87 protein-coding genes, 1 tRNA gene and 2 pseudogenes (1 of these 90 running past the window's edge) are annotated in these 92288 nt (G+C 68.1%); 51 read left to right on the forward strand and 39 right to left on the reverse strand.

All coding sequences use genetic code 11. From position 1 onward, the window contains the following. Positions 1-1087 carry the 3' portion of a hypothetical protein gene (locus AB0I19_RS17745; protein ID WP_357149960.1) on the forward strand. The gene continues 1280 nt to the left of window position 1, outside the view, so 1087 of the gene's 2367 nt are visible here — the last part of the coding sequence; its start codon lies off the left edge, out of view; its stop codon occupies positions 1085-1087. A 45-nt stretch (positions 1088-1132) separates the two neighbouring features. Further along, positions 1133-2935 carry a hypothetical protein gene (locus AB0I19_RS17750; protein WP_357149963.1) on the forward strand — a complete coding sequence of 601 codons (1803 nt, stop codon included), beginning with the start codon at positions 1133-1135 and terminating at the stop codon, positions 2933-2935. Here AB0I19_RS17750 and AB0I19_RS17755 read toward each other — a convergent pair. Then, positions 2929-4899 (reverse strand): glycoside hydrolase family 15 protein, encoded by a 1971-nt coding sequence (locus AB0I19_RS17755; RefSeq protein ID WP_357149966.1) that lies wholly within the window; start codon positions 4897-4899, stop codon positions 2929-2931. The genes AB0I19_RS17750 and AB0I19_RS17755 overlap by 7 nt on opposite strands. 96 nt (positions 4900-4995) lie before the next feature. Between AB0I19_RS17755 and AB0I19_RS17760 the strand changes: the two genes are divergently transcribed. Continuing rightward, positions 4996-5235: a hypothetical protein gene (locus AB0I19_RS17760; protein WP_067642389.1), complete on the forward strand. Its 240-nt coding sequence runs from the start codon at positions 4996-4998 to the stop codon at positions 5233-5235. A gap of 113 nt (positions 5236-5348) precedes the next feature. Here the strand turns inward: AB0I19_RS17760 and AB0I19_RS17765 are convergent, their stop codons facing one another. Next, positions 5349-6398: a M48 family metallopeptidase gene (locus tag AB0I19_RS17765; RefSeq protein WP_067642332.1), complete on the reverse strand. Its 1050-nt coding sequence runs from the start codon at positions 6396-6398 to the stop codon at positions 5349-5351. A gap of 72 nt (positions 6399-6470) precedes the next feature. Between AB0I19_RS17765 and AB0I19_RS17770 the strand changes: the two genes are divergently transcribed. The 7 genes from AB0I19_RS17770 (at position 6471) to AB0I19_RS17800 (ending at position 13458) form a co-directional block, all read left to right on the forward strand. Continuing rightward, positions 6471-6560 (forward strand): Ms4533A family Cys-rich leader peptide, encoded by a 90-nt coding sequence (locus tag AB0I19_RS17770; RefSeq protein WP_341805469.1) that lies wholly within the window; start codon positions 6471-6473, stop codon positions 6558-6560. A gap of 181 nt (positions 6561-6741) precedes the next feature. After that, positions 6742-7791 (forward strand): sulfate ABC transporter substrate-binding protein, encoded by a 1050-nt coding sequence (locus AB0I19_RS17775; RefSeq protein ID WP_357149969.1) that lies wholly within the window; start codon positions 6742-6744, stop codon positions 7789-7791. Positions 7792-7901: 110 nt separating this feature from the next. Then, entirely contained in the window at positions 7902-8738 is an 837-nt protein-coding gene (gene cysT, locus AB0I19_RS17780) for a sulfate ABC transporter permease subunit CysT (protein ID WP_357150168.1), read from the forward strand. Beyond that, entirely contained in the window at positions 8735-9541 is an 807-nt protein-coding gene (cysW, locus tag AB0I19_RS17785; RefSeq protein WP_067486645.1) for a sulfate ABC transporter permease subunit CysW, read from the forward strand. The genes cysT and cysW overlap by 4 nt, the downstream gene beginning before the upstream one ends. Then, positions 9538-10533, forward strand: a complete 996-nt coding sequence (locus tag AB0I19_RS17790) for a sulfate ABC transporter ATP-binding protein (RefSeq protein ID WP_067486649.1) — start codon at positions 9538-9540, stop codon at positions 10531-10533. Before cysW ends, AB0I19_RS17790 begins: the two co-directional genes overlap by 4 nt. A gap of 315 nt (positions 10534-10848) precedes the next feature. Continuing rightward, positions 10849-11853, forward strand: coding sequence for a diiron oxygenase (locus tag AB0I19_RS17795; RefSeq protein WP_067486652.1), 1005 nt, complete (start codon positions 10849-10851; stop codon positions 11851-11853). A gap of 12 nt (positions 11854-11865) precedes the next feature. Further along, on the forward strand, positions 11866-13458 hold the full coding sequence (locus AB0I19_RS17800; RefSeq protein WP_357149972.1) for an FAD-dependent oxidoreductase: 1593 nt from the start codon (positions 11866-11868) through the stop codon (positions 13456-13458). Between the two features lie 71 nt (positions 13459-13529). Here the strand turns inward: AB0I19_RS17800 and AB0I19_RS17805 are convergent, their stop codons facing one another. Further along, complete coding sequence (locus tag AB0I19_RS17805; RefSeq protein ID WP_181698366.1) at positions 13530-14291, reverse strand: glucose 1-dehydrogenase; 762 nt, start codon at positions 14289-14291, stop codon at positions 13530-13532. Positions 14292-14816: 525 nt separating this feature from the next. Between AB0I19_RS17805 and AB0I19_RS17810 the strand changes: the two genes are divergently transcribed. Both AB0I19_RS17810 and AB0I19_RS17815 read left to right on the forward strand, forming a co-directional pair. Further along, on the forward strand, positions 14817-16925 hold the full coding sequence (locus AB0I19_RS17810; RefSeq protein WP_357149975.1) for an Hsp70 family protein: 2109 nt from the start codon (positions 14817-14819) through the stop codon (positions 16923-16925). A gap of 628 nt (positions 16926-17553) precedes the next feature. Continuing rightward, positions 17554-18348, forward strand: coding sequence for an HAD family hydrolase (locus AB0I19_RS17815; protein ID WP_357149978.1), 795 nt, complete (start codon positions 17554-17556; stop codon positions 18346-18348). A 2-nt stretch (positions 18349-18350) separates the two neighbouring features. Here AB0I19_RS17815 and AB0I19_RS17820 read toward each other — a convergent pair whose 3' ends face one another. Then, positions 18351-18773, reverse strand: coding sequence for a VOC family protein (locus AB0I19_RS17820; protein WP_357149981.1), 423 nt, complete (start codon positions 18771-18773; stop codon positions 18351-18353). A gap of 92 nt (positions 18774-18865) precedes the next feature. Here AB0I19_RS17820 and AB0I19_RS17825 point away from each other — a divergent pair, with 92 nt between their 5' ends. Further along, complete coding sequence (locus AB0I19_RS17825) at positions 18866-19828, forward strand: WYL domain-containing protein (protein WP_357149984.1); 963 nt, start codon at positions 18866-18868, stop codon at positions 19826-19828. Here AB0I19_RS17825 and AB0I19_RS17830 read toward each other — a convergent pair. Together AB0I19_RS17830 and AB0I19_RS17835 are read right to left on the reverse strand one after the other, a co-directional pair. Continuing rightward, on the reverse strand, positions 19802-20161 hold the full coding sequence (locus AB0I19_RS17830) for a hypothetical protein (protein WP_357149987.1): 360 nt from the start codon (positions 20159-20161) through the stop codon (positions 19802-19804). The two genes, AB0I19_RS17825 and AB0I19_RS17830, sit on opposite strands and share 27 nt — an antisense overlap. Positions 20162-20301: 140 nt before the next feature. Next, positions 20302-21705: an MFS transporter gene (locus tag AB0I19_RS17835; protein WP_357149990.1), complete on the reverse strand. Its 1404-nt coding sequence runs from the start codon at positions 21703-21705 to the stop codon at positions 20302-20304. Between the two features lie 102 nt (positions 21706-21807). Between AB0I19_RS17835 and AB0I19_RS17840 the strand changes: the two genes are divergently transcribed. Continuing rightward, positions 21808-22416, forward strand: a complete 609-nt coding sequence (locus AB0I19_RS17840) for a TetR/AcrR family transcriptional regulator (protein WP_357149993.1) — start codon at positions 21808-21810, stop codon at positions 22414-22416. Between the two features lie 54 nt (positions 22417-22470). On the opposite strand, the gene AB0I19_RS17845 is transcribed toward AB0I19_RS17840, so the two are convergent. Beyond that, on the reverse strand, positions 22471-23121 hold the full coding sequence (locus tag AB0I19_RS17845; protein WP_357149996.1) for a hypothetical protein: 651 nt from the start codon (positions 23119-23121) through the stop codon (positions 22471-22473). Here AB0I19_RS17845 and AB0I19_RS17850 point away from each other — a divergent pair. After that, complete coding sequence (locus tag AB0I19_RS17850) at positions 23113-23481, forward strand: hypothetical protein (protein ID WP_357149999.1); 369 nt, start codon at positions 23113-23115, stop codon at positions 23479-23481. The two genes, AB0I19_RS17845 and AB0I19_RS17850, sit on opposite strands and share 9 nt — an antisense overlap. 332 nt (positions 23482-23813) lie before the next feature. Here the strand turns inward: AB0I19_RS17850 and AB0I19_RS17855 are convergent, their stop codons facing one another. From AB0I19_RS17855 to AB0I19_RS17875, 5 genes are read right to left on the reverse strand one after another with little or no spacing between them, the layout of a single operon-like run. Continuing rightward, positions 23814-24662, reverse strand: coding sequence for a sirohydrochlorin chelatase (locus tag AB0I19_RS17855; protein ID WP_357150002.1), 849 nt, complete (start codon positions 24660-24662; stop codon positions 23814-23816). Beyond that, positions 24662-25957, reverse strand: a complete 1296-nt coding sequence (locus AB0I19_RS17860; RefSeq protein WP_357150005.1) for a GTP-binding protein — start codon at positions 25955-25957, stop codon at positions 24662-24664. Before AB0I19_RS17860 ends, AB0I19_RS17855 begins: the two co-directional genes overlap by 1 nt. A gap of 1 nt (position 25958) precedes the next feature. Further along, positions 25959-26936 carry a sulfate adenylyltransferase subunit CysD gene (gene cysD / locus AB0I19_RS17865; RefSeq protein ID WP_357150008.1) on the reverse strand — a complete coding sequence of 326 codons (978 nt, stop codon included), beginning with the start codon at positions 26934-26936 and terminating at the stop codon, positions 25959-25961. Continuing rightward, positions 26915-27634, reverse strand: coding sequence for a phosphoadenylyl-sulfate reductase (locus tag AB0I19_RS17870; RefSeq protein WP_067642387.1), 720 nt, complete (start codon positions 27632-27634; stop codon positions 26915-26917). Before AB0I19_RS17870 ends, cysD begins: the two co-directional genes overlap by 22 nt. 20 nt (positions 27635-27654) lie before the next feature. Beyond that, positions 27655-29448, reverse strand: a complete 1794-nt coding sequence (locus tag AB0I19_RS17875) for a nitrite/sulfite reductase (RefSeq protein ID WP_357150011.1) — start codon at positions 29446-29448, stop codon at positions 27655-27657. A 431-nt stretch (positions 29449-29879) separates the two neighbouring features. Here AB0I19_RS17875 and AB0I19_RS17880 point away from each other — a divergent pair, with 431 nt between their 5' ends. The 4 genes from AB0I19_RS17880 to AB0I19_RS17895 all read left to right on the forward strand — a co-directional run bounded on the left by AB0I19_RS17880 (position 29880) and on the right by AB0I19_RS17895 (position 32782). Beyond that, positions 29880-30305, forward strand: coding sequence for an SgcJ/EcaC family oxidoreductase (locus AB0I19_RS17880; protein ID WP_357150014.1), 426 nt, complete (start codon positions 29880-29882; stop codon positions 30303-30305). Positions 30306-30587: 282 nt separating this feature from the next. After that, positions 30588-31748, forward strand: coding sequence for a radical SAM family heme chaperone HemW (hemW, locus tag AB0I19_RS17885; protein WP_357150171.1), 1161 nt, complete (start codon positions 30588-30590; stop codon positions 31746-31748). A gap of 68 nt (positions 31749-31816) precedes the next feature. After that, the gene (locus tag AB0I19_RS17890) at positions 31817-32350 is read left to right on the forward strand and encodes a DinB family protein (RefSeq protein WP_357150016.1); all 534 of its coding nucleotides are present in this window, start codon (positions 31817-31819) and stop codon (positions 32348-32350) included. A gap of 189 nt (positions 32351-32539) precedes the next feature. Further along, positions 32540-32782, forward strand: a complete 243-nt coding sequence (locus AB0I19_RS17895) for a hypothetical protein (protein WP_067486687.1) — start codon at positions 32540-32542, stop codon at positions 32780-32782. A gap of 57 nt (positions 32783-32839) precedes the next feature. Here the strand turns inward: AB0I19_RS17895 and AB0I19_RS17900 are convergent, their stop codons facing one another. Then, positions 32840-34486 (reverse strand): hypothetical protein, encoded by a 1647-nt coding sequence (locus AB0I19_RS17900; RefSeq protein ID WP_357150019.1) that lies wholly within the window; start codon positions 34484-34486, stop codon positions 32840-32842. Beyond that, a complete protein-coding gene (locus tag AB0I19_RS17905) occupies positions 34486-34881 on the reverse strand; it encodes a hypothetical protein (RefSeq protein ID WP_357150022.1) in 396 nt (131 codons plus the stop codon). The genes AB0I19_RS17900 and AB0I19_RS17905 overlap by 1 nt, the downstream gene beginning before the upstream one ends. Before the next feature lie 255 nt (positions 34882-35136). Here AB0I19_RS17905 and hrcA point away from each other — a divergent pair, with 255 nt between their 5' ends. The 12 genes from hrcA (at position 35137) to AB0I19_RS17965 (ending at position 50438) form a co-directional block, all read left to right on the forward strand. Then, positions 35137-36171 carry a heat-inducible transcriptional repressor HrcA gene (hrcA, locus tag AB0I19_RS17910; protein WP_067486696.1) on the forward strand — a complete coding sequence of 345 codons (1035 nt, stop codon included), beginning with the start codon at positions 35137-35139 and terminating at the stop codon, positions 36169-36171. A gap of 133 nt (positions 36172-36304) precedes the next feature. Beyond that, positions 36305-37459, forward strand: coding sequence for a molecular chaperone DnaJ (dnaJ, locus tag AB0I19_RS17915; protein WP_067486699.1), 1155 nt, complete (start codon positions 36305-36307; stop codon positions 37457-37459). Positions 37460-37464: 5 nt separating this feature from the next. Next, positions 37465-38205 (forward strand): 16S rRNA (uracil(1498)-N(3))-methyltransferase, encoded by a 741-nt coding sequence (locus AB0I19_RS17920; protein ID WP_357150026.1) that lies wholly within the window; start codon positions 37465-37467, stop codon positions 38203-38205. Between the two features lie 245 nt (positions 38206-38450). After that, the gene (locus AB0I19_RS17925; RefSeq protein WP_357150029.1) at positions 38451-39473 is read left to right on the forward strand and encodes a PhoH family protein; all 1023 of its coding nucleotides are present in this window, start codon (positions 38451-38453) and stop codon (positions 39471-39473) included. A 137-nt stretch (positions 39474-39610) separates the two neighbouring features. After that, the gene (gene ybeY, locus AB0I19_RS17930) at positions 39611-40165 is read left to right on the forward strand and encodes an rRNA maturation RNase YbeY (RefSeq protein WP_067486705.1); all 555 of its coding nucleotides are present in this window, start codon (positions 39611-39613) and stop codon (positions 40163-40165) included. Between the two features lie 5 nt (positions 40166-40170). Beyond that, positions 40171-41520, forward strand: coding sequence for a hemolysin family protein (locus AB0I19_RS17935; RefSeq protein ID WP_067486708.1), 1350 nt, complete (start codon positions 40171-40173; stop codon positions 41518-41520). Then, on the forward strand, positions 41513-41848 hold the full coding sequence (locus tag AB0I19_RS17940; protein ID WP_067486711.1) for a cytidine deaminase: 336 nt from the start codon (positions 41513-41515) through the stop codon (positions 41846-41848). The genes AB0I19_RS17935 and AB0I19_RS17940 overlap by 8 nt, the downstream gene beginning before the upstream one ends. Next, positions 41841-42746 carry a GTPase Era gene (gene era / locus AB0I19_RS17945; RefSeq protein ID WP_357150032.1) on the forward strand — a complete coding sequence of 302 codons (906 nt, stop codon included), beginning with the start codon at positions 41841-41843 and terminating at the stop codon, positions 42744-42746. The genes AB0I19_RS17940 and era overlap by 8 nt, the downstream gene beginning before the upstream one ends. A 91-nt stretch (positions 42747-42837) precedes the next feature. Further along, the gene (locus AB0I19_RS17950; RefSeq protein WP_357150035.1) at positions 42838-45678 is read left to right on the forward strand and encodes an ABC transporter substrate-binding protein; all 2841 of its coding nucleotides are present in this window, start codon (positions 42838-42840) and stop codon (positions 45676-45678) included. Positions 45679-45860: 182 nt separating this feature from the next. Next, positions 45861-47504, forward strand: coding sequence for a serine/threonine-protein kinase (locus tag AB0I19_RS17955; RefSeq protein ID WP_357150037.1), 1644 nt, complete (start codon positions 45861-45863; stop codon positions 47502-47504). Then, positions 47491-48705: a hypothetical protein gene (locus AB0I19_RS17960; protein ID WP_357150040.1), complete on the forward strand. Its 1215-nt coding sequence runs from the start codon at positions 47491-47493 to the stop codon at positions 48703-48705. Before AB0I19_RS17955 ends, AB0I19_RS17960 begins: the two co-directional genes overlap by 14 nt. Then, complete coding sequence (locus tag AB0I19_RS17965) at positions 48702-50438, forward strand: serine/threonine-protein kinase (RefSeq protein ID WP_357150043.1); 1737 nt, start codon at positions 48702-48704, stop codon at positions 50436-50438. Before AB0I19_RS17960 ends, AB0I19_RS17965 begins: the two co-directional genes overlap by 4 nt. A gap of 1 nt (position 50439) precedes the next feature. Here AB0I19_RS17965 and AB0I19_RS17970 read toward each other — a convergent pair whose 3' ends face one another. Further along, positions 50440-51864, reverse strand: coding sequence for an amidase (locus AB0I19_RS17970; protein ID WP_357150046.1), 1425 nt, complete (start codon positions 51862-51864; stop codon positions 50440-50442). A gap of 149 nt (positions 51865-52013) precedes the next feature. On the opposite strand from AB0I19_RS17970, the gene AB0I19_RS17975 reads away from it, so the two are divergent. The 5 genes from AB0I19_RS17975 (at position 52014) to AB0I19_RS17995 (ending at position 55663) form a co-directional block, all read left to right on the forward strand. Beyond that, complete coding sequence (locus tag AB0I19_RS17975; RefSeq protein WP_357150049.1) at positions 52014-52880, forward strand: alpha/beta hydrolase; 867 nt, start codon at positions 52014-52016, stop codon at positions 52878-52880. Next, positions 52867-53469, forward strand: a complete 603-nt coding sequence (locus tag AB0I19_RS17980) for a TetR/AcrR family transcriptional regulator (RefSeq protein ID WP_357150052.1) — start codon at positions 52867-52869, stop codon at positions 53467-53469. The genes AB0I19_RS17975 and AB0I19_RS17980 overlap by 14 nt, the downstream gene beginning before the upstream one ends. A gap of 63 nt (positions 53470-53532) precedes the next feature. After that, positions 53533-54303: a DNA repair protein RecO gene (gene recO / locus AB0I19_RS17985; RefSeq protein ID WP_067486735.1), complete on the forward strand. Its 771-nt coding sequence runs from the start codon at positions 53533-53535 to the stop codon at positions 54301-54303. Between the two features lie 119 nt (positions 54304-54422). After that, a complete protein-coding gene (locus tag AB0I19_RS17990; RefSeq protein ID WP_067486738.1) occupies positions 54423-55235 on the forward strand; it encodes an isoprenyl transferase in 813 nt (270 codons plus the stop codon). A 74-nt stretch (positions 55236-55309) separates the two neighbouring features. Continuing rightward, on the forward strand, positions 55310-55663 hold the full coding sequence (locus tag AB0I19_RS17995) for a hypothetical protein (RefSeq protein ID WP_243749936.1): 354 nt from the start codon (positions 55310-55312) through the stop codon (positions 55661-55663). A gap of 3 nt (positions 55664-55666) precedes the next feature. Here AB0I19_RS17995 and AB0I19_RS18000 read toward each other — a convergent pair whose 3' ends face one another. Both AB0I19_RS18000 and AB0I19_RS18005 read right to left on the reverse strand, forming a co-directional pair. Then, positions 55667-56410, reverse strand: coding sequence for a hypothetical protein (locus tag AB0I19_RS18000; protein WP_357150055.1), 744 nt, complete (start codon positions 56408-56410; stop codon positions 55667-55669). 117 nt (positions 56411-56527) lie between these two features. Beyond that, entirely contained in the window at positions 56528-57130 is a 603-nt protein-coding gene (locus tag AB0I19_RS18005; RefSeq protein ID WP_357150058.1) for a TetR/AcrR family transcriptional regulator, read from the reverse strand. Between the two features lie 102 nt (positions 57131-57232). Between AB0I19_RS18005 and AB0I19_RS18010 the strand changes: the two genes are divergently transcribed. Further along, on the forward strand, positions 57233-58198 hold the full coding sequence (locus tag AB0I19_RS18010; protein ID WP_357150061.1) for a hypothetical protein: 966 nt from the start codon (positions 57233-57235) through the stop codon (positions 58196-58198). A gap of 124 nt (positions 58199-58322) precedes the next feature. Here AB0I19_RS18010 and AB0I19_RS18015 read toward each other — a convergent pair whose 3' ends face one another. Further along, positions 58323-59429 (reverse strand): Fic family protein, encoded by a 1107-nt coding sequence (locus tag AB0I19_RS18015; protein ID WP_357150064.1) that lies wholly within the window; start codon positions 59427-59429, stop codon positions 58323-58325. A 137-nt stretch (positions 59430-59566) separates the two neighbouring features. On the opposite strand from AB0I19_RS18015, the gene AB0I19_RS18020 reads away from it, so the two are divergent. Together AB0I19_RS18020 and AB0I19_RS18025 are read left to right on the forward strand one after the other, a co-directional pair. Beyond that, entirely contained in the window at positions 59567-59992 is a 426-nt protein-coding gene (locus AB0I19_RS18020) for a hypothetical protein (RefSeq protein WP_357150067.1), read from the forward strand. Between the two features lie 188 nt (positions 59993-60180). Beyond that, positions 60181-60483 (forward strand): hypothetical protein, encoded by a 303-nt coding sequence (locus AB0I19_RS18025; RefSeq protein WP_157105058.1) that lies wholly within the window; start codon positions 60181-60183, stop codon positions 60481-60483. Between the two features lie 5 nt (positions 60484-60488). Here the strand turns inward: AB0I19_RS18025 and AB0I19_RS18030 are convergent, their stop codons facing one another. From AB0I19_RS18030 to AB0I19_RS18070, 9 genes are all read right to left on the reverse strand, one after another. Continuing rightward, entirely contained in the window at positions 60489-61247 is a 759-nt protein-coding gene (locus AB0I19_RS18030) for an ESX secretion-associated protein EspG (protein WP_357150070.1), read from the reverse strand. Continuing rightward, positions 61234-62550, reverse strand: a complete 1317-nt coding sequence (locus AB0I19_RS18035) for a hypothetical protein (protein WP_357150073.1) — start codon at positions 62548-62550, stop codon at positions 61234-61236. Before AB0I19_RS18035 ends, AB0I19_RS18030 begins: the two co-directional genes overlap by 14 nt. Next, positions 62547-62927 carry a hypothetical protein gene (locus AB0I19_RS18040; RefSeq protein ID WP_357150075.1) on the reverse strand — a complete coding sequence of 127 codons (381 nt, stop codon included), beginning with the start codon at positions 62925-62927 and terminating at the stop codon, positions 62547-62549. The genes AB0I19_RS18035 and AB0I19_RS18040 overlap by 4 nt, the downstream gene beginning before the upstream one ends. A 12-nt stretch (positions 62928-62939) precedes the next feature. Next, positions 62940-63509, reverse strand: a complete 570-nt coding sequence (locus tag AB0I19_RS18045) for a DUF3558 domain-containing protein (protein ID WP_357150078.1) — start codon at positions 63507-63509, stop codon at positions 62940-62942. Positions 63510-63597: 88 nt separating this feature from the next. Further along, a complete protein-coding gene (locus AB0I19_RS18050) occupies positions 63598-64098 on the reverse strand; it encodes a hypothetical protein (RefSeq protein WP_357150081.1) in 501 nt (166 codons plus the stop codon). Beyond that, on the reverse strand, positions 64095-65897 hold the full coding sequence (locus AB0I19_RS18055; protein ID WP_357150084.1) for an alpha/beta hydrolase: 1803 nt from the start codon (positions 65895-65897) through the stop codon (positions 64095-64097). Before AB0I19_RS18055 ends, AB0I19_RS18050 begins: the two co-directional genes overlap by 4 nt. Continuing rightward, positions 65897-66190 carry a hypothetical protein gene (locus AB0I19_RS18060; protein ID WP_357150087.1) on the reverse strand — a complete coding sequence of 98 codons (294 nt, stop codon included), beginning with the start codon at positions 66188-66190 and terminating at the stop codon, positions 65897-65899. The genes AB0I19_RS18055 and AB0I19_RS18060 overlap by 1 nt, the downstream gene beginning before the upstream one ends. Before the next feature lie 86 nt (positions 66191-66276). Beyond that, positions 66277-66720, reverse strand: a complete 444-nt coding sequence (locus AB0I19_RS18065; RefSeq protein WP_067487122.1) for a Fur family transcriptional regulator — start codon at positions 66718-66720, stop codon at positions 66277-66279. Positions 66721-66725: 5 nt separating this feature from the next. Further along, entirely contained in the window at positions 66726-67076 is a 351-nt protein-coding gene (locus tag AB0I19_RS18070) for a metalloregulator ArsR/SmtB family transcription factor (protein ID WP_067486782.1), read from the reverse strand. A 194-nt stretch (positions 67077-67270) separates the two neighbouring features. On the opposite strand from AB0I19_RS18070, the gene AB0I19_RS18075 reads away from it, so the two are divergent. Then, positions 67271-68656 (forward strand): glycine--tRNA ligase, encoded by a 1386-nt coding sequence (locus tag AB0I19_RS18075; protein WP_067642297.1) that lies wholly within the window; start codon positions 67271-67273, stop codon positions 68654-68656. Between the two features lie 127 nt (positions 68657-68783). Further along, positions 68784-70040, forward strand: coding sequence for an acyltransferase (locus AB0I19_RS18080; RefSeq protein ID WP_357150090.1), 1257 nt, complete (start codon positions 68784-68786; stop codon positions 70038-70040). Between the two features lie 32 nt (positions 70041-70072). Here AB0I19_RS18080 and AB0I19_RS18085 read toward each other — a convergent pair whose 3' ends face one another. Then, positions 70073-70891 carry a MerR family transcriptional regulator gene (locus AB0I19_RS18085; RefSeq protein ID WP_357150093.1) on the reverse strand — a complete coding sequence of 273 codons (819 nt, stop codon included), beginning with the start codon at positions 70889-70891 and terminating at the stop codon, positions 70073-70075. Positions 70892-70935: 44 nt separating this feature from the next. Next, positions 70936-72894, reverse strand: a complete 1959-nt coding sequence (locus AB0I19_RS18090) for a TPM domain-containing protein (protein WP_357150096.1) — start codon at positions 72892-72894, stop codon at positions 70936-70938. Positions 72895-72995: 101 nt separating this feature from the next. Between AB0I19_RS18090 and AB0I19_RS18095 the strand changes: the two genes are divergently transcribed. From AB0I19_RS18095 to dnaG, 4 genes are all read left to right on the forward strand, one after another. Further along, complete coding sequence (locus AB0I19_RS18095) at positions 72996-73673, forward strand: MBL fold metallo-hydrolase (RefSeq protein ID WP_357150099.1); 678 nt, start codon at positions 72996-72998, stop codon at positions 73671-73673. A gap of 214 nt (positions 73674-73887) precedes the next feature. Beyond that, positions 73888-74466 (forward strand): YdcF family protein, encoded by a 579-nt coding sequence (locus AB0I19_RS18100; protein WP_357150174.1) that lies wholly within the window; start codon positions 73888-73890, stop codon positions 74464-74466. Position 74467: 1 nt separating this feature from the next. Further along, the gene (locus AB0I19_RS18105) at positions 74468-75721 is read left to right on the forward strand and encodes a deoxyguanosinetriphosphate triphosphohydrolase (protein WP_067486852.1); all 1254 of its coding nucleotides are present in this window, start codon (positions 74468-74470) and stop codon (positions 75719-75721) included. A gap of 23 nt (positions 75722-75744) precedes the next feature. Then, on the forward strand, positions 75745-77685 hold the full coding sequence (gene dnaG, locus AB0I19_RS18110) for a DNA primase (protein ID WP_357150103.1): 1941 nt from the start codon (positions 75745-75747) through the stop codon (positions 77683-77685). Here dnaG and AB0I19_RS18115 read toward each other — a convergent pair. Next, positions 77682-77933, reverse strand: a complete 252-nt coding sequence (locus AB0I19_RS18115) for a hypothetical protein (RefSeq protein WP_067486858.1) — start codon at positions 77931-77933, stop codon at positions 77682-77684. The genes dnaG and AB0I19_RS18115 overlap by 4 nt on opposite strands. Before the next feature lie 187 nt (positions 77934-78120). Between AB0I19_RS18115 and AB0I19_RS18120 the strand changes: the two genes are divergently transcribed. Further along, positions 78121-78193, forward strand: a tRNA-Asn gene (locus AB0I19_RS18120). Positions 78194-78272: 79 nt separating this feature from the next. Here the strand turns inward: AB0I19_RS18120 and AB0I19_RS18125 are convergent. Both AB0I19_RS18125 and AB0I19_RS18130 read right to left on the reverse strand, forming a co-directional pair. Then, positions 78273-79487 (reverse strand): site-specific integrase, encoded by a 1215-nt coding sequence (locus tag AB0I19_RS18125; RefSeq protein WP_357150106.1) that lies wholly within the window; start codon positions 79485-79487, stop codon positions 78273-78275. Positions 79488-79621: 134 nt separating this feature from the next. After that, positions 79622-79837, reverse strand: a complete 216-nt coding sequence (locus AB0I19_RS18130; RefSeq protein ID WP_357150109.1) for a helix-turn-helix domain-containing protein — start codon at positions 79835-79837, stop codon at positions 79622-79624. A gap of 741 nt (positions 79838-80578) precedes the next feature. Between AB0I19_RS18130 and AB0I19_RS18135 the strand changes: the two genes are divergently transcribed. Together AB0I19_RS18135 and AB0I19_RS18140 are read left to right on the forward strand one after the other, a co-directional pair. Then, positions 80579-81214, forward strand: a complete 636-nt coding sequence (locus AB0I19_RS18135) for a DUF4158 domain-containing protein (protein ID WP_357150112.1) — start codon at positions 80579-80581, stop codon at positions 81212-81214. 325 nt (positions 81215-81539) lie between these two features. Beyond that, positions 81540-82622: pseudogene (locus AB0I19_RS18140) on the forward strand (Tn3 family transposase); the annotation flags it as partial. 213 nt (positions 82623-82835) lie between these two features. Here AB0I19_RS18140 and AB0I19_RS18145 read toward each other — a convergent pair. The 4 genes from AB0I19_RS18145 to AB0I19_RS18160 all read right to left on the reverse strand — a co-directional run bounded on the left by AB0I19_RS18145 (position 82836) and on the right by AB0I19_RS18160 (position 86069). After that, positions 82836-83243 (reverse strand): DUF302 domain-containing protein, encoded by a 408-nt coding sequence (locus AB0I19_RS18145; RefSeq protein WP_357150115.1) that lies wholly within the window; start codon positions 83241-83243, stop codon positions 82836-82838. 26 nt (positions 83244-83269) lie between these two features. Beyond that, complete coding sequence (locus AB0I19_RS18150; protein WP_357150118.1) at positions 83270-83509, reverse strand: YgaP-like transmembrane domain; 240 nt, start codon at positions 83507-83509, stop codon at positions 83270-83272. A 46-nt stretch (positions 83510-83555) separates the two neighbouring features. Beyond that, positions 83556-83825, reverse strand: a complete 270-nt coding sequence (locus tag AB0I19_RS18155; protein ID WP_357150121.1) for a metal-sensitive transcriptional regulator — start codon at positions 83823-83825, stop codon at positions 83556-83558. An 84-nt stretch (positions 83826-83909) separates the two neighbouring features. Further along, entirely contained in the window at positions 83910-86069 is a 2160-nt protein-coding gene (locus AB0I19_RS18160; protein ID WP_357150124.1) for an MMPL family transporter, read from the reverse strand. A gap of 290 nt (positions 86070-86359) precedes the next feature. Between AB0I19_RS18160 and AB0I19_RS18165 the strand changes: the two genes are divergently transcribed. Next, positions 86360-86980 carry a disulfide bond formation protein DsbA gene (locus AB0I19_RS18165; protein ID WP_357150127.1) on the forward strand — a complete coding sequence of 207 codons (621 nt, stop codon included), beginning with the start codon at positions 86360-86362 and terminating at the stop codon, positions 86978-86980. 269 nt (positions 86981-87249) lie between these two features. Here the strand turns inward: AB0I19_RS18165 and AB0I19_RS18170 are convergent, their stop codons facing one another. Further along, on the reverse strand, positions 87250-87894 hold the full coding sequence (locus AB0I19_RS18170; RefSeq protein WP_357150130.1) for a site-specific integrase: 645 nt from the start codon (positions 87892-87894) through the stop codon (positions 87250-87252). A 460-nt stretch (positions 87895-88354) separates the two neighbouring features. Here AB0I19_RS18170 and AB0I19_RS18175 point away from each other — a divergent pair, with 460 nt between their 5' ends. Together AB0I19_RS18175 and AB0I19_RS18180 are read left to right on the forward strand one after the other, a co-directional pair. Further along, positions 88355-88606, forward strand: a complete 252-nt coding sequence (locus AB0I19_RS18175) for a helix-turn-helix domain-containing protein (RefSeq protein ID WP_357150177.1) — start codon at positions 88355-88357, stop codon at positions 88604-88606. A gap of 100 nt (positions 88607-88706) precedes the next feature. Beyond that, entirely contained in the window at positions 88707-89333 is a 627-nt protein-coding gene (locus AB0I19_RS18180) for a DUF305 domain-containing protein (RefSeq protein ID WP_357150133.1), read from the forward strand. 289 nt (positions 89334-89622) lie between these two features. Here AB0I19_RS18180 and AB0I19_RS18185 read toward each other — a convergent pair whose 3' ends face one another. Together AB0I19_RS18185 and AB0I19_RS18190 are read right to left on the reverse strand one after the other, a co-directional pair. Next, positions 89623-91878, reverse strand: coding sequence for a heavy metal translocating P-type ATPase (locus AB0I19_RS18185; protein WP_357150136.1), 2256 nt, complete (start codon positions 91876-91878; stop codon positions 89623-89625). Positions 91879-92099: 221 nt separating this feature from the next. After that, positions 92100-92288: pseudogene (locus AB0I19_RS18190) on the reverse strand (hypothetical protein); the annotation flags it as partial.

Below are 92288 nucleotides of genomic sequence, written 5' to 3' on the forward strand. Positions count from 1 at the left end.
CGATTCCGCCGCCCCCGGCACCGGCGGATCGGCCGCGCCCGGCGCCACCGCGCCCGGTCACACCGGACCGGGTCAGACCGCACCGACGCAGGGCGCGGTCGTGCCGGGTCAGTCGGCGCCGGCCCCCGGCCATGCGGCCCCGGGCGGCGTAGCGCCAGTGACCGGTGTGCCCGCGCCCACCGCCATGGCGCCCGTCGCCCCCGCACCGGTGGCCCCGGCACCGATCGCTCCGGCACCAGCCCCCGCTCCCGCACCGATCGCCGCGGCACCCGCTCCGGCACCCGTCGCCCCGGTCCCGGCTCCGGTTCCGGTCGTCGCCGCGCCGATCGCGCCGAGCCCGGTGGTCAGCACACCCCTGCAGACCACCATCCAGCCCGACGCGGCGACCACCCCCATCGCCAACGTGCTCGGCGGTCCGGCGGGTGCGTCCCCGCTCACCGCGCCCGCGGCGGCTGTACCGGGTCTGCTCGCTCCGACGCCGGTCACCGAACCCGTTGTGGTTCCCGAGCCTTCGACCAGCACGCCGACACCCCTGCCCACCGTCACCCCGCCGTCGACGCCGACGACCGTCGACCTCAGCACGCCCCCGACGGTGAAGCTGCCCGAGGTGCCGACCGCGACCGTCCCGACAACCCGCCCCGACGTGACGGTGCCGACGGTCACCGTGCCGACCACCGGCGTCACCGCCCCGGTGACGCCCACCTACCCCGACGACGACCTCACCACCGGCCCCGGTACGGGCGCGACCACGCCGAGCACCCCCAGCGTCGATACGCCCGCCGACCCCACCGGCCCGACCGCGTCGGTGCCGACGGCGACCGTACCCACGCAGCAGCCGACCGCGCCGACCAAGCAACCGACCGTCGACGTCGACCCGCCCGCGGTGGTCACCCCGCCCGCCACGGTGGCGCCGACCGTCGCACCGGTGAAACCGCCGGTCATCGAGACCAAGCCCATCGCCGCCGAGTTCGATCAGCACGACGGCGGCTACTATGGCGCCTCGGCCGGTCTGTTCGAGCCGGGCGTCGGTGCCGCCGACTTGTCGTCGGCGTTTCCCACCGCGCACGCTGGGTACGACTTCGTCTAGTCCCAGAACGAGGACCGGGCCCATGCAACGAGAGTGAGGAACAGGTTGTCTGCCGCGACCGGACTGCAGACCGCGACGGTAAAGCACCCGGACGCGATGGCACCGGTGGTCTCGCTCGTCGACGAATTGCGGGACCTGGTCCGCTCCGGCGGGCGCGACGACCTCGATGCCCGCCTCGGCATGGTGCGGGCAAGGCTCACCGATCCCCGGGTGCGCATGGTCGTCGTCGGCGAACCGGGCGCCGGGATGAGCACCCTGGTCAACAGCATGGTCGGCACCCCGGTCAGCGCCACCGACGGCAAGCCGAGCGTGCCGGTGATCGTCGAATACGGCCGGACACCGACCGCGACGCTGGTGAAGTCGGATCCGCGCGGGCGGATGGAGCGCGTGCCGGTCGACCCGCTCGACCCCGGCCCGGCGCTGATCTCGCTCGGTGTCGTGCGCGCCGAATTCGCCGAGCCGAGCCCCCTGCTCGCCGACGGCCTCGTGGTGATGGACGCACCGGGAGCGACCACCCACGACAAAGCGGCCTGGTCGATGATCGCCGCCGCCGACGTGGTCCTCTACGCCACCGATTCGGCCGCCGAACTCTCCCCGGCGCAGCTGGACTATCTGCGCCGCGTCGAACGGGTCTGCCCGTCGGTGGTGTGTGTGCTCACCAAGATCGACCGCAACCCGCACTGGTCGCTCACCCAGCGCCGCAACCGGGTCCTGCTCGACGAAGCGGGCCTGAACTTCGCTGTCGCCCCCGTGTCGGCGGTGCTGCACCGCCAGGCGGGCGAGACCCGTGACCCGCAGCGCGATATCGAATCCGGGGTGCCCCAGCTCATCGATCATCTGCGCGAATTCGTGGTCGCCCGCGCCGATTCGGTCGCGGTGACCGCGGCGGTGCGCGATATCGCGCTCGTCACCGACCAGCTCACCGTCACCCTGCGCGCCGAGGCCGACACCCTGCGCGACCCCCGCCGCCGCGCCGAGATCACGCAGCGACTGGCCGCCGCCCGCACCGAGGCCGATCAGCTGCGTCAGCGCACCGCCACCTGGCAGGTCACCCTGGTCGACGGCAGCGCCGAACTGGGCGCCGATATCGAACACGACCTGCGCCATCGCCTGCGCAGCCTGGTCCGCGAGGCCGAGGCCGAGATCTCGCGGATCGACCCGGCGCGCAAGTGGGCCGATTTCGCCACCGAACTCGACGCGCGGATCTGTGAGGCGGTCGAGGAGAACTTCGTGATGGCGCACTACCGTGCCGTCGAGCTGTCCGAGCAGGTGGCCGCGAAGTTCCCACCCGACAACCGCACCCCGCCGCTGCCGGAACTGCGGCTCACCAATCCGGGCGAGGTGCTCGAACCGGTGCAGCCGCTGGAACCGTTGGAGAGCGCCAAAGCCGGTGTGGGACAGCAGTTCCTGTCCGCCCTGCGCGGCTCCTACGGCGGCATCCTGATGGTGGGTCTTGCCACCAGCCTGCTCGGTATGTCACTGGTGAACTGGTACTCGGCGGGCGCGGGCGTGCTGCTCGGTGTGAACGCGCTGTGGGACGACCGGCGAAACCGCAAGCAGCGCAGGCAGGCCGAGGCCAAGGTGGCCGTCGCCCGGCTCGCCGACGACGTGATCTTCCAGGTGGGCAAGGAGTCCCGCAACCGGCTGCGCACGCTGCAGCGGGTGCTGCGCGACCACTACACCGAGATCGCCGCCGAGGTCTCGCGCACCGCAGAGGAGGCACTGCGCGCCGCCGAGGAGACCGGGCTGCGCTACGGCGACCACCGCGAGCTGCGCCTCACCGAGATCGACGCCGGACTGCGCACGGTGGCCGCGCTGCGCGCACGGGCCGAGAAACTCGCCTACTGACTCGACTGGTGTACCGGGGTGTGGGCCGGCTGGAACTGACCGGCCTGGCGTGAGTCCTCGGCCCGGATCACATGGGTCACCGCGTTGATGAGAGCCAGGTGGGTGAACGCCTGCGGGTAGTTGCCCAGGTGCCTGCCAGTGCGCGGATCGATCTCCTCGGCGTAGAGCCGTAGCGGGCTCGCCAGCCCGAGCAGCCGTTCGCACAGGTGGGTGGCGCGTTCGAGTTCGCCGATCTCCACCAGCGCCGACACCAGCCAGAACGAGCAGATCGTGAAAGTGCCCTCCTCGCCGGACAACCCGTCGTCGGTGGTGTCGGTGTCGTAGCGCAGGACCAGCCCGGACACGGTGAGCCGGTCGGCGATGGCGAGCACCGTGGCCCGCACCCGCGGGTCGTCGGCGGGCAGGAACCGGGTGAGCACGATCAGCAGCAGGGAGGCGTCGAGAGTGGTGCCGCCATAGGTCTGGGTGAACACCCCGTCGGCATCGACGCCGTTGGCCAGGACGTCCTCGCGGATCTCCTCGGCGATCTCGAACCAGCGCGTCGCGTGGGTGTGCTTGCCGTGCAGCTGTGCCAGCCGGGCGCCACGGTCGAGCGCCACCCAGCACATCACCTTCGACGCGGTGAAGTGCTGCGGTTCGCCGCGTACCTCCCAGATGCCGCGATCGGGCTCGCGCCAGTGGTCGATCGCCGCGTTCACCGTGCGTTCGAGCATGGGCCACAACGAGTCCGGCACCTGCTGGCGCGATTTCATGTGCAGGTACACCGCGTCGAGCATGGTGCCCCAGATGTCGTGCTGGTCCTGGTCGTAGGCGGCGTTGCCGATCCGGACCGGCTGGGAGTAGTCGTAGCCCGACAGCTCGGGCAACGTTTCCTCGGTGAGGTGGCGTTCGCCGCCGATACCGTAGAGCACCTGCAGGGGGACGGCGTCGCCGTTGTCGCCGGTGGTCACGTCGTTGAGGAAGTTGAAGAAGTCGTCGGCCTCGTGGTCGAGACCGAGGGTGTACAAGCCCCACAGCGCGAAACTCGAGTCACGCACCCAGGTGTAGCGGTAGTCCCAATTGCGTTCGCCGCCAGGGGTTTCCGGAAGTGACGTGGTCGGCGCGGCGAGCAGGGCGCCGGTGGGGGCGTAGGTGAGGCCCTTGAGGGTCAGTGCGCTGCGCTGCAGATAGTTGCGCCACGGGTGGTCGGGGAAATCACCGAGGGTGATCCAGCGCCGCCAGCACTCGGCCGTGGTCCACATCTTGTCGGCCGCCTCGTCGAAGGTGGCGGGCGCGGGCAGTTCCGACCACGTGAGCGCGACGAATCTGTTGTCGCCCTCGCTGAGCCTGGTCCGCGCCCGCGCCTCGCGGCCCTCCAACCCGAGCCGCAGATCGGTGGTGAGGGTCAGGCTCGGGCAGGAGTCGTCGGCGGCGCACGACGCGGTGGCCTGCTCGTAGACCTTGCCGGTGTACTCCCAGCGCGCGCCGTCGCGGTGGTAGTCGAACGACGGCTCGCAGCTCAACTCCAGTTCCACCGTGCCGCTCACACACTTCACCGTCCGCAGCAGGATGTGCTCGGCGTCCCAGTCCATCGGCGTGCGGCGGAAGCTGCGCGAACGCGAGGTGGTGTTGTGCCACGGGCCGAGAACAAGCGCGTCGCGCACGATCATCCAGCCGGTCTCGGTCTGCCAGGTCGTCTCCAGGATCATCCCGCCCGGCAGATAACGCCGCGCGGCGGGCACGTGCACGCCGTACGGGCCGATCCGGAAGTGACCTGCGGCACGATCGAGGACGGCGCCGAACACGCTCGGCGAGTCCGGCCGCGGCACACACATCCACTCCACCGAGCCGCTGCTGGCGATCAGGCAGTTGGTCTCGCAGTCGGACAGGAAGGCGTAGTCGTCGATCGGTGGGAAGGCGCCTCGTCGACCACTCGAGAGCACCGGCGTCAGAATCGGCAGGCTGTCTTCGTGAGAAGAGGGCATACCCCATGATCTGTGCGATGTCGGCCCGCGTCCACCGCACCGGGTAAACCGCCCGGTCGTGAGGGGTGTTCACGACGACCGACTAGGGTGGTCGTCGTGCAACGGATCGCAGGATGGTGGGACGGCTTCGAACTGTGGGTGGCCGGGCTGCCGTTCATTCCCCAATTCCTCGTCGTCCTGGTCGGCATGGTCCCGATCAGCTTCGCCATCGCCTACGGCCTCGACCGCGCCCTGCGCGCGATCTTCCGGGCGCTCGGCCGCGACGACCGCCCCGAGCTCGCACCCGTCCCGGCGCCCGCTCCGGCACGCCCCACCGTCGGCAGCGGAGCACGCTGATGCCACGTTCGCGCGTTCAGCTCGCCCTCGTCGCCCTGCTCGTCCTGGTCGTCATCGCCTGGTTCTTCACCAGGTGACCGGCGCGCGCCGATAGCGCACACCGGTCGGCCGGATCAGTTCTTACGCCAGTCGTCGAAACGTTTGCCCAGGTCGGCGACGGTACGGCCGACTTCCTGGCCGACGGTGTTCACCGCCGATCCCACATCGCGCCCCAGATCGCGCACGGTGCGCACCAGCATGTCCTCGGACTGGTCGAACGACTCGCGGTAGTGGCGGGCCGCCTCCTTCACCTCGTCGCTGATGCGCGCGTTGCGATCCTGCTCGCGTCGCGGATAGGTGCCCGAGAGCACCCGGTCGTATTCGCCGGACTGGATCCAGCGACGCAGTTCGGCGGCACGCAGCACCGAGAACGGATGCGACTGCAACTCCAGATTGAGCAGCTTGAGCACCCCGTCGCGCAGGTCGCCCGACCGCAGGTAGTCGTCGGCCTGGTCGAGGAAGGCGCCGTGGTTCATCTCCTTCAGCCAGGCGCCGCCCGCCGTCTTCATGTGCACGCGCACCGAGGCGTCCACGTCCTGGCAGCACAGCAGTCCCGCGCGGTCACCGGACAGTTCGGACTTGCGGCTCCACTCCATCAGCGCCGCGACGATCGCGCGCAGCGCCCAGCCACCCACCGGCATCCAGCCCACCGAGGCCGACAACCGCATCAGATGCATCAGCATCGTGCGATACACGGCGTGCCCGGACAGCGCGTGCCCGAGTTCGTGCCCGACGACGAACCGCAGCTCCTCGGTGTCCATCAGCTCGAGCAAGCCGGTGGTGAGCACGATGAACGGCTTGTCCATCCCGATGGTGAAGGCGTTCACCGACGGGTCCTGCAGCACGAACATCTCCGGCGTGACCTGCGCGTCGAGCACGCCAACACAGTCGGCGCGCAACTGGTGCAGGGTGCGGAACTGGCGATCGTCGACCCGCACCGCGGTGGCCAGGTAGAGCAACCGGTGCTGGCGTTCCCGCAGCAGGCTCGACAGTGCGCGCAGCACCGTATCGAACCCGCTCAGCGACCGCAGGGTCACCAGCGCGGTGCGGTCGGCCGGGTGCTCCCAGGTGCGCGTGCTGATCTCCGGAAAACGTGTCCGGACCCGGTCAGGAGCCATGGTCATGGCTGAAATCCCCCCTCGTTGTTGAACTCTCGTCGATGTGAACCATCTCGTGCAGTCTGTTAGAGTCTGCCTGTGTTGTCGAGCGTCGTTCCGCAGATCCGCCATGAGCTGGCGTTGATCGCGGTCGGCAACCTCGCTGTCGCCGACATCCTCTGTCGCTGATCCGGCCACCGGACACGTCCCCGCGTGCGCGCCGACTAGACTGGCGCGCGCTTTCCTTTCGCAGTCGTAGTCCGGCACGGCCGGGGCTCACCGGGCCGAGTCGCGCCCACTGTCGACAAGAGCAAACCCTGCGGCAACGAAAGAAGTTGCGCGGCAGGTCTTTCCCGAAAGGTTCATCCCGATGTCTCGCAGCACCTGGATCGGTTCGCCTCGCCGTGCCGCCGCGCTCGCCTGCACGCTCGTCGCGGCGATGACGCTGAGCGCGTGCGGCGGCGGGGTCAGCGACTCGACCGACGACAGTGTGGCGGTGGCCGACGGGAGCGGGGGCACCATCACGCTCTACGCCTACGCCGTACCCAAGCCTGGCTTCGACGCCCTTGTTCCCGAGTTCAACAAGACAGAAGCCGGCGACGGTGTCGCGGTCCGCGTATCCTACGGTGCGTCGGGAGACCAGTCCCGCAAGGTCAGAGACGGCGCCGAGGCCGATGTGGTGAACTTCTCCCTCGAGCCGGACATGACCCGCCTGGTCGACGCGGGTCTGGTGGAGGAGAGCTGGAACGCCGACGCCGGCCGGGGCATCGCCTTCGGTTCCGTCGTCACGATGGTGGTCCGTGAGGGCAACCCCAAAGGCATCAGGGACTGGGACGACCTGCTGAAGTCCGGCGTCGAGGTCGTCACTCCCAACCCGTTCAGTTCCGGCTCGGCCAAGTGGAACCTGCTCGCGCCGTATGCCGCCAAGAGCGAGGGCGGGAAGAACCCGCAGGCAGGCCTGGACTACCTGACCCAGCTGATCTCCGAGCATGTCGAGGTGCAGCCGAAGTCCGGCCGCGAAGCCACCGAGACCTTCCTGCAGGGCACCGGTGACGTGCTGCTGAGCTACGAGAACGAGGCCATCTTCGCCGAGCGCAACGGTGAGCCGATCGAACATGTGAACCCGCCGGTCACCATCAAGATCGAGAACCCGGTCGCGGTGCTGAAGCACTCCGCGAACATGACCCAGGCGCTCGCGTTCCGCGACTTCCTGTTCACCCCGCAGGGGCAGCGCGCCTGGGCACGGGAAGGCTTCCGCCCGGTCGACCCTGCCGTGGCCGCCGAGTTCACCGCCGACTTCCCGCAACCGGCCACACTCTGGACCATCGACGACCTCGGCGGCTGGAAAACGGTCAACAAGGAACTGTTCACACAGGGCACCGGCAAGATCGCCGTCGTCTACGACCAGGCGACCAGGTAAGCCGTGACCCAGCGCACACGAGATACTGGACAACTGTGACTGACAGCAGTGGGCACGCCGGAAGCGGGGATATCTCCAGCCCCGACGCCGCCGCCGAAGCCCTGGAACCCATAGCGACCAAGCCGCCGGGCCGGCGTTGGTCGTGGCTGCGCGTCACCGGCTCGGTCGGCCCGCTCGCCATCGCCACTGCCGTGATGTGGCTCAGCGTGATCGTGCTGTTGCCTCTCGCCGCGCTCACGGTCAGCTCGTTCGAACGCGGGTGGTCCGGCTTCTGGGCTGCGATCACCGCCCCCACGGCGCTGGATTCGCTGCGGGTGACGATCGGTGTCTCGGTGATCGTGGCCGTACTCAACGTCGTGATGGGCACCCTCATCGCCTGGGTGCTCGTGCGTGACGAATTTCCCGGCAAGGGCATCGTCAACGCACTGATCGATCTGCCGTTCGCGCTGCCGACGATCGTGGCCTCCATCGTGCTGCTCTCGCTGTACGGCCCGAGCAGCCCGGTCGACATCCACCTCAACGCCACTCAGCCAGGCCTGATCGTGGCGCTGGCGTTTGTGACCTTGCCGTTCGTCGTGCGGTCGGTGCAGCCGGTGCTGATCGAGGTCGACCGTGAGGTGGAGCAGGCCGCGCTCTCGCTTGGCGCGAACAACTGGATCACCTTCCGGCGCATCGTGCTGCCCACACTGGCGCCGGCGATCATCTCCGGTGGCGGCCTGGCTTTCGCCCGCGCGATCGGCGAATACGGTTCGGTGGTCCTGATCGGGGGCAACATCCCGCGCGAAACCCAGGTGACTTCGCAGTACATTCAGCAGCAGATCGAGATGGACCGGCCGGTCAACGCGGCCGCGGTGTCGGTGGCTCTGCTCGTCATCGCCTTCGCCACGCTGCTGGTACTGCGGCTGCTGGCCGAGCGCACCGCCCGCAAAGAAGAGGCGGCCCGATGAAACTGTCCGCGTTCACGAGGATCTCGCTGCGCACGGTCGCGCTCGGATACCTGCTCATTCTGCTGGTGCTGCCGCTGGTCGTCATCCTGTGGCGCACCTTCGAACGCGGGATCGGCGCATTCTACGACTCCATCACCACTCCCGCGGCGATCTCGGCCTTCCAGGTCTCGCTGCTCATCGTGGCTATCGTCGTGCCACTGAACGTGGTCTTCGGAGTCGTCACCGCGCTGGCGCTGGTGCGGAGCAAGTTCCCGGGGCGCAGCTTGGTGCAGGGCATCGTCGATCTGCCCTTCGCCGCCTCGCCTGTCGTCGTCGGCGTCGCCCTGATCCTGCTGTGGGGTGCGGGCGGCTGGTTCGGTGGCCTGCGCGACCTCGGCTTCCAGGTGATCTTCAGCCTGCCGGGCATGGTGCTGGCCACCATCTTCGTCACCTTGCCGTTCGTGGTGCGCGAGGTGGAGCCGGTGCTGCACGAGATCGGTGACGACCAGGAACAGGCCGCGGCCACTCTCGGTGCGTCCGCGGCGCAGACCTTCTGGCGGATCACACTGCCCGCGATCCGGTGGGGCCTGACCTACGGCATCGTGCTCACGGTGGCCCGCGCGCTCGGCGAATTCGGCGCGGTGATCATGGTCTCTACTGCACTGCCCGGCAAATCCCAGACGTTGACGCTGCTGGTGCACGGCCGCTACATCGACGACCACAACACCTTCGGCGCCTACAGCGCGGCCACCCTCCTGATGGGCATGGCGCTGGTCGTACTCCTCCTGATGACTCTTCTCGAACGCAAGCGGGGCACCGAATGATCACCGTGACCAACGCGCGCAAGAACTACGGTTCCTTCGCCGCTCTCGACGACGTCAGCATCGACATCCCCTCCGGCGAGCTGACCGCTCTGCTCGGCCCGTCCGGTTCGGGCAAGTCCACCCTGCTGCGCTCGATCGCCGGCTTGGAGAATCTGGATTCCGGCGTCGTGGTCATCGCGGGCAACGACGTCACCCACGTGCCGCCGCAGAAGCGCGACATCGGCTTCGTGTTCCAGCACTACGCCGCGTTCAAGCACATGACCGTGCGCGACAACGTCGCCTTCGGCCTCACGATCCGCAAGCGGCCGAAGAAGGAGATCGACAAGCGCGTCGACGAGCTGCTCGGCATCGTCGGCCTCGACGGTTTCCAGCACCGCTACCCGGCGCAGCTCTCGGGTGGTCAGCGTCAGCGCATGGCACTGGCCCGCGCGCTCGCCGTCGACCCGCAGGTGCTGCTGCTCGACGAGCCGTTCGGCGCGCTCGACGCCAAGGTGCGCACCGATCTGCGCCAGTGGCTGCGCAGGCTGCACGACGAGGTCCACGTGACCACCGTGCTGGTCACCCACGACCAGGAGGAAGCCCTCGACGTGGCCGACCGGATCGCGGTGATGAACAAGGGCCGCATCGAGCAGGTCGGTTCGCCCGAGGAGGTCTACGACCGGCCCGCCAACGAGTTCGTGATGTCGTTCCTCGGCGCGGTCGCCCGGCTCAACGGTCACCTGGTCCGCCCGCACGACATCCGCATCGGTCGCGATCCGAGCATGGCGCTGGCCGAGCACGAGGGCACCGCCGAGTCGGCCGGGGTCACCCGGGCCACCGTCGAACGCATCGTCCGGCTGGGTTTCGAGGTCCGCCTCGAATTGCGCAATGCCGCGACCGGCGATCAGTTCGCCGCGCAGGTGACGCGCGGTGACGCCGCCGCCCTCCGGCTCAACGAGGGCGAGACCGTCTACGCCCGCGCCACCCGGATCCCGGACCTGCCGCAAGCCTGAGAGCGCTTCGGCGAAGGCCCCGCGACAGCCGTCGCGGGGCCTTCGCTCTTGTATGGATCACCGCAGGTAGTCGGTACCGCCGGTCCCGCGACGCGCCCGCCACGAAGAATTTTCCCGATCTCACCACGTGGTCTCACAGACTGTGCATGACACGGTGTCACAGGTAGAGGCGTTTTTACTGGTGAGTAGCTTGTCCGGCCACCGCGTCGACGCGCACGCGGGCCGGATTCCAGGGGTTCGCGGAGTTGACGTGACCACTCGTAGGTGTAACTATTGGAAACAGTAAACGTCCCTTGAGGAGAGGCAGTGACGACGATGTCTGCGCCCACCAACCCTGACGTCGATCCTGTAGTCGCGGAGGCTCAGGCGTACGCCGAGAAGTTGCTGATGCTGTCCGAGGCTTCGGTGAATCGCCACTTCGACCCGTTCGAGGACATCGACTGGGACAACCCCGAATTCGATCCGGACTACAAGCCGGAGCGCTGGGTGCTTGTCACCTCCGCCGACCCGATCGGTCGCCACCCCTGGTACCAGGCCCTGCCGTTGGACGAGAAGATCGCCATCGGCAAGGTTCGCCAGGCCAATGTCGCCAAGGTCGGCCTGCAGTTCGAGGCCATCCTGATCATCGGCATGATGCAGCACATCTTCAACCTGAAGAACAACGATCCGGAATTCCGGTACTGCTCGCACGAGATGATCGAAGAGCACAACCACACCCTGATGTTCCAGGAGATGGTGAACCGCGTCGCCGACGTGCCGGGCATGAACCCGCTCGTGCGTCAGCTGCGCCACCTGGCCGCCCCGGCCGGTGCGCTGTTCCCGAACTTCTTCTTCATGGCCGTGCTCGCCGGCGAGGAGCCGATCGACCACATCCAGAAGGACATCCTGCGCTCGGGTGACGACATCCACCCGATCATGCGCGGCGTGATGGCGATCCACGTGGCCGAGGAAGCTCGCCACATCTCCTTCGCCCACGAGTTCCTGAAGAAGAACGTGCCCGCGCAGCCCGCGGTCAACAAGTTCGTGCTGTCGATCGCCATGCCGATCGTCATGTTCGTGCTCGGCCGCGCCATCGCGACCCCGCCGAAGACCTTCTTCAAGCAGTTCGAGATGCCCAAGGCGGTCCGCAAGGAACTGTTCTACGGCTCCAAGGAGGCCAAGCAGGTCTTCGCGGACTACTTCATCGACGTGCGCGCCCTGGCCGAGGAGATCGGTCTGATGAACCCGGTCGCCAAGAAGGTGTGGAAGCTGCTCGGCATCGATGGTCCGTCGAGCCGCTACCGTTCCGAGCCCAAGCGCTCCGCGAAGCACGCCGCCTGAGACGATAAATAGATGCCCTACGTTGTAACCCAGTCGTGCTGTAGCGACGCCTCGTGCGTCTACGCATGCCCGGTGAACTGCATTCATCCGACCCCGGATGAGCCGGACTTCCGTACGGCGGAGATGCTCTACGTCGACCCGGCCGCGTGTGTGGACTGCGGCGCCTGTGCCACCGCGTGCCCGGTCGACGCGATCACCTCCTCGAAGAAACTCACCGAAGAGCAAAAGCCCTTCATCGAGATCAACGCCGACTTCTACCGGGTGCAGCGCACGCGTCCCACGCTGGCCGCCCCGGTGATGCCGCCGGCCATCGACACCGAGCGCTCGCCGCTGCGGGTGGCGATCGTCGGGTCGGGACCGTCGGCGATGTACGCCGCCGACGAGCTGCTCACCCAGCCCCGGGTGGCGGTGACCATGTTCGACCGGTTGCCGCAGGCCTACGGCCTGGCCCGCCTCGGCGTCGCGCCCGACCACAAGCGCACCCGCAAGGTCGCCGACCTGTTCGACGTGATGTCGACGCAGGACGACTTCGGCACCTACCTCGATGTCGAGATCGGCACGCACATCAGCCACGCCGAACTGCTCGAGCACTTCCACGCGGTGATCTACGCGGTCGGCGCGTCGGCGGATCGCAAGCTGAACATCCCCGGTGAGGGGCTGCCCGGCAACGTGTCGGCCACCGACTTCGTCGCCTGGTACAACGGTCATCCCGACCACGCCGAGGACCAGTTCGATCTGAACCAGAAGCGCGTCGTGATCGTCGGCAACGGCAACGTCGCCCTCGACGTGGCCCGCATCCTGACCGTCGACCCGGCCACCCTCGCCGATACCGACATCGCGCCCTACGCCCTGAAGGCGTTGCGCGAGAGCAAGATCGAAGAGGTGGTCGTGCTCGGCCGCCGCGGTCCGGCCGAGTCGGCGTTCACGGTGCCCGAGTTCGTCGGCCTGCTTGCCGCCGATATCGACATCGCGATCGAGGGCGAGCTGCCGCCGGTGACCCCGGATCTGCCCTACAAGGTGGAGCAGAAGCTGCGTCTGCTGCACAGCGTGGCGCAGCGCCCGTTCGGTGACCGCAAGCGCATCGTGTTCCGGTACCTGTCCTCACCTGTGGAGATCCTCGGCGCCGAGACGGTGACCGGCGTGCGGGTCGAGCGCAACGAGCTGGTCACCGACGCCGAAGGTCGTACCAGCGCGGTGCCGACCGGCGACACCGAACTCCTGGAAGCGGGTGTCGTGCTCACCTCGGTGGGTTATCGAGGCGTGCCGACCAAGGACCTGCCGTTCGACGACGCGCGCGGCGTGATCCCGAACGAGGCGGGTCGGGTGCTCGACGCTCCCGGCGGCGATGTCGTGGCGGGAACGTATGTCACCGGCTGGATCAAGCGTGGTCCCACCGGGTTCATCGGCACCAACAAGTCCTGTGCACAGGAAACCGTGCAGCAGCTCGCCGACGACTTCAACCGGGGCGCGCTGCGTGACCCGGCGCGTGCTGCGGGCGAGTTCGACAAGCTGGTGCGTTCGCGTCGTCCGCAGGCGGTGGCCGGTGGGGCCGCCGCACCGCGCGCGGCGAGTGGCGGCATCAAGCGCCTGCTCGCTCGCGGCTGATCGAACAGCCGAAGGCCCGTTACACCGACTGCGCGGTGTAACGGGCCTTCGTCGTTCTCACCGAACGGTGCTCACTGTGCGGTGAAACCGCCGTCGACGGTCACCGCGGCGCCCGTGACGAACGATGCCTCGGCGCTGAGCAGGAACGCGCACAGCGCCGCGATCTCGGCGGGCTGCGCGATACGCCCGATCGGGTGCAACGCCGCGATCGCCGCTTCGCCCTCGGGAGTGGCGCCCATCGACGCGCGGAACGCCGGGGTGTCGACCGCGCCGGAGACCAGCGCGTTCACCCGCACACCGGCAGCCGCGGTTTCCAGCGCCACCGACTTCGTCAGCCCGACCACGCCGTGCTTGGCCGCCACATAGGGCGCCACCGAGGCCATCCCGACCACGCCGAGGTTGGAGGCGTTGTTCAGGATGGCGCCTCCGCCGGAGGCGATGATCGCGGGGACCTGGTGCCGCAAGCCGTAGAACACGCCGGTGAGGTTCAGTTCCAGGTCGGCGCGCCAGGCGTCGTCACCGATCTCGGCGACCGGCCCGAAGGCGTTCACCGCACCCGCGTTGTTGAAGGCGGCGTCGAGCCTGCCGTACTCGGTGAGCGCGGCCTGGGTGAGCCGCTCGACGTCGGCGTCGACGGTGACGTCGGTCGGCACGAACAGCGCGCGCCCGCCCTCGGCCCGGATCTGCTCGGCGACCTGCTCGCCCTGGTCCTTGCCCCGGGCGCCGAGTACGACGGCCGCACCCTCGGCCGCGACCCGCAGCGCCACCGCCTTGCCGACGCCGGAGCTGGCGCCGGTGACGAGGACGACCTGGTCGGCGAAACGAGTGGACATGCGTAGTACCTTCTCTCCCTTGATGTTTCGGAGTCCGTGTGGATCGGCCTCCCGGACTTCGAGTCAACCGTCGGGGAGCGGTGCGTGCTGGCGGGTTTCGGCCGTTGCGTTGACATGTCACGCTTTCCGGGGGTTATACAAATCGAGCTTTTGGTTTTCCCGGTACGGGTATGCGAACTCGCAGTAAATGAATTGATTACCAGTCGGTAATTACTGTCGCAGCCGCGATAACAAACCGAAAGAATGTATTTTCGATCGACTTCGGGCGATTACTCCCGGGTAGCTGCTTCTCGGAGTCTGTAAGCGCTCGCGCGGACGTTCAGGGGACTGGACGGTCGACCTCATGGGGTACTACCTGCGAATATGCGGACTTTTGCATCCGAGGGGGAGTGTCGGGTATCAATCTCACAGCAATTCGGCCATGTTGCCGTTAATCTAGGCGAGCTGTTTGGAAGACGACCGCGGCCACATGAGTGCGCTCGCGTGCTGGACGTGGTCACGGTGCGTTGACGGGATAGCAAAACAATGACCAGAGGTCTGGGTTTGAGCATCGGCACGGTCAATGCGATTTCGGCGGTTGTCGCCGAGGATCCGGCCAAGCCGACGGTACGCACACGCCGTACCGCCCTCACATTCGACGAAGCGGGCCGCCCCCGCATCGGCGCGATCAACGAATTCGCCTCGGCGATCACGGATTTCGCGGACCTGAGCCGCGAACCGGAGCCGATGGTGATCGCGGGGCGCTTCTACTCCGCCACCAACCTGATCGCCGCCGTTGCCACGGGGCTCATCGAACTGGCCGAGCCGGCCGCCGGGGTGGTGCTCACCTACCCGGCCACCTACACCGAGAAGCAGGTCGCCCTGCTCGGTCAGGCATTACACCTGGCGGGTGCCGGTCAGGTGCTGCTCGCGCCCGAACCGGTGGCTGCCGCCGAATGGCTCGAAGTCGAACACGGGCCGCTCACACCGGGTTTCGTACTCGTCTACGACCTGGGCGCCAACAGCCTCGACCTCACCGTGCTGCGCGTCGGTCCCGACTGGCCGCACCACCCGATGGTCGGTACACCCGTGCGGTCCACGGACTTCGGCGGAAAGCCGCTGGGCGAGATGGTCGCCCGGTACGCCGTCGAGTCACGCAACGGCCGCGCCACGGCGACACTCACCTCGATGGTGAACACCGACAGCCTGCGCGCCGAACACATTCGCGACACCTTCCCGCTGGTCAGCCGAACCGTTGCCGCCGCGGGCCTGCGACTGGCCGACATCTCGCGCATCCTGCTCGTCGGCGGGGCCACGCGGCCGCCGGAGGTGGCGCGCACCCTCGCCGAGCTCGGCGTCCCGCTGGTGACCGTGGCCGATCCCGGTCAGGTCGTCGCGGCGGGTGCGGCTGCCCTGGCCGCACGCACCTTCGCACCGGCCCAGCAGAGCGGCAACTCGGCGCCGCACGTGGCCGTCTTCTCCAGCGCCGCCGTGGTTTCCGCGCTCGCGATGTCGGCGATGACGGTGTTCGGCAGCCCGTTCGATCCCGGCCTGACACCCGTCCTCGAACGGTTCCCGGCCCTCGGCGCCCCCGCCGACGCCCTGCTCTACGACATGAGCGCCGACCTGCTCGCCGCCCAGACCACGGGACTGGTCAACACGATCGACCCCGTCACCGGCAAGGTGCGCGTCGTCAGCGCGGCCGCGCGCACCGCGTACGAGATGATCGTGGGTGCGGCGTCGGGGGCACCCGCGCGTGGGGCAGCGCAGGCGGATTCCGATGGTGGCGAACGGTTCCGGGCCGGCGGCGGCGACTGCCGTTCCCCCGTCCTGGCTCGCACGTCGTATGGCGACCCCGCCCACTTCGTCAACCCGCTGCCGTTCGACAAACCCTCCGCCGAGTCGCCGACCAACCCCGGCCCCGGGCCCATCACCAACCCCGGCCCCATCAGCGACCCCGGCCCGATCACCGGTGTCCCCTCGCCGGGATCGCCCAATTCCGGAATTCCCGCCGCCGGAGCCCCGACCCTTCCCGGCGATACCTCCCTCCCGGTGCCCGGCACCGGTGCTCCCGACACCTCGCCTCCCGCCACAGGTGGCATCGATATCGGCGTGTCCGACGGAATCGGCAGCGGTGCGGGGACTTCCGACAACCCGTACAACCCCGGCGGTACCGGCGGCATCCCATCCGGCGGCACGTCCGGCGGCTATCCAGGCGGTACCGGCGGCACCGATTCGGGTACGTCGACCGGCGGAACGTCGGGCGGCGTCTCCGGCGGGACATCCGGTGGCGCGTCGGGTGGGACCTCCGGCGGAACATCGGGTGGGACTTCCGGCGGAACATCGGGTGGGACTTCCGGCGGTTCGGACGCAGGCGGTTCCACGGGCGGCGCCTCGGGTGGTGACTCCGGCGGATCCAGCTCCGGGGGCACGTCCGGCGACAGCAGCTCCGGCGGGTCCACGTCGGGCGGAACGTCCGGTGGCTCGACCTCCGGTGGCACGTCGGGCGGTTCGACTTCGGGTGGTACCTCGGGCGGTTCGACTTCAGGTGGTACCTCGGGCGGTTCGACCTCGGGTGGCACCTCCGGCGGCAGCGACTCCGGTGGCTCGTCCGGCGGCGACGGCGGTGGAGATGGCGGCGGTTCGCGCCGCTGAGGGCGAAGACAGTACGTCGGGCGGCGGCAGACAACACGTCGGGTGGCGGCAGATGCCGAGCGGCGGAGCGCATTTGTCGGGCGGCGGCGGACGCCGAGCGGCGGCAAGCATTTCGTCGAGCGGCGGCAGATGCCGAGCGGCGGCGGGCCTTTCGTCGGGCGGCGGCATACATCGAGCGGCGGCGGAGCATCCTGGATCTACGTGGCGCCAGGTTGAAAGCCTTGGGCCGCAACGTGTTGCGCTCAGGTGCTATCCGCGACCGCTGCCGCACACTGACACCGGTGACTCTATCGGCAATCTGCCAGGTCGAGCATGCAGGTGATCCGATGCTTTAAGGATCTGCGTCCGGGGTTCCGCTAGGGGCTGCCGGATCTACTGTTGGTCGCGCAGCCCGGACTGTTCGGCGGCATCGGCCCGACGGTGCGACCACGCTGCTTCCGCACGTGCGCCCCAACACGACTCGCTGCGGCGGCGGGTGCCGTCGCCTCCATAGGTGCTGGAGGGACCGGCCGGCGCCCGCTGAGAGGCCAAGGGGTAGAGAGGATTCGGCTGCGCGGGCTGGAGCAAGGGTGCGTCAAGGGCGGTGAATTCCAGGGTGGATCGAGGTGGTGGCGGGCAGAATGGGTGAATGGCTGCACTCGGGGGAGCGCCGAAATTGATCGCGCTCGATATCGACGGGACTTTGCTGGAGTCCGGTTGCCCCATCAGCGGGCGGGTGGTCGCGGCGGTGCGGGCGGCGGTGGCAGCGGGGTCGCATGTGGTGGTGACGACCGGGCGGACCGTGCTCACCACCCGGCCGGTATTGCGCGAACTCGGGCTCATCGAGGGGCACGCGCTGTGTTCCAACGGTGCGGTGCAGATCGACGTGGCACGTGGTGAACCCGTCGCGGTGGAACTTTTCGACCCGGCACCCGCCGTCGGCGCGTTGCGAGCGCTGTTTCCCGAGATGATCTTCGCCGCCGAGCGGGTCGGCGTCGGCATCTGGGCGACGGGGCACAGTCCGGGGGAGTACTCGATCGGTGATTTCCAGCTCGTCGACCACCACGTGCTCAGCAGCGAACCCACACCCCGTCTCAACGGCTGGTGGCCCGGTGGCGACGTCGCGGAGATGGTGCGCCAGCTCGACCGCCTCGTTGTGCCCGAAACATCGTGGGTCCACGGTGAATTCGGGCCGTGGCTCACCGTCTCACGCCGAGGCGTGTCGAAAGGCTGGGCGCTGGAACGCCTCCGGTCGGCGCTCGGCGTCGACGCCTCGGCGACGCTCGCCATCGGCGACGGCTTCAACGATCGCGAAATGCTGCGCTGGGCCGCACATTCGGTGGCCATGACGGGCTCACCCGACGACGTGCTCGCCATGGCCGACGAGGTCACCGGTCACGTCACCGAGGACGGTGTCGCCACCGTCCTCGAGCGCTGGTTCTGAGCTCAGGAGCTCACCGCCGCCGCCCGCGCGGCCGTCATCGCCACGAAATGCGGGTTGTACATGATGCCGAGGACGTTGCCGAAGGGATCGAGGACCGACGCCGTCACGAAACCCGCTCCGTCGCCGTGCTCGGTGATTGGTTCGTATTCGGTGGCGCCGAGTTCGAGCAGCCGGGTGAGGGTGGCGGCGAGATCGTCGACGTGCCAGTACACGATTCCGCCGCCACCGGGTGCGTTGCGGGCACCGGCCGGTGCGTAGGCCCGGTTGATGATGCCGAGTTCGTCCTGCCCCGGGCCGAGCCGGAACTCGTAGTAGCCGCCCGGAACCTCGTAATACGGTGCGAGGCCGAGGAATTCGGTGTACCAGTCCTTGGCGGCGGTGAGGTCGTCGGCGTAGTAGGTGGTGGTGGCCATTCCGCGCAACATGTCTGCTCCTGAGTCGGTGTGCTGGTGTTTCCCTGAACTCTGCCAGGCAAAGTGCTCACCGAATGAGCACTTTCTTCGGCAGAATCGTGGGTATGCGAGCGGACCGATTGGTGGCGACCCTGTTGTTCATGCAGGCGCGAGGCCGGGTGACGGCGGCCGAGGTCGCCGCCGAACTCGAGGTGTCGGTGGCGACGGCTCGCCGCGATCTCGAGGCTCTCTCGGCGGCGGGCATTCCGGTGTATCCGCAAGCCGGACGCGGCGGTGGATGGTCGCTGATCGGTGGCGCGCGCACCGACCTGTCCGGACTCACGGCCGGGGAGACCAGGGCGCTGTTCCTGCTCGCGGGCCCGGCGGCCGCCGCGGCTCCCGAGGTGAAGTCCGCCTTGCGCAAATTGGTCAGGGCCTTGCCGCAGACCTTCCGTGCCGACGCCGCGGCAGCCGCCGACGCGGTGGTCGTCGACCCGGCACGCTGGGGAAGGCCCGACCCGCGACCACCCGCCGTCCTCGACACGTTGCAGCGTGCCGTGGTCGATCGACGACGCGTCCGCATCGAATACGAGCGGGCGGGACAGCGCACGATGCGCACCGTCGACCCGTGGGGCCTGGTCGAGAAGGAAACGATCTGGTACCTGCTCGCAGGGACCGAGCGAGGGCAGCGCACCTTCCGTCTCGACCGCATCGGCGCGGTGACCGTTCTCGACGAACCCGCCGAGCGACCAGCCGACTTCGACTTGCATGCCGAGTGGTCCCGGGTGGTCGACCGGATGGAGCAACGCCGCTCGGCTGTCGCCGCCCGCGTCGCGGTGTCCGAGCGTCTTGCTCCCATCCTCGCCGATCAGCAGGGTCGCAACTGCACCCTGGTCGGCAGCACCGACGACGGCCGGGTGCTGGCCGAGATCACCGCCGACACCCCCAAGATGGTCGCCCGCCAACTCGCGGGCTGGGCGGGCGACGTGGAGGTGCTCGGCCCCGCCGAGGTGAAAGCCGAATTGGCGGCTATCGGCACGGAACTGGTGCGCGCCAACAGTTCACAACCGGGTGAACCCGGTCAATAGCGGTCGCACGGTCACCGCGCCGACCGGGCCCGACCGCAATCCCTCGAGCACCGCGTCCGACATCTCCCCGAAGGTCTCGAACGACTCGATGGTGCAGTGCGCCATCACGTCCTGGATGTAGGGGTCCGACATCTGCCAGTGCGCGAGAACCGCTTCCGAGTCCGGATAGAGCTGGAAGCTGTGCGCCAGCCCGGCCTCGGCATCGAGAAAGACCTGCACCATCAGTTGCGGTCCGTGCTCTCGGACGAAGGCGACGGCCCGCCGCACCGCCTCACTGAACTCTTCGGTGTGCCCTTCGGTGATCCGCATGGTGTTGTGAAACAGGATGCTCATGAGGTCATCGTGAAACCTCGAGCGAGGTTGATGTCAAGGCTGTCGTCCGGTGCTTCGGCGAACGGCTTTCCGGTCTGCCCAGCTCGTTGTCCGTCGTTGCTGCCGTCGCTGTGCGGTGGTGGCCCCGTGCACGATCGGCTCTAGTTCTGTGCGTTCGACGGCACGAGGAGAAGCAGTGCGACGGCCAGGCCGATCGCCGCGCCGATGGCGAAGACTGTATGAAAGGCGCGCACCGCGTCATCGGGGACGGCGGTGAAGACCGCGGCGAGTACGGCGACACCGACCGCACCACCCACCTGCCGAGCGGTCACGTTCATGCCGATGCCTGCCGCGAACTGTTGTGGAGGAACCGAACTCGCCGCAGCGGTACCGAGCACGGTGACCACGATGCCGATGCCGCCGCCGCCGAGCAGCCCGGCGGGTACCCACGCCGACCACAGCGCGGTGTTCGGGCCGAAAGCGTCGGTGCTCATCCAGGCGAGTGCGGCCGTGTACATCAGCGCACCGAGCACCGCGGCCCACCGCTGCGCCGATGCCGCGGTTATCCGGCCGACGATCACCGAGGTGACCATGGAGGCGCTCGCGCCGACGGTGAGCGCAGCCGCAGATTCGAGGACCGAGTACCCCCACATCGCGTCGAGGAACAAGGGGCCCGCGAGTAGCCAAGCGAACATCGTCGCGCCGAACAGCAGCGATCCGGCGTTGGCGAGGGCGAATCGGCGATTCCGCCAGAGGTTGACGGCCACTGCGGGCGCGGGGTGGCGCAGCGAGCGAACCAGCGCGAATCCCACGAGTGCGGCGCCGCCGATCAGCGCGACGAGAGTGCCCGGTGCGGTCCAGCCCCAGGTTTGCCCCTCGGTGATCGCGGCGACGACCGCGCCGAGACCGAGCGCGATCGCGACAATGCCGAGCGGGTCGGGCAGGGCCGTGTCGGCGCGCGGCTCGTCGATGGGCAGGCGCAGGGCAGGAACGATCAATGCCACCGCGACCGGCACGTTGACCAGGAAGACCGCGCGCCAGCCGAGGGTCTCCACCAGCGCGCCACCGATCGCCGGACCGATCACCGCGGCGAATCCGCCCGCGGCCGTCCAGGCGGCGATGGCGGCGCCGACCTTCTCCCTCGGAGTGGCGACCAGAACGAGCGCGAGCGCCGAGGGAACCATGAATGCCGCTGTCAAGCCCTGCAGCAGGCGTCCGGCGATGAGCCAGCCCGCACTCGGCGCGAGCCCGCACAGCACAGAGGTGACGGCGAAACCCGCCAGTGACAACGCGAACATTCGCCGCCGTCCGAGGTTGTCGGCGAGTCGTCCCGCAGGGGTGAGCAGGGCGGCGAAGGCGATCGCATAGCCGCTGACGATCCAGGTCAGCGTGCTGGCTGGGGTGTCGGGGTAGCTGGATGCGATGGTCGGGAAGGCGATGTTCACCACGGACAGGTCTATGAAGGCGATGAACGCCGCGCCTACGGCAACGGCCAAGGTGCGCGTCGCGGCGCGGGTATCGGGAGTGGTCCGCGGATGCTCGGGCCGAGCGGACACGTCGGTCATGAGAGGGCCCCTTCGGGGAGAGGAATAAGAACGTACGATCGTTCGTAAATAAAGTACGACCGATCGTTCGTGCGAGCAAGTGCGGGTGGGACAATGGCAGCTATGACCCAGATCGAGCCCGCCGATCAGCGACTGGCGAAGGGGGCCCGTGCGCGTGCCACGATCGCGCGCCGCGCGGCCGAATTGGCCTCTGTCGAAGGTCTCGACGGCCTGAGTATCGGCATGCTCGCCGCGGATCTCGGCATCAGCAAGAGCGGAATCGCCACGCTGTTCGGTACCAAGGAGGCGCTCCAGCTCGCGGCCGTGCGAGCCGCCCGCGACGTGTTCGTCGAGCGGGTGATCGCGCCGAGCCTGCGGGAGTCGCGCGGCATCGACCGGGTCAGGACACTGATCGATCGCTGGTTCGACCACATCGCTGATCCACCGTTCCCTGGTGGCTGTTTCCGGGTCGCGACATTGACCGAATTCAGTAGCAAGCAGGGCGCCGTACACGATGCGATCGTGGCCGATCGAGAGGAGTGGCTCGGCCTGTTGACGACCGAGGTTCGCAAGGCTCAGGAAGACGGCGATCTGGCGGTAACCGATCCCGATCAGCTGGTTTTCGAGCTCGACGCGTTGGTCAGCGCCGCTAATATCGCCCGCCAGCTCGGTGATTCGACCCGTTTGGCCGCCGCGCGGACCATCACCGCCCGTCTGCTGACGCAGCGGTGAGGAAACGCCGACGGCGCCACCACCGTGGGGTGGAGGCGCCGCTCGCGGGGTCGGCTATTCGGCTGTGAGGGTGAAAGCCGCGGTACGGACCACGTCGCCGTGCTGGAAGTCCAGGAACAAGCGGTAGGTGCCGGGGCCGGGAACGGCGGTGTGGAAGGAGATTTCGGGCCCGGAAGGTGTGATGCCGTCGCCGGGCTCGCCGTTGGGGTGCACGTGGACGTAGGCGAGGTCGCCCGCCCGCAGGATCACCAGGTGACCGAAAGCCGCCAGGTAGGGCTGCAGATCGGTGACCGGCGCACCGTCCTTGCGCACCGTGAGGGTGAGCAGATCGCCCTCGGCACGCAATTCGCCGTCGACGGTCACGGTGTACCCGTCGACCTCCGTGCTGCGATTCACCGCCGGAACCGGCTGCGGCGCATAGTGACCCGCGATGGCGAGGTCCGCTCCGAGAGTGATGGTGCGGCCGAGAGCGCGCGGCGCGATATCGGTGAACACCCGGTAGGCGCCCGCCTCCGGCAGTTCCAGCTGGATCGTCCAGGTGCCGTCGGCCTCCCGGCGCGGATGCACATGCCAGAACCCCGTCAGCTCACGCCGTGCCACGATCAGGTGCAGCTCGCGATCGTGGATGGGATCGAACTCGGTCACCGCCGCCCCGTCGGGCCCGAGAATCCGGAACCGGAAGTCGATCACGCCCGGTTGAGCCACGGTGGTCTCCAGATCGAGGGTGTACCCGTCCTGGGTGATCTGCAGCCCGCCGGGGAGTCCGGCAGCGTGCGCGCCGTGGTCACCGTGACCGGCATGGTTCCCCTGCGGTGCTGCGACTGCGTCGCCGGTGCCGTGACCACCGTGGCCGGAATGCGCACCGTGCGCGGCGTGGTCCCCGTGCGCGGTCTGGCTGTCGCGGCCGCCGTGTGCTGCGTGGTCGACGTGATCCGCATGAGCTGCCTGCGTCGCGTGTGCGCTGTGCCCGTGTCCTGCGTGCGATTCCTGCTGCGCCTGAGTGCCGTGTTCGGCATGGCCGTGAGCGCTGTGGGCGGCGTGTTCGCCATGCGCACCGAGGTGTGAGGCATGTTGTGCCGCAGTGCTTTCGGGAGTGGTGTCGAGAGCGTTCGTGTTGTGGGCGGTGTGGGAGTTGGTGGTCATTGTCTTGCCTCTCTGTTCCCTAGTGCGTTGACACGAATTTATACCCCCCAGGGGTATGCAGTAAAGGGATGAGAGTGTGATCTGGCGCACTAGCCCAGCTGGCTTCGGGAGCATTTCGGGAGTGCAGGCGAGGCGTCAAGGGCACGAGCTATGCGCAGGAAAGGCGCCCGGAGGTGTCTGCGGATGCTGTGCGCCGGATATCGGCACGGAAATCGGGCGCGACCAGCTCCTCGGCGGTACGCCGGCGGGATTCGTCAGGCGGAGAGTTCGAGATCAGTCGCGATCGCCGCGTCGTAGCGGGACCAGATCACCTCGGTGAGCGCGGGGTGCGGGCCGATGACATCGGCGTGTACGAGGCGCGGCGCGTGGTGGAGCAGGCGGTCGGTGAGCAGCCCCGGTGCGAGGAACCACGGCGCGACGACGACCTGTTCGACTCCGCGCGCATGTAACCGGTCGACCGCGGCATTGATGCTGGGTTCGACTGTGGCAAAGCATATTTCGGTGCGAAGGCCGGTCGTCACCGCAAGCCGTCGAGCAACGGCGGCGGTCCGGCGATTCGCCGATTCGTCACGAGACCCGACAGCGGCAACCGCGACCCCCACGGCGGCACGGCCGCTTTCGTGCGGGAGAGCTGCCGGTGTCGTCGGGCGGTGCATCGAAACAGGCTCTGGCACAGGGAAACCCACCGACACCCCGGCGACCCTGTCGGCAAGCGCCGCGATCAATCGCGAATCCGCCCCGAGCACCTCGGTCTGGGTCAGGCGCACCAGCGGATGCCTGTTCGCCGACTCCGCCAGGAGGGCGGGCAGATCGACTCGCGCGTGAAAAGCGTTGCCGAGCAACAACGGAACAACGATCACGTCGCGATGCCCGAGCGCGGCGAGCTCGTCGACGACCTGGTCGAGCGAGGGCGCGCTGAGGTCGAGAAAAGCCAACCGGACCGTCAGATCCGGTCGGGATGCGGCGACCGAGGCGACCACCGCCGCCATCGTCGTCGCCGAACGCGGATCACGGCTGCCGTGGGCCACCGCGATCAGTGCGGGCCCGCCTCCGCCGCGCGGCACCGGAACGGCACCGCGCGACGGGACGAGCGAGCGTGTCATCAGACCGTGGTACCGACCTCGACCGAGGTCAGCACATCGCCGACCAGGCCGGCCGCGAGGGTGTTGCCACCAGCGGGATCGATCAGCAGGAACGAACCGGTGTGCCGGTTGGTGCGGTAGTCGTCGGCCGGGATCGGCTCGGCCAACCGCAGCGATACCCGTCCGATGTCGTTGAGCTCCAACGTCTCCGGACTCGGCTGGGCGGTGAGCGTCTGCTCGTCGAACCGCTCCACCAGCGCGCCGACGATCGCCTGCGTGGTCTTGGCGCCGTGCTTGAGCAGCAGTCGCGCGCCGGGACGCAGCGGCTTGTCGCCGAGCCAGCAGACGGTGGCGTCGAAGGTGTCGATCGCCTCCGGAGCGTCGGCGACAGAGGCGATGATGTCGCCACGCGAGATGTCGACCTCGTCGGCCAGGATCAGCGTCACACTGCGCCCCACCTGCGCGACGGCCAGCTCACCGTCGGGGGTGTCGATGCGCTCGACGGTGGTGCGGATGCCCGAGGGCAGCACCACGATCTCGTCGCCGGGCGACACCGAACCGGCCGCGATCTGACCGGCGTACCCGCGGTAATCGGGGTACTCGGCGGTGCGCGGACGGATCACGTACTGCACCGGGAACCGCAGTCCCAGCGCATGCGTGCCCGTCGAATCCGCGTCGACCGGAACCGATTCCAGGTGCTCGATCAGCGAGGGACCGTCGTAGTACGGGGTGTTCTCGGAGCGGCTGGCGATATTGTCACCGTGCAGCGCCGAAACCGGGATCTCGAGGACGTCCTCGTCGGCCCAGCCCAGCTTCGAGGTCAGCGAATTGAACTCCGCGGAGATCTCGGCGAACACCTCGGCCGGATTGTCGACCAGGTCGATCTTGTTCACCGCGAGCACCAGCTTCGGCACCCTGAGCAGCGCCAGCACCGCGGCATGGCGACGGGTCTGCTCGATGACGCCCTTGCGCGCGTCGGTCAGCAGGATCACCAGCTGCGCGGTGGACGCGCCCGACACGGTGTTGCGGGTGTACTGCACGTGGCCGGGGGTGTCGGCGAGCACGAACGAGCGCTTGGGCGTGGCGAAGTAGCGGTACGCCACGTCGATGGTGATGCCCTGCTCACGCTCGGCACGCAGACCGTCGACCAGCAGCGACAGGTCGGGGGTCGACAGACCCTTGTCGACCGAAGCGCGGGTCACGGCGTCGATCTGATCGGCCAGCACGGACTTCGTGTCGTAGAGCAGCCGTCCGACCAGAGTGGACTTGCCGTCGTCGACAGAACCGGCGGTGGCCAGCCTCAATAGGTCGGACATATCAGAAATAACCCTCTCGCTTGCGGTCTTCCATGGCGGCTTCGGAGACGCGGTCGTCGCCACGGGTGGCGCCACGCTCGGTCAGCCGGGACGCGGCGACCTCGGCCAGGATGGCCTCGTTGTCGGCGGCGTCGGAGATGATGGCGCCGGTGGTCGAACCGTCACCGACGGTGCGGTAGCGCACGGAGCGGGTCTCGAGGACCTCGTTCTCGTTCGGGCCGCCCCACACGCCGGGGGTCATCCACATGCCGTCGCGCTGGTACACCGGGCGCTCGTGGGCGTAGTAGATCGAGGCCAGGTCGATGTCCTCGCGGGCGATGTAGCGCCAGATGTCGAGCTCGGTCCAGTTGCTCAGCGGGAACACGCGCACGTGCTCACCCGGCGCGTGCTTGCCGTTGTAGAGGTTCCACAGCTCGGGCCGCTGCCGCTTCGGATCCCACTGGCCGAAGGCGTTGCGCAGCGAGAAGATCCGCTCCTTGGCGCGCGAACGCTCCTCGTCGCGACGGCCACCGCCGAACACCGCGTCGAAGCGGTGTTCGGTGATGGCGTCGAGCAGCGGAACGGTCTGCAGCGGGTTGCGGATGCCGTCGGGGCGCTCGGTGAGGCGACCGTCGGCCAGGTACTCCTCGACCGAGGCCACGTGCAGGCGCAGCCCGTACTTGTCCACCACCTTGTCGCGGAACTCGAGCACCTCGTCGAGGTTGTGCCCGGTGTCGACGTGCAGCAGCGCGAACGGCAGCGGCGCGGGCCAGAAGGCCTTGAGCGCCAGATGCAGCAGCACCGTGGAGTCCTTGCCGCCGGAGAACAGGATCACCGGCCGCTCGAACTCGCCCGCGACCTCACGGAAAATGTGGATCGCCTCGGATTCCAGCGCCGCGAGGGTGTCGAACTCGGTCAGGCCGAGGTCGCGTTCGGTGGTGTGGGTACTCACAGGCTCACTCCCAGAGGTGGTGACGGTCATGATTGGTGCAATCCGCATTCGGTCTTGGCCAGGCCGGCCCAGCGGCCGCTGCGCGGATCGGACCCCGGCTCGGGCTTGCGCGTGCACGGTGCGCAGCCGATGGACGGGTAACCCTCCTCCACCAGGGGATTGACGAGGATGCCGTTGGCCTCGATGTAGGCCTGCATCTCGTCGTCGGACCACGGTGCGATCGGGTTGATCTTCACCAGGCCGAAGGCTTCGTCGAAGGAGATCAGCGGTGCGTTGGCGCGGGTGGGCGCCTCCACGCGGCGGATGCCGGTGACCCACGCGTTGTAGCCCGCGAGGGACTTCTTCAGCGGCACGACCTTGCGCAACCGGCAGCATTCGGCGGCGTCGCGGGCGAACAGGTCCTTGCCGAGCAGCTCGTCCTGTTCGGCGACGCTGTGCTCGGGGCGCACGTTGATCACGTTCACCCCGTACACGGCCTCGACCGCGTCACGGGTGCCGATGGTCTCGGCGAAGTGGTAGCCGGTGTCGAGGAACAGCACATCCACGCCGGGGCGGGTTTGCGCGGCCAGGTGCACAAGCACGCCGTCCTGCATGTTGGACGCGACGATGTAGTTGTTGCCGAAAGTGCGGTCGGTCCAGGCGATCAGGTCGGCGGCCGAGGCGTCGGGGCCCAGTTCGGCCGCACCCTGCTCGGCGAGCGCGCGCAGTTCGTCTTCGGACAGCTTGGCGGCGAGATTCGTTGTCACAGTTGAGATCTCCTCATCCACTAACGGAGGTCGGCCTCGTCGGCGCGAACCGCCCACACCGCGAAGCGTTCACCGTCTTCGCGGTTCTTGACGAAGTTGCGCACGACTCGCTCGATGTAGTCGCCGAGCTCGACACTGGTCACCTTGTGCTGGCGCAGCTTGCGGCCGAACCCGCTGTCCAGGCCGAGGCTGCCACCCAGGTGAACCTGGAAGCCCTCGACCTGATTCCCGTTGCCGTCGTCGACGAGCTGGCCCTTGAAGCCGATGTCGGCGATCTGGGACCGGCCGCAGGAGTTCGGGCAGCCGTTGATGTTGATGGTGATCGGCACGTCGAGCTGCGCGTTGATGTCGGCCAGGCGCTGCTCGAGCTCGGGGGCGAGCACCTGCGAACGCTTGCGGGTCTCGACGAACGACAGCTTGCAGAACTCGATGCCGCTGCACGCGAGCAGGTTTCGCCGCCAGACCGACGGACGTGCCTGCAGGCCGAGCGGTTCCAGTTCGTCGATCAGGGCGTCGACCTGGTCGTCGGCGATGTCGAGGACGATCAGCTTCTGGTACGGGGTGAACCGGATGCGGTCCGAGCCGTACTTCTCGGCGGCGTCGGCGACCTTGCTCAGGATGGTGCCCGAGACGCGACCGGCGATGGGGGAGAAGCCGACGGCATTGAGGCCGTTGCGCAGCTTCTGCACGCCCACGTGGTCGATCGGCTTGGCGGGCTGCTCCGGGGCGGGACCGTCGATCAGCTTGCGCTTCAGGTACTCGTCCTCGAGGACCTGGCGGAACTTCTCGATGCCCCAGTCCTTGATCAGGAACTTCAGGCGCGCCTTGGTGCGCAGGCGGCGGTAGCCGTAGTCGCGGAACAGCGAAACCACGGCTTCCCAGACGTCGGGAACCTCGTCGAGCGGCACCCACGCGCCGACCCGCTTGGCCAGCATGGGATTGGTCGACAGGCCGCCGCCGACCCACAGGTCGAGGCCGGGACCGTGCTCGGGGTGGTTCACGCCGACGAACGCGACGTCGTTGATCTCGTGCACCACGTCCTGCTGACCCGAGATCGCGGTCTTGAACTTGCGGGGAAGGTTGGAGTACTCCTTCTTCCCGATGTAGCGCTTGACGATCTCGTCGATCGCGGGCGTCGGGTCGATGATCTCGTCGAGCGACTCACCGGCCAGCGGCGAACCGAGGATCACGCGCGGGCAGTCGCCGCACGCCTCGGTGGTGTGCAGGCCGACCGACTCCAGCCGCCGCCAGATCTCCGGGACGTTCTCGACCTCGATCCAGTGGTACTGGACGTTCTCTCGGTCCGACAGGTCGGCGGTGTCGCGGCCGAACTCGGTGGAGATCTGGCCGATGGTGCGCAGCTGGGCGGCGTTGAGCGCGCCACCGTCGCAGCGCACGCGCATCATGAAGTACTTGGCTTCGAGCAGGTCGATGTTGTCGTCGTCGGTCCAGGTGCCGTCGTAGCCCTCTTCACGCTGGGTGTAGAGACCCCACCAGCGGAAACGGCCACGCAGGTCGGCTTTGTCGATCGAGTCGAAGCCGCCCTTGGCGTAGATGTTCTCGATCCTGGCCCGCACATTGAGCGGGTTGTCGTCCTTCTTGGACTGCTCGTTCGGGTTGAGCGGTTCGCGGTAACCGAGGGCCCACTGGCCTTCGGAGCGGCGGCGGACCGGCTTGCCGGTGCGCTCGCGCGGCGCGACCGCGCCTTCGGGGCGCGGGCGGTCGGGCCGGACGCGGCGCTCGGTGACCGGGCGCTCGGGACGGGCCTGCGCCGTCGACTGTTCGGTCGAACCGGCGTCGGTGCTCGACGTCATGTGGGGTCGCTCCTGCGGGGGTGGGTGAACATCCGTGCTGAAGGCGCGAGGGGCTGGCTCGCGTCAGGTGGTCAGCGGGCCGATGAAAGTCGAAGGCACCGGGAGATTCCCGGGCGGACGCCGCTGCGCTACCGGTGGAAACCGGGCCGACAACAGGCGCTGCAGACACGCTGGAAGTCGACGTGGCGACGGGCCACGAGTCGTACTCCAGTTGCGTGCATGCGCCTATTGTGCCATGTCAGGGGGGTCGTTCCGACCGCAAGGAGATATTTCCCGCACTTTTGAGGGAAATCCCCTGGACGACCGTACCGTTCTGTGACAGGGGTCATACTTCCGGCGCGGGAAGTTACCGGCGATTCGTCTGCCGGCAGAGATGTGTCGGGCGCCACATCCGTTGACCTCAACCGCCGTTGAGGGCGCACAGTGTCCGCATGAGCAACGACGTCACCGTGGCGGGCCGGATCCCCGCCGATCTCGACACCGAACTCGCGGCCATTCGCGCCGTCGTCGGGACCATCGCGCACGCGCAGGACAACGAACTGATCGACGAGTTCGTCTCCGTCTTCCGCGAGGACGCGATCTGGACCACGGGGCACGGCAAGCGGCTGTTCGGCCGTGCGGCCATCGCCGAGTTCACCGCCAAGGTCCTGCCTGGCGCGACCACCCATGGCAAGGCGACCTACGAGATCGAGCACGTGCTGTTCCTGCGGCCCGACGTGGCCGCGGTGAAGATTCGGCAGAGCTACTTCACGCTGGACGGCGAGCTGTCGGGGCAGGGCACGCCCATGTACGTGATGACCAAGGAAGACGGGGTCTGGGTGCTCACGGCCAACCAGAACACCCCCGTGGTGGACTGACCGCCAAGCCTTCGTGCGCTGCCCGTCGCCGAAACCGGTGTCCGGGCAGTGTTCGGACTTTCCGGCGACAGGCGCATAGCTGGGCCACGGGTCGCTCGCTCGGTCGGTCGAGCGGCCCGCGCGGTGCCGAGTCCGGTCGGGTCCCGCGTGGCGAAGCGGGGGCGCGACGACCGGTACCGGGGCCGGACGCGGCAGTTCGCCGAGGCCCGGCAGACTGTAGGGGTGACTACCAGCGCGACTCCCGTGGCTCCCGGGGCGACATCGGCCGACGCCGAGCGGCCGGTGCTGCGCGATTTCGGGGGTGGCGCTTTCGGCGTGTACGTGCATGTGCCCTTCTGTGCCACACGCTGCGGATATTGCGACTTCAACACCTACACGGCGGGGGAGCTCGGCACCTCGGCATCGCCGCAGTCGTGGCTCGAGGCGTTGCGCGGCGAGCTCGCCACCGCGGCGACCGAGTTCGGTGCGCTGCCGACCGCGACCCCCGAGGTCTCGACGATCTTCGTCGGCGGCGGAACACCGTCGCTGCTCGGCGGCGACGGGCTCGCCTCGGTGCTCGACGCGGTGCGCGCGAACTTCACCCTCGCCACCGATGCCGAAGTAACGACCGAATCCAACCCGGAATCGACTTCGCCGGAGTTCTTCGATCGCCTCCGCGCGGCCGGGTACACCCGGATCTCGCTCGGCATGCAGTCGGCTGCGGCACACGTCCTGAAGGTGCTCGACCGCACTCATACGCCGGGCCGGGCGGTGGCCGCGGCGAAGGAAGCGCGCGCCGCCGGATTCGAGCACGTGAACCTCGACCTCATCTACGGCACACCCGGTGAGACCGACGCCGATCTGGACGCGAGCCTGGACGCGGTGCTGGCCGCCGGTGTGGATCATGTGTCCGCCTACTCCCTGATCGTGGAGGACGGAACCGCGCTGGCGCGCAAGGTCCGCCGTGGTGAACTGCCCGCACCCGACGACGATGTACTCGCCGCCCGCTACGAGCGCGTCGATGCCCGCCTGGCCGAGGCCGGGCTCGGCTGGTACGAGGTATCCAATTGGGCCGCAAACGATTCCGCGCGCTGCAGGCACAACCTCGGCTACTGGGCCGGCGGTGACTGGCTCGGTGCGGGTCCCGGCGCGCACAGTCACGTGGGTGGTGTGCGCTGGTGGAACGTGAAGCACCCCGCCCGCTACGCCGACCGCGTCGCCCTCGGCGGTCTGCCCGCCGCGGGCTGGGAAGCCCTCACCGACGACGAGCGCTACACCGAACACCTCATGCTCACCCTTCGCCTGCGCACCGGCCTTCCCCTCGCCGACCTCGCCCCCTCCGCCCGGCCTGCCCTCGACCGTGTTCTCGCCGACGGCTCGGCCCACGTCGTCGACGACCACCTCGTCCTCACCGATCGTGGACGACTGCTGGCCGACGGCATCGTCCGCGATCTCCTCGGCTGAGCGCCACCAACGCTCTTTCGCCGAGAATTCGTTCGCTCGTACGCGGGTGTCGTGGCACGATCCCGCCCGTGTCCACGTCACGAAGTGAGTTGCTGCGGTGGCAGTTCGATCTCGTCTGGTCGTTGTTCGAGTACCACCTCGAGCGGCTGCGACAGGAGGACTTCCTGTGGGAACCGAGCGCGCTGTGCTGGACGATGCGCGAAGATCCCGCAGGCGGGTGGGTCGCGGACTGGGCGGATACCGAACCCGATCCGATTCCGGTACCGACGATCGGCTGGCTCACCTGGCACATCGGGTGGTGGTGGAGCGTGGCCATCGATCATCTGCGGCAGCGAGCACCACGTGAGCGAACCGATATCGCCTGGCCGGGACCCGGCGACAGCACCATCGAGTGGCTCCGCCGCCTACGGCAGGAGTGGCTCGACACGCTGAGCGAACTCGACGACGCCGACTTCGACCTCCCCTCCGGTTATCCATGGCCCGCCGACGCCGGCCTGACCGTCGCGCATCTGGTCGGCTGGGTCGATGCCGAACTGATGAAAAACGTGGCCGAGATCGGACAGCTGCGGTTGCAACGCGCGGCACGCGATGCCGTTTCGTGACGTCTTTTTCGCGGCGTGGTCGAGCTCACGGCGGCTTCGATGATCCCCCGGTCATCGGGATGATGTGGTCTGATGCACACCCTCTGGCGAGGGTTGACCACCGGGGTATCCGAACCGATTCTTCGGTGGGTTCAGGGCCGAAGATAACGATTGGGGGCGTAGGCTTCGGGTCGAAACCTAGGGAGCTATATGTCCACCGAACGGCACATCACCCTCGTCCACGAGCAGAGCGAGTTCGCTGAAGCGCGCTCTGCTGAGAAGGCGGAGAACGCTCGTCAGTGCGCGGTCGCCGCGCGGACGGTCGCTTCGCATTCCAACGATGCCGAAGATTGCGTGTCACTGTTGGCCATGCTCGGCCTGGATGCCCTCGCGGGCAAAGAAGTGGGCGCCGCCCACTCACCCGCCCGCGTCGGCGCCGCCCGCCGCATCTGATCGGCTCACGGTCGCCCACCCCGGGCGACCGTGACCCGACCCCTCCACCCGCGGACATCAACACCCCCGCGCCGTGGACCCGTGCCCGCCACCCCGCGCCCCACCGATCACTCCATCGGTAATGGTCGGCGCCGGTCGACCGAGCAACACCTCGGTATTGGCCGAGGTAATCAAATACTCCGGCACCCCGCGAGCGTGCTCCTCGTGCTCTGCGCCGGGCAGACCCGGCGCCAGGGCGACGCAGTGGAACCACCGCGCGGCCCCCTGCCCCGTGCCGGACGCCCTCGTCTCGACTCCCGCATCGCCCGCCGTCGGCGCATTTCCTGCCAGAGCCTTATCCGCCGCTAGTAGGTTGCCCGTCGGGGCGTCGTTCGCCCGGAGTGCGTGGTCTGCCGGGGCGTTGTCTGCGGCGACTGCGTTGCCTGTCAGAGCCTCGTTTGCGGACAACGCCATATTTGCGAGCGCGATGTGGTCCGCGAATGTGTTGCGTACCGCCGCACCGGGGCTGACAGTCTCTGTCTTCGCCTGGCCTGCCCCGCGTTGCCCGCTGCTCGGGTTCTGGCCACCGCCCTCGTGGTGACCGCTGCTTTTCATAGGCCCGCCACCATCCGGCCGAGTTGCCACTGCACTGTCGACCTGCGGCGCGACACCTTCACCGGCGCCCGTACCCGCTCCCGCGCCCGAAGTTGTTGCGCGCCCGATCCTCGCCTCGCCGCGAGGTCCCGCACCTGACGCTGCTGGACCTGTCGACGAACCAGCCGTCTCCGCACCGCGAGTACTCGCCGAACCGCCCTCGCTGCGAGTGCGTCCCCGTTCGGCATCGCCGGATTGTTGCGGCCCATCAGCATTCGGTCCTGATGATTCACCGACGCGCATCATGTCGACCCTCGCCGCGCCGACGTCCACTGCGCCTGCTGTTCCTCCGCCAACAGCTCCGATGCGGGTAGCCGTCGCAGCTCCGCTCGCGTCGGCGAGGTTCGCGTCGAATTGCCTTGTGTCAGTACCCGGCATGAAAGAGCTGGGCACTGCGCCGGTAACGGCAGACCGTTCCACATCGTGGCCCGAAGACGCTGCCGGCCTGCATGATTCGTCGCACGTTCTCAGCACGTTCGCGTCCATGGCGGTCCCGATGGGTCGGTAATGCTCGGCGGCCGGCAAGGGTGTGGACAGGTCGTTGCCGAGAGGGTCGCCGTGACCAGTAGCCACGTAAGAATGAATCGGCTGCGGTATCAACGGGATTCGGCTGAAGATCTCGTTGAAAGGCCGGACGTAGCGATCACGCATGGCAGCTCTCGCCTCTTCTTCCAGGATGCCGGCCTCCCGCATCCCACCCGGATCGGTGGACCACACCGGCACAGCGGACTCCTCGACGAGCTCGGGAATCGCGTACTTGGTGGCGACTACCGCATCGGCCGCCGCTTGGACCAGAGAGGGGATGGCGTGGACAGCTGAGAGGAGTTCTCGTGCCTGATCGAGGTATCGCCGGAGAGAAGACATGGCGGCCTCCGCCCCGACACCCGACCAGGCCGCCGACAGCCCCACGCTGATCGCGTGATCGAAGGCATCCAGCCCCTCTTCCCAGCGCCGCGCCAACTGCTGGAACGCGTCCGCCTGTGCAACAGCTTCGGTGACATCGAGGGATGAGAACGTCTCGGTGATCTCTCGATGCCGCCAGTGGTGGACGTTCTCACCACCGCCCGGCATCATCGGGCACCCTCCGCGAACGGATTACGCGTCGCCGGTGCGGCTTCCGCGTCGGCCAAGCGCAGCGCCCACTCGTCGTCGACCGCCACCAGCCGGTCCCGCGCGAGCCGATGCGCCTCGCGGATATCGCCGACGATCCGGCGGTGCGTCTCCATCGCGGCAGCCACCACCCCCGCCGTCTCCCGGAACCGGCCGACCAGCGCGGGTCCGGAGATCAGCCGCCCATCACCTTCTCCGAGACCCCAGTGCGTCTGCGAACAGATCTGCCCGGCGAGCAGCGAGACATTCTCGACTACCTCGAGAAACATCACACACGCCCGATCGATCCCGGCGAATTCCTCCGGACGCACCACGACCGCGGAGTCACCCGCGCCCCACTCGTCACCGAATCGCATCGCAAACCCCTCCCGCCCCGGAAAAGCGCTGGTGAAGCGCCTGATTCACGACCGAACGTACGCTGGGCGCAATAGCCCGACAAGCCCCGATCCTCGCCCTGTGGATAACTCCGCCCTGTGGAGAACTCACCGGAGAACGAGACAATTTAGACTGGACTGCAAGACGCCCCGAGCGCCCGCGTGCGAGTCTGTGCCCCAGCACTGCAAACAACGCGGGCCGACGACGTACCCGGCACGAGCGAGGAGGTGGGGTCGATGGCTTCGAGCACCGAAGATCGGCGATTCGAGGTCCTGCGAGCGATTGTCGCGGACTACGTCGCCACCAAGGAACCGATCGGCTCGAAGTCGCTGGTCGAACGGCACAATCTCGGAGTGTCCAGCGCCACGGTCCGCAACGACATGGCCGTGCTGGAGGCGGAGGGCTACATCACCCAGCCGCACACGAGTTCCGGGCGCGTCCCGACCGACAAGGGCTACCGCGAATTCGTCGACCGGATCGCCGAGGTGAAGCCGCTCTCGGGCGCCGAACGCCGCGCGATCATGGAATTCCTCGAATCCGGCGTAGACCTCGACGACGTGTTGCGCCGGGGGGTGCGGCTGCTGGCGCAGCTCACCCGCCAGGTCGCGGTGGTGCAGTACCCGACGGTGTCGGCATCGACCGTGCGTCACATCGAAGTCGTCGCGCTCAATCCCGCCCGCCTCTTACTGGTCGTCATCACCGACACCGGCCGCGTCGATCAGCGCATCGTCGACCTGGGCGCGGTGATCTCCGAGGACGACCTCGCCGCCGTGCGCGGCCTGCTCGGCGGTGCGATGGACGGCAAACTGCTCTCGGTGGCCAGCGCGTCGGTGGCCGGACTGCCCGAACGCGCGCCGGCCAAGATTCGCGATGTGCTGGTCCGGGTGTCGACCGTGCTGGTGGAAACCCTGGTCGAGCATCCGGAGGAGCGATTGGTGCTCGGCGGCACCGCCAACCTCACCCGCAATGTCGCCGACTTCGGTTTCCCCGGCTCGCTGCGCACCGTGCTCGAGGCGCTCGAGGAACAGGTCATCGTGCTGAAGCTGCTGGCCGCCGCCCAGCAGCCCGGTCAGGTGACCGTGCAGATCGGCGAGGAGACCCAGGTCGAGCAGATGCGCGGCACCTCCGTGGTGTCCACTGGATACGGCGCGGCGGGCGCGGTGCTGGGCGGTATGGGCGTGCTCGGCCCGACCCGGATGGACTATCCCGGCACCATGGCGTCGGTGGCGACCGTTGCCCGCTATATCGGTGAGGTCCTGGCCGAAAGGTGACCGCCGGGTCGGCGGCGACCGCGCGGGCACTGTTATGGTCGGTACTTCGACCGGGGTAAAGTTGAGTCGAACAGACTAAAGGATGCGCCCGGCGTTCGGCTGGACCACAGCGACCAAGGACTAGAGAACTCAAGTGGCACGGGATTACTACGGACTGCTCGGCGTCGGCAAGAATGCCACCGACCAGGAGCTCAAGCGCGCGTACCGCAAACTGGCCCGCGAACTGCACCCCGACGTGAACCCGGACGAGGCCGCGCAGGCCAAGTTCAAGGAAGTCTCCACCGCCTACGAGGTGCTGACCGACCCGGAGAAGCGCCGGATCGTCGACCTCGGCGGTGACCCGCTCGAAAACGGCGGCGGCGGTGCGGGATTCAGCGGTGCCGGGTTCGGCGGTCTCGGTGATGTGTTCGAGGCGTTCTTCGGCGGGATGAGCGGCCAGGGCGGCGGCGCGCGCAAGCCACGCGGCCGCGTGCAGCCCGGCGCCGACTCGCTGATCCGCACCAGGCTGAGCCTGGCCGAGTGCGCGGTGGGCGTCACCAAGCACCTCACCGTCGACACCGCCATCCTCTGCGACCTCTGCCACGGCGCGGGCACCAACGGCAACTCCAAGCCGGTGCGCTGCGAAACCTGTGGCGGCGCGGGCGAAGTGCAGTCGGTGCAGCGCTCGTTCCTCGGCCAGGTGCTCACCTCGCGTCCCTGCCCGACCTGTCGCGGCGCGGGCGAGGTCATCCCCGACCCGTGCACCAAGTGTGGTGGCGACGGCCGCGTGCGTGCGCGCCGCGAGATCGCCGCGCCGATCCCGGCCGGTGTCGCCAACGGCATGCGGGTGCGCCTGGCCGCCCAGGGTGAGGTCGGCCCCGGCGGCGGTCACGCTGGTGACCTGTACGTCGAGGTCGTCGAGCAGCCGCACGACACGTTCGTCCGCGACGGCGACGACCTGCACTGCACCGTCCGGGTCCCGATGGTCGACGCGATCCTCGGCACCACCGTGGTCGTCGACACCATCCTCGACGGGCCGACCGAACTCACCATCGCCCCGGGCACCCAGCCGGGCGAGGTCATCCACCTGCGCGGACACGGCATGCCCCGGTTGCGTTCGGGCGCGCGCGGCGACCTGCTGGCACACCTCGACATCGTGGTGCCGACCAAACTCGACGGCAAGCAGACCGAACTGCTGCGCAAGTTCAAGGGCATGCGTGACAAGGATCGCGCCGAGGTGATGTCGTCGCAGTCCGAGCACAACAGCGGCCTGTTCGCCCGGCTGCGCGCGTCGTTCAGCGGTCGCTGACCCCGATGGCCGCCACGGTCTTCTACCTCGACGACATCCCGGAGCCGGGCGCGGTCGCGGTGCTCGACGGCCCCGAGGGTCGCCATGCCGCGACGGTGCGCCGGACCCGGGTGGGCGAGTTGATCACCCTGTCCGACGGACACGGTGTGCTCGCCGACTCCGAGGTGATCGCGGCGGCCAAGGACCGCCTCGAGCTCGCGGTACGCAACCGCAGGCTGGCCGAACCGGTTATCCCGCAGGTCACCGTCGTACAGGCACTGCCGAAGTCGGATCGTTCCGAGCTCGCCGTCGAGCTGATGACCGAGGCCGGCGCCGACCTGATCGTGCCCTGGCAGGCAGCGCGCTGCGTCGCCAACTGGGAGGCCAAGGCCGCCAAGGGCATCGAGAAGTGGCGGGCGGCGGCGAAATCAGCGGCCCGGCAGTCGCGCCGTGCCTACATTCCCGAGGTCGCCGGCCTGCACCGCACGCGCGAGCTGCTCGAGCTGGTGCGCGCGGCGAAGGCCGACGGCGCGGTGGTCGCCGCCCTGCACGAGTCGGGCACCGGCAAGTTCACCGAGCTTCCGCTCGCGCGGAGCAAGGAAGTGATTCTCATCGTCGGCCCGGAAGGCGGCCTCGACGACGCCGAGCTGACCGCGCTCGCCGACGCGGGCGCCGACATCGTGCTGCTCGGCCCGACCGTCCTGCGCACATCCACCGCCGCAGCGGTCGCACTCGGCGCCCTCGGAGCGTTGACGAAGCGCTGGTGAGGGCGCGTGAAATCGCGCCGTGGGGGTACCCCGAGCGGGTAGTGACGGGTCCTCTACCACGTGCCCGTTTTTAACCGCTGTGCGGTGTCGGTGGGCGGCGGTAAACTGGTCTCATCGAACACCAGGTCGAGACCGGAAGCAGGCTATAGCCACTTTTGAAGAACACAGGCGAGATCGGCGATCCCACCCTCCCCGTCCCAGGCGTCGGTACCGACGGCAACGGAGCATCCCCGGCGGCGCGAACCGTGCGTTCCAGCATCGAACTCGCCCCCGAATCCGTTTTCCCCTTCCTCGGTTCGGCCGACCAGAATCTCCGTCAGCTCGAGCAGTTGCTTCCGGCCGACATCCACGTGCGCGGTAGCACCGTCACCATCACGGGCAAGGCCGCCGATGTGGCCCTGGCCGAGCGTGTCGTCGAGCAGCTGGTCGCGTTGACCGGCCGCAACCGGGTCATCACCCCCGAAGCGGTCCGGCACACCGTGTCCATGCTCACCGACGCGGGCGTGTCCGAATCGCCCGCCGAGGTGCTGAGCCTGGACATCCTGTCGCGGCGCGGCAAGACCATCCGGCCCAAGACGCTGAACCAGAAGCGCTACGTCGACGCGATCGACGTGAACACCATCGTGTTCGGCATCGGCCCGGCCGGTACCGGCAAGACGTATCTGGCGATGGCCAAGGCGGTGCAGGCCCTGCAGACCAAGCAGGTCACCCGCATCATCCTGACCAGGCCGGCGGTCGAGGCCGGTGAGCGGCTCGGCTTCCTGCCCGGCACGCTCAACGACAAGATCGACCCGTATCTGCGTCCGCTCTACGACGCCCTGCACGACATGATGGATCCGGAAGCCATCCCGAAGCTGCTGGCCTCCGGTGTCATCGAGGTCGCGCCGCTGGCGTACATGCGTGGTCGCAGCCTCAACGATTCGTTCATCATTCTCGACGAGGCGCAGAACACCACGGCCGAGCAGATGAAGATGTTCCTCACCCGTCTCGGCTTCGGCTCGAAGATGGTGGTCACCGGCGACATCTCGCAGGTCGACCTGCCCAACGGGCAGCGTTCGGGTCTGCGGGCGGCCTCGGAGATCCTCACCGATATCGACGACATCCACTTCTCGGAACTCACCAGCTCCGATGTGGTGCGTCACCGGCTGGTCTCCGACATCGTCGACGCCTACGACCGCTTCGAATCCGAGACCCGCGCGGTTCCCGCCCCGCACTACCCGGGCAACCGGGCGCAGCGCCGGGCCGCCGGTCGGGCCGACCGCCGTTGATCATGGTCCGGTGACGCCTCGGGCAGCGTCACCGGCCATACGCTGCGTCGATGCCGATTCACTACAATGCAATGCGATTTTCTGAAGTGCGTTGTACTGGATGCAGCGCGATGTAGTTCGGCCCGTACCCTGAACACGTGAGCATCGAGATCGCCAACGAATCGGGTATGGACATCCCCGAAGAAGACCTGGTCAGCGTCGCGCGTTTCGTGATCGGGCGGATGGACGTGCATCCGGCCGCCGAACTGTCGATGGTGCTCGTGGATCTCGACACCATGGCCGACCTGCACGTGCGCTGGATGGACCTGCCCGGCCCCACCGATGTGATGTCGTTCCCCATGGACGAACTCGAGCCGGGCGGTCGCCCCGACAGCCCCGAGCCCGGCCCGTCCATGCTCGGCGACATCGTGCTGTGCCCGGAATTCGCCATGGGCCAGGCGCAGAAGGCCGGTCACTCCCTCGACCACGAGCTGGCCCTGCTCACCGTGCACGGCGTGCTCCACCTGCTCGGCTACGACCACGCCGAGCCGGAGGAGGAGAAGGAGATGTTCGCGCTGCAGGCCCAGCTGCTCGAGGAGTGGTACCAGAGCCTGCGCGAGGAACAACTGCGCGCCGAACTGGCCGAACGTGACGCCCGCCTGCTCGGTAAGGCAGGGTTCACCGCACCGGGTGACGCACTGGGCCCCGCGTGACATCTATGGTGCAGATCCTGCTCGCCATCGGGCTGATCGGCCTGGGTGGTGTGTTCGCAGGTGTCGACTCGGCGCTCAATACCGTCTCGCGCGCACGGCTCGACGACATGGTCCGCGAGGAACGGTCCGGCGCCGCGCGCTTGCGCAAGATCGTCGACGACCGTCCCCGCTATGTGAATCTGATGGTGCTGCTGCGCATTCTGTGCGAGATCAGCGCCACCGTCCTGTTGGCCGCCGCGACGCTGGAACTGTGGAGCCCGACGACCGCGCTGCTGGTCACCGCCGCCTCGATGGTCGTCGTCTCGTATGTGGTGATCGGGGTCGGCCCACGCACCCTGGGCCGCCAGCACGCCTATTCGATCGCGCTGGCCGCGGCCGTCCCGATGCAGATCATCGGTGCTGTGCTGAGCCCGGTGAGCAGGCTGCTCATCCTGCTCGGTAACGCCATCACTCCTGGTAAAGGGTTCCGCAACGGTCCGTTCGCGTCGGAGATCGAGCTGCGCGAGGTAGTCGACATGGCGCGCGAGCGTGGCGTGGTCGCCGACGACGAACGCCGCATGATCCAGTCGGTCTTCGAACTGGGCGACACCGCCGCTCGCGCGGTGATGGTGCCGCGCACCGAGATGGTGTGGATCGAAAACGACAAGACCGCCGCCCAGGCGATGTCGCTCGCGGTGCGCTCCGGGCATTCGCGCATCCCGGTGATCGGCGAGAACGTCGACGACGTGCTCGGTGTGGTCTACCTGAAAGACCTTGTGCCCTATGCCGATCGCGCCCGCAAGGTGACGGTGCGCGAGGTGATGCGCCCGGCCGTGTTCATCCCCGATTCCAAACCGCTCGACGCGCTGCTCGACGAGATGCAGCGCCGCCGCAACCACATGGCCCTGCTGGTCGACGAATACGGCGGCATCGCCGGGCTGGTCACCATCGAGGACGTGCTCGAGGAGATCGTCGGTGAGATCGCCGACGAGTACGACACCGACGAGACCCCGCCGGTGGAGGACCTCGGCGAGGGCCGCTACCGCGTGTCGGCCCGCTTGTCGGTGGAAGACCTCGGCGAGCTGTACGGCCTCGACATCGAAGACGAAGACGTCGACACCGTCGGTGGCCTGCTGGCCCACGAATTGGGCCGCGTCCCCCTGCCGGGTTCCAAGGTGACCGTGCACGGCCTGGTGCTGCGCGGCGAGGGTGGCGCCGACGCGCGCGGGCGGATGCGTGTGAACACCGTGCTGGTGCGCCGCGCGGCCGACAAAGAGAAGAAGACAGACAAGGCCCGCAATGGCAAGCCCGACGAGGCGCAGGCCGAGACCGACCCGGTGACAGTGCCCGCAGACAATGGAGAGACCGATGAGTGAACTCGACGCAGAGGACAACAAACTGCTGGTACTGGCGCGGGGCGCGCTCGGCCGCACCGGTGGCGCGAGCGGCGCGGCGGTACGTGACACCGACGGCCGCACCTACGCCGCGGGTGAAGTGACGCTCGCCGCCCTTCGCCTGACCGCGTTGCAGGCCGCGGTTGCCGCCGCGATTTCCAGTGGCGCCGAGGGTTTCGAAGCGGCCGTGGTGGTCGGGGCGAGCGGAGAGGATGCCGGCATCGCGGCGATGCACGAGGTGTCGCCCGGGGCAACGGTGATCCACACCGATCGTTCGGGTGCCGTGCTGAGCGAGGTGCGCGGTGGCTGACACCGAATTCCGTTCCGGCTTCGTCTGTTTCGTCGGCCGCCCCAACACCGGCAAGTCGACGCTGACCAATGCCATGGTCGGGTCGAAGATCGCGATCACCTCCTCGCGCCCGCAGACCACCCGGCACACCATTCGCGGCATCGTGCACCGTGAGCACGTCCAGCTCATCCTGGTCGACACCCCCGGTCTGCACCGCCCGCGCACCCTGCTCGGTCAGCGCCTCAACGATCTGGTGCGCGACACCTACTCCGAGGTCGACGTGATCGCGCTGTGCATCCCGGCCGACGAGAAGATCGGCCCCGGCGACCGCTGGATCGTCGAGCAGATCAAGCAGATGGCGCCCAAGACCACCGTGATCGGGGTGGTCACCAAGATCGACAAGGTGGGCCGCGACGAGATCGCCCACCAGCTGATGGCGCTGTCGAAGCTGCTCGGCCCCGAGAGCGAGGTCGTTCCGGTCTCGGCGGTGAAGGGCGAACAGGTCGAGGTGCTCATCGACGTGATCGCGTCGAAGATGCCCGAGGGACCGGCGTTCTACCCCGACGGCGAGATCACCGACGAGCCCGAGGAAACCCTCATGGCCGAGCTGATCCGCGAGGCCGCCCTCGAGGGTGTGCGCGACGAACTGCCGCATTCGCTGGCCGTGGTGATCGAGGAGATCGAGCCCTACGAGGCCAACGAGGACATGCTCGAGGTGCATGCCCTGCTGTATGTGGAACGGCCGAGCCAGAAGGCGATCGTCATCGGCAAGAACGGTTCTCGCCTCAAGGAGGTGGGTACCAATGCCCGCAAACAGATCGAGCACATCCTCGGCACACGGATCTACCTGAATCTGCACGTGAAGGTGGCCAAGGACTGGCAGCGCGACCCCAAACAGCTGGGGAAGCTGGGTTTTTGACCGTTTGCGTGTCGGCGGTTCGGGGTATCGTTCGGCGAACACGCCGATTGTGATCGGCGTTGTTCGCTGATCACCCGGGGAGGCTGTGCACGTGCCCGATGCCAACGATGTCGGCAAGCTGCTGGAACTGCTGCGGGCACTGGAGATCCCCGACACCCGCCCCCGGGTGTGGCGCACGCTGGTACACGGCAGGCGAACGCTGCCGCGCCCGATCGTCGAGATGGTCGGCTTACAAGGCCACACCGCGTTGGTCAACGATCTCTACAGCTGGCTGGGGGAGTCCGGCGGCAGGCGGGCCACCCCACGCGCCAGGATCGACCTGCACGCTCCCGACCTGCCGCCCACCCGGCTGAGCCCGGATGTCAACGCGTTCAACGCCGGTCCGCACGCCGACGACCAGGAGATCCCGGACCACTGTCTGCCGATCATCCAGCAACTGGTCGCCGGTTTCGCCACCGACGACACCGCGATGGGCGCCATCAAGTTCCCGCGCTACCGCACCGCCGACTGGCTGACCAGACAGCGCGTCACCTCCGACGAATCCGAGGCGCCCGACGAACTGCGCAGGCGCCTGCCCAAGCTGCTGCGTAGTGGTTCGTCCGCCAACCGTGCCGACGCCACCGAAGGCGCAGCGGGCGGCATGGTTTCGAGCGTGGTCTTCGCTGTGCTGGCCCTGTGGCCGGTGCTGCGCCTGTGGTTGTGGGTGTCGGGACGCATCCCCGGCATGTCGAAGGTGACCCGCTGGTTCCTGCACCAGCGCTATCTCGCACCCGAATTGTCGGGCAGTTTCCTGGGTTTCGCCGCCCGGCTCACCGCCTCGCACCGGGTGGACGAGAACGAGGAACAGGTCGCCAAGCTCCTGATCCACGCCTTCCTGGAGGACCTGCGCGACGCGTATCGCCGCCGCATCTGGCGGCCGTCGAGCTGGCGGCGCACCGCCTACCCGGTTGCCCTGCTCGGTGGTCTCACCGAGGGCGGTGACGGTGCGCGGATCCTCACCTGGATCAACGAGATCCGCAACGAGACCGGCCTTTTCGATCCACTGGTAGTCGTCGCCTTCCGCGACGAAGGGCCGACGCGTGAGGTGGGTGAGCTGTCGAACATCAGCGATCTGCGCACCCTGCGCACGCTGGAAAGCCTCGCCGATCAGCCGACCGCCCAGCCACCCGACCCGCTGCAGACCTGGATCAGGGAGATCGACAGCAGGCGCACACACCGCCAGGCCGACGCCTGGTTCCTGCCGCTGCGCGCGCTGATACCGCCGGATTCCACACCGCGCGTAGGTGATCCGCGTTTCCGCGGGCAGTCGCTACCGCCCGCCCCGCCGATGGCCTCGCGCAGCTGGTTCGTCGGCTTGTGCGTGCTGATCCCGATCGTGCTCGCGGTGGCCGCCGCGCTGGTGTACTTCCCACCACTGCGCGGCGCCTCGTGCTCGCACTGGCCGTGGACGGGCGGGGTGAGCGTGAGCATGGTCGACGGCGAATGCGTCGGCTACAGCGACAACGTCGCCCAGACCTTCGCCGACGATCCGGAACTGTCGGCCATGCAGCGCGAGGTGTTCCGCCTGAACGAGGCGGCCGCCGATGCGCGCGAGAGCAACCCGAACCGGCCGCTGATCTCGCTGGTCTACTTCGCGGGGCTCAGCTACGTCGACACCAATGTGCGCTACCCGCACGCACAGGTCGAGGAGCTGGCCGGGCTCGCGGTGCAGCAGCGCCGTGCCCTGCTCGCCTCCGACGAGTCCGAACCGTTGCTGCGGATCATCATCGCCAACGGCGGTTCGGATATGCGCCATGCCCGGTGGGTGGTCGAGAACCGCTTACGTCCGCTCGTCGCCGACGACCCGAGCGTGCTCGGTGTGGTCGGCATCGACCGTAGCACCGACGAAACCCGCAAGGCCATCACGCGATTGGGTGAGCTGGGCGTGCCCGCGGTGGCGACCACCCTGTCGGCCGACGGGCTCGAGCAGGCATCGCCGCTGTATTTCCAAGCGGCGCCGAGCAATTCGGTCCAGGCCCGGTTGGTAGCCGACTACATGCAGGGCGCGCGCGCCGCCGATGGCACCCCGCGCTACGACAAAGTCACCATCTACCACCCTGTGGCACCCGACGATCTGTACGTGACCACCCTGGTCGAGGATCTTCAGAAGGAGCTCACCGAACGCGGTGTGACGCACCGGAGCACGAGCTGGCGCGCGCAGCACGAGCTCAACGTTCTGCCCGCACCGTGCGAGGCGGAGTCCTTCGATCGGCGCGAACTGCTCTTCTTCGCGGGCCGCAACGACGACTTCCCGACCTTCGCCAAGGCCCTCAGTCGCGGTTGTATCAGCGGTGACGGACCGGCGCTGCTCGGCAACGACGCGGTGACGAGGCTGATCACCGATCCGCGCGCGACCATCGCCCTTCCCGCCAACCTGACGGTGCGCTACGTGGCGAAGGCGGCGCCGGTGATGCTCGGTGGCGCCGACTGCGTGAAGGGCGTCGGCAAACTCGGTGACCGGCCGGTGCCGTTCGAACACGAACAGTTGTGCGCCGAGCTCGCCGGGCTCATCGAGGACCTGCGCGCCTATCCGGCAATGGCCGAATACCAGCCGACCTGGGCGGGGGACAGGACCGGGCTTGCCTTCGATGTGAGTGGGCTGTTCCTGCAGGCTGTGCGCGTCAGTCGTGGCGTACTGGGCGACCAGCCGCCCAACCGGACGGCGATCGCGGTGCAGTTGCGCGAGGCCGACTATCGCGGTGTCACCGGCACATTGGGCTTCTCCACCAAACGGGTCGCCGACGGGTCGTCGATCGCGGTGCTCGTCACCACCGCGGTGGGCGGGGGCGGACCGCAGCGCTGCCTGATGATGTTCCCCCGCCAACCCGGGCAGGACGGGTGCCCGTCCGGAACCAAGAGCGATCTCGAAAGCTGGCGCGAACCGGGCCGGTAGCCCGTTCGCACCCGGAATTGCTGGACCGCACAGCCTGATCCGTGCTGTTATAGTCGCTCGGGCATGGTCGGGAACCGTTGATTTCCGGGGGCTGACCTGGTGCGGGCCGACCATTCCGGTCCTCGTGCCTGTTCTCTGCCGGAAGGGTCCCGGCAGTGTGGTGAACGTGGGAGACCGGGCGGGTGAGTATTGCCGAGGGCGCGGAGTTCGCCGGCTACCTGATCGAGCGGAAGCTGGGCTCCGGTGGCATGGGCACCGTGTACCTGGCGCGGCACCCGCGTCTGCCCCGCCACGACGCGATCAAGATCCTCGCCGACGACCACGCCGACGACGCGGAGTACCGGGCGCGGTTTTTGCGCGAAGCCGAATTCGCCGCCGGGCTGCAGCATCCGAACCTGGTCGCGGTGCGCGACCGCGGCGAAACCGAGGGCAAGCTCTGGATCGCCACCCAGTACGTCGCGGGTTCCGACGCCGCCGACCTGATCCGGCGCGCCCCCGGCGGGCTCGACCCGGCACGTGCGGTGCACATCATCGGTGAAACGGCCCGCGGCCTCGACGAGGTGCATCGTGCGGGACTGCTGCACCGCGACGTGAAACCGGCCAACATCCTCGTCGCCGAACAGTCGGGTCTGCCCGACAGGGTGCTGATCACCGACTTCGGCATCGCCCGGCACGCCGAGGACACCGCGACGCTGTCGGCCGGTGGTGGCTTCACCGCGACGCTGTCCTATGTCGCGCCCGAACGACTGGGCGGTGACCACGTCGATCGCCGTGCCGATGTCTACGCCCTCGGCTGCTCGCTGTTCCAATTGCTCACCGGCACTGTCCCGTTCCCGCGGCAGACGGCCGCCGCGGTGATGTATGCCCACCTGCACGAACCGCCGCCGCGGCCGTCCGCGTTGCGCCCCGGGCTCCCGGCGGGCTTCGACGCGGTGATCGCGCGGGCACTGGCCAAAGACCCGGCGCAGCGGTTCGATTCGTGTGGTGCGTTGGCCGCCGCGGCCCGCGAAGCGATGAACGGGTCCGCACCCGCATCGTCGGCACCACAGGTGCGCAGCCCTGCGGCACCCGCCTCCGCCGCTGTCTCGAACTCGGTACATCCATCCACCCCGCCTCCGCAGTACGTTGCGGGAGTCGCTGCGGCAGTGCCGGATCCACGAGAGCGCTTCGTCCACGAAGACCCGTTCACGGCGGTGCTGCTACCACGACGCACCCCGTTCGCCCGGCTCGTCCGCCGTCGTCGTTTCTGGATCGCGGCAGCGGCGGTGTTCATGGTCGGCGTCGTCACCGCCGCGATGCTCGGGACCGGTGGCGGCACCGAGTCGCCGAGCGTGCAGGCCACCACCTCGCCGCCGCCCGTACCACCGGCGACCGCGTGGGGCGCCTACAGCTTCATCGCCGACCTGTTTCCCGACTTGCTGCCCGCCTTTCAGCTCGGCGTCGGATACCAGGAGTTGACGGCCTGCTACATGATCAACGACAACGGCGACCATGTTCCGACCGACACACTCGCGCCTTTCGCGCGGATGCGCTGTGAAGGCAACCGCGACCCGGCGGAGTCGGTCACCATCGAATGCAAGACCGACCGCTCGCTCATGTCGCCACCGCCGAGCACTGACACAGTGGAGGGCAGCGAACAGTGGCGGCGTACGTCCGGGACCGGGAATCTGCACTGGGGCAGGAACACCGATGTGGACGGGAATCCCCTCGGCAATCTGTCGATCTATTTCGACGAGCCCGCCCGGTCGTTCTGCCGGATCAGGGTCGTCGGCGGCGCCAACGGCGCCGAACTGCGCGAGAGGTGGTGGGCCGATGCGCCGCTGTGATTCCCGTGCGACTCGCGGCCTGCTCGGTGCAGTCCTGTTGACCGCCGCGGTGACCGGCTGCCGGGTATCCGGGACGGCGGAGCCGGTCCGGGTCGACCTCGCCAACTTGGATTATGGGCATTACCAGCATGTTCCGCTACAGGCCCCGCCGGGAACCGAATACTCGGGGCGGGTGATCGAGTCGCTGCGGATCGGCGAGGTCATGGTCAATCCGGCCGAAGCCGATTCCGCGCTGTCGGTCCCACCCTCCAGATGGGATGCCGTGCCGCTGCCGACTCCGGCGAAGGTGTCGGGTGTGCTGTCCGAACAGGCACGTGCCGTGCTCAGCGAACACGGCATGCTCGCCGGTTTCGTCGTCAGCGGGACCGACACGGCCCGCACCCGGCAGCTGACCGTGCTGGCCCTTCGCATGCCGAACGCGGCTGCGGCGACCGCGGCGGCGGCCGGCCTCGACGCCACCGACGCAGCGGTCAACGCCGACAACGTCGCGGTGCCGATCCCGAAGTACCCTGCGGCCAAGGCGCATTGGCGTCCCACGGTGGCGAGCATGGCGGCCACCATCGCACACGGCGCGTTCGTGGTGAGCGTGTACGCCGTGCACACCACCCCCGATGCCGCGGCGCTGACCACTCTGATCGGCGCGGCGTTCGACGCGCAATTGCCCGAACTCGACCGCTTCGTGCCGACGGCGCCCGAGCGGTTCGCCGACCTGCCGATCGACGGTGAGGGCATGCTGGCCCGGATGGTGCCGGAGAAGGTGGGTCGCTGGTCGTCGCCCGCGGTGGTGCTGGTCGACGCGGACAACATCGCGGGCGGAAAGGGCATGCTGCACGCCCGGGGCGTGGTGTACGGCCCCAACGCGACCTTTCTGATGAGTTCACGCCAGCACCGGAGTTCCGCGAATGCTCTGGCGTTGATGGGCTTCGACGGCCTCAAGCGCTACTTCGATGCCACCGAGGCGCGTCAGGCCTACGAGCGCGGCGCCACGGAGTGGCCGGCGGAACTGCGACCGCTGCCCGGTCCCGCGGGTATCGTGGACATCCGGTGCGGCGACTCCGGCGCGTCCGATAGCGAGCCGGAGGTTCGCTATGTGTGCGCACTGCTGCACGGCCGCTATATCGCCACGATCTTCGCGCCGACCGAACAGCAGATCCGGCAGAAGGCGGCCGCCCAGTACAGCCTGCTGGAACTGGCCGAATGACCGCGCAGCTGCGCCCGGGTGCGGTCTTCGCCGGGTATGTGATCGAGCGAGTGCTCGGCAGTGGTGGCATGGGCACCGTCTACGCCGCGCGTCATCCGCGACTCCCGCGCTGGGATGCGCTCAAAGTGCTCGGTGACGCGCCCAGCGCCTCCGCCGAATTCCGGGCCAGGTTCATCAGGGCGGCCGAACTGGCAGCTCGGATCGACCACCCGAATGTGGTGGCGGTCCACGATCGCGGGATGGACCAGGGCGCGCTGTGGATCGCGATGCAGTACGTGGCGGGCACCGATGCCGCTTCCGTGCTGCGTCATGGCCTGCCCGATGCGCGGTTGGCGCTACACATCGTCACCGAAGCCGCCGCCGGACTGGACGCGGCCCACCGCGCCGGACTGCTGCACCGCGACGTCAAGCCCGCCAACTTGATGCTGGAATCGCGCGCGGGGGAGCCGGACCGGGTGTTGGTCGCCGATTTCGGCATCGCCAAGTCCGGCACCGACGGCACCGCGCTGACCGAGTCCGGCGTGTTCCTGGCCACCCTCGCCTACGCCGCGCCGGAATTGATCCGGCTCGACGCCGTCGATCATCGCGCCGACCAATACTCGCTGGGCTGCACGCTTTTCGAGCTGCTCACCGGCCGCAAGCCGTTCCCGCGCGACACGCCCGCCGCCGTCATCAACGCCCACCTGACCGCACCACCACCCCGGCCCACCGAGCTGAATCCGCGCCTCCCACCTGCCGTCGACGCGGTGATCGCCCGCGCGCTGGCCAAGAACCCCGATGACCGCTACGCAAGCTGTGGCGCCCTGGCGGCGGCCGCGTCCGCGGCATTCGGCGCCCCGGTGCCGCCAGTGGCGCGCACCGGGCAGCCCGAGGCAGTGCTGCCGCGGAACCCACCGATCGGACAACTCGGCGCGTCGCCGGGGGCCGGCGTGTCCAGTGGTGCGCCGGGAGTTTCGAGCGGCGTGCCGCCGATGCCGGGCGGAGCGCCGGGTACACAGGGCGCTTTGCACGGCGCACGCAGCGTGCAGGGTCGTGCGTCGGAGGCTCCGGGAGGGGTACGCACACAGGCTATTTCGCACGGTGCACAGCAGGGCTGGGCCGCCGGTGGCGGCTCGACCGTCGACCGACCGCGCAGGCGACGTTCGCTGGTGGCCGGAGCGGCCGTCGTGGTCACCGTCGCCGCGCTCGCCGTGGGGATCGTCGCGCTGAACCGGGACGACGCGAGGACCCCCGAGATCGCCGCGACATCGGTGGCCCCGACGACGGCCGCCGAATCACCGTGGAAGGCCCACGAATACATTGTGCGGGCGTTTCCCGAGCTGCTCCCGAAATCTCCGTTCGCCAGTGGCTACCAGGGCACTCGGTGCGCCGCGATCGACAAGAACTACGACCCCGTACCGCTGGACCAACTCGGTGACATGGGCACCCTCAGCTGCAACGGCGATCGCGCTCCGGTCGAGCGGATGACGGTGGCCTGCAAAGGCAATCGCGCACCGGGCACCGCCGGTAAGTTCGACGACGCCTTCGCGACCAGGGAAGAGTTGTGGGAGCGGCCGTCGGGCCGGGGGCGGATCGTCATCCAGGACATCCCCGGCCGCGTTCCCGGTACCGTCGCCGGTGCGCTGAGCATCCAATTCGACGACACCGCCCGCAACTTCTGCCTGATCGTCGTCCTCGGCGGGACGGACGGCACCGACCTCTACAACCGCTGGTGGGTGAACGCCCCGCTCTGACTCACCACCACGCTGCCGGCCGCTGACGCTCCCAGTGCAGCACCGATTCGAGCTGCGCCGCAACAGAGATGAGCAGCGGCTCGGTGTTCGCCGTGCCCATCAGTTGCGCGCCGATCGGTAGTCCGGTCTCGGTGAAGCCCGCCGGCACGTTCACACTCGGCCAGCCGAGGACGTTCCACGGCCACGTATACGGGCAAGCGCCGGTGATGAGGGCATTGGTCGAGCTCGTACCGATGCCGTCGATGTCCTCGGCATGCGGCGCGGGGGTAGCGGTGGTAGGCGCGAGCACCAGGTCGTAGTCGTCGAAGAAGCCGCCGATTCTTCTGTGCAGCAACGGTTCCAGGCGGCGGGCGGCGAACAGGGCTGGGCCGTCGAGTAGTCGCCCGATGCGCGCGTTGGCGGTGGTCCGTGGGTCGACGACGGCGCCGGGCATCGTGCGGTGCACCTGGCTGATCCCGGCCAGTGAACGCGGCAGGAACGACGCTCCGACCAGCAGACCGTAGTGCAGATCGGCCACGGTCACCGTGTGCCCGAGCCCGCGCAGGGTGCCCGCCATCGCGTGCACGGCGGCCGCGATCTCGGGATCGAGTGCGGTCTTGGTCGCGGTGAACGGAATGCTCAGCGACACAGCGATTCTCAGCTTGCCCGGGTCGCGGCCGACGGCGGCACGCGCGTCGATCGGAGCGGGGGTGTGCAGGTCACCGTCGTGCGCGCCGGCGGCCACGTCGAGCAGCAGGGCCGCGTCGGCCACCGTGCGCGCCAGCGGTCCGTTGACGGTGAGCCCGTGGAACGCCTCCGGCAGCGGCCAGGTGGAGATCCGGCCGCGCTGCGGTTTGATGCCGACCAGATTGGTCCACGCCGCCGGGATTCGCACCGAACCCGCGCCGTCGGAACCCAGTGCGGCAGGGACTATTCCGGCCGCGACCGCCGCCGCCGAACCGCCCGAGGAACCACCCGGCGTACGGGTGCGGTCCCATGGATTGCGGGTGTGCCCGAAGGCCGCGCCGCTGGTGAACGGCAGCTGGCCGAGTTCGCAGGTGTTGGTTTTGCCGACGATCACCGCACCCGCCGCGCGTAACCGGCGCACCGATTCGGCGTCCTCGGTGGCGGGCGGGAATTCGCCACCGCAGCCGAAGGCGGTGGGTTCGCCGGCCACATCGGTGTCGTCCTTGACCGCGACGGGCACCCCGAGCAGCGGCAACCGGACACCGGCGGCCAGCCGCGCGTCGGCCTCGGCGGCCTCGCGCAGGGCGGCCGCCCGGCGCACCACCCGGAACGCGTTGAGCGTCGGCTGCGACGCCTCGATACGGTCGAGTGCGTCGGTGACGGCGGCGACCGAACTGGTCGTGCCGCCGGTCAGGGCCGAGGCGAGTTCGGCGAGGCCGAGGTCGGCCGGTGGCGGCACGATGCGGTCGGGCGCGGACATCTGAACTCCGTCTCGGCAGGTAGTCGCCTCGACGCTATCCCTCAACTGGTCACTCGTCCACATACCCTAGGTGGATATTTCCAGCCTAGACATACATACGGCATGTATGTAACAGTGGTTGGGCCAAGCTTTCGATCAGGGGAGAACCCATGGGAATCAGCTCAGCACTCGGCCCGGCGCACGACCTCACGCTGTCGTCGGGCCGCATCCGCTATCACGACACCGGAACAGGATCACCGGTCGTCTTCGTCCACGGCCTGCTCGTCAACGCCGATCTGTGGCGTGGTGTCGTTCCCGGCCTCGTCGCGGCCGGACACCGCTGCCTCACACCCGACTGGCCGCTCGGCTCCCATTCGATTCCGATGCCCGACGCCGACCTCACACCCGCCGGCCTGGCCGACCTCATCGCGGATTTCCTCGACGCGCTCGACCTCACCGATGTCACGATCGTCGCCAACGACACCGGCGGCGCCCTCACCCAGATCCTGATGACTCGCCACCCGGAACGGATCGGCCGCGTCGTCCTCGCCGCCGTCGACTGCTACGAGGTCTTCCCGCCGCAGCCGTTCACGACCCTGGTCCACCTGACGAAGATCCCCGGCGCCATCGCCGCGTTGCTCGCCCCGTTGCGCTGGCGGCCCGCACAGCGACTGCCGCTCGCCTTCGGCTGGGTGACCAAACACGCACTGCCCCAACCGATCGCGGAGTCCTACCTCGGTCCCGCCCGGCGCGACGCCGGGATCAGGGCGGACCTGCGCCGCTTCGCCGCGGGCGTGGACGCCCGGCACACCCTGGCCGCCGCCGAACGATTCGCCGAGGTCGACCTGCCGGTCCTCGTCGTCTGGTCCACCGAGGACAAGCTGTTCCCGATGTCGCTGGCCCGTCGGCTGGTCGCCGACCTGCCGCGGGCGAGCCTGCGTACCGTCGACGATTCCTACACCTTCCTGCCCGAGGACCAGCCGGAGTTGCTCGCCGAACTGATCGTGGAGTTCACTCGGCTGCATGCAGCGCCGTAGTCAGGAGGACCGATCCCGCACCACCCGCGCCGCGCTCGAGCAGGCAGGCCGTGACCTGTTCGCCGAGCGCGGCTTCGCCGGTACCTCCGCCGAGCAGTTGGTGGCGGCCGCCGGCGTCACCCGCGGTGCCCTGCACCACCACTACGGCGACAAGCGCGGGCTGTTTCTCGCGGTGCTCGAACAGATCGAGACCGAGGCCACGGCCGAGATCGCGCGCGCGATCGACGCGGCCGACCCCGGCGACGTCGTCGCGGGCATGACGGCCGGACTGGCCTGTTTCCTCGATATCTGCGGCCGCCCGGAGATGCTGCGCATCGTCCTCATGGACGCCCCTACGGTCCTGGGGTGGCCGGCCTTTCGCGAGTTCGAATCCCGGCACGGGCTCGGCCTGATCACCGCCGAACTCCAGCGCGCCGTCGATTCCGGCATCGTCCCCGCTGTCCCGGTCCCGGTGCTCGCGCAGCTGCTGCTCAGCGCGATCACCGAAGCCTCGCTCATCGTCGCGCACGCCGAGGACCCCGACCGCGCCCGCGCCGAGACCCAGCAATCGCTGCTGCTGCTCATCACCGGCCTGCTCAGGCCGAGCTGACCGCTTGGAGGGGAGTGCCGTGTCCGTGGACGCGGTGTCGGGGCGACGTGGAAGACTGGGCGCGTGCGGTTGTATCGGGACGAGGCGGTGGTGGTCCGTCAGCACAAGCTGGGCGAGGCCGATCGCATCGTCACGCTGCTGACCAGGCAACACGGGCTGGTGCGCGCCGTCGCCAAGGGTGTGCGGCGGACCAAGTCGAAGTTCGGTGCCCGGCTCGAGCCGTTCGCCTACATCGACGTGCAGTTGCACCCGGGCCGCACCCTCGACATCGTCACCCAGGTCACCACCGTCGAAGCGTTCGCCGCCGACATCATCGACGACTACGGCCGCTACACCACCGCCTGCGCGATCCTCGAGACCGCCGAGCGTCTCGCCGGTGAGGAACGCGCCCCCGCCCCGAAACTGCACGCGCTCACCGCGAGCGCTTTGCGTGCCATCGCCGCGAAACAGCGCCCCCACGAGCTGATTCTCGACGCATACCTGTTGCGCGCCATGGGTTTCGCCGGTTGGGCACCCGCCCTCGACGAATGCGCCCGCTGCGCGACTCCCGGCCCGCATCGAGCCTTCCACGTCGCCGCCGGTGGCGCGGTGTGCGTGCACTGCCGCCCACCCGGCGCGAGCACGCCCGCCGCGGGCGTGCTCGACCTGCTCGTCGCGCTGCTGAAGGGGGAGTGGGCCTACATCGCGGAGGTTCCCGACAATGTGCGCCGCCAGGCCAGCGGTCTGGTCGCCGCCCATCTGCAGTGGCATCTGGAACGCCAGCTGCGCACCCTGCCGCTGATCGAGCGCAGTCGCGTCGAACCCGGCGCCGCGACGGCCGGCCGCGCGGGCTGAGAGTCGGAGCGCGTGCGGGGCTCGGTGCGCGATCGGGCATCGCCGGGGGAGCCCGTGTTGTCGTGTGGTCCGGCCGCGATGTCGGAGCCCGTGCGGAGTGCGGCGGGGGATCAGGCAGGATGGAGGCCGTGATCCTCCGTCGTGACCCCGCCGCTGGGAGCAGCTCGACCCGCACCGTCCGTCCGCCGTCGCAGCACCCCTCCGGTGCCCGCCCGCCCGCGATCCCGCCGGAGCTGGTGCCCAACCACGTCGCGCTGGTGATGGATGGCAACGGACGCTGGGCTCAAGAGCGAGGTCTGCCGCGCACCGCGGGCCACGAACGCGGCGAGGCCGTACTCATGGACGCGGTCGAGGGCTCCATCGAGATCGGTGTGAAGTGGCTGTCGGCCTACGCCTTCTCCACCGAGAACTGGCGCCGCAGCCCCGACGAGGTCCGCTTCCTCATGGGCTTCAACCGCGACGTGATCCGCCGCCGCCGCGACGAGATGCACGAGATGGGTGTGCGGGTCCGCTGGGCCGGGCGCCGACCGCGCCTGTGGCGCAGCGTCATCAAGGAGCTCGAGGTGGCCGAGGAGCTCACCAAGGACAACGACGTGATGACGCTGACCATGTGCGTCAACTACGGTGGCCGCGCCGAAATCGCCGACGCCGCACGCGAAATCGCGCGCCGGGTGGCGGCGGGGGAGATCGACCCCGAAAAGGTCGACGAGTCGACCGTCGCCCGCTACCTCGACGAGCCGGACATGCCCGATGTGGACCTGTTCCTTCGTCCGTCAGGTGAGTTCCGCAGCTCCAACTTCCTCATCTGGCAGGCCGCCTACGCCGAATTCGTTTACCAGGACACGCTTTTCCCCGACTTCGACCGGCGTAACCTGTGGGCCGCGTGCTTGGAATACGCCAAGCGCGACCGCCGTTTCGGTGGAACCAAATGAGCGACGGAGCCGACATGGACGCCACGGTCACCCCCGAACTGGACCTGCAGGCGCGCACCGGCGCCTGCCTGCAGATGCAGGACATCGACGTGCGCGTGGACGCCGACGGGTCGCTCGGTTTCGAGTACGACGGCGCGCTGTCGTCGATCCGCGCCGTCACCCTCGCGCCCGGCCTCACCGTGCTCTCGATGACGTGCGTGCTGGCCTGGGACCGACCGCTCAAGCCGCAACTGCACAAGCGGGTCGCCGAACGCAACGCCGAGATCCAGTTCGGTTCGGTCACCCTGATCTCGCGCGGCAAGCTGGCCGACATCATCCTGCGTTACACGTTCCCGGCCGAGGGCCTCGACGATCAGGCCCTCACCACCATGCTGCTGCTCACGCTGTCCGGCGCGAGCAAGGCCAGGCAGGGCTTGCTCGCGCCGTAGCCGCTAGCCGGCCGGCTTCCAGGTGATCTTGCCCCCCTGGAAGTCCTGGGCCTTGCCGCCCTGGTAGTCGTATTCGTCGCTGGTCGGGTAGCCGTAGCGGCCGTTCTCGGCGCCCGCGCGGATCCAGTCGGCCTGGATGCTGCCCCATACCGCGTGCGCACCGGTGGTCGAGGACCAGTAGATGGCGCCGGTGGGGAACATGGTGAACTGGCCGTCGGCCTTGCCCGCCTTGGCCACATCGGTGAGCGGGAAGCCGAGCGGGCTCGACTCCCAGCCCAGGGCCGCCCACTTGTCCTTGATCGGGCCGCTGATCTGGTGTGCGCCGGTGCCGACGGACCAGTAGATCGAGCCGCGCTGGAAGTGGTTGAACCGGCCGTTGCCCGCCGGGGTGGACAGTTCGCGGGTGACCGGGTAGCCGAGCGTCCCCGACTCGTTGCCGAGGGCCGCGTACTTGTCGCGGATCTGCCCCGCGACGGTGTTGGCGTTGGTGTCGGGGTGCCAGTAGATCGCCGCGTTGTTGGCGAAGGTCTGGTACTTGCCGCCCGCCGCCGCGTCGGCCTCCGGGCCGGTGGGGTCGCCGAGTGCGGCGCCGCCCACCTGGTCGTATTCGGTTTCGATCGCACCGCCCACCTCGAATGCGCCGATCATCCTCGCCTGCGCCGTCCCGGCGGCGGCAGCGGCTGCCACGGTGACGGCGGCCAGGACGGTCAGGCCGCGGGTGCGAAGCGTTCGTCGGTGTAGTGCCACAGGAAACTCCCTGGTCGGATCGATATCGGCGATGTCCGGCGCACGGGACCCCCTCCGGTGCCGCCCCCGAACCTACCCCGAACGTGCCGGTCTCAACAGTGAGGTTCCCGACAACAGCTACGGTCGCGGCCCGGGAAGCATCACGTCGACACCGCGCGCGAAATCCTCCGGCGTCACGTCGTCGAGCAGCAGATGCTGGAGGATGAAACCCGGTAGGAGGCCGATCAGTGTCTTGGCGAGGGCGTCGACATCGGCGTCGGCCGGTACCCAGCCGAGCTCACGCATCCTGGTCGCGTACTCGACCCACAATTCCCGCATCCCCGCGATCGACTCGCGCACCGGGATCGCGGCCGCATCGGGCTGGACCATTGCCAGCGCCCACACCTGCGGTGCGAGCCGCAGCGGTCCGTCCGGGCCGCTGCGCGCGACGATCTCGCCGGTGAGCATGCGAACCACCTCGGCCGGGGTCGGTGGTTGCTCTGCCCTGATCTTGTTGGCGAGCAGCTCGCGCAGCGGTCCGAGGGTGCGTGCGACGAGCGCCCAGATGATCTGGTCCTTGCTCGCGAAATACCGGTAGACAGCGCCTGCCGACATCCCCGATTCGGTGAAGACGTCCTGCATAGATGTCTCGTGGAAGCCCTTGCGGGCGAAGCACAGTTGCGCGGCATCGAGGATCTGCTGCCTGCGGCGTTCCAGGTGTTCTTCGCTGACTCTGGGCATGCCTAAAAGTAAAACGAATACTCGTTCTTGACAAGCGAGTGAGAGTGGTGTCATGGTTGAGCCACCAAAAAGAACGAACATTCGCTTTTTGGGAGAAATGCCATGACGATCACCCGCCGAGCAGTCGGTATCGGGCTCGCGGCCACCCTGCTGCAGGCTCTGATGCTGATCGCGTTCGCCTGGCCCGCCGTCAATCTCGCCCCCCGCGACCTCCCGATCGCCGTCGCCGGCCCGCAGGCCGCACAGGTCGGCCAGCAGTTGCAGCAGCGCAACCCCGACGCTTTCGAGATCACCACCCTCGCCGACGCGGACGCTGCCCGCGCCGCCCTCGCCGACCGTGAGGTCTACGGCGCGATCGTCACCGGTGGCGGCGCACCCCAGGTGCTCGTCGCCTCCGCCGCGTCACCGGCTGTCGCCCAGCAGCTCACCGCGCTGGCCCAGCAGTTCGGCGGCGCCACTTCCGTCCCGGTCCAAGACGTGATCGCCTCGGACCCCGACGACCCACGCGGCGCGGGCTTCGGCGCGATGGTGCTCCCGCTGGTCATGTCCGGCATCGCTGCAGGAGTCCTGCTCACCCTGGTGGTCTCCACCCTCGGTGCCCGCCTGGCAGGCCTTGCCACCTTCGGCATCGTCGGCGGCCTCCTCAGCGCCCTGATCTTCCACACCTGGCTCTCGATCGTCCCCGGCTCCTACCTGACCCTCGCCGCCATCGCCGCCCTGGCCTCCTTCGCGGTAGCCGCGACCATCGTCGGCCTGGCCGCCACCATCGGCCGTGCGGGCATCGGCCTCGGTGCCCTCCTCATGCTCCTCATCGGCAACCCCTTCTCCGCCGCCACCTCCGCCCCCGAACTCCTTCCACAGCCCTGGGGCACCCTCGGCCAGCTCTTCCCACCCGGCGCCGCCGCCACCCTGATGCGCTCGACCGCCTACTTCGACGGTGCGGGAGCCACCTTCCCCCTCGCCATCCTCCTCACCTGGGCCGTCGCCGGAATCGCCCTCCTCGGCCTGGGCGCCCTCCGCACCCGCCAGCCCCACCCCACCGAAGCCCGCCAACCCGTCCCCGCCTGACCATTCACCAAAGATGCTCCGCGCGAACACCTTCGCGTGGAGCATCTTTTTTGTAGGCATGTGGGTGCCCATATTCGCCGGTGGCGATCCATCCCCGTGCGACCGTACGGCGGAGCCGGTCCGGCTAAGAGAGTTCGTATGAGGTGCTTCGGCCGCTCGACGGGGAGCGATGCAGGATTCCGTAGTCGATCAGTTCGTTGATGTCGCGGAGGGCGGAGGCTTGGGAGGTCTTGGTGATGATCGCCCATTTACGGGAGGTGAGTTTCCCGTCGAAACCGTCGAGCATGCGGTTGAGCATGGCGATCTGGCGCACGTTCAGGGGGGTGCTGTGCCATGTGCGCCAGAAGGTGGCCTTCGCGAGCGCGGCGTCGATTGTTTTGTCCGCCTGGATGATCGACTGGTGGAGGGCATCGAGAAACCACGAGAGCCAGGCGGTCACGTCGAGGCTTCCGCGCTGGGTCTTTTCGAGGACGGAGTAGTAGTTCTTGCGGTCGCGCTGGATCTGGGCCGAGAGGCTGTAGAAGCGGCGGGGGCTGGATTCGGACCTGGCGAGGACGAGGTCACCTATGGCACGGGCGATTCGGCCGTTTCCATCGTCGAACGGGTGGATGGTCACGAACCACAGGTGCGCGAGTCCGGCTTTCAGGATCGCGGGTTCGGCTGTGTCCGCGTCGAGCCATTCCAGGAATCGGCACATCTCGGTGTCGACGCGCGTGGCCGGTGGCGCTTCGAAGTGGACGCGCTGTCTGCCGTACGGTCCGGAGATCACCTCCATCGGGCCGGTTTCGTCGGTGCGCCAGTCGCCGACGCGGATCCGTGAAATGCCCGAATATCCGGTGGGGAAGAGCCCCGCGTGCCAGCCGAACAGTCGCTCGGCGGTCACGGGTTGTTCGTAGTGGCGGGTGGCGTCGAGGATCATGTCGACGACACCGTCGACCTTGCGGTCCGACAGAGCGGCGGCACCGATGTCCACACCGAGTCTGCGTGCGATGGACGACCGAACTGACACCGCATCGAGCAACTCGCCCTCGATGGCGCTCGACTTCACGACGTCGGCGGTGAGGGCCTCGAGTCCAGCACGTTCCTGTGTCAGGTCGTCGGTCTCCGCGAGGCGACCGTGCAGGCGACCTTGAGCGAGCGCGACGGCCGCTGTCGGCTTGGCCAGCAGTGCAGCGTCGTACGTGAGGCGGGGCCAATCCGCCGCCTCCCAGATGTACGTACTGCCTGCCATGCAGCCATTCTACGCCTATTCGCTGCAAATTATGAAGCGAATAGGCTGTGTAATCGCTGCATGACGAATCCGCCGCAGGTGCGCTACGCACGGGTGCTCACGAGGCGCCCGATCGCATGCTGTGCTGCAATGACGTTGTGCCCGAGGAAGATCATGGTCGCCCCACCTACGGAGCCGCCCCGCTTGTCGTCAACGGTCGGGAAGTTCGCGACCTCGATGAGCTGAGCGACCGTGAGTTTCTGAATCTCTTCGGCAGGGCGCCCGGGATGTACCTCGGGCGAACCACACTCCGCGGGGTGACCGGTTTCCTGAACGGCTACGACTTCGGCGCGCGACGTACCGGCGGGCAAGGTCTGAAAGGCTTTCGGGAGTGGTTGATGGCGAACTACGACGTGGCATCGAACTTCACTTGGGAAGCGCAGATCACGGACTTGGCCCTGCCCGATCGGGAGGCAGGCGCTCCGCTCACACAGGCACAGGAGGAGCGCGTGATCACTATGACGCTCGAACTACTCGATATGTTCCTCGCGGAGCGCGAGGCGGCGTCGCCGGGGCGCCAGTAGTGCACGTTTCGGTCCGCCTGGCACGCAGGCAACTTCTCTCCGGGAGGATTGTGCGGCGATGTCGGGTGTTACTCCGTAAGCCACGATCCGAAAGTTTTCATCGCGACCTTGTGGTCAGTAGAAGATGGCCTGTGTCAACGCCTTTCGGTAATTGAAAGTGTCCCCGTCGGGTGTGAGAGGATGCGGATATGTTCGAAGCATTGGGTAGTTTGATTGCGTTCGCGCTGGTTTTCGGGGGGATCATTCTTGTGATCGTGAAGGTGTCGTCGGGATCTCGACGGCCGCCTGTCCGTGGTGGGATGCCGCCGTATTACCCGGGGCAGGTTCCGCCGATGGGGCAGCAGTTTCCGCAGCAGGGGGCGTACCCGCAGCAGGGGATGTATCAGCCTCAGCCCGGGTATCAGCAGTACCCGGGGAATCCGAATGCTGTGCAGCAGGGTTACCCGCAGCAGCCGGGATACCCGCCGCAGGGGATGCCGCCTCAGCGGTAGAGAATTCAGGGGTTGGGGCCGAATTCCTGGTGGTAGCGCTGGGCTCGGGTGAGCATGCGGTGGATGCCGGCGATCATTCGTGAGGTGGGGAGGGGTTCGGCGATGATGGGGTCGCCGGTCTTGACGTAGTAGCGGCCGTCGGGATAGTCCATCCACCAGAAGCTGCGGGCGGGGGTGGGGCGCGAGTCGAGGGCGGGGCCCGCGAGGGCGGAGATCTCGCCGACGGCGTGGCGGGGGCGGTTGAAGATCCGGTTGAGTTGTTCCAGGGAACTCAGGCGTCCCGCGCGGTATTCGAAGTGTTCCTCTTCCTCGGCGAGACGTTCGCGACGCACCTCGACGGGCGGTTTGCTGCCGGGCTTGGTGCGGGGGAGGGCCGCGACGGTCAGGGCGGCGACCTGGTCCGCGGTGCAACAGGTGAGAACGACATCGCTGCCGGTGTCCTCGGCGGTCCCCGGCGCCTGGGCGAGGGTGGCGCCGGCCCGGCCGCGGATGGCGCCGTGGAACCGGATGACGTTCGAGACATCCTGGCCGACATAACCTTTGGACTCGACCCTGGCATCGGGTACGAGCAGCACATCGATGGCCTGTTCGATCGCCGGATCGTATTTGGCGAGCAGCTTCTCCACGGCTGCTTCACGGTGGCGTTTCAGTTCGTCGAAGTCGGCGATGTCGGTGCGGTACTGGAGTGGGTAGGGGAGGCGGTCGCGGCCGTAACCGGACCAGAGGATCTCGAATTCGATGCCGGTGAACTCAACTCGGTGCACTGTCGTGGTCTCCGCCGATCACTGGGGGCACGGTTTTGATTCCGTCGGTTCCGATCAGCAGGTCGCCGTTGTCCTGGTTGATCAGGTAATCGGGAATGCCTTTGGTCCGGTCCTCGTCCGAGCCGCCGCCCCTGGCACCGGGCGCGCCCATGGCGCCCATCCCTGGTACGCCGCGACCGCCACCGGCCGCCGCGCCTGCCCGTGAACCGGCGGCGGCAGCTGCGGCAGGGGAGTGGTTGCCGGGGCTCGACTTGCCCGGTGATGCGGGACCGCCTGCTGCCGAGCCGCCGCCACGGCCGGCGCTGCTGCCGCCACCTCGGGCACCGTTGCTCCCGCCGCCGGGCCCGGCCGCTCCGGGAGCGGTCACGCCGGGTCCGGTCGCCGTCGGGGAACCGGAGGACGGGGCCGAAGTGGACGGCGTGCTGGATTGCGGTGCTGCCGTGGAACTCTGCGCGGTGGTCGAGCTCGGGTCGGTGGATTGCGGTGTGGTGGCCGCAGGATCGGAATTCGGGTTCTCGGTAGTCGCCGGGTCGTCGCCCGCGGCGGTGTCCTCAGGGCTGCTGCCTGCCGAATCTCCGGGAGTATCACCGGTATTCGAACCACCACCGCCAGCACCGGGACCACCGGGCCCACCGCCGTCGCCTGCGATGACCGGTGCGGTCGGCAGGAATGGCACCCCGACATCGGCCTGCCCCGCCACCTGGCTGTAGACGGTGCGCAGAATCCTGCGCGCCTCCTGCGTGGCTTCCTCGCGATTGTGATCGTCGACCTTCATCACCCCCTCGGCAGGCAGCGTCTTACCGGTGACATTCTCGCGCTCGGTGAGCCCCGGCATCAATGCCTGCGTCTGCTCGATGCCGGTGCGCATCTCGGTGAGCTTCCAGCTGATCGCGGTCGCCGCCTGCGACAGCGGGATCGACCGTTCCGAGTAGTTGTTCACCGCCGCGACTGCCGCCGAGGCCGCCGCACCGGTCCACCCGCCGCGCCCGTTGGCGCCGGTGACGGTGCGGGAGAACTCCTGATTGAACTTCAGGAAGGTACCCATCAGATTCATGCCGATATTCGCCCAGGCCGTCACGGCGTCGTCGACCAGCCGGGGTTTCATCGCGGTGACCGCGGCCTGCATCTGTTCGAGCGACATGCTGTCGTAATTGTCGGGGGTGGTGATGTGCGGTGGTTGCAGGTCGCCGTCGAAAATGGTGGCGTAGTTGCCATCGGCATAGCTGGCGTAGATCTTCGACCGTTCGATGTTCCACTGTTCCTGCGCGGCGATCACTCTGCTCTTGTAATCCTCATACGTCACAGGTGTTCTCCCGTCGCGGAGATCTGGTCGCCGGCCGCCTGGTCCTGGGCGACGAAATTCGCGATCGCCTTGGCGACGACCTCTTTCGCGGTCTGGACGACTTCGATGTGCTTTTTGAGCACTTCGTCGAGTGGGCGGTCGCCACCGGAAGCGGTCAGCGAAAACTTGCGCTCCAAGGTCTGGCTGGAATTGAACGAGCCGAAACCGGTGATGTTGCGCACCTGGTCGACCTGGGCATAGATCTCCTCGAGCCGGTCCAGGTGGTAGTCACACGCCTGGTCGAGGCCCTTCCCGACTTCGGGGTCCAGCGACAGCTGACCGGATTCGGCCTGAACCAGCAGTTGATTCCATTCGTTGGGGTCGATACTCAGCGGCATTGTGGCTCCCGGTCAGTTCGCCGGAATGTACTGAACCAAGGAGTCGGCCAGCCGCCCCACCTCCGGGCACGGAGACGGCGGCGCAGACGCGCTCACGCGGTTGAGCACCCGGAACATCACGGAGCCGTCGGGAACTTCCACGACGATGCTGCAACCGCTGTCATGCGTGGATCCGGTGGTCCGGAGCTGCAAAGCGTTATGGGAGCCGACGGTCATCGGAACGAAGTCGGTGAAGTCTGTCCTCGCCCGCGAATCTGCGAGCGGATGCTCCGACGACATCACTGAGAACGTGTACTGCTTGGCAGAATCGCTCCAACTGCACACCTTCCACCCCGAAAAATCCACCCCCGCAACATCCTTCTTCTTACTCCCCACATTCAACCCCACCCCACCGACCGCCGAATCCGGCAGCGAACACGGATCCCACACCTTCGCTTCGGCATCGACCGAGGTAGGACTGGCCGCCACACTCACCTGACTCGGCTGCGGAGTGGCCGCCCCCTGCTCACTCCCGCACCCGGCGACGACAAACCCCACCGCCGCCACAACCCCGACCATGCCCGTACCCCGTCGAACTGCCATTTCTGTCATCCCTCCCGCAGAACCGGTACCGTGCACGACGTTCCCGCGATCGTAGCCACTGTTGTCTCCACTGCGACACCCCGAAGTCTCACTCGGCCGCGCACGGTGAGGTGGACGCCATGGTGAAGCGCACCTCCTGTTTGTCGGGTCCGACCCGGCTGCGCGACGACGACACCGAGAACCCGCGCGCGTCCCGGTAGTACCTGCTCACCGGGTCCGCATCGGGGTTCTGACTCGGCACGAGGGTGAACCCGCGAGCGGTCATCGCCTCGAGATTGGCCATCGCCCGGTCGATGAACTCCTGCGACGGGTCGACCTGCTCCCGCTGATAGCGGGGGCGCCAGGGTGGGCCGTCCATGCTGATCGAGTCCATCCTGCTGCGGCACCCGGTGCTCGTGTCGACCGTCGCCGGGTCGATGGACAGCTCCTCCGGCCAGATCAGCTCGAAGTTGTCGGCCACAACCGGCTTGCTCTGGGCGACGGTCAGCCCCGACCGTCGCATGATGTCCTCATTGGTCGGACCGTGTTCCTCGACCAGCGAGCACCCCGTGAGCACCAGCGAAACGGCCAGCACGGCAATGGTTCTCATCGGACCTCGATCCGGGCGCCGAGTTGCGGATTGTCGGTCACGCGCGGGTCGGCATACGGGTTCTCGATATCGAGGACGGCCTGCGCGGTGGCGGCGCGACCGGCGTCGAACGCTTCCTTGCCGCCGTTGCCGTTGTCGCCGAGACCCACATCCACCCAGGAGGTTTCGATGCCACGCTCCACATAGGCCCTCACGTCCGTTCCCGCGATGACGCCGACGATATTGCCGAAGGCAGTCGATCCGGGATCGTCCCAGTACTTTCCGTGGCCATCGGTGCCGAATACGACTTCACCCGCACGCGACGAGCTGTCGCCGTAGTAACCGGTGTCGAGCCGGATCACCCCGGGAACCTCGTCGGGGTCGCCGCCGAGGACGTCGGAGGCGTGTGGGTTGCCGGGCAGGCGCAGGCCGGGGAGGCTGAGGCCGGCATCCGGGTAGGACTGGACAACGCCGATGAGGTCACCGGGCGCGGTCATCGAATAGCGCTGCACATCGGGATTCGGGTTGTTCCAACCACCTTCGAACACACCGGTTCCCGCCGACGAAGCGTGCAGGATCCGATCGGCCCGCAGCCCGAGTTGCTCGGCGGAACCAACCACCGAGCCGCCGTAGGAGTGACCGACGTACGTCACGGGCGTGCCCGGCGCGTGGCTGCTCACCTCCCGGTCCACTTCCCGACCGAACTCGACCAGTTTCGGCGCCATCTCCGCGGCGAACGACGGGCTCGGCGCACCGTCGGACAGGCTGGTGAGACTTTGTGGGAAGTCGCCCTCCATGTAGAGGAAGATCGGCCCGCCGGTCCGGTCGGCCAGGTTCCAGGCGGCCACATGATTCGACCCGGACGAATTGAGGTTGGTGCTCGTGCCCGGCACGTAGACACCGACACCGGGCACCCCGGATCGCATGCTGCCGAGCATCTCGATCATCCGCCCGTTGCCCTCGGTGCTGAACATGACGAACTTACGGTCCACCATGCCCAGCGCCGCGGCCGAGACGGTCGCCTCCGGATCGGGGATCGGCGACAGCATGGCTTCCAGCTGCCCGACCCGGGCCTGATCTGGTACCGGCTTGGCCTTCTCCCTGGTGAGCGCGTTACGGATGTTGATCTCGTTCGCCTCGACCCGCATCGCGAACGGCACCCCGTTGAGGTTGCCGAGGGTCTCCGGCGCGGCGATCACCAGCTGACGCTGGACTTCCGGGCTCAAACCGGCCAGGAAGGCGGCGCGCTCGTCGGGCGACAGCGTCGCCAACCGCGTCACCACCGCGTCGGGGTCGTGCATCGAGCCATCGGCGAGGGTAACGCTGGGCTGACCATCGCGGATGGCGACCAGATCACCCACTGCCTCGCGCAACCGACGACCGAACAAGGTGTCGAGCCGCTCGATTTCGTCCAGCCCGCTGCGCAGGTTGAGTTGGAAAACCCCTGCGGCACCTGACTTCTCGGGCTCCGGATGACTCACGCCACCGTCGGCCGAAACAGTGAACCCCTGCGACACCGCGAGATTCTTCTGTTCCAGCACATACGTTTTCGCGTGCTTCAGCCCTTGGCTCACATCCGCGGCGTCGTCGGCGATGCGCAGCAGCACCGCCCGCACCTCGTACCCGTGATCGACTTCCTCATCGATGCGCCGCGTGGCCGCGTCTTTCGTCCGGCCGTGCCAGCTTTCCGCTGCCGAGAGCGCGCGCGAACAATCGTCGACCGAGGTGGACAGCAGGTCGGCGTTCGCGCGGGCCGCCTCGGCCGCCCGGTGGACGGCGTCGAGATTCCAGGTTTCGAGCTGGGGGATCGTCGGCCGCATCAGCGCGGCTCCAGCTTCGTGATCTCGGCGGCGGTCGCGCCGTCGGCGGCCTCGATGTCGGCCGAGAACTTGTCGAGCAGATCGGCCAGCGCCGAATACCTGGTCGCGATCGAGGTCATCGCTTGTCGCGCCGGATCGGGCACGCCGCGCAACACGGCGAGCACATCACTTCCCTCGCCGGTCGCCTCGTTCATCACCCCCCAGCTCAGCGCCTCGACGGCCCCGGCTTCCTGACGCCAGGTGGTCGCCATCGCCGTCAGCTGCCCGGGTTCGACCCCCAAGAATCCACTCACGAAATCCCCCTCCTCCGCTACCGCGCCTCGTCGTTGTGATGGTTGGACGGGGCACGCGGAGCGAGGGTTCCATCATGTGACGTGAGTCACACGGAGGCGGACTCGCTGTTCTCGGCGGCGGCGCGCACGCAGTCGCGGCAGGTGCCGAAGATCTCCAATGTGTGGCTCACCTGGGTGAAGCCGTGCTCGCCCGCGATCGCCTCGGCCCACGCCTCCACGGTGGGGCCCTCCACCTCGACGGTGCTGCCGCACTGCCTGCACACCAGGTGGTGATGGTGACCGCTCGAGCACTGGCGGTACACGGACTCGCCGGAATCGGTGCGCAACACGTCGACCATGCCCGCGTCGGCCAGCGACTGCAGGGTGCGATACACGGTGGTCAGGCCGATGCCCTCGCCGCGTTTACGGAGTTCGTCGTGCAACTCCTGCGCCGAGCGGAACTCGTCGATATCGCCGAGCAGCGCCGAGATGGCACTGCGCTGACGGGTGCTGCGAACGCCGACCTGCTTGCCGGAGTGGTTGTCTGCCAACGGTTTCACCCTTCCTCGGCATGGGCGACGGCATCGACGACGATGTGCGCCAGATGGTCGTCGACGAGTTCGTAGAGCACCTCTCGACCCGAGCGCTCCCCGTGCACGACGCCCGCCGACTTGAGAATGCGCAGATGCTGGCTGACCAGCGGCTGGGTGACCCCGAGCGCGTCGACCAGCTCGTGAACGCAGCGCGGCGACTCGCGCAACTGGAGCACGATCGCGATCCGCACCGGGGCGGCCAGGGCGCGTAGCAGCTCACCCGCGTCCTCGAGTACCGTGCGCGCGGGCACCGGCGCGGGCGGCAGGGACTGATACGGGCTGTGCTGGTGCGCAGGCGCGGCATCGGTGGTCATCAACCAACTCCTTAATGGAAACCGATACCATTTTGACATGCAAAAGTGCGCATGTCGAATGTGGCGCGGCGTGGCATCGGTCGGCTGCTGATATCTCGCTGGACCCGGCCCGATACGCTGGACCAAATGCGTTCGGAAAACCGTGCAGGCTGGTTACCGAACAAACCGACTCGCAGTGGATGGAGAAATCTCGCGTGGCACCCAAGTCGAAGGTGGACACCGTTGCCAACCTCGCCAAGCGCCGGGGTCTGGTCTACCCGTGCGGTGAGATCTACGGAGGCACCAAGTCGGCGTGGGACTACGGTCCGCTGGGCGTGGAGCTGAAGGAGAACATCAAGCGCCAGTGGTGGCGGACCATGGTCACCAGCCGCGAAGACGTTGTCGGCCTGGACTCCTCGGTGATCCTGCCCCGTCAGGTCTGGGAGGCCTCGGGCCACGTCGCGACTTTCTCCGACCCGCTGGTCGAGTCGCTGCACACGCACAAGCGCTACCGCGCCGACCACCTCCTGGAAGCCTACGAGGAGAAGCACGGCCGCCCGCCGGCCAACGGCCTGGCCGATATCAACGACCCCGAGACCGGCCAGCCCGGCAAGTGGACCGAGCCGAAGAACTTCTCCGGCCTGCTCAAGACCTTCCTCGGCCCGGTCGATGACGAAGAGGGCCTGCACTACCTGCGCCCCGAGACCGCGCAGGGCATCTTCGTCAACTACAAGAACGTCGAGACCACCGCGCGCAAGAAGCCGCCGTTCGGCATCGCCCAGATCGGCAAGAGCTTCCGCAACGAGATCACCCCCGGCAACTTCATCTTCCGCACCCGCGAGTTCGAGCAGATGGAGATGGAGTTCTTCGTCAAGCCCGGTGAAGACGCCGAGTGGCACAAGTACTGGATCGACACCCGCCTGGCCTGGTACACCGACCTCGGCATCGACCCGGACAACCTGCGCCTGTTCGAGCACCCGAAGGAAAAGCTGTCGCACTACTCGGCCGGCACCACCGACATCGAGTACCGCTTCCGCTTCCAGGGCAGCGAGTGGGGCGAGCTCGAGGGCATCGCCAACCGCACCGACTACGACCTCAAGACGCACTCGGAGCACTCGGGCACCGACCTGAGCTTCTTCGATCAGGCCTCCGGTGAGCGCTACATCCCGTACGTCATCGAGCCCGCGGCCGGTCTGACCCGGTCGCTGATGGCGTTCCTGGTCGACGCCTACGCCGAGGACGAGGCCCCCAACGCCAAGGGCGGCGTCGATGTGCGCACGGTGCTGCGCCTGGACCGTCGTCTGGCGCCGGTCAAGGCCGCGGTGCTGCCGCTCTCGCGCAACGCCGACCTCACCCCGAAGGCGAAGGACCTCGCCGCGCAGCTGCGCCGCAACTGGAACATCGACTTCGACGACGCGGGCGCCATCGGCCGCCGCTACCGTCGTCAGGACGAGATCGGCACCCCGTTCTGCATCACGGTCGACTTCGACACCCTCGACGATCAGGCCGTGACGGTGCGCGAGCGCGACTCGATGGCCCAGGAACGCATCGCCCTCGACCAGGTCGAGTCCTACCTCGCCGCGCGCCTCATCGGCGCCTGACCCGTCGAAAGCCCGCGCCCGTCGCGGGCTTTCGCATGTCCGGACACGTCATCGTGGTCGAGCCGCGTTGATCACACTGTGTAGCTGACGGTTTGCGTCGGCTGGGTGGGTAGTTCACGATTTCGGTGTGCTGTGGGAACCGGAAGACGTGGTGCGGGTGCTCGACCCGTCGGAACAACGATTCGTTCGGCACGGCACGTTCACCGGGCGCTCGGTGACAGTGCACGGGGAACTCGACGCCGCCGCGCTCGGGGCGGCGTTCGCGGCATTGCAGCGGGCGTTCCCGATCCTGGTATGCCGGATCGTCGAGGACTCCGAGGGTCACGGAATCCTGTTGCGGCCGGGCGATTTCGAGGCTGTCGGCGCGTGGGTGAGTTTCGGTGATCCCGACGAGGTGCGGGTGCCCGCCGAGACCATGGACCCCGCCGATCAGCTCGGGTACCTGGATGTCGTTCTCGCCGAAGAGGATCGGGCCAGGGTCACGTTGTTCGTGCACCACGGGGTGGCCGACGCCGGGCATTGCGTCGAGCTGTTCGCCCGGCTGTGGGGGTACTACACCGATCACGTGGAGACCGGGAAGATCACCGCGGGGGCGCGGCAGCTGCCGGTGTCGCTGGAGCTGATGCTGGCGCAGCGGGGGATCGAACGCGGCCCGAGGTCGGGGCTGGAAGCGGTGACGCGGCCGCTGGTCGTGGCCGAGACCGGTGGGTCGCAGCGCGCCGAGCCCGCCGCCCTCGCCAGACCTGCTCGCGTCCAGCTGGATCCGGCCGAGACCGCCCGCGTGCTCGAGCTGGCTCGCGCGCATGCGGTGAGCGTCAACGGGTTGGTCACCGCCGCCGTGCTGCGGGCATACCGCGGGGTGTACGGCGGGGAGCGGGTCGGCTGTGTCTACCCGGTGGATCTGCGCAGGCGTCTCGACCCGCCGGTGGCGGCGGAAGCGGGGACGAACGTGTCCGGGCTCGCGGCGTTCGCGACCGACGACACCGACGATGTCGTCGACCTGGCCCGCCGCATCGGCACCAGCCTGCACAACGACCTGGCCGACGGCGTCGTCGAACAGTCGGTGCTGCACTTCCCGGACTACTACGGCCCCGCCCGAATCCACTCGACCGCAGGCCATATCGCCGTCACCAACACCGGAACGGTGCCGCTGTTCCGCGCACCGACCGGACTCATCCTCGACGACTACGAGATCGTCTACCTCTCCGCCCACCCGCGCCCGTCCACCGGTGCGGCCGCGGCGGTCACCTTCCTCGTCTACACCTACCTCGGCAGGCTGACGATCGGCCGCCTCGGCGGCGGGACCCGCGCAGCCGAACTGCTGACAGCCGTTGTCACAGAACTGACTTGGGCCTGCTCACGCGAAACCGCCGCGTCGGCCTGAAAATCACTGTCAGCGGCGGTTCCGACGCTCGACTACCTCGCGGCCAGTGGTTCCTGCAGCTCGGTGACCCATCCGTTCGGATCCGGTGTCCATTCGAGCGTCACCTCACGCACCGGGGCGGCCGTGCGGTACCCGTTGTCCTCCACCCAGCGGCCCAGTTCCTGCCACGCGGCACCGATTCCGCCGACATTCCCGTGGTAAACCGTCGTCGCCACCTGATCGACGGCAGGCAGGTCGACGATCGAAAGATCGGGTACCGCACCGGGTTCGGCGTTCACCGGCACACAGGCGTGCACCCGCACGGTGCCGTCGTCGGCGGGCTCGTAGTACGCGATGGCCGGACCGGCGATCGCGATGCCCGCCTGCGCGAGCCGATCGCTGAGCCTCCCGAACAACGGCTGGATCACCGGGCTGATGTGGGCGGGTTCGAAACCCGCCGCCACCCCGCTCGACCTGGCCACCCGCACCGCGGGCACGGACTTGATCACAACATCCTGCTCGGGCATGACGCCCTCCTTCTCGATGATGCGGAGTCTCGCCTCGACCTCGGTCAGCCGCGCGCGGTCGGCCGCCAACCGCTGTTCCAGTTCCGCCCGGCGCAACGTGAGCATGCCGCGCAGCTCCCGGGGTTGTGGCCCCGGCTCGAGCATCCGGCCCACTTGCTCGAGACTGAACCCGAGCCCCTTGAGCGCGACGATCCGGTTGAGCCTGGCCAGCTGCGCGGCCGAATAGAACCGGTAGCCGGTGGCCGGATCGACCCGGGCGGGTCGCAACAATCCGACCGCGTCGTAGTGGCGCAGCATGCGCACCGACACCTGACCGTGTCTGGCGAAATCTCCGATACTGAACATGACGCCCTCCGGTGTACGGCCTCACACAGTGTGAGAGTCAACGATCAGAATCTGCCGCCTCGGCTCACCCGCCGCGAGCCCGACGAGCCACCGAACGATCCGGGCCGGTACCCACCCCCGCGTGAGCCGTACCCACCACTGCGCGAGCCGCTGATCGCTCCGCGCAGCAGACCGTCCAGCAGGATGCCGCCGAGCACCGCACCGGTCTGCCCACTTCCGGACATGGGTTGTCTTGTCTCCCAAGCCCGTACGCTCGCCTCCGCCTGTTGCAGCGCCCGCCCGCCCAGTTCGGCGGCGGCCTGCGCACTCCGCAACGCCGGTTCGGGATCGGTGCCTGCCTGCTGCCGTGCCTGATCGAGATGACGTTGCGCCTCCGCAAGCCGGGTGCGCGCCTCGGCGTCGACACCGCCGCGCCGCGTGGTGATGAACGCCGAGGCGGCATCGATACGGCTGGTCGCGTCGAGCAGTGTGCGGTCGAGCCGGCGGCGCAGGTCCTCGACGGCGAGCTTGCGGTCCGAGGCCGCGGCGATGGCCCGGTCGAGGTCGGCGTCGGCGGTGACCACCTCGTGGAAGGCGCCGAGCGGATCGGCGTCGTCGACCGTGTTCAGGGTGGTGGTCGCGGTGGCCATCGCGCCGCTGAGCTGGGTGCCGCCGAATTCGGTCAGGGTGGACGCGGCGGCGAGATCGGCGCGCAATTCGTCCAGGGCGGCGGGCAATCCGTCGCGGGCCTGCTGGATGTCGGCCGCGGCGTGCTCGACGGTGTCGAGCAGCGTGCGGGCCTGGCCGAGAGCGGCCTCGGCCGCGCGGATCGCTGCCACCGCACCACCCTGCTGCCCGGCCGGTTTCGTGAGTACGTCGCGGGCGGCGTCGATATTGGTCTGGGCGAAGGTGATTCGCTCCCTGGCCATGCGCACGTTGTCGCGCACGGAGGTCAGCATCGCCGGGGGATAGGTCGCGTCGAGCCGGGCCAGTTCGGTGTCGGCGGCAGGCAGGCGGGCGGTGAGCTCGACGACGGTGCGGGTGAGAGCGTCGAGGCGGGCGGGCGCGTCGATGAGCAGATCGCGCATGGCGTCGAAGTCGGCCACCTGGGCGTCGAGTTCGCGGTCGGCCTTGCCGGTGGTCGCCAGCAGGTCCAGCAGCAGGGCGCGCTGCTGGTCAGGGGTTTCGGGAACGGCGTCGTCGAGTTGCTGACGCAGGGCGAACGCTTTCGCGGTCGCCGCACGGGCCGCGTCGAGGGCGTTTCGGAACGGGGTCACCGCCGTCTCGCCGAATTCGCCGGTCGCCAGCGCCAATTCCTCCTCGCTCGTCCGCACCGCGTCGTCGATCTCGACCAGGCGTTCCTTCGACAACGCGTGCAGGGTCGGCAGCGAAAGACGCGACAGCGCAGCCGAATCGGTGGGGTCCATGCCGCGCGCTGTCGCGAGTTCCGCCCGGTCCTTGGCATGGCGGCGCCGGCGCATGACCAGAACGAGCAGACCGGCCGCCACCACCACGGCCAGTGCTATCAACACCAGCACACCCGACGACGCGCCACCACCGCGCGCCGCCGCCCCTAGCCCCTCGGCGGTGTCGATCCCCGCCTGCGCCCATTTCTGTTCGCGCAGATCGGGTTCCACCGTGTCGGCCAGCAGCGATTCCACCTCGGCGTCGGTGATGCTCGCGGGTGGGATGCCGTCGAACCAGTAGCCGCGGTCGTCGACGGCCACCGCGAGCAGCAGATCGCGATCGCCGAAATCGGAAAGCTCGGCCGTGCGCGCTGCCCAGTCACGGGCGGACATGGACCCGAAATCGTTGACGTAGACGAGCCAGAGCTTCACCTGGTGATCGCGGTAGAGGGCGTCGACGGCGCCGAGCACCCGCTGTTCGTCCGCCGGGCTGAGCACGTCGGCGGAGTCGACCAGTTGCGGACCCATCCGGGCGGGCGGTTCGGCGCTCGCGGCCGGAGCGCACACGAGCAGCAGGGCGGCGACCACGGCACCGAGCAGCCTTGCGGCCAATGACATGCGCGGACTTTTCCTCGGCAGCGGCATGAGTCGAATCTAACGGCCCGAACCGGGTGAGACGGGTACGACAGGTCGGCGCGTGCCTCACTACCATCGGGACCATGGTCACAGTCGATGCCCGCTACACCGGTCAGGTCGCCCCCGGCGGCGACGCTCAGCAGCGCGATGTCCCCGGCGCCCGCATCGTGAAGATGGCCGTCGGCGCCATGAACAACAACACCTATCTGGTGCGATGCGCCGCCACCGGGGCAACCCTGCTGATCGACGCCGCCAACGAGGCGAACCGCATCCTCGAACTGGTGGATCAGGAGGCCGAGGGGCAGGTCGAGCTCATCGTCACCACCCACCAGCACCCCGACCACTGGTGGGCGCTGGCGGATGTGGCAGGCGCTCTCGCCGTCCCGTCGGCCGCGCACCCCCTCGACGCCGAACCGCTGCCCGTCACCCCCGACCGCCTCCTCGCCGACGGCGAGACGATCGACCTGGGCGAACTCACCCTCACCGTCATCCACTTGCGCGGCCACACCCCTGGCTCGATCGCGCTGGCCCTGACCGACGGCGCGGGCCACACCCACCTGTTCACCGGTGACTCCCTGTTCCCCGGCGGCGTGGGCAAAACCCACAACGCCGAGGATTTCGACTCCCTGTTCACCGATGTGACAACGAAACTGTTCGACCGCTACCCGGACGACACCGTCGTCTACCCCGGTCACGGCGACGACACCACCCTCGGCGCGGAGCGACCCCAACTGCCCGAGTGGCGTGCCCGCGGCTGGTAGTCCGAGGCCGACCGGGCACGCCGCGACGTTCACCGGACCGGAATTCAGTAGTGACCGCTGGTCCGGCGGCCGGTCGGTGCCACCTGGCAGACTGAGCAAGGTGAAATCGGGTTCTTCGCGCACGACCGTGCCCGCTCCGGATGCCCGGCACCGGCGCGGCTTGCTCTCGACGGTCTCGATCTGGATCACCAGGCTGGTCGTCGGCGCGATCGTGATGGGCTTGGTGCTGGTCGGCGGGACGGCGTTCCGGGTGTGGCAGGTCGCGCGGATCGACGACCACACCCCGGCCGACGCGATCGTGGTGCTCGGCGCCGCCCAGTATTCGGGGACGCCGTCATCGGTCTTCGAGGCCAGGCTGTACCAGGCGTGGCGGCTCTACGAGACGGGTGTGGCGCCCCTGGTGATCACCGTCGGCGGCAAGCAGGAGGGCGACCTCTACACCGAAGCCGCCTCGGGCAAGCAATATCTCGAGGACAAGGGTGTGCCCAGCGCCGACATCCTCGCCGTCGAAACGGGATCCGACACGCTGCGCAGCATCGAAGCCGTCGCCACCGCCATGCACGAGAGCGGGTTGTCATCGGCCGTACTCGTGAGCGACCCGTGGCATTCACTGCGAACCAGGACGATGGCGCGAGACGCCGGTCTGCACGCCTGGACCGCACCCACCCGCACCGGGCCGGCCGTCTACACGAGGGAGTCGCAATTCCACGGCATCGCCCGCGAAACCGGTGCGCTGCTGTGGTACCAGCTCACTCATTTCTCGGCAGATTTCCCTTACGAGGCGGGACAGTGAGATGACCGATACCTACACCCCGCACGACCGCGAACGCATGGTCACCGAACCGGGCAAAACCGCCTGGCCGGGTGCGGCGGGCAAGGGCCACCGCAGCGAATTCTCCCGGGATCGGGCACGCGTGCTGCACTCGGCCGCGCTGCGTCGCCTCGCCGACAAAACCCAGGTCATGGGTCCACGCGAAGGCGACACCCCGCGTACCCGGCTCACCCATTCGCTCGAGGTCGCCCAGATCGGGCGCAGCATCGCCGACGGCATCGGCGCCGACCCCGACCTCGCCGATCTGGCCGGTCTCGCCCACGACATCGGCCACCCGCCCTACGGCCACAACGGCGAACGCGCCCTCGACGAATTCGCCGACGCCTACGGCGGTTTCGAGGGCAACGCCCAGAATCTGCGGATCCTCACCCGACTCGAGCCCAAGGTCGTCGACGCCGATGGCGAGAGCGCCGGACTCAACCTCACCCGCGCCGCCCTCGACGCCACGCTCAAATACCCGTGGGGCAGAAGCGGTTCCGGCACCAAGTTCGGCGCCTACGTCGACGATCTGGAGCGCCTGGCGTGGGTGCGCAAGGACGCTCCCGAGCGCAAGCAGAGCCTGGAATGCCAAATCATGGACTGGTCCGACGACGTGGCCTACTCCGTGCACGATGTGGAAGACGGCGTGATCGTCGGCCGCATCGACCTGCGTGCCCTCGCTGACCCCGCCGAACAGGCGGCCCTGGCCGAACAGGGCCACGGCGAACACCCCGACCAGTCGATCGATGCCCTGGCCGCCGCCGCGCAACGGCTGTCCGAACTCGACGTGGTCGCCGAGGCGGCCGGCTACGACGGCACCTTCGCCGCGTCGGTCGCCCTGAAACGGCTCACCAGCGAACTGGTCGGGCGCTTCGCCACCGCCGCCATCGTCGCCACCCAGGAGCACGCCGGGCCGGGCCCGCTGATGCGCTACGAGGCCGATCTGATCGTGCCGCCGGTGGTCGCGGCCGAGGTGGCCGTGCTCAAGACGGTCGCGCTGCGGTACGTGCGCTCCGATCGTGGGCACCTGGCCAGGCAGCAGACCCAGCGCGAACGCGTCCAGGCCGTCGCGGACCGCCTGCTCACTACGGCTCCGGCCCACCTCGACGACCAGATGCTGCCCTGGTGGAACGCCGCCACCGACGACACCGCCCGGGTGCGCGTGGTGATCGACCAGATCGCCTCCTACACCGAAAGCCGCTTCGAGCGGGTCGCGACCGCGCTGGACTGCCGCTGACCTGGACCCACTAGACTTGCCGCGTGGCCGGACGAATCCCAGATCGCGATATCGCGGCGATCCGTGAACGTGTCCGGATCGAAGACGTTGTCGGAGAGTACGTGGCGCTCAAACGCGCCGGTGCCGACTCGATCAAAGGCCTGTGCCCGTTCCACGACGAGAAGTCCCCGTCGTTCCATGTGCGGCCCAATCACGGCCTGTTCCACTGCTTCGGCTGTGGCGAGGGCGGTGACGTCTACAAGTTCCTGCAGCAGATCGAGCACATCGGTTTCGTCGAGGCCGTCGAGCAGATGGCCGACCGTATCGGCTACCAGATCAACTACGAGGGCGGCGGCACCTCGGTGCAGCGCGACCGGGGCACCCGCTCCCGGTTGGTCGCCGCCAACGCCGCCGCGCAGGAGTTCTACGCCAAGCGGCTGTACGAACCCGAGGCCGAGGCCGCCCGCAAGTACCTGACCGACCGAAACTTCGACCAGGCCGTCTGGCAGCAGTTCGGCTGCGGTTACGCGCCCGCGGGCTGGGACACCCTCACCAAACACTTGCAGCGCCTGGGCTTCGAGTTCAAGGAACTGGAAGCCGCCGGACTGTCCAAGCAGGGCAAACGCGGCCCGATCGACCGCTTCCACCGCAGGCTGCTGTGGCCCATCCGCAATCTCGGTGGCGAGGTGATCGGGTTCGGCGCACGCAAGATCTTCGACGACGACACCATGCCCGGCAAGTACGTGAATACGCCGGAAACGTTGCTGTACAAGAAGTCTCAGGTCCTGTTCGGCCTCGACCACGCCAAGCGCGAGATCGCCAAGGGGCATCAGGCCGTCGTCGTCGAGGGATACACCGACGTGATGGCGATGCACCTGGCCGGCGTGAAGACGGCCGTCGCGTCCTGTGGAACGGCCTTCGGCGAAGAACACCTGCAGGTGCTGCGCAGGCTGCTGATGGACGACAACTTCTGGCGCGGCGAGATCATCTACACCTTCGACGGCGACGCGGCGGGCCAGGCGGCCGCGCTGAAGGCCTTCAGCGGCGACCAGCGGCTGGCCGGGCAGACCTACATCGCGGTGGCGCCCGACGGGCAGGATCCGTGCGAGCTGCGTCAGCGCTCGGGCGATTCCGCCGTGCGCGACCTCGTCGCCCGCCGAACCCCGCTCTACGAGTTCGTGATTCGCGGCGTGCTCGCCGAATACAACCTCGACACCGTCGAAGGACAGGTCGAGGCGCGACGGCGTGCGGTTCCGGTGGTCGCCCAGATCAAGGACAACGCGACCCGCAAGGGCTACGCGACGAAGCTGGCCGGTTGGCTCGGCGTGGACGACATCCAGTCCCTGGTGCGCCAGGTCGGTGACGAAGCCCGCAAGCACTTCCGCGGCGGCGCGGCGCCCGCCGACGACAAGGGTGGCCGGCGAGGTGCCGTCGCACCACGGCCCGTCGCGCCCGCCCGCGGCAACGGCGACTCGGCCCGACCAGACCCCCGCGAACCGACGTTGCTCGCCCAGCGCCAAAGCCTGTGCGCGGCCCTGCAATACCCGGGGATCGCGGGCCCGGCCTTCGACGACGTCGAGGCCGACGCGTTCATCCACCCCGCCTACGTGATGGTCCGGTTGATGATCGCGAAAGCCGGCGGCACCGCATCGGGTCTCACCGGCGCCGAGTGGGTCGCCGCAGTGGCCGATCAGAGCGAGGACCTGCTCATCCGGGCCCTCGTCTCGGAGCTGGCCAACGAACAACTGCCCGTCCGCACCCAGGAGGACGTGCCGCGGCTCATCTCCGGGGTGCTCGCCCGCGTGCAGGAGATCTGGGTGGGCCGCCAGATCGCCGAGCTGAAGTCCCGCCTGCAGCGCATGTCGGCGTCCGACCAGCCCGACGGTTACATGGAGCTGTTCGGCGACCTGGTGGCCCTCGAGGCGTACCGCAAGGACCTCGGACAGCGGGCGATGGGCAACGACCCCAACGTCACCGGCGTCTAACGCCCCCGGCGCAGCTGGTTGTGCGGAACCATCACCGTGGTCCGCTCGTCGAGCGGCTCCATCGGCTCCAGCTTCGGTTGAGTGCTCAACTTGTCCGACAGCTTCTGCCTGCCCACCGACACCAGCTTCTTCGTCACGGGGCTACCCGTCACCGCCCGTGTCGCCGCACTGATCTGCTCATAGCGCGCCCGCCCGGCCTTCGTGCCGAGCACATACCCGGCCGCTACGCCGATGATCAACCGCAGCATCTCCTGGAGCTCCTCCCACGTCTGTGTGCGCGCCCCATCCTGCCCGACTCACCCCACCCCTGTCGATCCGCCCCACCCTCCACATGTCCGCAGGTAGCGGCCCGATTTGGGAACCCACGACCCCATACGCTAAAGTTTCATCTCGTTCAGCCAGCCAAGCTGACCCGAGCCCAACAGCTCAGGATATTCCCCTATAGCTCAATTGGCAGAGCAGCCGACTGTTAATCGGCAGGTTTCTGGTTCGAGTCCAGATGGGGGAGCACCTACCAGGGCAAACGTCATCGTTTGACCCTGGTTTTCTGCTTTTCGGGGTCATCATGACACGGAAACGTCACACTTTCAGCGTTTCAGCTGCTCCAAAGTCTCCGTGAAGTCGGGTGCCTGAGTCGGTTGATCGATGTAGTGGCGGCGGGTCACCGCGTCGCCTGAGTGGCCGAGCTGGCGGGCCGCGTCCTCGGGGCTGTGTGCGGCCGCGATCATCGTGGCAACAGTCTTACGGAAGGTCTTGGCGGTGATCCAGGCGAACTTCTCACCTCGGGCCTGCTTCCACAAGCGGTTGAAGTTGTGCGGGTCCCAGATGCCACCGTCGCGGTTGGGAAACACCAAGTCGAGATCGTTGGGAACTGCTTCGGCTCGTACACGGCGCAGGGTGTCGACGACGAAGGGCGGGATCAAGACGGTCCTATAGCCTGAGTCGGTCTTGGTACGCGGTTGGCGGATCAGACCCTTGCCTTTGAGACGAACGATAGTGCCAGCGAAAGTGATTCGCGGGGGCTGTGAGTCAAGGTCGACGTCGGACCAGCGGAGCGCCAGGGTCTCCCCTGGACGTGGACCGGTTCCGAGTTCGACGTCGACGACATCGAGGACTCTTTGATTGCGCTTGGGGCCGTACGTATAGCCCGCTGATCCGTCGAGTGGAGCGCCATTGACCCAGTCGGTGAGTTGCGCCCGCAATTGAGCCAGGGTCGCCATGTCGGCGGAACGGGGTTTGGTGTGTTTGCGCGGCAGGTCGGCGACTTCGCGGACGGGGTTGCGGTCGATCGCGGCGTGCCGGACTGCCATCCCCATCATTTCTGAGAGGATGACTCGCTGCCGACGCGCCTTCTCGCGGTGGCCGTTGAGCGCGATGCGCTTGATATGGGCGTCCAAGCGCGAGGTCGAGGCTTCCCAGATACGCAGGCCACCGAGCGCCGATTTGATCTTGATGGCGTCGGGTTTGGCGCGTTTATCGGTCGAGACATTGATCTCTCGACGGTAGAGATCCAGGGTCTGCGGCGTCACGCCCTCTTGAAGTGCCTTCTCTGCGAGCCAGAGGTCGGCGAGTTCGCTGAGCTTCGTTTCGCGGGTGATCAGCGTGCCGCGCGCTCCGGTGCGCTCTGCCAGTGCGCGGCGAAGCGCGTCCTCGGCGAGGCCTTTCGTTGAGCCGAAACGGTGCACGAGACGAGTTGTCCCGTCCTCGTCGCGGTAGCGGGTCGCTGACCGCCAGCTGCCATTGGCTTGCCGCTTGGAGCTGATCTTGCCGTATGTACCGATCGGCAGGGCGTGGCGGGGCATCGGTAACAAGACCTCCTTTCTGAGGCGTGGGACAAGGCGAGGGCTGACCGATGTCCCGTGGCAGCGACACCGACTGGGCATGCGTCACCCACGGACAGGCGCAACCGGGAGTGGTCGAACGGTGGTCCGCGCAGTCAGTGGCCGACGGCGGGCGGCGGCTCGGGCCGGCTAGCGTCGAGCTGCGCCTGCTCCCATCGCTGGACATCACGTAGTAGGTAGCGGCGGTACCGACCGATCTTGGCGAATCGTGGTCCGCGGTTGGCAGATGCCCACGTAGCCAATGTCTTTGGCGGAATCTTCAGTCTCGCGGCGACTTCGTCGGTGGTCAGCCAGACCTCTTCGCCGGTCATTGGATCGCACCTCGTGCCTGTCCGATCGGAATGGCGTGGTGCAGCCGGGACCGCTTCGGGGTCTCAGGTGGGTAGCCCGCACAAGACGGGCGGCGGGCGGAATCGAAAGAGTCTTGCTGTTGATTGTTGTGCATCGTCAAGCCTCAAGTAGGCCCGATCAGCGACTCTTCCCCTTTCATGAAACCTCAAAAGACGAGTTTTCGCCACTAGAATGTCTTAGCGCCGACTCACGTATCGGCACACCGGATTGAAAACTGTTAGCGTACAAAGGCTTTCAGTTTCCGAGGTGAAACGAACCTGTCCGCCAACGCTCACGGAACGGATGCATCCAGCCGCGCAAGGTCCGAGCAGCGCCGTGGACGACCTGCCGAACGGATCAAGAGGCAAGGGCGCCGCTTGAACAGCCGCAGGCCAGTCGAAGCAGGATGACACCCGAAGTCAGCACTGTGATCGACCCGGCTGCCGTGCTGCGCTACATCCTCGACGCTGCCAACGGACCACTGCACACCGCTGCACGCCCGATCAGCACATCGGAGTCCGGGCCTCGACTGGTCAGCTGTGCCTGCCAATTGGTTCAACGTCCCGGGCGAGTCGGTGCCGGTCTACTCGGGGGTTGAGGAGCTCCCGGGAGGAAAGTCACGCTAAGCAGACGGGGTGAATCGTGTTGCTGTGCTGGTGATTTCATGTCGGCGTGACTGATGAGGTTTTGCCCGGCTACGGGCGTTCGGTGTGTTGCCGCGTGTGGAGCTCGAACGGTTCTGCTATCTCGATGACGAGGACCGCAGGTTGATCGCGGCGCGGCGCCGCGACTACAACCGGCTCGGGTTCGCCGTGCAGGTGGTGACGGTGCGCTACCTGGGAATGTTCCTGCCCGACCCGGTCGCGATTCCGGCCGAGCTCGTGGCCTACCTCGCCGAACAGCTCGACATCGACAGTCCAGGCTGCTTGGACGAGTACATGGTTCGCCGCCCCACCCGTTTCGAGCACCAGGCCGAGATCGTCGCCGAGTACGGCCTTGTCGCTTTCGCCGCCGCTGAACCCGAACTCACGGCCTGGATCGCCGATCAAGCCTGGATCACCGGGGACGGCCCTAAAGCGATCTTCGGCGGCGCGGTGGCGTGGTGTCGGTCTCGCCGCGTGCTGCTGCCGGGGGTGACGACGTTGGAGAAACTGGTCGCTACCGGCCGCGAGGCCGCCGAGAATCGGCTGCGCACCCAGTTCAGGGCAGCTCCCCGCGGCGGAGGCCTCGGCGCTGCTGGCGTTGCTGGAGGTGCCGACCGGGACCAGGCAGCGGGTCAGCGAGCTGGATCGGTTGCGCAGGGGCGTGTTTCGCCCGTCCTCGAAGGGGATGCTCACTGCCCTGGAGCGGGTTGGTGAACTCGCGGCAGCGGGGTCGGTGCGAGTGGATGTTTCGGCGGTGCCGCCGCGGCGGCTGCTGGGTTTGGCCCAGCACGGCTTGGCGGGCAAGGCGACGGGGTTGCGGCGGATGAGCCGCGAGCATCGGCTCGCGGTGCTGGTCGCGACAGTGTCGGTGCTGGGTTCGCGTGCCACCGATGACGTGCTCGAGTTGTTCGACCTGCTGATGACCACCGAGCTGTTGTCCAGGGCCGAACGTGAATCCAAGGATGAGAAGCTGCGCCGTTACCCGCGAGTCTCGCGCAACGCCGGGCGTTTGGCCGAGGCGGTGGCGGTGCTGCTGGAGATGGTGGAGATCAACCAACAGGTCGAGCTGTCGGTGGTGTGGGACCTGATCGAGGAGAAGGTCTCCGGTGCCGAACTACGTTCTGCGGTCGCGATCATTACCGAACTCGTCCCGGTCGGTGACGCCGAACTCGACTCCCAGCGCGCGGAGGAGTTGGCTGGGCGATTCGCCACGGTGCGCCCGTTCCTATCGATCAGTCCTATCTGCGTTCGATACCCTCGCTGCGGCGAATGTCGCCCTGATCGAGGCTCAGGCCCGGATTCCGCTGGCTCAGGTGTGGGGGGTGGGCTGGTCGCGAGTGTGGACGGGTTGCGGTTCGTGGTGCCGGTGCGCACCATCCACGCTCGCCCCAACGCCAAGTACTTCGGCCGCAAACGCGGCATCACCTGGCTGAACATGATCAACGACCAGGCCGCCGGCCTGGCCGCGCAAGTTCTTTCGGGCACCCCGCGCGATTCGCTGCACGCCGTGGATGTGGTGTTGCGCCAGCAGGGCGGGGTGGTGCCCGAGGCGATCATCACCGACACCGGCTCCTACAGCGACATCGTGTTCGGGCTGCTGCACCTGCTTGGACGCCAATACCGCCCGCAGCTGGCGAACCTGCCCGATCAACGGCTGTGGCGCATCTACCCGAGCGCGGGTTACGGCCCCTTGGACAAGGCCGCCCGCGGGCGCATCGACCTCGACCGGATCGAGCGGCATTGGGAGGACATGTGCCGGATCGCTGTCTCGATTCACACCGGCGAAGTCAGCGCTCACGAGGTCACCCGCATGATCTCCCGTGACGGGCAACCCAGCTCGCTCGGGCACGCGGTGGCGCATTTCGGGAGGATCTTCAAATCCCTGCATGTGTTGCGCCTGGCCGACGATGAGCCCTATCGCCGCGAGATCAAGGCCCAAGCCGACCTCACCGAGGGCCGCCATGACTTGGCCCGGCGAATCTTCCACGGCCGCAGGGGTGAAATGACGCGCACCTACTACAACGGTATGGAAGATCAGCTCGAAGCCCTGGGCCTGGTCCTGAACTGCGTGGTGCTGTGGAACACCGTCTACATGGATCGTGCGATGAACGAGCTACGCGCCCAGGACTATCCGGTTCTCGATTCCGACGCCGCTCGGCTCTCCGTTTATCCGCTCTCACATCGGCATCGACGGCCACTACAGCGTCCACTTACCCGACCTGGGTGGACGACACCGTCCACCGCGCGATCCGGACTGCCCCGACGGCGAATGAACGACCGGCCGCGGCGGGGGGCGGATATGTCCGCGTCTTTCATGGCGAGTTTGATCGTGGTGTCAGGGCTGGGTGGACTCCAGTGCGGCCAGTGCCGCGCGAAGGAGGGTGGTGGCCTCGTCGGCGATCGGGTCGAGGGCGGGCTGGTCGGTGACCTGGACCATCAGTTGGGGGTTCATGGCTTCGATGATGATGGTGTCGGGGTCGGTCCGGTCGCGGCGGACCACGACGTTGCAGGGCAGCAGTAGCCCGATCTGGCGGTTGATTTCGACCGCTTGGTGGGCCAGGGTCGGGTTGCAGGCGCCGAGGATGCGGTAGTCCTCCATGTCGTGGCCGAGTTTGGCTTTGAGGGTGGCTTGCATGTCGATCTCGGTGAGGATGCCGAATCCTTGCTCGGCCAACGCGGTTCGGGTGCGTTCGATCGCGTCGTCGAAGGTGGTGTGCAGGGTGGTCGAGAGGGCCAGGTCCATCGTGTGCTCCGATCCGAGAAGAGTGGTCAGGCGGTTGGGGTTGGGCAGGTCGTGTCGGTGAGGCCGAGTCGGCGCATCACCAGAGTGGCCGGGCACCAGCCCATCGCGCTGTAGAGCAGCAGGTTCGCCCCGACCAGGGTGGTCAGGATCAGCCACCAGGGTGAGAGGGCCACACTCAGTAGTGCGCTGAGCAGGACCAGGGTTCCGGCCAGGGCCGGTACGAGGCGGGGGATGGTCCATCGGTGCGGGCGCGGTGGCAGTGCCATCGGCGGGAGTCCTTTCGGTGTGTGCCGGACCCCGGGGCGCGTGGGGTCAGGCCAGGGCGAGGAAAAGCTTTTCCAGTTCCTCGACGCTCATCGGCGCGCGTTCGCCGTCGGGGGTTTCGGTGAGGCATTCACGCAGTCCGGTGGCGACGATCTTGAATCCGGCGCGGTCAAGAGCTTTGGAGACCGCCGCGAGTTGGGTGACCACGTCCTTGCAGTCGCGCCCGGCCTCGATCATGGCGATCACCCCGGCGAGTTGGCCTTGCGCGCGGCGCAACCGGTTGAGCACCTGCGCCATAGCGTCGTCGTTGGCGATCATCGATGTTTTCCCTTCTCGGATACTCGCCCCAATATACCCCATGGGGTATCTGAGGTGAGGATCCGAGAAGGGGTGTCACAAGGCTCAGTGGTGGGCGAAGCTGATGGTGGGCAGGACCCGGCGCAACCACGCCGGGCTCCACCACGCAGCGTGCCCGCTCAGGCGCAGAATGACCGGGAGCAATACCAAGCGCACCAGCAGCGCGTCGAGCAGCACAGCGACGCCCAGGATGATGCCCATCTCCTTCGGGGGCAGCGGGTCGGCCAGAGCGAAGGTGAAGAACACCGCCACCATCACTGCCGCCGCGGCGAAGATGACCCGCCCCGAATGGGCCAAACCGTCCAGGAGCGCGGCATGCGGGTCGCCGGTGCGTTCGTAGTGTTCCTTCGCAGTGGCCAACAGGAACACCGTGTAGTCCATCGCGATGGCGAAGATCATCGCGAAGAAGAACACCGGCCCCCACCCGTCCAGGAACCCTTGCGGGGTGAAACCGAGCAGCCCGGCGCCGTGCCCGTCCTGGAAGATCAGTTTGGCCACCCCGAACGCGGCCGCGGTCGAGAGCAAGCTGACCAGGGTGCCCAGGGCCGCGATCAGCGGGGCCTGCAACGCGATCAGCAACAGCGCGAACCCCAGGATCAGAATGATCGCGACCACGATGGGCAGATAGTCGTTCAGGGCTTGTTGCAGGTCGAGGTTCTCCGCCGCCGCGCCGCCGACCACCGCCTGTTCGGGCAGATCGGCGCGCAGGCGGTCCAGGATCTGCGCCATCTGCGGTGCGGACGGATCTACCGCGGGCATCGCCTGCATCATCACCAGGCCGGAGCCGTCGGCGGCGGGCTGGGGCGGGGTGAGCATGACGATGCCGTCGCTGGTCCGCGCGATGGTCGCGGTGGCTTGGGCATCGGCGGCGGGAGCGATGATCGAGAGCATGCCCGGGGCTCCGGGACCGAACTCCTGGGCGATCAGTTCATAGCCTTGGCGCACGGGTGCATCGGCAGGCACCACCGCGATCGAGGGCATCGCGGTCTTGAGCCCGAACATCGGTGCCGCCAGCCCGATCAGGATGGCCAGCGCCACCGCGGCCAACGGCCACGGGTACTTGTGCAGGATCTGGCCCCAGCGCGCGAATACCGGGGAGCGGTGCTGCTGGCGGCGCGCGTACGGCAACGCGGCGGCGTTGACCTTGCCGCCGAGCGCGCCGAGCGCGGCGGGCAACAGGGTCAGGGTTGCGGCCAGCACGAACACCACCGCGAGCATGATCCCGACCGCCATGGTCCGCACCGCGGGGGCGGGCACGATCAGCACCGCCGACAAGCTCACCAGCACCGTCAATCCCGAGATCAGGACCGCCTTGCCGGCGGTGTCCATGGTCTCGGCGACCGCGGCGCGGGGATCGCCGGTGCGGGCCAGCGCGTCGCGGAAGCGGGCCACCAGGAACAACGCGTAGTCGATCCCCAGGGCCAGGGCGAACATCATGGCGAAGTTCATCGCCCACACCGAGATCGGGGTGATCTGGTTCAGCAACACCAGCCCACCGGCGGAGGCGACCAGACCCGCCAAGGTCAACAGCAACGGCAGCCCGGCCGCGACCAAGGACCCGAACCCGAGCACCATGATCGCCAACGTGACCGGCCACGAGTACAGCTCGGCTTTGATCATCGCGTCGTGGTTGGCGACGTTGAAATCGCTCCACAACGCCGAGGCTCCGGTCGGATACACCTCGATCCCGTCCCCGGACAGACCGGTCAGCGCGTTCTTGTGCTCGTCGACGGCCTTGACCATGTCGTCGGTGGAAGCGTTCGCGCCCGCGATCACGATGCCGGTGTGTGAGTCGGGGCTGATCGTGAACCCCGGCTGCGGGGCGATCACCGCCGCGATCCGCTCGTCACCCGCGAACACCGCGGTGACCTGCTCGACCGCCCGTGTCATCGCCGGATCGCCGATCGTGGCGGTGTCGGAATGGATCACCACCTGCACCGCGGCCGAGGAATTGCCGCCGAAGTGCTGCTGGGCCAGTTCCCGGGCGCGTACTGATTCCGAGCCGTTGGCCTGCCATCCCGCGCCAGCCAGGGAGGTGAACACGCTCGGCGCGGCGGCCCCGAGCGCGATCAGCACGAGCAGCCACACCCCGATTACGGCTTTGGTGTGCGCGGCCATGTACGCGCCCCACCGGCCCAGTGGGCCCGCTGCGGAGCCGTGCTGGGGTGGATCAGCGGGGGCGGTATCGAGTTTCGTCTCGGTCATTCGACCCTCCTTCAATACCCCTAGGGGTATGGTGAATGTTGATACCGACCATACCCCTAGGGGTATCGTTGGACGCAACCCCTGATCCCTGAGGCAAAGGAGTTCACCCTCATAGGCATCGTCGAGTTCATGCAAAGCGCCGCCGGGCGCGGGGCCCGCATCACCGCCGGAATCGCGCTGGTGGACCTGCACGGAAAGCCCAGTGCCAGCCACTGATCGCACCACTCTCATCACGGCGGCGGGTGCGCAGACTTCGTGTCCGTCGCGCCACCACCCGAAGGAGGCTCTCGATGGCCGACATCGACCTGTATCTCGATCCGGTATGCCCGTTCGCCTGGGTCACCTCCCGCTGGCTGCTCGCCGCCGCCACCGACAGCCCGCACACGGTGCGGCTGCAGCAGATGAGCCTGGCGGTCCTCAACGAAGGCAAAGACGTCGACGCCGACCACAAACCGATGATCGAGCGCTCACGCCATCTGGGACGAGTGTTCGCCGCCGCCACCAATACCGGCGGACCCGAGGCGTTCGCACGCCTGTACGAGCACATCGGAACCCGGCTGCACGTACACGGTGAGGATCTCGGACCCGCGGCCCTCACCGCATCACTCACCGCCGCCGGCCTGGACCCGGACCTGGCCCAGCACCTGGACGACCCCAGTTTCGACAATGCCGTCACCCGCTCGCACGAGGCCAGCCAGAACGCGCTCGGCGGCAGCGCAGGCAGCCCGATCATCGTCATCGACGGCCTCGGCTTCAACGGCCCCGTCCTGACCGAAAGCCCCACCGCGCAACACGGTCCGGTCTTGCTCGACGCGCTCGTCACCGCCGCGACCACCCCCGGATTCGCCGCCCTGCACCGCCCCTACCAAGGCCCCCCGCGCATCGAGACCACCACCGAGGCGGCCCACTGATGTGCTCACCGGTCCGATGCCGCACCTGCGGCAAAACCACCTGGTCCGGCTGCGGATCTCACATCGACCATGTCCGGGCCGGTGTCGCACCCGAACAGTGGTGCCCCGGACACCCCGAACCTGAACCCCGCACATTCGGGTGGCGCCCCGGCAAGAAATAAGGACCGCCGGACCGGCCGCACATGATCAGCGACCTCGGCGGCGTCGGGTCGCCGGGTCGCTGTCAGCCTGGAAGCGACGAAGTGCGTCATCCGAAACCCGCGCGCACTTCACCAGGCTGCGCCCGATGTATGCCCGGACAACTTCATCAACACCGGCGTCGACGCACCGTCCTCCGCGGCATGGGTCAGCCGCGAATGTCGCAGCTGATGCAGCGTGTAGGGGCCGTTGTCGAACACGCTGGTGTGTTCTTCGAACAACTCGGCCGTACGCCGATACGACAGGCGCGAGCGACCGGTGGCCGGGTCGATGTCGTTGACCGCGACCGAGGATCGGGCCTTGCGGCCGGTAAGGAACACTGGACCTGACTGGCGCCCGGCCAGCATCCTCGGCAACAGCCGGGCCGTGCCGGTCTGCCACGCGATGACGTCGCGCGCCCCACCCTTGCGGGTCACCACCGCGCATCGGTTCGCGGTATCCAGGTCGGGCACATCGAGCATCAGCACCTCCTCGGCGCGCGCGGAGGATTCGTAGAGCATGTGCCACAACACCCGTTCCCGCAGTGCCGAATCCGATCCCAGGATCTGGGTGATCCGATCCCGGCTCAACGCCTTGCTGGTGTCGCCGGGCGCGGGCCGGGCCCGCAACCGGACCAGCGGATCACCGGCCAACCAGCCCTGCTCACGCCAGTACCCGCACGCCGAACCCAGCGCGGTCAACCGGATGTTGAAGGTCTTGGCCGCCTTGGCCCCCACACGAACGTGAACCAGCCGCTCACTCGATCCGGTTCGTGGCCGAACAACCCCACATCGGTGTCAGCACCGAAGTCCGCGACGAGGCGATCCAATGCCGTCGCGTAGGTCTGGCGGGTGTTGGGCACTGTGATCGTGGCGAGGTAGATCTTCACCGCATCCGCCAGCCGCACCCCGCTGCTTGGCCTCGGTAGCTTCCGAACCGACCCCCTACTCGTTGGGTTCGGGCCCGACTTCCGTACTTACACCGAAGGCGAGTCATGATGCAACTAACCCGGCTCCAGGGGCAAGTGCTGCCCGCGCTGCAAAACCAGGCCGCATCTTTACGAGAAGGCGTGTGCGCCAGCTCGACAGCGGTACAACGAGCCTGCTGTCGTACCGATGTTCGGTGATACTGCTCTTGGACAGCGCACGGGTGGTCGGTGACTGGCGCACCATGCTGCATGCCTTGGTTGTCGAAATCATGCCGGAGGGGTCTCCTACACTTCCGGTGGTTGCCGCCAAACTGGGGATGAGCCCCAGAACTCTGCAACGAAGACTCGACGAAGCCGGCACGAGCTGGCGCACCGAGGTCGACTCCGTTCGGGCTGAACAGGTGCGGCTTCTGGGAAGCGAGTTGTCCCAGCGAGCCGTCGCTACTCGGCTCGGTTACCGGGATGAGCGGAGTCTGCGGCGGGCGAGGCAGAGGTGGGCCAACTCCGGCAATCGCCCATGATCGCCGGGCATATTCCCGGCGATGGTTGATCGGGGCTAGCCTTGGGTGTTCGTTCGATGCGCTACGTGAGGTCATGTTTCCAACTCTGAGGAGTTCCATCATGTCTCTGCGTTCCACGATGGTTCGATGCCTTCTGCCCGTAGTCGCTGTGGTTGTGCTTGCGGCGGCGGGGTGTGGTGACGACGATGCCGGAAACGGCGATGCGCTCTCGTCGACCGCCACCGGGATTTCGGCGACTTCTGTGACCACTACTTCTCCGCCGTCCAGCAATTACAACGACGCCGATGTGACGTTTTTGCAAATGATGTACTCGCACCACGCGCAGGCGATCGAAATGTCGGACCTGGTGCCCTCTCGGTCGCAGGATACGGAAGTGATAGATCTTGCTGCGAAGATCAAGGCTGCTCAACAGCCTGAAATGACGCAAATGCAGACATTGCTCGAGGGGTTCGGGAAGCCGGTGCCGTCGGGAGACGGCATGATGGGGCATGACATGCCGGGAATGATGTCTCCGGAGCAGATGTCCTCGTTGGAGGGTATGTCTGGTCCGGATTTCGACAGAATGTGGCTCGAGATGATGATCAGCCATCATGAGGGAGCGGTCGAAATGGCCCAGACCGAGATCGCCGCGGGGGCCAATGACCAGGCGAAGCAACTTGCGCAGTCTGTGGTGTCGGCTCAGCAGGCTGAGATCGATCAGATGAAGGGAATGCTCGCCCGGCGGTAACTCGATTTCCGACACACGGAATGACTGGGACATCTAACGGTGCCACGCCGAAATATCGGGGGACTATCGGCTGCGTTGGTCAGTCCGGCTTGTGTCGCGTCTCCGTCGCGCCAGCCTCGAGAGCTACTCGGGCTGCCGCAGCGACACATCCGACCGCGCATCGCGCGATGGTCCTGACTGTGGGGTGCCTGGCGATTCGAACGATCGCCGTTGAAGAGGACATGAGTCGAGGGTCCTTTCCCTGCGTAGGAGTGGGCGGCAGTCTCCTGCCGCCCACTCCTACGATCGGTTACTGCGCGGTCGACTTGAATCGTCGCAGGCGCAGGCTGTTGCTCACCACGAAGACCGAGCTGAACGCCATCGCGGCACCGGCAAGCATCGGGTTGAGCAGGCCGGCCATGGCCAGCGGGATCGCGGCCACGTTGTAGGCGAAGGCCCAGAACAGGTTGCCCTTGATCGTGGCCAGGGTGCGCCGGGACAGCCGGATCGCGTCGGCGGCGGCGCGCAGGTCGCCGCGGACCAGGGTCAGGTCGCTGGCCTCGATGGCGACATCGGTGCCGGTGCCCATCGACAGCCCGAGATCGGCCTGGGCGAGGGCGGCCGCGTCGTTGACGCCGTCACCGACCATGGCGACGACCTTGCCCTCTGCCTGCAGCCGTTTGACGGTGTCGACCTTGTCCTGCGGCAGGACCTCCGCGATCACCTCGTCGATGCCCACCTCGTCGCCGATGGTGCGGGCCGCGCGCGCGTTGTCGCCGGTCAGCAGGATCGGTGTCAGCCCGAGTTCGCGGAACTGCGCGATGGCCTGTGCCGAGGTCGGCTTCACCGCGTCGGCGACCACGAGCACGCCGCGCGCCTTACCGTCCCAGCCCACGGCGACGGCGGTCTTGCCCGCCGCCTCCGCCTCCGCCATCGCGGTTTCCAGGTGCTCCGGCAGCGGCTGCGACCAGTCGGCCAGCAGTCGTGCCCGGCCGACGATCACCGCGGACCCGTTCACCACGCCCTGCACGCCGAGGCCCTCGACATTGGCGAAGCCCTCCACCGGCAGCAGCGTGCCGAACTCGTCCTGGGCGCCCTTGGCGATCGCCTGCGCGATCGGGTGCTCCGACGAATGTTCCAGCGCCCCGGCCAGTTCCAGCACCCGGCCGCGGTCCTCGCCCTCGGCGGGCAGCACGTCGAGCAGGGTCATCTTGCCGGTGGTGACGGTGCCGGTCTTGTCCAGCACGATGGTGTCGACCTTGCGGGTCGATTCCAGCATCTCGGGACCTTTGATGAGGATGCCGAGCTGCGCGCCGCGTCCGGTGCCGACCATCAGCGCGGTCGGGGTGGCCAGGCCGAGGGCGCACGGGCAGGCGATGATGAGCACCGCGACGCCTGCGGTGAAGGCGGCGGCGATGGAACCGCCGGTGCCCAGCCAGAACCCGAGGGTGGCGACGGCCAGCGCGATGACGATCGGGACGAAGATGCCCGAGATCTTGTCGGCCAGCCGCTGGGCCTGCGCCTTGCCGGTCTGGGCGTCCTCGACCATCTGCGCCATCTGGGCGAGCTGGGTGTCGGAGCCGATTCTGGTGGCGCGCACCAGGAGCCGCCCGCCGACGTTCACGGTCGCCCCGGTGACGGTGTCGTCAACGCCGACCTCCACCGGCACCGATTCGCCGGTGAGCATGGAGGCGTCGACGGCCGAGGAACCCTCGGTCACCACACCGTCGGTGGCGATCTTCTCACCGGGCCGGACGACGAACACGTCACCGACGGCCAACTGCTCCACCGGGATTCGCGTCTCGACACCGTCGCGCAGCACCGCGACGTCCTTGGCGCCCAGCTCCAGCAGCGCCTTCAGCGCCGCGCCGGCCCGGCGCTTGGACCTGGCCTCGAAGTAGCGTCCGGCCAGGATGAACGTGGTGACGCCCGCGGCGGCCTCCAGGTAGATGGAACCGGTGCCGTCCATCCGCGCGATGGTGAACTCGAACGGGTGGGTCATGCCGGGCGTGCCCGCGGCGCCCCAGAACAGCGCGTACAGCGACCAGCCGAAGGCGGCCAGCGTGCCCATCGACACCAGCGTGTCCATGGTGGCGGTGCCGTGCTTCAGGTTGGTCCAGGCCGCCTTGTGGAACGGCAGCGCGCCCCACACCACGACCGGCGCGGCCAGCGTCAGCGAGAGCCACTGCCAGTTCGTGAACTGCAGCGCCGGGATCATCGCCATCGCGATCACCGGGACGGTGAGCACCAGCGACACCAGCAGGCGAGTCCGCAGCGAGGCGGTCGGATCGGGCGCGGCGGCGGCCTCCTCGGTGCGCTCCGGCTGCTTCGGGGTGGGGAGTGCCGCGGTGTAGCCGGCCTGCTCGACGGTGGCGATCAGCTCCTCGGGGGAGATGTCACCGGAGAAGTCGACGCGCGCCTTCTCGGTCGCGTAGTTGACCGTGGCGGTGACCCCGTCGAGCTTGTTGAGCTTCTTCTCGATCCGGTTCGCGCAGGAAGCGCAGGTCATGCCACCGATCACCAGTTCTACCTGGCCGGTGCCCGGTGGGTGTGTCACGGCGGTCATGGGGTGCTCCATTCTCATTTCGGTGAGGTTCCGAGTGCGGTCTGGTTGTCAGATTCGGTGGCGCGGTCGAAGTGGTGGCGGGACCGGTCGCCGGAATTGCGTGGTGGACTGAGGGCCGTCATGTCGAGTCGTGGGGAGGGTCGACTGGGTCGGTGGTAGGGAATGGGCCAGGCGCGCGTTGCCGGTGTTATTCCCTCGAAATTGGCTGTGGCACAGTTCTTTCAGTGGCCGTGACCCGGGGCGCCGTGATCTGCGGGCGCAGGGGCCGGTGCCACGGTGTCCTTCGCTTCCTGACTTGTGCCCGTCACGCGCAGGGTGAACTCGGCGGTGCGGACCACGCCCTGGTGCTGGAAGTCCAGGAACAGGCGGTAGTCGCCCGCGCTCGGTGCGTTCACCACGAAGTCGATGCC

The sequence above is a fragment of the Nocardia sp. NPDC050413 genome, assembly GCF_040655475.1.
Classification (GTDB): domain Bacteria; phylum Actinomycetota; class Actinomycetes; order Mycobacteriales; family Mycobacteriaceae; genus Nocardia; species Nocardia coubleae.

Excerpts from the sequence above, each read along its gene's own strand:
- AB0I19_RS17975 (WP_357150049.1), top strand. The coding sequence starts at position 52,014 with ATGGGAATCAGCTCAGCACTCGGCCCGGCGCACGACCTCACGCTGTCG.
- AB0I19_RS17815 (WP_357149978.1), top strand. The coding sequence starts at position 17,554 with ATGGCTGCACTCGGGGGAGCGCCGAAATTGATCGCGCTCGATATCGAC.
- AB0I19_RS18165 (WP_357150127.1), top strand. The coding sequence starts at position 86,360 with ATGGCCGACATCGACCTGTATCTCGATCCGGTATGCCCGTTCGCCTGG.
- AB0I19_RS17810 (WP_357149975.1), top strand. The coding sequence starts at position 14,817 with ATGACCAGAGGTCTGGGTTTGAGCATCGGCACGGTCAATGCGATTTCG.
- hrcA (WP_067486696.1), top strand. The coding sequence starts at position 35,137 with ATGGCTTCGAGCACCGAAGATCGGCGATTCGAGGTCCTGCGAGCGATT.
- AB0I19_RS17905 (WP_357150022.1), bottom strand. The coding sequence starts at position 34,881 with ATGCGATTCGGTGACGAGTGGGGCGCGGGTGACTCCGCGGTCGTGGTG.
- AB0I19_RS18025 (WP_157105058.1), top strand. The coding sequence starts at position 60,181 with ATGTTCGAAGCATTGGGTAGTTTGATTGCGTTCGCGCTGGTTTTCGGG.
- AB0I19_RS17895 (WP_067486687.1), top strand. The coding sequence starts at position 32,540 with ATGTCCACCGAACGGCACATCACCCTCGTCCACGAGCAGAGCGAGTTC.
- AB0I19_RS18070 (WP_067486782.1), bottom strand. The coding sequence starts at position 67,076 with ATGACCACCGATGCCGCGCCTGCGCACCAGCACAGCCCGTATCAGTCC.
- AB0I19_RS18150 (WP_357150118.1), bottom strand. The coding sequence starts at position 83,509 with ATGGCACTGCCACCGCGCCCGCACCGATGGACCATCCCCCGCCTCGTA.
- AB0I19_RS18185 (WP_357150136.1), bottom strand. The coding sequence starts at position 91,878 with ATGACCGCCGTGACACACCCACCGGGCACCGGCCAGGTAGAACTGGTG.
- AB0I19_RS18055 (WP_357150084.1), bottom strand. The coding sequence starts at position 65,897 with ATGCGGCCGACGATCCCCCAGCTCGAAACCTGGAATCTCGACGCCGTC.
- AB0I19_RS17805 (WP_181698366.1), bottom strand. The coding sequence starts at position 14,291 with ATGTCCACTCGTTTCGCCGACCAGGTCGTCCTCGTCACCGGCGCCAGC.
- AB0I19_RS18125 (WP_357150106.1), bottom strand. The coding sequence starts at position 79,487 with ATGCCCCGCCACGCCCTGCCGATCGGTACATACGGCAAGATCAGCTCC.
- AB0I19_RS18045 (WP_357150078.1), bottom strand. The coding sequence starts at position 63,509 with ATGGCAGTTCGACGGGGTACGGGCATGGTCGGGGTTGTGGCGGCGGTG.
- AB0I19_RS17920 (WP_357150026.1), top strand. The coding sequence starts at position 37,465 with ATGGCCGCCACGGTCTTCTACCTCGACGACATCCCGGAGCCGGGCGCG.
- AB0I19_RS18010 (WP_357150061.1), top strand. The coding sequence starts at position 57,233 with ATGACGATCACCCGCCGAGCAGTCGGTATCGGGCTCGCGGCCACCCTG.
- AB0I19_RS17820 (WP_357149981.1), bottom strand. The coding sequence starts at position 18,773 with ATGTTGCGCGGAATGGCCACCACCACCTACTACGCCGACGACCTCACC.
- AB0I19_RS17965 (WP_357150043.1), top strand. The coding sequence starts at position 48,702 with ATGACCGCGCAGCTGCGCCCGGGTGCGGTCTTCGCCGGGTATGTGATC.
- AB0I19_RS18095 (WP_357150099.1), top strand. The coding sequence starts at position 72,996 with ATGGTCACAGTCGATGCCCGCTACACCGGTCAGGTCGCCCCCGGCGGC.
- AB0I19_RS18105 (WP_067486852.1), top strand. The coding sequence starts at position 74,468 with ATGACCGATACCTACACCCCGCACGACCGCGAACGCATGGTCACCGAA.
- AB0I19_RS17935 (WP_067486708.1), top strand. The coding sequence starts at position 40,171 with ATGGTGCAGATCCTGCTCGCCATCGGGCTGATCGGCCTGGGTGGTGTG.
- AB0I19_RS18180 (WP_357150133.1), top strand. The coding sequence starts at position 88,707 with ATGTCTCTGCGTTCCACGATGGTTCGATGCCTTCTGCCCGTAGTCGCT.
- AB0I19_RS17940 (WP_067486711.1), top strand. The coding sequence starts at position 41,513 with ATGAGTGAACTCGACGCAGAGGACAACAAACTGCTGGTACTGGCGCGG.
- AB0I19_RS17990 (WP_067486738.1), top strand. The coding sequence starts at position 54,423 with ATGGAGGCCGTGATCCTCCGTCGTGACCCCGCCGCTGGGAGCAGCTCG.
- AB0I19_RS17860 (WP_357150005.1), bottom strand. The coding sequence starts at position 25,957 with ATGTCCGACCTATTGAGGCTGGCCACCGCCGGTTCTGTCGACGACGGC.
- AB0I19_RS17830 (WP_357149987.1), bottom strand. The coding sequence starts at position 20,161 with ATGAGCATCCTGTTTCACAACACCATGCGGATCACCGAAGGGCACACC.
- AB0I19_RS18050 (WP_357150081.1), bottom strand. The coding sequence starts at position 64,098 with ATGAGAACCATTGCCGTGCTGGCCGTTTCGCTGGTGCTCACGGGGTGC.
- AB0I19_RS17840 (WP_357149993.1), top strand. The coding sequence starts at position 21,808 with ATGACCCAGATCGAGCCCGCCGATCAGCGACTGGCGAAGGGGGCCCGT.
- AB0I19_RS18160 (WP_357150124.1), bottom strand. The coding sequence starts at position 86,069 with ATGACCGAGACGAAACTCGATACCGCCCCCGCTGATCCACCCCAGCAC.
- AB0I19_RS18175 (WP_357150177.1), top strand. The coding sequence starts at position 88,355 with ATGCCGGAGGGGTCTCCTACACTTCCGGTGGTTGCCGCCAAACTGGGG.
- AB0I19_RS17875 (WP_357150011.1), bottom strand. The coding sequence starts at position 29,448 with ATGACGTCGAGCACCGACGCCGGTTCGACCGAACAGTCGACGGCGCAG.
- AB0I19_RS18130 (WP_357150109.1), bottom strand. The coding sequence starts at position 79,837 with ATGACCGGCGAAGAGGTCTGGCTGACCACCGACGAAGTCGCCGCGAGA.
- AB0I19_RS18145 (WP_357150115.1), bottom strand. The coding sequence starts at position 83,243 with ATGGACCTGGCCCTCTCGACCACCCTGCACACCACCTTCGACGACGCG.
- AB0I19_RS18015 (WP_357150064.1), bottom strand. The coding sequence starts at position 59,429 with ATGGCAGGCAGTACGTACATCTGGGAGGCGGCGGATTGGCCCCGCCTC.
- cysW (WP_067486645.1), top strand. The coding sequence starts at position 8,735 with ATGAAACTGTCCGCGTTCACGAGGATCTCGCTGCGCACGGTCGCGCTC.
- AB0I19_RS17755 (WP_357149966.1), bottom strand. The coding sequence starts at position 4,899 with ATGCCCTCTTCTCACGAAGACAGCCTGCCGATTCTGACGCCGGTGCTC.
- AB0I19_RS18090 (WP_357150096.1), bottom strand. The coding sequence starts at position 72,894 with ATGTCATTGGCCGCAAGGCTGCTCGGTGCCGTGGTCGCCGCCCTGCTG.
- AB0I19_RS18085 (WP_357150093.1), bottom strand. The coding sequence starts at position 70,891 with ATGTTCAGTATCGGAGATTTCGCCAGACACGGTCAGGTGTCGGTGCGC.
- AB0I19_RS18040 (WP_357150075.1), bottom strand. The coding sequence starts at position 62,927 with ATGCCGCTGAGTATCGACCCCAACGAATGGAATCAACTGCTGGTTCAG.
- AB0I19_RS17835 (WP_357149990.1), bottom strand. The coding sequence starts at position 21,705 with ATGACCGACGTGTCCGCTCGGCCCGAGCATCCGCGGACCACTCCCGAT.
- AB0I19_RS17855 (WP_357150002.1), bottom strand. The coding sequence starts at position 24,662 with ATGACACGCTCGCTCGTCCCGTCGCGCGGTGCCGTTCCGGTGCCGCGC.
- AB0I19_RS17970 (WP_357150046.1), bottom strand. The coding sequence starts at position 51,864 with ATGTCCGCGCCCGACCGCATCGTGCCGCCACCGGCCGACCTCGGCCTC.
- AB0I19_RS17775 (WP_357149969.1), top strand. The coding sequence starts at position 6,742 with ATGTCTCGCAGCACCTGGATCGGTTCGCCTCGCCGTGCCGCCGCGCTC.
- AB0I19_RS17900 (WP_357150019.1), bottom strand. The coding sequence starts at position 34,486 with ATGCCGGGCGGTGGTGAGAACGTCCACCACTGGCGGCATCGAGAGATC.
- AB0I19_RS18005 (WP_357150058.1), bottom strand. The coding sequence starts at position 57,130 with ATGCCCAGAGTCAGCGAAGAACACCTGGAACGCCGCAGGCAGCAGATC.
- AB0I19_RS17800 (WP_357149972.1), top strand. The coding sequence starts at position 11,866 with ATGCCCTACGTTGTAACCCAGTCGTGCTGTAGCGACGCCTCGTGCGTC.
- AB0I19_RS17995 (WP_243749936.1), top strand. The coding sequence starts at position 55,310 with ATGCAGGACATCGACGTGCGCGTGGACGCCGACGGGTCGCTCGGTTTC.
- AB0I19_RS17825 (WP_357149984.1), top strand. The coding sequence starts at position 18,866 with ATGCGAGCGGACCGATTGGTGGCGACCCTGTTGTTCATGCAGGCGCGA.
- AB0I19_RS18100 (WP_357150174.1), top strand. The coding sequence starts at position 73,888 with ATGGGCTTGGTGCTGGTCGGCGGGACGGCGTTCCGGGTGTGGCAGGTC.
- AB0I19_RS17880 (WP_357150014.1), top strand. The coding sequence starts at position 29,880 with ATGAGCAACGACGTCACCGTGGCGGGCCGGATCCCCGCCGATCTCGAC.
- AB0I19_RS17765 (WP_067642332.1), bottom strand. The coding sequence starts at position 6,398 with ATGACCATGGCTCCTGACCGGGTCCGGACACGTTTTCCGGAGATCAGC.
- AB0I19_RS18115 (WP_067486858.1), bottom strand. The coding sequence starts at position 77,933 with ATGCTGCGGTTGATCATCGGCGTAGCGGCCGGGTATGTGCTCGGCACG.
- AB0I19_RS17790 (WP_067486649.1), top strand. The coding sequence starts at position 9,538 with ATGATCACCGTGACCAACGCGCGCAAGAACTACGGTTCCTTCGCCGCT.
- AB0I19_RS17795 (WP_067486652.1), top strand. The coding sequence starts at position 10,849 with ATGTCTGCGCCCACCAACCCTGACGTCGATCCTGTAGTCGCGGAGGCT.
- AB0I19_RS17980 (WP_357150052.1), top strand. The coding sequence starts at position 52,867 with ATGCAGCGCCGTAGTCAGGAGGACCGATCCCGCACCACCCGCGCCGCG.
- AB0I19_RS18155 (WP_357150121.1), bottom strand. The coding sequence starts at position 83,825 with ATGATCGCCAACGACGACGCTATGGCGCAGGTGCTCAACCGGTTGCGC.
- AB0I19_RS17960 (WP_357150040.1), top strand. The coding sequence starts at position 47,491 with ATGCGCCGCTGTGATTCCCGTGCGACTCGCGGCCTGCTCGGTGCAGTC.
- cysD (WP_357150008.1), bottom strand. The coding sequence starts at position 26,936 with ATGCGGATTGCACCAATCATGACCGTCACCACCTCTGGGAGTGAGCCT.